This window comes from Pseudomonas sp. TH08, assembly GCF_016651275.1.
In the GTDB taxonomy this organism is placed as follows: domain Bacteria; phylum Pseudomonadota; class Gammaproteobacteria; order Pseudomonadales; family Pseudomonadaceae; genus Aquipseudomonas.
The window spans coordinates 122,844-238,186 of record NZ_JAEKEE010000003.1 but is presented as its reverse complement, the minus strand read 5'-3'; the positions used below and the strand labels follow the sequence as shown (position 1 = coordinate 238,186).

At 59.0% G+C, this 115,343-nt stretch carries 84 protein-coding genes and 5 pseudogenes (2 of these 89 cut by a window edge); 49 read left to right on the top strand and 40 right to left on the bottom strand.

Annotation, left to right across the window (positions count from 1 at the left end):
- From JFT91_RS14385 to JFT91_RS14335, 14 genes are all read left to right on the top strand, one after another.
- Nucleotides 1-141 carry the final stretch of a hypothetical protein gene (locus JFT91_RS14385; RefSeq protein ID WP_201232795.1) on the top strand. It extends 393 nt beyond the left edge of the window, so 141 of the gene's 534 nt are visible here — the last part of the coding sequence; the start codon falls outside the window, past its left edge; it ends in the stop codon at nt 139-141.
- A gap of 312 nt (nt 142-453) precedes the next feature.
- Nucleotides 454-1,149, top strand: coding sequence for a transposase (locus JFT91_RS14380; RefSeq protein ID WP_201232794.1), 696 nt, complete (start codon nt 454-456; stop codon nt 1,147-1,149).
- A 98-nt stretch (nt 1,150-1,247) separates the two neighbouring features.
- Nucleotides 1,248-1,595 carry an Imm8 family immunity protein gene (locus JFT91_RS14375; RefSeq protein WP_201232793.1) on the top strand — a complete coding sequence of 116 codons (348 nt, stop codon included), beginning with the start codon at nt 1,248-1,250 and terminating at the stop codon, nt 1,593-1,595.
- 119 nt (nt 1,596-1,714) lie between these two features.
- Nucleotides 1,715-1,822, top strand: a complete 108-nt coding sequence (locus tag JFT91_RS30245; protein ID WP_518524875.1) for a cytidine deaminase-like fold-containing protein — start codon at nt 1,715-1,717, stop codon at nt 1,820-1,822.
- Nucleotides 1,823-2,104: a DUF6911 family protein gene (locus JFT91_RS30240; RefSeq protein ID WP_518524870.1), complete on the top strand. Its 282-nt coding sequence runs from the start codon at nt 1,823-1,825 to the stop codon at nt 2,102-2,104.
- A complete protein-coding gene (locus tag JFT91_RS30235; protein WP_518524874.1) occupies nt 2,097-2,222 on the top strand; it encodes a DUF6911 family protein in 126 nt (41 codons plus the stop codon). The genes JFT91_RS30240 and JFT91_RS30235 overlap by 8 nt, the downstream gene beginning before the upstream one ends.
- A 200-nt stretch (nt 2,223-2,422) precedes the next feature.
- On the top strand, nt 2,423-2,773 hold the full coding sequence (locus JFT91_RS14370; protein WP_201232792.1) for a hypothetical protein: 351 nt from the start codon (nt 2,423-2,425) through the stop codon (nt 2,771-2,773).
- Nucleotides 2,774-3,135: 362 nt separating this feature from the next.
- Nucleotides 3,136-3,342 (top strand): hypothetical protein, encoded by a 207-nt coding sequence (locus tag JFT91_RS14365; RefSeq protein ID WP_201232791.1) that lies wholly within the window; start codon nt 3,136-3,138, stop codon nt 3,340-3,342.
- A 9-nt stretch (nt 3,343-3,351) separates the two neighbouring features.
- Nucleotides 3,352-3,588 (top strand): hypothetical protein, encoded by a 237-nt coding sequence (locus tag JFT91_RS14360; RefSeq protein ID WP_201232790.1) that lies wholly within the window; start codon nt 3,352-3,354, stop codon nt 3,586-3,588.
- Nucleotides 3,589-3,839: 251 nt separating this feature from the next.
- Nucleotides 3,840-4,307, top strand: coding sequence for a DUF6392 family protein (locus tag JFT91_RS14355; protein ID WP_201232789.1), 468 nt, complete (start codon nt 3,840-3,842; stop codon nt 4,305-4,307).
- Nucleotides 4,308-4,864: 557 nt separating this feature from the next.
- Nucleotides 4,865-5,398: a hypothetical protein gene (locus JFT91_RS14350; RefSeq protein WP_201232788.1), complete on the top strand. Its 534-nt coding sequence runs from the start codon at nt 4,865-4,867 to the stop codon at nt 5,396-5,398.
- Nucleotides 5,399-5,431: 33 nt separating this feature from the next.
- Nucleotides 5,432-6,028 carry a hypothetical protein gene (locus JFT91_RS14345; RefSeq protein WP_201232787.1) on the top strand — a complete coding sequence of 199 codons (597 nt, stop codon included), beginning with the start codon at nt 5,432-5,434 and terminating at the stop codon, nt 6,026-6,028.
- 116 nt (nt 6,029-6,144) lie between these two features.
- On the top strand, nt 6,145-6,678 hold the full coding sequence (locus JFT91_RS14340; RefSeq protein ID WP_201232786.1) for a hypothetical protein: 534 nt from the start codon (nt 6,145-6,147) through the stop codon (nt 6,676-6,678).
- Between the two features lie 281 nt (nt 6,679-6,959).
- Nucleotides 6,960-7,967, top strand: coding sequence for a glycosyltransferase (locus JFT91_RS14335; protein WP_201232785.1), 1,008 nt, complete (start codon nt 6,960-6,962; stop codon nt 7,965-7,967).
- Nucleotides 7,968-8,052: 85 nt separating this feature from the next.
- On the opposite strand, the gene JFT91_RS14330 is transcribed toward JFT91_RS14335, so the two are convergent.
- Together JFT91_RS14330 and JFT91_RS14325 are read right to left on the bottom strand one after the other, a co-directional pair.
- Nucleotides 8,053-9,096 (bottom strand): LLM class flavin-dependent oxidoreductase, encoded by a 1,044-nt coding sequence (locus tag JFT91_RS14330; protein WP_201232784.1) that lies wholly within the window; start codon nt 9,094-9,096, stop codon nt 8,053-8,055.
- A 152-nt stretch (nt 9,097-9,248) separates the two neighbouring features.
- Complete coding sequence (locus tag JFT91_RS14325) at nt 9,249-9,734, bottom strand: flavin reductase family protein (protein ID WP_201232783.1); 486 nt, start codon at nt 9,732-9,734, stop codon at nt 9,249-9,251.
- A gap of 325 nt (nt 9,735-10,059) precedes the next feature.
- Here JFT91_RS14325 and JFT91_RS14320 point away from each other — a divergent pair, with 325 nt between their 5' ends.
- Both JFT91_RS14320 and JFT91_RS14315 read left to right on the top strand, forming a co-directional pair.
- Nucleotides 10,060-11,466, top strand: a complete 1,407-nt coding sequence (locus tag JFT91_RS14320) for a purine-cytosine permease family protein (RefSeq protein ID WP_201232782.1) — start codon at nt 10,060-10,062, stop codon at nt 11,464-11,466.
- Nucleotides 11,467-11,786: 320 nt separating this feature from the next.
- Nucleotides 11,787-12,887 (top strand): polyamine ABC transporter substrate-binding protein, encoded by a 1,101-nt coding sequence (locus tag JFT91_RS14315; RefSeq protein ID WP_201232781.1) that lies wholly within the window; start codon nt 11,787-11,789, stop codon nt 12,885-12,887.
- Nucleotides 12,888-12,946: 59 nt separating this feature from the next.
- On the opposite strand, the gene JFT91_RS14310 is transcribed toward JFT91_RS14315, so the two are convergent.
- Nucleotides 12,947-13,666, bottom strand: coding sequence for a hypothetical protein (locus tag JFT91_RS14310; protein WP_201232780.1), 720 nt, complete (start codon nt 13,664-13,666; stop codon nt 12,947-12,949).
- Nucleotides 13,667-13,827: 161 nt separating this feature from the next.
- On the bottom strand, nt 13,828-14,820 hold the full coding sequence (locus tag JFT91_RS14305) for a TerC family protein (RefSeq protein WP_201232779.1): 993 nt from the start codon (nt 14,818-14,820) through the stop codon (nt 13,828-13,830).
- Nucleotides 14,821-15,015: 195 nt separating this feature from the next.
- Here JFT91_RS14305 and JFT91_RS14300 point away from each other — a divergent pair, with 195 nt between their 5' ends.
- Nucleotides 15,016-15,960 carry a Dyp-type peroxidase gene (locus JFT91_RS14300; RefSeq protein ID WP_201232778.1) on the top strand — a complete coding sequence of 315 codons (945 nt, stop codon included), beginning with the start codon at nt 15,016-15,018 and terminating at the stop codon, nt 15,958-15,960.
- On the opposite strand, the gene JFT91_RS14295 is transcribed toward JFT91_RS14300, so the two are convergent.
- The gene (locus JFT91_RS14295; protein ID WP_201226743.1) at nt 15,961-16,749 is read right to left on the bottom strand and encodes an AraC family transcriptional regulator; all 789 of its coding nucleotides are present in this window, start codon (nt 16,747-16,749) and stop codon (nt 15,961-15,963) included.
- 84 nt (nt 16,750-16,833) lie between these two features.
- Here JFT91_RS14295 and JFT91_RS14290 point away from each other — a divergent pair, with 84 nt between their 5' ends.
- Both JFT91_RS14290 and JFT91_RS14285 read left to right on the top strand, forming a co-directional pair.
- Complete coding sequence (locus JFT91_RS14290; RefSeq protein WP_201232777.1) at nt 16,834-17,832, top strand: bile acid:sodium symporter family protein; 999 nt, start codon at nt 16,834-16,836, stop codon at nt 17,830-17,832.
- A gap of 55 nt (nt 17,833-17,887) precedes the next feature.
- Nucleotides 17,888-18,301 (top strand): VOC family protein, encoded by a 414-nt coding sequence (locus tag JFT91_RS14285; RefSeq protein ID WP_201202614.1) that lies wholly within the window; start codon nt 17,888-17,890, stop codon nt 18,299-18,301.
- Here the strand turns inward: JFT91_RS14285 and JFT91_RS14280 are convergent.
- Nucleotides 18,298-18,435: pseudogene (locus tag JFT91_RS14280) on the bottom strand (LysE family translocator); the annotation flags it as partial. The gene JFT91_RS14285 and the pseudogene JFT91_RS14280 overlap by 4 nt on opposite strands.
- Here JFT91_RS14280 and JFT91_RS29645 point away from each other — a divergent pair.
- Nucleotides 18,430-19,157, top strand: a pseudogene (locus JFT91_RS29645) (DUF4113 domain-containing protein); the annotation flags it as partial. The pseudogenes JFT91_RS14280 and JFT91_RS29645 sit on opposite strands and share 6 nt — an antisense overlap.
- A gap of 61 nt (nt 19,158-19,218) precedes the next feature.
- Here the strand turns inward: JFT91_RS29645 and JFT91_RS14265 are convergent.
- The 4 genes and pseudogenes from JFT91_RS14265 to JFT91_RS14250 all read right to left on the bottom strand — a co-directional run.
- Nucleotides 19,219-19,758: a hypothetical protein gene (locus tag JFT91_RS14265; RefSeq protein WP_201232774.1), complete on the bottom strand. Its 540-nt coding sequence runs from the start codon at nt 19,756-19,758 to the stop codon at nt 19,219-19,221.
- A gap of 202 nt (nt 19,759-19,960) precedes the next feature.
- Nucleotides 19,961-20,368 carry a hypothetical protein gene (locus JFT91_RS14260; RefSeq protein ID WP_201232773.1) on the bottom strand — a complete coding sequence of 136 codons (408 nt, stop codon included), beginning with the start codon at nt 20,366-20,368 and terminating at the stop codon, nt 19,961-19,963.
- A 297-nt stretch (nt 20,369-20,665) separates the two neighbouring features.
- A complete protein-coding gene (locus tag JFT91_RS14255) occupies nt 20,666-20,860 on the bottom strand; it encodes a hypothetical protein (RefSeq protein ID WP_201232772.1) in 195 nt (64 codons plus the stop codon).
- Between the two features lie 122 nt (nt 20,861-20,982).
- Nucleotides 20,983-21,351: pseudogene (locus JFT91_RS14250) on the bottom strand (LysE family translocator); the annotation flags it as partial.
- Nucleotides 21,352-21,623: 272 nt separating this feature from the next.
- Here JFT91_RS14250 and JFT91_RS14245 point away from each other — a divergent pair.
- The 5 genes from JFT91_RS14245 to JFT91_RS14225 all read left to right on the top strand — a co-directional run bounded on the left by JFT91_RS14245 (nt 21,624) and on the right by JFT91_RS14225 (nt 27,671).
- A complete protein-coding gene (locus tag JFT91_RS14245) occupies nt 21,624-22,238 on the top strand; it encodes a biliverdin-producing heme oxygenase (RefSeq protein ID WP_201232771.1) in 615 nt (204 codons plus the stop codon).
- Nucleotides 22,235-24,472: an ATP-binding protein gene (locus tag JFT91_RS14240; RefSeq protein WP_201202624.1), complete on the top strand. Its 2,238-nt coding sequence runs from the start codon at nt 22,235-22,237 to the stop codon at nt 24,470-24,472. Before JFT91_RS14245 ends, JFT91_RS14240 begins: the two co-directional genes overlap by 4 nt.
- Before the next feature lie 273 nt (nt 24,473-24,745).
- Complete coding sequence (locus JFT91_RS14235) at nt 24,746-26,374, top strand: YncE family protein (RefSeq protein ID WP_201232770.1); 1,629 nt, start codon at nt 24,746-24,748, stop codon at nt 26,372-26,374.
- 4 nt (nt 26,375-26,378) lie between these two features.
- Nucleotides 26,379-26,765 carry a YncE family protein gene (locus JFT91_RS14230; protein ID WP_201232769.1) on the top strand — a complete coding sequence of 129 codons (387 nt, stop codon included), beginning with the start codon at nt 26,379-26,381 and terminating at the stop codon, nt 26,763-26,765.
- A 318-nt stretch (nt 26,766-27,083) separates the two neighbouring features.
- Nucleotides 27,084-27,671 (top strand): LysE family translocator, encoded by a 588-nt coding sequence (locus JFT91_RS14225; protein ID WP_201232768.1) that lies wholly within the window; start codon nt 27,084-27,086, stop codon nt 27,669-27,671.
- A gap of 154 nt (nt 27,672-27,825) precedes the next feature.
- Here JFT91_RS14225 and JFT91_RS14220 read toward each other — a convergent pair whose 3' ends face one another.
- The 8 genes and pseudogenes from JFT91_RS14220 to JFT91_RS14185 form a co-directional block, all read right to left on the bottom strand.
- Entirely contained in the window at nt 27,826-28,134 is a 309-nt protein-coding gene (locus JFT91_RS14220) for an antibiotic biosynthesis monooxygenase family protein (RefSeq protein WP_201232767.1), read from the bottom strand.
- 21 nt (nt 28,135-28,155) lie between these two features.
- Nucleotides 28,156-29,138 (bottom strand): annotated as a pseudogene (locus JFT91_RS14215) (zinc-dependent alcohol dehydrogenase family protein).
- A 61-nt stretch (nt 29,139-29,199) separates the two neighbouring features.
- Entirely contained in the window at nt 29,200-29,502 is a 303-nt protein-coding gene (locus JFT91_RS14210; protein ID WP_201232766.1) for an ArsR/SmtB family transcription factor, read from the bottom strand.
- A 100-nt stretch (nt 29,503-29,602) separates the two neighbouring features.
- Entirely contained in the window at nt 29,603-30,436 is an 834-nt protein-coding gene (locus tag JFT91_RS14205) for an AraC family transcriptional regulator (RefSeq protein WP_201232765.1), read from the bottom strand.
- Nucleotides 30,437-30,471: 35 nt separating this feature from the next.
- A complete protein-coding gene (locus tag JFT91_RS14200; protein WP_201232764.1) occupies nt 30,472-30,975 on the bottom strand; it encodes a VOC family protein in 504 nt (167 codons plus the stop codon).
- A 94-nt stretch (nt 30,976-31,069) separates the two neighbouring features.
- Nucleotides 31,070-33,496, bottom strand: coding sequence for a TonB-dependent siderophore receptor (locus JFT91_RS14195; RefSeq protein ID WP_201232763.1), 2,427 nt, complete (start codon nt 33,494-33,496; stop codon nt 31,070-31,072).
- 89 nt (nt 33,497-33,585) lie between these two features.
- The gene (locus tag JFT91_RS14190) at nt 33,586-34,548 is read right to left on the bottom strand and encodes a FecR domain-containing protein (protein WP_201202631.1); all 963 of its coding nucleotides are present in this window, start codon (nt 34,546-34,548) and stop codon (nt 33,586-33,588) included.
- Between the two features lie 4 nt (nt 34,549-34,552).
- A complete protein-coding gene (locus tag JFT91_RS14185; RefSeq protein ID WP_201202633.1) occupies nt 34,553-35,077 on the bottom strand; it encodes a sigma-70 family RNA polymerase sigma factor in 525 nt (174 codons plus the stop codon).
- Between the two features lie 281 nt (nt 35,078-35,358).
- Between JFT91_RS14185 and JFT91_RS14180 the strand changes: the two genes are divergently transcribed.
- The gene (locus JFT91_RS14180) at nt 35,359-35,610 is read left to right on the top strand and encodes a transmembrane sensor/regulator PpyR (protein WP_201202635.1); all 252 of its coding nucleotides are present in this window, start codon (nt 35,359-35,361) and stop codon (nt 35,608-35,610) included.
- 120 nt (nt 35,611-35,730) lie between these two features.
- Here JFT91_RS14180 and JFT91_RS14175 read toward each other — a convergent pair whose 3' ends face one another.
- A complete protein-coding gene (locus JFT91_RS14175) occupies nt 35,731-36,399 on the bottom strand; it encodes a class I SAM-dependent methyltransferase (protein ID WP_201205223.1) in 669 nt (222 codons plus the stop codon).
- A 188-nt stretch (nt 36,400-36,587) separates the two neighbouring features.
- On the opposite strand from JFT91_RS14175, the gene JFT91_RS14170 reads away from it, so the two are divergent.
- Nucleotides 36,588-36,980: a GFA family protein gene (locus JFT91_RS14170; RefSeq protein ID WP_201232762.1), complete on the top strand. Its 393-nt coding sequence runs from the start codon at nt 36,588-36,590 to the stop codon at nt 36,978-36,980.
- A 184-nt stretch (nt 36,981-37,164) separates the two neighbouring features.
- Here the strand turns inward: JFT91_RS14170 and JFT91_RS14165 are convergent, their stop codons facing one another.
- Complete coding sequence (locus tag JFT91_RS14165) at nt 37,165-37,995, bottom strand: alpha/beta fold hydrolase (protein WP_201202645.1); 831 nt, start codon at nt 37,993-37,995, stop codon at nt 37,165-37,167.
- Between the two features lie 264 nt (nt 37,996-38,259).
- Here JFT91_RS14165 and JFT91_RS14160 point away from each other — a divergent pair, with 264 nt between their 5' ends.
- From JFT91_RS14160 to JFT91_RS14145, 4 genes are all read left to right on the top strand, one after another.
- Complete coding sequence (locus tag JFT91_RS14160) at nt 38,260-38,715, top strand: (2Fe-2S)-binding protein (RefSeq protein ID WP_003224136.1); 456 nt, start codon at nt 38,260-38,262, stop codon at nt 38,713-38,715.
- A gap of 22 nt (nt 38,716-38,737) precedes the next feature.
- Complete coding sequence (locus JFT91_RS14155) at nt 38,738-40,900, top strand: xanthine dehydrogenase family protein molybdopterin-binding subunit (protein WP_201232761.1); 2,163 nt, start codon at nt 38,738-38,740, stop codon at nt 40,898-40,900.
- A 1-nt stretch (nt 40,901) separates the two neighbouring features.
- Nucleotides 40,902-41,480: a hypothetical protein gene (locus JFT91_RS14150; RefSeq protein ID WP_201232760.1), complete on the top strand. Its 579-nt coding sequence runs from the start codon at nt 40,902-40,904 to the stop codon at nt 41,478-41,480.
- A 62-nt stretch (nt 41,481-41,542) separates the two neighbouring features.
- Nucleotides 41,543-42,508: a GGDEF domain-containing protein gene (locus tag JFT91_RS14145; protein ID WP_201202656.1), complete on the top strand. Its 966-nt coding sequence runs from the start codon at nt 41,543-41,545 to the stop codon at nt 42,506-42,508.
- Between the two features lie 176 nt (nt 42,509-42,684).
- Here JFT91_RS14145 and fabI read toward each other — a convergent pair whose 3' ends face one another.
- From fabI to gloB, 8 genes are all read right to left on the bottom strand, one after another.
- Complete coding sequence (gene fabI, locus JFT91_RS14140; protein ID WP_007910591.1) at nt 42,685-43,479, bottom strand: enoyl-ACP reductase FabI; 795 nt, start codon at nt 43,477-43,479, stop codon at nt 42,685-42,687.
- A gap of 19 nt (nt 43,480-43,498) precedes the next feature.
- Nucleotides 43,499-45,109, bottom strand: a complete 1,611-nt coding sequence (locus tag JFT91_RS14135) for an ABC transporter ATP-binding protein (protein ID WP_201226940.1) — start codon at nt 45,107-45,109, stop codon at nt 43,499-43,501.
- 1 nt (nt 45,110) lies between these two features.
- Nucleotides 45,111-46,130 carry an ABC transporter permease gene (locus JFT91_RS14130; RefSeq protein WP_201232759.1) on the bottom strand — a complete coding sequence of 340 codons (1,020 nt, stop codon included), beginning with the start codon at nt 46,128-46,130 and terminating at the stop codon, nt 45,111-45,113.
- A gap of 1 nt (nt 46,131) precedes the next feature.
- Entirely contained in the window at nt 46,132-47,205 is a 1,074-nt protein-coding gene (locus JFT91_RS14125; protein ID WP_201226938.1) for a microcin C ABC transporter permease YejB, read from the bottom strand.
- Nucleotides 47,206-47,209: 4 nt separating this feature from the next.
- Complete coding sequence (locus JFT91_RS14120; protein WP_201232758.1) at nt 47,210-49,051, bottom strand: extracellular solute-binding protein; 1,842 nt, start codon at nt 49,049-49,051, stop codon at nt 47,210-47,212.
- Nucleotides 49,048-50,880: an extracellular solute-binding protein gene (locus JFT91_RS14115; RefSeq protein ID WP_201226936.1), complete on the bottom strand. Its 1,833-nt coding sequence runs from the start codon at nt 50,878-50,880 to the stop codon at nt 49,048-49,050. Before JFT91_RS14115 ends, JFT91_RS14120 begins: the two co-directional genes overlap by 4 nt.
- Nucleotides 50,881-51,147: 267 nt before the next feature.
- Nucleotides 51,148-52,611: a LysM peptidoglycan-binding domain-containing protein gene (locus tag JFT91_RS14110; RefSeq protein WP_201232757.1), complete on the bottom strand. Its 1,464-nt coding sequence runs from the start codon at nt 52,609-52,611 to the stop codon at nt 51,148-51,150.
- 99 nt (nt 52,612-52,710) lie between these two features.
- Entirely contained in the window at nt 52,711-53,478 is a 768-nt protein-coding gene (gene gloB / locus JFT91_RS14105) for a hydroxyacylglutathione hydrolase (protein WP_201232756.1), read from the bottom strand.
- A gap of 66 nt (nt 53,479-53,544) precedes the next feature.
- Here gloB and JFT91_RS14100 point away from each other — a divergent pair, with 66 nt between their 5' ends.
- A complete protein-coding gene (locus tag JFT91_RS14100; RefSeq protein WP_201226933.1) occupies nt 53,545-54,303 on the top strand; it encodes a methyltransferase domain-containing protein in 759 nt (252 codons plus the stop codon).
- 90 nt (nt 54,304-54,393) lie between these two features.
- Nucleotides 54,394-54,864: a ribonuclease HI gene (gene rnhA / locus JFT91_RS14095; protein ID WP_201232755.1), complete on the top strand. Its 471-nt coding sequence runs from the start codon at nt 54,394-54,396 to the stop codon at nt 54,862-54,864.
- 116 nt (nt 54,865-54,980) lie between these two features.
- Here the strand turns inward: rnhA and JFT91_RS14090 are convergent.
- Nucleotides 54,981-55,285, bottom strand: a pseudogene (locus JFT91_RS14090) (DUF2388 domain-containing protein).
- A gap of 188 nt (nt 55,286-55,473) precedes the next feature.
- Here JFT91_RS14090 and dnaQ point away from each other — a divergent pair.
- From dnaQ to JFT91_RS14075, 3 genes are all read left to right on the top strand, one after another.
- The gene (gene dnaQ / locus JFT91_RS14085; protein WP_201232754.1) at nt 55,474-56,232 is read left to right on the top strand and encodes a DNA polymerase III subunit epsilon; all 759 of its coding nucleotides are present in this window, start codon (nt 55,474-55,476) and stop codon (nt 56,230-56,232) included.
- Between the two features lie 245 nt (nt 56,233-56,477).
- Complete coding sequence (gene ldcA, locus JFT91_RS14080) at nt 56,478-58,733, top strand: lysine-specific pyridoxal 5'-phosphate-dependent carboxylase LdcA (protein ID WP_201232753.1); 2,256 nt, start codon at nt 56,478-56,480, stop codon at nt 58,731-58,733.
- Nucleotides 58,734-58,747: 14 nt separating this feature from the next.
- Nucleotides 58,748-59,362: a GNAT family N-acetyltransferase gene (locus tag JFT91_RS14075; RefSeq protein ID WP_201226886.1), complete on the top strand. Its 615-nt coding sequence runs from the start codon at nt 58,748-58,750 to the stop codon at nt 59,360-59,362.
- Here JFT91_RS14075 and JFT91_RS14070 read toward each other — a convergent pair.
- On the bottom strand, nt 59,328-60,221 hold the full coding sequence (locus JFT91_RS14070; protein ID WP_201232752.1) for a LysR family transcriptional regulator: 894 nt from the start codon (nt 60,219-60,221) through the stop codon (nt 59,328-59,330). The genes JFT91_RS14075 and JFT91_RS14070 overlap by 35 nt on opposite strands.
- An 85-nt stretch (nt 60,222-60,306) precedes the next feature.
- Nucleotides 60,307-60,543 (bottom strand): hypothetical protein, encoded by a 237-nt coding sequence (locus tag JFT91_RS14065; RefSeq protein WP_201232751.1) that lies wholly within the window; start codon nt 60,541-60,543, stop codon nt 60,307-60,309.
- Between the two features lie 183 nt (nt 60,544-60,726).
- Here JFT91_RS14065 and JFT91_RS14060 point away from each other — a divergent pair, with 183 nt between their 5' ends.
- Nucleotides 60,727-61,284 carry an NADPH-dependent FMN reductase gene (locus tag JFT91_RS14060; protein ID WP_201226883.1) on the top strand — a complete coding sequence of 186 codons (558 nt, stop codon included), beginning with the start codon at nt 60,727-60,729 and terminating at the stop codon, nt 61,282-61,284.
- A gap of 156 nt (nt 61,285-61,440) precedes the next feature.
- Complete coding sequence (locus tag JFT91_RS14055) at nt 61,441-62,724, top strand: arsenic transporter (RefSeq protein WP_201232750.1); 1,284 nt, start codon at nt 61,441-61,443, stop codon at nt 62,722-62,724.
- 106 nt (nt 62,725-62,830) lie between these two features.
- Here the strand turns inward: JFT91_RS14055 and JFT91_RS14050 are convergent, their stop codons facing one another.
- Complete coding sequence (locus JFT91_RS14050) at nt 62,831-63,781, bottom strand: DUF1853 family protein (RefSeq protein WP_201232749.1); 951 nt, start codon at nt 63,779-63,781, stop codon at nt 62,831-62,833.
- 115 nt (nt 63,782-63,896) lie between these two features.
- On the opposite strand from JFT91_RS14050, the gene JFT91_RS14045 reads away from it, so the two are divergent.
- From JFT91_RS14045 to pepN, 6 genes are read left to right on the top strand one after another with little or no spacing between them, the layout of a single operon-like run.
- Nucleotides 63,897-64,787, top strand: a complete 891-nt coding sequence (locus JFT91_RS14045; RefSeq protein WP_008079605.1) for an NAD(+) kinase — start codon at nt 63,897-63,899, stop codon at nt 64,785-64,787.
- A complete protein-coding gene (locus JFT91_RS14040) occupies nt 64,784-65,758 on the top strand; it encodes a metallophosphoesterase (RefSeq protein ID WP_518524873.1) in 975 nt (324 codons plus the stop codon). Before JFT91_RS14045 ends, JFT91_RS14040 begins: the two co-directional genes overlap by 4 nt.
- The gene (locus tag JFT91_RS14035) at nt 65,755-66,624 is read left to right on the top strand and encodes a rhomboid family intramembrane serine protease (protein WP_201232747.1); all 870 of its coding nucleotides are present in this window, start codon (nt 65,755-65,757) and stop codon (nt 66,622-66,624) included. The genes JFT91_RS14040 and JFT91_RS14035 overlap by 4 nt, the downstream gene beginning before the upstream one ends.
- A gap of 32 nt (nt 66,625-66,656) precedes the next feature.
- Nucleotides 66,657-66,917: a YeaC family protein gene (locus JFT91_RS14030; protein ID WP_008079610.1), complete on the top strand. Its 261-nt coding sequence runs from the start codon at nt 66,657-66,659 to the stop codon at nt 66,915-66,917.
- The gene (locus tag JFT91_RS14025; RefSeq protein WP_201232746.1) at nt 66,914-67,744 is read left to right on the top strand and encodes a DUF2797 domain-containing protein; all 831 of its coding nucleotides are present in this window, start codon (nt 66,914-66,916) and stop codon (nt 67,742-67,744) included. Before JFT91_RS14030 ends, JFT91_RS14025 begins: the two co-directional genes overlap by 4 nt.
- Nucleotides 67,745-67,754: 10 nt before the next feature.
- On the top strand, nt 67,755-70,412 hold the full coding sequence (pepN, locus tag JFT91_RS14020) for an aminopeptidase N (protein WP_201232745.1): 2,658 nt from the start codon (nt 67,755-67,757) through the stop codon (nt 70,410-70,412).
- Between the two features lie 121 nt (nt 70,413-70,533).
- Here the strand turns inward: pepN and katG are convergent, their stop codons facing one another.
- Complete coding sequence (gene katG / locus JFT91_RS14015; protein ID WP_201232744.1) at nt 70,534-72,804, bottom strand: catalase/peroxidase HPI; 2,271 nt, start codon at nt 72,802-72,804, stop codon at nt 70,534-70,536.
- 336 nt (nt 72,805-73,140) lie between these two features.
- Here katG and JFT91_RS14010 point away from each other — a divergent pair, with 336 nt between their 5' ends.
- Nucleotides 73,141-75,177 carry a TonB-dependent receptor gene (locus JFT91_RS14010; protein WP_201232743.1) on the top strand — a complete coding sequence of 679 codons (2,037 nt, stop codon included), beginning with the start codon at nt 73,141-73,143 and terminating at the stop codon, nt 75,175-75,177.
- A 102-nt stretch (nt 75,178-75,279) separates the two neighbouring features.
- Here the strand turns inward: JFT91_RS14010 and JFT91_RS14005 are convergent, their stop codons facing one another.
- Nucleotides 75,280-77,490 carry a sulfatase-like hydrolase/transferase gene (locus tag JFT91_RS14005; protein ID WP_201202730.1) on the bottom strand — a complete coding sequence of 737 codons (2,211 nt, stop codon included), beginning with the start codon at nt 77,488-77,490 and terminating at the stop codon, nt 75,280-75,282.
- A 310-nt stretch (nt 77,491-77,800) separates the two neighbouring features.
- On the opposite strand from JFT91_RS14005, the gene JFT91_RS14000 reads away from it, so the two are divergent.
- Nucleotides 77,801-78,817 carry a sterol desaturase family protein gene (locus JFT91_RS14000; RefSeq protein ID WP_201232742.1) on the top strand — a complete coding sequence of 339 codons (1,017 nt, stop codon included), beginning with the start codon at nt 77,801-77,803 and terminating at the stop codon, nt 78,815-78,817.
- Between the two features lie 23 nt (nt 78,818-78,840).
- On the opposite strand, the gene relB is transcribed toward JFT91_RS14000, so the two are convergent.
- From relB to JFT91_RS13970, 6 genes are all read right to left on the bottom strand, one after another.
- The gene (gene relB / locus JFT91_RS13995; protein WP_201232741.1) at nt 78,841-79,038 is read right to left on the bottom strand and encodes a type II toxin-antitoxin system RelB family anti-toxin; all 198 of its coding nucleotides are present in this window, start codon (nt 79,036-79,038) and stop codon (nt 78,841-78,843) included.
- A complete protein-coding gene (locus JFT91_RS13990) occupies nt 79,035-79,409 on the bottom strand; it encodes a hypothetical protein (protein ID WP_201202732.1) in 375 nt (124 codons plus the stop codon). The genes relB and JFT91_RS13990 overlap by 4 nt, the downstream gene beginning before the upstream one ends.
- 139 nt (nt 79,410-79,548) lie before the next feature.
- Nucleotides 79,549-80,034 (bottom strand): copper chaperone PCu(A)C, encoded by a 486-nt coding sequence (locus JFT91_RS13985; protein WP_201202733.1) that lies wholly within the window; start codon nt 80,032-80,034, stop codon nt 79,549-79,551.
- The gene (locus JFT91_RS13980) at nt 80,034-80,639 is read right to left on the bottom strand and encodes an SCO family protein (RefSeq protein ID WP_201202734.1); all 606 of its coding nucleotides are present in this window, start codon (nt 80,637-80,639) and stop codon (nt 80,034-80,036) included. Before JFT91_RS13980 ends, JFT91_RS13985 begins: the two co-directional genes overlap by 1 nt.
- Before the next feature lie 156 nt (nt 80,640-80,795).
- The gene (locus JFT91_RS13975) at nt 80,796-82,190 is read right to left on the bottom strand and encodes an efflux transporter outer membrane subunit (protein ID WP_274610084.1); all 1,395 of its coding nucleotides are present in this window, start codon (nt 82,188-82,190) and stop codon (nt 80,796-80,798) included.
- 504 nt (nt 82,191-82,694) lie between these two features.
- The gene (locus JFT91_RS13970; RefSeq protein WP_201202736.1) at nt 82,695-83,489 is read right to left on the bottom strand and encodes a helix-turn-helix transcriptional regulator; all 795 of its coding nucleotides are present in this window, start codon (nt 83,487-83,489) and stop codon (nt 82,695-82,697) included.
- A 485-nt stretch (nt 83,490-83,974) separates the two neighbouring features.
- Here JFT91_RS13970 and JFT91_RS13965 point away from each other — a divergent pair, with 485 nt between their 5' ends.
- The 3 genes from JFT91_RS13965 to JFT91_RS13955 form a co-directional block, all read left to right on the top strand.
- Nucleotides 83,975-90,385 (top strand): non-ribosomal peptide synthetase, encoded by a 6,411-nt coding sequence (locus tag JFT91_RS13965; protein ID WP_201232740.1) that lies wholly within the window; start codon nt 83,975-83,977, stop codon nt 90,383-90,385.
- Between the two features lie 255 nt (nt 90,386-90,640).
- Entirely contained in the window at nt 90,641-103,663 is a 13,023-nt protein-coding gene (locus tag JFT91_RS13960) for a non-ribosomal peptide synthetase (RefSeq protein ID WP_201232739.1), read from the top strand.
- A protein-coding gene (locus tag JFT91_RS13955) for a non-ribosomal peptide synthase/polyketide synthase (RefSeq protein WP_201232738.1) crosses the window boundary here: on the top strand, nt 103,660-115,343 show its 5' portion. Its footprint extends 6,160 nt past the window's final position; 11,684 of the gene's 17,844 nt are visible here — the first part of the coding sequence; it begins with the start codon at nt 103,660-103,662; its stop codon lies beyond the right edge, outside the window. The genes JFT91_RS13960 and JFT91_RS13955 overlap by 4 nt, the downstream gene beginning before the upstream one ends.

Here is a 115,343-nt window from a genome sequence, read left to right as displayed (position 1 = left end):
ATACATTCAGGTGCGATGCCTGAGCATCCAAATACGTTAGGTGTATTAATCGGTACGGTAGGACATGATCCAGAATGGCTTTATTTGGTTGATCCTGAAACGCCGAAATTGATTCCTACAGGGAAGTGGATTCGTTACTGAATGTCGAGTGAAGCATGAATTGACTTTGATATTCTTCTGGAAAAATAAAATTCTCCCTATTTTACTTTTTGTAAAAGCTTTGTGAGGGAGGCTAGACCGCAGTGAGTACGCTAAAGTGAAAGCCTTAATAGATAAGGTTGTAACGGTTGTAGAGCTGGACAATGGTGTCGTTTTTGAACGCTTTGATGCCTGGAACAAATGGGGGCAGACCACGTTTAATCTAATTGGCTGAAACAATACGTAAAATTTTGCCATCATTTTAGCCTTGCGGCCCGCTAAGCTTTCAGTTCGACCAATTGAAAGGATTCAACGATGCCGCGTAGATCCCGAGTTTTGATACCAGGCGTACCACTGCACTTGATTCAGCGAGGAAACAATAGAACTGCTTGTTTTTTTACCGAGGAAGACTACCTTTTTTATTTGGAGCTTTTGGCCGAACAGGCCTCTAAAAATGATTGCGATATACATGCGTGGTGCTTGATGACTAATCACGTTCATTTGTTAGTAAGTCCTCATAATGCCAACAGCGCAAGCCTGCTGATGAAAGGTGTAGGCCAGAGATACGTCCAATATGTAAATCGTACGTATCGCCGTAGCGGAAGTTTGTGGGAAGGCCGATATCGTTCATGTCTTGTTGAGAGTGAACGCTATTTGTTGTGCTGTTATCGGTACATCGAAATGAATCCAGTCAGAGCGAAAATGGTAGCTCATCCGGCACAATATCGCTGGTCAAGTTACCGTATTAACGCACAATCAGAACACTCACACGTTGTTACCCCTCATGCTCAGTATTTGGCGCTTGGAGGGCAGGGCGGGCAGCCGGCAGATGCTTACCGCGAACTGTTCAAAAATGACTTAGAGTCAGAGTTGGTTGAGCAGATTCGTGACGCGACCAATGGAAATAATATTTTTGGCGATTCAAAATTTGCTGTTGATGTCGAGACAATGATCGGTCGTCGCGTGCAGCGAGGTAGCCCGGGAAGGCCGAAAAAATCGACAATCTCATGAAATGTGGTCTGTCCCCGTTTTCTCCGTTTTCTCCTCGGTAACAGGTCAGCGCGTAAAGTAAGCAATGGCCATCTGAACGTGCCTCAATAGGAGGTATTATGCGTGCTGTTATAAAAGGTATTTCTAGTGATGTTTTTGATGTCGAGACCTACATTCCTGAGAGCGTAGAAAAATTTTTCTTAAGTCTTCGTATTCGGATTGGACTTGATTGTGCACATGGGGCAGATGATTTTGAGCTATTCATCTGCACTCCAAGGTGGCTAGAAGATACAATGTGGGAGCCTCGTTGGGGGAGAGGTTTATTAATTGTTCGAGAATATGATTTTTCGACTATTAAAGGGTTTATTCATGAATGTGTGAGTCGCTGCGAGGGGGACACCTGGGAAGCTATCGTGGTAGAACTAGGGAAGGTATTTTTCTGGGAGTTTGATAATTATAAATCCTAATCAGGATTAGTTGTCTAACACTAGCCATGGCGCGTGTGGTGTTCAGTATTCGTTGCAAGCGAATAATGAGAGAGTAAATGGGGGTGGATCACGTTTAGAAAGCACTCCGAAAACGTGGCCTGTCCCCTTTTTACTCTTTAACCGTAAGCGCTATAGATGATAAAACAGGACTGCCGAAAAACTACTACTGGGAGCCAGGTATGAAGTCCATTAAGGAGAAGAAATAGATGGTAATCGGAGGGTATACGCTTAGTCCTGAGCACGGTAGATTGCAAATCCCTCTTGTTCATCAGCCGACTATGGAGGATGTTAAATCTATTTTATTTGAGTATAGTAAATTCGATGGGGTCGCTTCGTTGTCAATTACCCCTGCACCTGAAGCTGGGCCTTACGAAATTAATCTTTATGCTGATTCTGGAAATTATCTTCTGATGTTAAATCAATACCTAAATGATGGGGGCACGTCGTGCGTACCTTTAATAATACGTCAGCTGGAAAAAACTGATTGACGTTTTGGGGGGTTACTATCAAGAACGTTTAATTACAAGAGATATAGGGGTTGCTGTTTCTTGTTTTCAAGAGTTTTTAAGTTCTGGTGATGTAAGCCCGTTAGTATTAAGTTTTTAGAGTGAAAAGATGCAAATTGAGTAGGGGGTTGTGTGCACAATGATTAGGTAGATCGAAAGTTTGCTCATGAAGGGAGATAAATGGGGACAGACCACGTTTAGAAAGCACTTTGAAACGTGGTCTGTCCCCGTATCCTCGTTCTGTCAATATTTTCGATAATGGTGGTGTAATTCGTCCAACCAAGAAAAAAGGAATCTGAGATGTTGCACGAAGAGCGCGTTACGTATGAAACCCTTAAATCATGGGCGCTGGAGTGCTATTACGAGGGATGCCGAGATCATGCGGTGACGAAGGGATGGCCTCATGAGCAGATCCTGGGTTATGTCGATTATCAATTTGAAAACGTATTTGAACGCCCGGTAGAGAACTTCATGTGGCGGGTAATTTTGGTGGTTCTATCTGGTGGATGGCATCACGATTGGTGTTCCCGCACGCGCCAATTGCTTGAAAAGCAAATAACCAAAAATGGAATTGATAATATTTTGGCCGGAGTGCCTGCCGGTGAATTAGAGTCGTTTCGACATGACCTGAAAATTCTGAAGTTCATCTGAAGGGGTAAAAGGGCTGGGCTGGTAATTTTTAACAGTGCGTTGCCCCCTCCACCCCGCGTGGCGTTAGAGATTAGGGTGGAACTACGAAAACGCTATAGTTGACACCTGTGCAAACTGCAGTGTTACTTGGCGGGAGAAAAAGTGATGTCGCTGGATAGATACTGGCAGGCTGGTTTCGGACGAATGAATAAATGGGGGCAGACCACGTTTAGAAAGCACTCCGAAACCGTGGCCTGTCCCCGTTTTACCTCGAAAGTATCCGGACTACCACTGATGATGTTTCTACTATTGCGAAAAATTTGGGGGTTTTGGAGTTTCGAGTTGAACGGGTTAAAGATCACCTTTTCTTCAAGGAGCATACTATGCGTGATGGAAGTGTAGGTCGTTTTGATCTTGATGCTGGTATCGCAGAAACCTGGTCGAGATTTCAAAGTGGTACTTTTAAGCAGGAAGATATCCAACTGTTCAAGCATGAGTATTTCGAGTCCAGATTCGAGGGTATATTTAGACAGGATTATGGTGTTTCTCATGATAAAACACAGATGCGTTATCCAAGCCCGTTAGAGTGAGAGGTGTACGTGGCTATTTATATAGAGATGGACAAGGTTGTGGAGACTGAAGAGTATGTTGAATACACGTTTGGTCGGGGCAGCTATATAGGTCTGATACGGCTAGATAAAATAAAGGAAACTATAATCGTCATAAAGGAGTGCCCGTTGGATGTAAGCGGAAAGTGGTCGGAGAGAGCGGGCATGAAGCTCGCTCGGCTCTTCGTAAAAGGCGAGTTTCCCGAGAAAACCCAGTGGGCTTCTTGAGAGGGGATAGAAGTGGGTAAATGGGGACAGACCACGTTTAGAAAGCACTCCGAAAGCGTGTTCTGTCCCCGTTTTTCTAAAAATACTCGGGAGCGGGTTCAACAAGATGCGACGGATCTGTGCGGAGCAGTGTGCCGCGACACAAATGCACTGCGAGAAAATCTCAATAACCAAGGATATGACTCAAAACTCGTAGATGAGACAATTCAGAAAACCGTGGATCGAAATCGTGCAGCGGGAGTTATTAAATAATGAAGTTATGGTCTGACTGTGTTCAATCTCTTGGGCAGGATGAGCATGGGCCGGTTGTTATAGATCTCTGGAGGAAAGTTCAAGAACCGCCAACTGTTTCCGAAACGCCGGACAGCTATAATGATCCGGATGGGAAAACAGTATTTTATAAGTTTATAAGATCCGGGTTGGAGTTTGGGTTTTGCTCAGGGAAATTAAATCATATCCATTTTTTTGTGCAGCCTCACGAGGGTTATTCGGCGTACAGTGCAGATGTGCTTGATCGCGTGGCTCAAGCTTGGGTAGGTCAAGATGTCGTGAGAGAATTAGGTCCTGCCGACAAGGGTGGGCCAGCCAAGGTCGATATGTTGATTGGCCTGATTCACCAGTGGAGTAAATATGAGCTACCTACGCATGACTTGCGGATGGAGTTTTCTGAAAATGGTCGATTGTGGAAAGTGACCTTGGTGGCGAAGTCTAAAAGTTGAATTTATGGAGCGAGGGCTGAAAAGGGGGCGGGTTTATTTTTTATGGGAGATAAAGGAGACTGACCACGTTTAAAAGCACCCCGATAACGTGGCGAGGTGTGCTGACGGCATACGATAAGGTTTGGCCTGATGCTGATCTGTACAGATACTATGACGCGAGTAGTGATGCTTGGGAGAATAAATGGGGACAGACCACGTTTAGAAAGTACTCCGAAAACGTGGTCTGTCCCCGTTTTCCCCTGAAGTTGCAGGCCGTAATTTATTGTCTTCCAGAACTACTCTCCAGCGAGAATTTGCTCTGGTGTTCGTCGGTCATGCAGAGAAGGTTTTGCAGGTTAGAAATACTCTTGTTTCTGCTGGTATGACTTGTGAGATTAACCCTGATTTTTGCTGGTTATGAAAGTCAGAGAATACTTGGTGTAGAATATTAGTTTGATGAGTATGCTGCTACATTTTGAGATGATGTTGAGAGGGTAAATAGATACTGACCACGTTAAGAAAATACTCCGAAAACGTGGTCTTTCCCCTTTTTCTCTGAAGTCGGTGAGCTCGCTAGAATGAACGATTTAATTTGTGAAGTTCTGTTAACGGACGAATATGAAGGTGGGCACACATTTCATGAGTTTATTCGTTGGGATGGCGTGTGTACGAGCTTTGAAGAACGAAAAAGAAATATGATTTACGCTCAAGAGCACAAAGTGATCAGTGTGCGACAGGCTTTGGTTTTAGATAGTGGTGTTGAAGTTGAAATGCCCATAAATGAGTCGATTATTATTCTGCCGGATAGAACCGGTGTTCTGGTGGTGTTTGGTCAGGAGCCTTACAAGCTTAGTAGTCGCGAAACCCCATGGTTTTTCGGGTATCCTAACAATGCAGCGATTTATAATGCGGATGGTACTTTACGTTTTCAGTTGCATAATCCTTATGGAGAGAACAGCTACATAGGTGACATACATTCCGGCGCAATGCCCGAACATCCAAATGCGCTAGGTGTTTTGATCGGTACGGTAGGGCATGAGCCAGAATGGCTTTATTTGGTTGATCCTGATGCTTCGGAACTAATTTCTACAGGGAAGTGGATTCGCTATTGAATATCGAGTGGAAGTGGGCTGGTTTTTTGATGAATGTGTCTGAAAATAAATCCGTCCCATTTTTTTCGCCGTTTTTTACAGTTTGAAGTCGATGAAATGATTGATCTTGTAGAATGTATAAGGACTGAGGTGGTGCATGCTGATGGAACAGTTTTTGAGCGCTATTGTGATTGGCAGGGCGGGAGAACCGCTTTTGAAGTCGAAATGGCGCAAGTTAAACATGTGGATGTGAGTGAGGTTGTAGAGAAAAAAACCTATATAGTTTTAGATAGTGGTTCAGAGGTTGTATTTTTCGCTGCTGGTATCCCATACATATTGCCTGATAGGACTGGGGTACTGGTGGTGTTTAAGGAAAAGCCGCACAGGTTTAGCTCTGCTGAAGCACCTTGGTTTTTTGTGTGCCCTCACAATGCTGCTATCTTCAACGGTGATGGAACATTGCGTTTTCAGTTGTACAACCCCGATGGAAAAGGCAGTTACATAGGCGCTATACACACAGGTGCGATGCCCGAGCATCCAGATACGTTAGGTGTATTAATCGGTACGGTAGGACATGATCCAGAATGGCTTTATTTGGTTGATCCTGAAACGCCGAAATTGATTCCTACAGGGAAGTGGATTCGTTACTGAATGTCGAGTGAAGCATGAATTGACTTTGATATTCTTCTGAAAAAATAAAACTCTCCCTATTTTACTTTTTTGTAAAAGCTTTGTGAGGGAGGCTAGACCGCAGTGAGTACGCTAAAGTGAAAGCCTTAATAGATAAGGTTGTAACGGTTGTAGAGCTGGACAATGGTGTCGTTTTTGAACGCTTTGATGCTTGGGATGGAGGAGGCACTAGTTTTGAAGATATAAAACAATATATTCACGATTCAAAAGGACGTTGTGTAGTAAGGCGTCGGCAGTATTTGGTGCTGGATAATGGTGTGGAGGTTGATGTTTCAATACAAGAGGTGCTAAATATATTGCCAGATAGAACCGGGGTTTTTGTGGTTTTTGAAAAAGAGCCTTACAACTTTAGTGGTTCAGAGAATTCTTGGTTTTTCGGATATCCGAGCAATGCAGCGATTTTTAATGCGGATGGTACTTTGCGATTTCAGATGCACAATCCTTATGGCGAAAACAGTTACATAGGCGCTATACATTCAGGCGCAATGCCCGATCATCCAGATACGCTAGGTGTTTTGATCGGTACGGTATGGCATGAGCCAGAATGGCTTTATTTGGTTGATCCGAATGCGCCGAAATTAATTCCTACAGGAAAGTGGATCCGTTATTAAAAGTTAGGTGCGATTCACACCAGTCGGTATTTTACAACATGACCGGCACGTCGTTTATCGCTCGTCATTTATACGTAAACAGTGACTTCGGCAACGAAATGTCGCAGTAACGCTACTCGCGCTCTTTGACGCCCCAACGGTGACCATTTATGATGCGCCATCATTTTGGCATCGCTTTGCCGTGGGTCGTTTAAACGTGCCTTCCTGCGTTCTCCGCACGTCAACCTTGCCTCAATAATTCCCGTTATCGGCCTACGCCGTCATTTCAGGTGCTCAACAACGTGTCTGTTCCGAAAATCTCCGTCGTCATTCCCACGTACAACGTTGAGTCCTACATCGCTGAAACGCTCGATTCGCTGATCAACCAGCCCGTGCCGTTGCATGAAATCATCCTGATCAACGACGGCTCGACCGACGGCACACTTGGCGTCATTGAGGAAGGCTTTGGTCATCGTGCGGAAGTCAAAGTGGTGACCCAGGATAATCAGGGTGTGGGTGCAGCACGGCGCAACGGCCTGGCGCTGGCGAGCGGGGAGTATGTGTTCTTCTGCGATCCGGACGATGTCGTCAGCCCTGAGCTGTTCAGTACGTTGGTGGAGCAGGTTCAGGCCAACGCGGCGCTGGAGTTGTTCTATTTTTCCAAGCGTTCGTACACTGAAGTGGACGGCCAGAAGCAATTCTTGCGACGTAACACCGCTGCCAGTCGCAATGGCTGGTTCGATGCCGGACGCGAGTTGCTGGAGGACCTGATTCTGTCCGGCAAGTATCACGCGGCGACGTGGCAATACATTTTCAAGCGTTCGGTGTGCGAGCGTTTCGCGGTGCGGCTGGAAGGGCGCGCTCACGAAGATCATGTGTTCAGCATGAACATTTATCTGCACAGCCAAGCCACGTTTGCCACCGCGGCGGACTATTACTTTCAACGGGTCAGGAGCGGCTCGCTGACGCAAAGCCATAAGGATGTCGAGTACGTGATGGGCAGTTATGCCGCGTATCGCGACACCTTGGCAGCGTTGAAGAAACATGTCGGCTCGTTCAATGCCGGACGTGAAGTGGCGTTGAATTTCATGGAGCGCAATGTCGATGCACTGATCACCAAGTGCATCAAGTACGGTGTGCCGTTGCCGCAGCAGATCACTTCGATGACTCGACAAGACAGCCGTGATTGCGGGGTGGTGGTGCATCCTCGCTGGACATTGCTGTTTCCGCGCATTGCTCATGGGGTGCGCAAATTGCGTTTCACGTTGAAGCAGCTGCGCAGGAGTCGAAAAGGCTCCGTTCAGGGTTAGTTTTTCACTCGCTGACAAGTGCAAAAAGGGGCGAATTCATATCGATGAATTCGCCCCTTTTTATTGCGCCTCAAGTACACGGTTTTCAGCGAAACGCCGGCACCACGTGCTTGATAAACAGCTCCAGCGATTTCTTCTTCTCTTCATGCGGCAAGCTGTTATCACACCAGAAACTGAACTCATCCACTCCGAGTTCCTGGTAGTACTTGATGCGCGGGATGATTTCTTCCGGCGTACCGATCATCGCCGTCTTGTGCAGGCTTTCCAGTTCAAACTCCGGACGCCCGGCAAACTTCTCTTCCGGGCTCGGCGCGAGGAAGCCGTTGACCGGCGTCTCCTTGTTACCAAACCACGCATCGAACGTGCGGTAGAAACGGGAGATGGCTTTCGCGCCGATTTTCCAGCCCTCCGGGTCATCTGCGGTGTGTACGTGAGTGTGGCGCAGCACCATCAACTGCGGGCGCGGCACGTCCGGGTTGTTGTCCAGCGCGGTCTGGAACTTGTTCTTCAGATCGAGAACTTCTTCGTCGCCCTTCATCAGCGGCGTAACCATCACGTTGCAGCCGTTGGCCACCGCGAAGTTGTGCGAATCCGGGTCGCGGGCGGCGATCCACATCGGCGGGTTGGGCTTCTGGATCGGTTTCGGCACGCTGGTGGAAGTGGGGAATTTCCAGATATCGCCGTCGTGGGCGTAGTCGCCTTGCCACAGGGCGCGGACCACCGGAACCATCTCGCGTAGCGCCTGGCCGCCGGATGAGGCAGGCATGCCGCCGGCCATGCGATCGAATTCAACCTGATAGGCGCCACGAGCCAGGCCGACTTCCATGCGGCCGTTGCTGATGACGTCGAGCAACGCGCATTCACCGGCGACCCGCAACGGGTGCCAGAACGGCGCAATGATGGTGCCGGCGCCGAGGTGGATGGTCGTGGTTTTCGCCGCGAGGTAGGCCAGCAGCGGCATCGGGCTCGGCGAGATGGTGTATTCCATGGCGTGGTGTTCGCCGATCCACACGGTGCTGAAACCGCCGGCCTCGGCCATCAGGGTCAGTTCGGTCAAGTCTTCGAACAGTTGGCGGTGGCTGACGCTTTCGTCCCAGCGTTCCATGTGTACGAACAGGGAAAATTTCATGACGCTACCTCGGATCTTTTGTTGTTGAGGCTACAAAACTTGTAGGAGCGAGCCTGCTCGCGATGGCGGTGTGTCAGAAAACACATCGACATCGGATAAATCGCTATCGCGAGCAGGCTCACTCCTACAGTTGATTTGTGCGGATCTGACGATCAGGCCACAACGGGCAGGGCGCCCATTTTGCCGTGGCAGTAAACCAGTGGCCCGGCGATCTGTTCGGGAACGATGAGGTTCTTCACGGCGCCGACCATGATCGCGTGGTCGCCCCCTTCATATTCGCGCCACAACTCGCACTCGATCACCGCCGTTGCATTGGCCAGGATCGGGTTGCCCAGCTCGCTCAATGTCCACTCGATGCCTTGCGCCTTGTCCTTGCCTTTACGGGCGAAAGCGTAGGCTTCGCTTTGCTGGCCGCCGGACAAAACATGAATGGCAAAACGTTTGTTCTTGATTAAAACCGGATAGGAATCGGAGCTGTAGTTGGGGCAGAACAACACCAACGCCGGCTCCATCGATAGCGAGCTGAAGGCGCTGGCGGTCAGGCCGACGATCTGACCGTCGTCGTCCAGCGTGGTGATAACAGTGACGCCAGACGGGAACGAGCCCATGACTTGTTTGTAGATGGCGGCATCGATCATTGGGTGGTCCTCGGGTGTTTTGACTCGGTTTTTTATTTGTTTGCAGGTCTGATGGTATACCGTAATACCTTCTTTGCAAGGCCTTTTTAGGTGAACCGATAAACGTGCCACTTTCGTGAGAAACGCAATGTTTACGGGGCTTTTGTCTAGTCAGAAGAGGGTAGGTTCAGCGAGGATAGCGGTTCAGATAGCGTGCAAATCAGCGGATCAGTCTTGTGCAAATTTTGGAATACCATAATATGGCTGGCATCTGAGGGGCGGCCAGAGAGTCCCCCCGGTTTGGCTTCATACAACGATAAGAACAGACAAACTCGAGTTCATGCATATGTCCCAGATGTCCCGGCAAGATCCGTTGATCGAGAATCACACGGTCGACTACGTCCCACTCGCGGAACGCCACGGGAAGGCCCGCGACCTTTTCACCCTATGGTTCAGCACCAACATTGCGCCACTGCCCATCGTCACCGGCGCCATGGTGGTTCAGGTGTTCCATCTCGATTTGTTCTGGGGGCTGCTGGCGATTGCGCTGGGGCACATGATCGGCGGCGTGGTGATTGCGCTGGCCTCGGCGCAAGGTCCGCGCATGGGCATTCCGCAAATGGTCCAGAGTCGCGGTCAGTTCGGCCGTTATGGTGCGCTGCTGATCGTGTTCTTCGCGGCGCTTATCTACATCGGTTTCTTCATTTCCAACATTGTGCTTGCCGGTAAGTCCATTGTCGGCATCGCGCCGTCAGTGCCGGCGCCGCTGAGCATTCTGGTCGGTGCGTTGGCAGCCACCGCGATTGGTGTGATCGGCTACAACTTCATTCACACGCTGAACCGCATCGGCACCTGGGTGATGGGCAGCGCGTTGCTGGCCGGGTTCATCTATATCTTCAGCCATGACTTGCCGGCGGACTTCCTCACGCGCGGCAGCTTCAATCTGTCGGGCTGGTTGGCGACGGTGTCGCTGGGGATCATCTGGCAGATCAGCTTCTCGCCGTACGTTTCTGACTATTCGCGCTACTTGCCGGCGGATATCGGCATCGCCAAGCCGTTCTGGGCCACGTATCTCGGGGCGACGCTGGGCACGATTCTGTCGTTCAGCTTCGGCGCCGTTGCGGTGCTGGCGACCCCGGAAGGCACCGAGGCGATGGTCGCGGTCAAGCAGTCGACCGGGTGGTTGGGGCCGATTCTGATGGTGCTGTTTCTGCTCAATATCATCAGCCACAACGCGCTCAATCTGTACGGCGCGGTGCTGTCGATCATCACCTCGATCCAGACTTTTGCCAGTCAATGGACGCCGAGCATCAAAGTGCGCGTGGTGTTGTCGAGCGTGGTGTTGGCGGGTTGCTGCTTGGTGGCGCTTGGAGCTTCGGCGGATTTCATTTCCCAATTCATCGGGCTGATTCTGGCGCTGTTGCTGGTGCTGGTGCCGTGGGCGTCGATCAACCTGATCGATTTCTACCTGATCAAGCGCGGTTGCTACGACATTGCCTCGATCTTCCAGGCTGACGGTGGCATTTATGGTCGTTTCAATCTGCACGCGATCGTTGCCTACTTCATCGGCATCATCGTGCAGTTGCCGTTCGCCAACACCTCGTTGTATGTCGGGCCTTACGCCAACCTGGTCGATGGTGCGGACTTGTCTTGGCTGGTTGGTCTGGTGGTTACTGTGCCGCTGTATTACTGCCTGGCGACACGTGGCCAGGCTCAACAGAGCAGGGTGGCAAAACTGGGCTACACAGACTAAGTCCCACCGCAGCCAAAACTGTGGCGAGGGGATTTATCCCCGATCGGCTGCGAAGCAGTCGTCAAATCAGCGAATGCGTTTCTCCCCAGGATTGAACGGGGGGGGCGCTTCGCAGCCCATCGGGGATAAATCCCCTCACTACTATTGGCCACATCGATCCCCTTTTGGCCCATCCCCCACTGTGATCCGTCTACGCTGTCGGCAAGAATCAAAGCCACAACTAGACGCTGGACCTTTTTTACCCCGGCTACCTTTACAGCCGCTGCCGTGTACAGAACATAAAAACCATCGAACTCACGCCGCATTCTGGGGATACAACCATGGTCACGATGAAACGCATTCTGGGTGCCACCGTGTGTGGGCTGACGCTGCTGGCCAGCGCCGTCCAGGCCGAGCAACGCGAACTGCGGGTTTATAACTGGGCCGACTACATTCTGCCGGCCGTACCCAAGGACTTCGCAGCAAAAAGCGGCATCAAAGTGACCTGGGACACCTTCGACACCAATGAATCCCTGGAAGCCAAACTGCTCACCGGTAACTCCGGCTACGACCTCGTTGTGCCGTCGAACCAGTTCCTCGACACGCAGATCAAGGCCGGCGTGTTCCAGAAACTCGACAAGTCGAAGCTGCCGAACTGGAGTCACCAGGACCCGGCGCTGTTGAAACTGCTGGACAAGAACGACCCCGGCAACCAGTACGGCGTGCCTTACATGGTCGGCACGGTGCTGATCGGCTTCAACCCGGCCAAGGTCAAGGCTGCCCTGGGCGACAACGCGCCGGTGGACAGTTGGGATCTGGTGTTCAAACCGGAGAACATGGAAAAGCTCAAATCCTGCGGCGTGGCGATGCTCGATTCGCCCTCGGAAATCCTGCCGCTGGCCTTGCATTATCTCGGCCTCGACCCGAACAGTCAGAACCCCACCGACTATGAAAAGGCCAAGGAGTTGATGCTCAAGGTTCGCCCCTACGTGACCTACTTCAACTCGGCCAAGTACATGACCGACATCGCCAACGGCGACATCTGCGTGGCCATCGGTTACTCCGGCAGTTTCTACCAGTTCGGCAATCGCGCCAAAGAGGCGGGCAATGGCGTGGTGGTCGACTGGCGCTTGCCGAAGGAAGGCGCGCCGATCTGGTTCGACACTTTTGCCATTCCGAAGAGCGCAAAAAACGTCGAAGAGGCCCACGAGTTCCTCAACACCTTGCTTGATCCGAAAGTCATCGCACCGATCAGTGATTTCCTCGGCTACCCGAACGCGAACAAGGATTCGATGGCGCTGATCAACAAAGAGATCACCGACAACCCGAACCTGACGCCAACGCCAGAAGCCCTGAAAACCCTCTACGTGGTCCAGCCGTTGCCGCAAAAACTCGAACGCGTACGCACCCGCGTCTGGACCAGCATCAAATCCGATAAATAGAGGCTCGGTCCTGCATGGGCAATCGCGGTTGCCCATGCGCAGGAGCATCTGGCGGTGATTCAGATTCTTTGCATCTGCCAGATGTGATTGACCGATTGGTAGTCCTGCAAAAGCGAGCGTTCAAGGAAACCGATCAGTTCGTCCCGACCATTCCAGATCACCATCAGATGTAAGTTGGGATCGTAGTAATAAAGTTGCCCGTTAGATCCGAACAACCATGAGCTTTTAGTGCTGACAATGGCGATGGCATGAGAGGCGGTGGTTTTGGCTTTCACACCGAGCAAGTAATAACGAGGTGTGTCCTCGAGTTTTCTAAGCTCTGTAGTCAGCGTGCCCAGGGTGGCGGGAGTTTTCTCATCGATAACCTTCAATCGACGTAGCTCCTGCAGTTTGACCTTGTCCGTGGTTTTGTTGGCGAGTGACTCAGTGATTGGCTTCTGCTGCCGAAGAAAATTCACCTCTTCGGCCGCATAGGTGGTGGCCATGATCTTGTAGGCTGAAAGGTCTCTTTTTATCGGTTCAATATCCTGCTCTTCCGGTGGTAACCGCTTAAGGGCGTCTGTACGCTCAGTGATACTTTGTCCGAATTGATCGATTTCCTGCTTTTTTCTCAAGCGTTGTGCTTGCTCATCCTTCAGTTGCTGCAGCAGCGCGCTACTGCTCAGAACCGCTTGCTCCTTGAGATGCCGGACATAAAACGCGCTTTTTCTTCGGCCAGTGAAGCTTGCTGGCACCACTGTATTGCCGTCTCGGGACTGTCCATCATTTGGGTGAGCCATTCCGAGGTCAACGATAAACAGATGTCAGGTTGGTAGGTATTGGCCGGATGCTTTTTCATGTTTTCAACTTCCCTGTGCTTGAGCACGATAAGCAAACATGTCGGGGGAACAGGAGCGTTTAACTGTAGCTCACTGCCAATACGCCGATGCTTCATGCCTGATCATTTCTGGTTTTGTCGGGCGTCGTTGGTGTTATCGCCGTCCTTGCTGATAAACAAACTCAGTAGCACCGACCCCAGAATCACCCCACCCACCACCGCCAATGACCATTCCACCGGCAGGTGAAACCACGGCATCGCCACCATTTTTCCGCCGATGAATACCAGCACAATCGCCAGGCCGTACTTGAGCAAGTGAAAGCGTTCAGCCATGTCCGCCAGCAGGAAGTACAGCGCCCGCAGGCCCATGATCGCGAAGATGTTCGAGGTGAAGATGATGAACGGGTCAGTGGTCACGGCGAAGATCGCCGGGATGCTGTCGACCGCAAACATCAAGTCACTGGCCTCGATCAACACCAACACCAGAAACATCGGCGTCGCCCAGCGTACGCCGTTTTGCAGGATGAAAAACCGCTCGCCATGGAAGCCGCTGGTAATGCGCAAGTGCCCGCGCACCCAGCGCAGCAACGGGTTGTTGGCGAGGTCCGGTTGTTGCTCGGCGAATACCAGCATCTTGATTCCGGTGATGACCAGGAACACGCCGAAGGCATACAGCAACCACTCGAACTGCGACACCAGCCACACGCCGGCGAAAATCATCGCCGCGCGCATCACGATCGCCCCGAGCACGCCGTACAGCAGCACCCGTCGCTGCAACTCCGGCGGTACGGCGAAGTAGCCAAAGATCATCACGAAGATGAACATGTTATCGATCGACAGTGATTGCTCGATCAGATAACCGGTGAGAAATTCCAGGGTTTTCTGCCGGGCGATGTCGGCGCCGAACGTGCCATTCAGGTACCACCAGAGCAGGGCGGCGAAACTCAACGCCAGCAAGCACCAGGCAATGACCCAGGACAAGGCTTCGCGCACTGACACCCGATGCGCCTTGCGCCCCCCGAACACAAACAGATCCAATGCCAGCATGGCCAGAACGAAGACGATGAAGGCGCCCCACATCCAGGGTTCGCCGATATTGATGACGTGGGCTGACATTGCACGCTCCTGATCTTTTATGGGCTCGGGGTCAGTCGAGCTCATGCTAGCGACGAGTTTGCGTGGAAGAAAAATCGTTTATTTCTGCGGCAGAGTTCGATAAAAACGAAGTGTCGGTCACAGCGGTATTCCGACCTATCCTCGATTAGCGGGTCGTGCCCCTGGCGCAACCCTTACGGAGCGGTACTTTCAGCGATGACCGATGACACTCTGGAACCTCAAGCGGTGTACAGTCCGATCACCAGCAGCGCGATTTTTATCGTCGCGACGCTCAATGCCGGCACCGAAGCGAGCGACACCGTAAAAGGCTGGTGCGCTGATCTCGCCGGGCTGGTGCGATCGGTGGGCAAACGCGTACCGGCAGGCAATCTGTCCTGCGTTTGTGGTTTTTCCTCGAATGCCTGGGATCGTCTGTTCGGCAGCCCGCGTCCGGCGGCACTCCACGGTTTTCGTGAGTTTGGCGGGCCAGGGCGCCACGCCCCCGCGACCCCCGGCGACTTGCTGCTGCACATCCGTGCCGATCAAATGGATCTGTGTTTCGAGTTGGCCACGCAGATCATGGCAACGCTGGGCGATGCCGTGACCGTGGTCGATGAGGTTCAGGGTTTCCGCTATTTCGACATGCGCAGCATCATCGGTTTTGTCGACGGCACGGAAAACCCGGTCGGGCGCAAAGCCGTGAATTTCACCATCGTCGGCGATGAGGATCCGGACTTCAGCGGCGGCAGTTACGTGCTGGTGCAGAAGTATCTGCATAACATGAACGCGTGGAACGCATTGAGCGTCGAAGCGCAGGAACGCGTGATCGGGCGCAAGAAATTGTCCGATATCGAACTGGATGATTCGGTCAAACCGAGCAACTCCCACAGTGCGCTGACGACAATCACCACAGCAGACGGCGAGGAAGTGAAAATCCTCCGTGACAACATGCCGTTCGGCCGACCCGGGGCCGGGGAGTTCGGTACGTTCTTTATCGGCTATGCGCGTTCGCCAGAGCCGATGGAACAGATGCTGGAAAACATGTTCGTCGGCAAACCGCCGGGCAACTACGACAAGCTGCTGGACTTCAGCATCGCGGTGACCGGTAGCCTGTACTTTGTGCCGTCCGCCGATTTGCTGGAAGCGCTGGCCGATCGCTGATCAGCGAAAAAACTCCCCCGGTGTTTCGCCAAATTGCTGGCGGAACGCGGCGATAAATGCCGACGTCGAGTCGTACCCGCAGGCCAGCGCCACGTCTGTCACGCGTTCGCCTTTCTCCAGCGGCGTCAGTGCGCCAAGCAGGCGCAAGCGCTGGCGCCAGGCGCGGAAGGTCAGGCCGGTGTCACGCAGGAACAGACGGGTCAGGGTTTTTTCAGTGACGCCGAATTTTTCGCTCCAATGGCTCAACGTGGTCTGTTGTTCCGGATGCTGCTCCAGGCTCTGGTAGATCTGCCGCAAACGCGCGTCCTGGGGCAGCGGCAGCATCAGGTCGATGGCTGGAGCGTCGGCCAGTTGGTCGAGGATCACTTGGGCGAGACGTCCATGTGGGCCACTCTGGTCATATTCCACCGGCACCTGACTGAATGCGCGAATAAGCTCCCTGAGCAAGTCATTCACGCCGAGCACATGACAGTGCCCAACCGCCCAGCCGGCAACGCTGCAATCGATGTACAGGCTGCGCATCTCGGTCTGCGGCGAACTGAACACCCGATGCGGCACACCCGCCGGAATCCACACCGCGCGCTCTGGCGGCGCGACGAAGCGGCCGGCGCTGGTCTGTACTTCCAGTACACCCTGAATCGCGTAGGACAATTGCACCCATGGGTGGCTGTGGCGGCGGGTCAGGGCGCGATTGGGCAGCGATTCGGTGCGTCCGTAGAGCGGGCGCGGCAGGCTGGGCAGCCCGGGAATGCTGCGTCGGATGCTTTTGTCATGTCCTTTAGGCGGCATCTTGTGGCCCTTCGGCGTTAGTCGGTAATTTACAGTCACGTTAGAGTCGTCAGCATGCACTGGCAACCCCCGGATAAAAACACCATGACTCGCCCAAGATTTTTGCCCGACAACTTCACCCTGACGCTGATTGGCGTCGTGCTGCTGGCCAGCTTCCTGCCGGCCAGCGGTCAGGTCGCGGTTGGCTTCGGCTGGCTGACCAACCTGGCGATTGCGCTGCTGTTTTTCCTGCACGGCGCCAAACTGTCCCGTGAATCGATCATTGCCGGCGCCGGCCACTGGCGCCTGCATCTGTTGGTGTTCGGCCTGACGTTTGTCCTTTTCCCGTTACTGGGCCTGGCACTGAAGCCGCTGCTGTCGCCGTTGATCGGCGACAAGTTGTACATGGGCATGCTGTATCTGTGCGCACTTCCAGCCACCGTGCAGTCGGCGATTGCCTTCACTTCTCTGGCTCGGGGCAACATTCCAGCGGCGATTTGCAGTGCGGCCGCATCGAGCCTGTTCGGGATTTTCCTGACGCCATTGCTGGTGACGCTGCTGCTCAACGTCCACGGCGACGGCGGTTCGACCCTTGATGCGATCTTGAAAATCAGCGTGCAGTTGCTACTGCCATTCATTGCCGGGCAAATCGCCCGTCGCTGGATCGGCGCGTGGGTCGGGCGCAATAAAAACTGGCTGAAATTTGTCGATCAGGGCTCGATTCTGCTGGTAGTCTACGGCGCGTTCAGCGAAGCGGTCAACGAAGGCATCTGGCACCAGATTCCGGTCATCGAGCTGTTGGGATTGGTGGTGGTCTGCTGCATCCTGCTGGCGCTGGTGTTGCTGGCGTCGACGCTGTTGGGCAAAGCGTTCGGCTTCAGTCAGGAAGACCGCATCACCATCCTGTTCTGCGGTTCGAAAAAGAGCCTGGCCACAGGCGTTCCCATGGCGCAGGTATTGTTCGCCGGCAGCACCATCGGCGTGCTGATTCTGCCGCTGATGCTGTTCCACCAGATCCAGTTGATGGTCTGTGCCGTGCTGGCCCAGCGCTATGCGAAACGTCCGGAGTCGGTGCCTGAGTTGATGGCACAAGTCGATCCGTAACGCTAACCTGTTGGAACTGCGGCAGGCTGCTCAAGGTTTGTGAGGTGTCGGGTTTATGCATCCGTTTTCGATTCGACATATTGATCACATCGTCCTGCGCGTGAAAGACCTGCAGCGCAGCATCGAATTCTACGGCCAGGTATTCGGCGCTGAAGTGGTCAAGCGCAACGAGCCGTTGGGGTTGATCCACCTGCGCGCGGGTACGTCGTTGATCGATCTTGTCGACCTGCAAGGTGAACTCGGCCGCAAGGGCGGCGGGGCGGCCGGGGCCGAGCGGCGTAATGTCGATCATTTCTGCCTGCGCATCGAGCCGTTCGATGAAGAAGCGCTGAGCGCACATTTGCACTCCTTCGGTCTGCACGTGGAAAAAGCCGCCACCCGCTTCGGCGCCGAGGGTAACGGCTTGTCGCTGTACTGCTTGGATCCGGACGGTAACCAGGTTGAACTCAAGGGGCCATCCGAGGCTTAAGCACGCTTGGCCATCAACAGCACCGAAGCTGCCGCCGACAACAGTCCCGCGCAGCAACGATTGAAAATCCGCTTGCCGCGCGGCTCGGCGAACCAGCGGCGCATGTGCAGGCCCATCCAGGCATAAGCGCTGAGGTATGGGTTGCGGGTCGCTGCATGAAAATGCACTTGAATGGCTTGGGTATCAAGACGGCCTTGGACCTAGCGAAAGCAGACGCCTGGTCACTGCGAAAAAACTTCTGTGTGGTAATCGAGAAAACTGCCCGTGAGCTTGCCGGTACGTCGTGCTTAGAGCTGGACGAACCGAACCCACCAAAGCAGGAGATCTGCTGCAGCCGGATGTTCGGCAAGCGGTTGAAGAAGCTGCCACCGATTAAGGAGGCCGTGGCAACCTACATGATGCGAGCCTCAGAAAAACTCCGAACGCAGAAGTCACTGTGCAAGAAAATCCGAGTCAGTATCCGCACCGGAATGTTCAACCCCGAAGAGGCGAAATACGCGAATTGTGTTGTAGTTGATCTGCCATACCCAACGGATGACGTTCGGCTACTGACGACGGCGGCTGTCGATGCGCTTGATCGCGTTTTCCGTTTTGGTTTTAGTTACAGCAAAGCAGAGTAATGCTGTTGGATCTGTGCCAGCAGGGGGAATGTACGGACGATCTGTCTGCCAGCGCTCACCCAACTCAGGCGACTAAGGTCATGTCAGTGCTAGACGAGATCAATAGCCGATGGGGTAGGGGGACATTGCGTGCGGCCATTGTACCTAGGGCGCCGGACTGGGGGATGTGCAGGGAAATGATGAGTCAGAGTGATACCACGCGGATCGACCATCTATGGCAGGTGAACTGTAAGTGACGTGCATTCATTTAAAGATCGTGATCGAAACGCCTAATGAATAAGCAAATCTGCGTAGATATCATGCAATTGATATCGTGTGAGCTAGTTGAGTGATTTTTGATTTGAAGGTCTCGCAAGATTTTTCAAATGACGATTGCAGATTTTCGAACTCTAAAGTTGATAGGCCGTTTTTTCTGGGGTCAGAAAAGAATGGGACTATTGATTTTCTTGCCGCTTCGACGATTGCGTACTCTTTTTCAAGGGAAGGGAAGTGGATCATCATTATTATTTTGTATTTCTGAGCCTCGCCTGGAGCCAGAAGGTCGAGCTCCTTTATCAGTTCGTGTATTTGGTCAAAGTGGAGTTGTTTTCTATAAGATTGCAAGTGAAATAGATATATGTTGGAGAAGGTTAGCTGCCACTTTTCAAATAAATAAACTAGCTCTTCTAGTTTGGCGATTTTTAATTCTTTGTTTTTTTGTTTGTTTTGATGGTCAATATTAAGTTTTGCAACTTTTAGATTGAAAATACTTGTTACTATGACTGCTGCGATGGCTGCTGTGGCAGTGATTAAGCCAGTAAGTAGAGGGGCTATTTCTTTTATATCTGTAATTTGCATTTTTTCACACGTTGATTTTCGTTTAAGGGAGCGTAAGGCTGGAATCAGGAAATGCGGGCTTTTCCTCAGGCACGTGGGCGTTCTCCATCGCTTGGGTTGGTTGGTTGTGGTTGTATTGATTTTTTGTTTGTGAGAAGGATGCTTGCAATGTACCAAATAAGTGAGGCTAAAAGAGAGGCTACCAAGCCAAGCCCAAACCCAATCAAGCGTTCACGCCAAATACCTGAAGTTGTTCGCTCTTCTTGAGCTCTAAAAAAGCTTCTACCACGGCTTTGTTTGAGTCGACAAGGGGTTGGAGCATCGCTTTTTCCGATTTTAATTTTGCGATTGTATCTTCGGTCTCGCGCAAAGCGGTTTGTTGGTTTTTTACGAATGAGAGAAGTTGTTTGAGGTTGGTTTCTGTGTTGCTTAATTGCTCGATCTGTAATTGGTAGTCGTTGTTCTGGAGTCTTTTAAGTTCTCTGTTTTCTCGGTCTAATTGATCGATGAAGGAAACTGCTATTGTTAAAATTGCTGAAATTATTGAAGTTACTACGGCTGTGATGTAAGGATTTGTATTAAAGGCTTTTACCCAGATTTTTGCTAATAGTTTAAGTGGTGAAGTCGGCATGTGTGTAGTCCATTTTCCACAGGTGAAGGCTTTCGCAAGTGTCTATGTCGCCTTAGTCTGGTGTGGACAGTAGCAAGTGGCCACGTTTATGGCAAATGCTAGCCGTGTTGCAATGTTGGGATGTGAGTGTAAAAATCCCGTTGCGGGGTTGAATATCTTTTATAGTTAGTGAGCTATGCTTTCGTCGCGAACGGAGTTTTGGTTGGGTATTCGGCTTTTGATAAGGCCTCGCACTCTACGCGGGGCCTTTTTACGTCATTGGCGTTCCTCGAAGACTGGCAGACTCCCAAACGTGCTTTAAAGTATTTCCAGTACGGACGGCCTTTGTACCGGCTCGCCTTCCATCCCGAGGATGTAGCAGGCTGCAGGCTGTGCTTGGATGTGGTCGTAGCCGGGGACCACGGCCAGCACCTTCCAGCCCTCCCTCAATAATTGGTTTACCTGCGCGACGTTTATTTCTTCGCGCACTATGATTGCATCCGATAGTTGCATGTTGACTCCTTGATGGCACCTGCTAAAAGAATGAGCGTAGCGCATCCATGGAGGTGGGTAGGGGATGTTGTCAGTGCATCATCGGTAGATAAGCAGATTTACAATATATATTTGCCATCGTTAGGATTACCGGCCGCGACCAGAAATTCCTGACGCGCCAAAGCGAAGAACCCCACTGCAGCCCCGGTCACCTGTTGCTCGGCCTCAGGATTGGCCCGCCACAGCTGCCATGCCAGATACAACAGATACGCTGCGCCGATGATCTTGATCGCGTGGAACAGCCATTCCGACGTCTGTAACACCACCGACAGACCCGCGCCGGCCAGCGCGATCATCCCGGCAAACGCCAGAATACGTCCGATGCCGGCCGTGCAGGCGCGGCGAAAACCGTACCGGGTCGCGTTGCTGACCGACAGCAGATTATTCGGGCCGGGGGCCATGTTCAGGGCGAAGCAGGCCGGGAGAAACAGGGTGAGAGTGGCGAGATCCATAACGGCGCTCCAGAAACGATGAAGACATTTTTATCACAGCCCACGCGTCCCCAGACCCATACAGTCAGGCCGAGCTGTCGCGGTACAGCAGCTGGCAGCGTTGGTCTTCGGGTAGAACTTTCCGCATGCAAGACGACTCTGTATGGGGCAGAGGGGTTGGTCTGGGCGAATAAAGCTATCTATCCGGTCAACAAGGGCGTATGCCCTATAAGATCCGCCCTTGTGTTGCGAACCCCGCATGGCCGCAGGCGGCCCCACCAAGAGCGACATACATGCAAGCAAAGGCCCGTGAAGTTTATGTGCCACCGGTGCTGCAAGATCTGCGAGCCGGCACTGCTGAGCTGCACATCGCACTGGAAAAACGCCTTCCGTTTTTCTCCGATACGCTCGATACACCCGCTTTCGTGCGTCTGATGCAAGCGTATTACGGCTTCTATCTACCGTTGGAAAACGCCTTGCAGCGCAGTGGTGCAGTCCCCGACGATTTCGACCTGACGCCACGCCTCAAGAGTCAAACCCTGCGCAGCGACCTGCAAGCGCTGGGCGTTACCCCGCCAATCCTGGAAAATCTGCCGATCTGCGCGCAACTGCCGTTGATTGATTCGAGCGCTGCCTGCCTGGGTGTCCTCTACGTACTTGAAGGGGCGACGCTCGGCGGGCAAATCCTGCGCCGGGAAATCGCCAGCCGGTTGGGCCTGGAAGCCGAAAACGGCGCTGCTTTTCTCGATATCTATGGCGCCGCCACGGGACGTCGTTGGCGCGATTTCATTGAATATCTGGGCACTCGCCCGATGGATGCGGGCGAGCGCGAGGCCGTGGTTGCGGCCGCACAAACCACATTCAGCTGTTTCGAGCGTTGGCTCGAAAGCCGGGAGGTACTGGCATGACTCCGCAAGACAAAGAAGCCTTTGAAGAACTGCTGGCCAACTGTGCCGACGAGCCGATTCGTTTCCCCGGCGCAATTCAGCCCCACGGTTTGCTGCTGACCCTGAGCGAGCCTGCGCTGACGATCATTCAGGTCAGCGCCAACGTTGAAACCCTGCTGGGCCGCGAGGCGCAGAGCCTGATCGGGCAGCCACTGGAGCAACTGATCGGTGCCGCCGAAGCCGCGCAAGTGCGCGAAGCCTTGCTGCAACCGGCATTGTCTGACACGCCGCCGCTGCTCTTCAGGCTCAATGGCTCGGCGTTCGAAGGCTTGCTGCACCGGCATCAGGGTGTGCTGATTCTGGAACTGGAAATCCACGTCGATAACTTTCAGCCGCGCAACGTGGCCGGCAATCAGACTCATTTGGGGCGGATGCTCCAGCGCCTGCAAGCGGCCACTACGTTACAGGCCTTGTACGACATCAGCGTCAAGGAAATCCAGGCGATGACCGGTTACGACCGGGTGCTGATCTACCGTTTCGAGGAGGAAGGGCACGGCCAGGTGATCGCCGAAGCGTCCGACCCGTCGATGGAGGTGTTCAACGGCCTGTTTTTCCCGGCGTCTGACATCCCCGAGCAGGCCCGCGAGTTGTACCGCACCAATTGGCTGCGGATCATCCCCAACGCCGACTATCAACCGGTGCCGCTGGTGCCGAAGCTGCGGCCCGATACGCAAACACCGCTGGACTTGAGTTTCGCCACTCTGCGCAGCGTGTCGCCGATCCATTGCCAGTACATGAAGAACATGGGTGTGCTGTCGTCGATGAGCATTTCCTTGCTCAAGGGCGACAAACTCTGGGGTCTGATCAGCTGCGGCAATCGTCAGCCGTTGCACGTTCCGCATGAATTGCGTGCGGCGTGCCAGACCATCGGCCAAGTGCTGTCGCTGCAGATCAGCGCGATGGAAGCGCTGGAAATCAGCCGCCAGCGTGAAGAAAAAGTCGAGGCGCTGGCCTTGCTCAATCAAGCGATGGTCGACTCGCCGCAGAATGTTTTCGATGGCCTGGCCAACCAGCCGCAAGTGCTCATGGCGCTGACCAATGCTGGCGGCATCGCGATCATCGAAGACAATCAGTTGCATCGTTACGGTAACTGCCCGGAGCCCGCGCAAATCCGCGCCCTGCACAAATGGCTGCAGGACAGCGGCGAGCCGGTTTTCGCCAGTCATCACCTGGCCAGCGTCTATCCGCCCGCCGAGCACTATCAGCAAGTGGCCAGTGGCGTGCTTGCCATGAGCCTGCCGAAACCGGTGGACAACGGCGTGCTGTGGTTCCGCCCCGAGGTCAAAGAAAACATCAATTGGAGCGGCGATCCACGCAAGCCACTGGACCTGGAAAACTCCGACGCCGGCCTGCGTCTGCGCCCGCGCACCTCGTTCGAAATCTGGAAGGTCGAGATGGCCGGGATTTCCACCAAGTGGAGCCACGGCGACCTGTTCGCCGCCAACGATCTGCGCCGCTCGGCACTGGAAAATGACCTGGCTCGGCAGGTGCGTCGCGAGCAGGAAGCGGTGCGCGCCCGTGATGAACTGGTGGCGGTGGTCTCGCATGACCTGCGCAACCCGATGACCGTCATCTCGATGCTCTGCGGCATGATGCAGAAGGCTTTCAGTTCTGATGGCCCGCACACCTCGCGGCGTATCTCCACGGCTATCGACACCATGCAACAAGCCGCCGGGCGCATGAACACGCTGCTGGAAGATCTGCTCGATACCTCGAAAATCGATGCCGGGCGCTACGTCATCACCCCGCAGAAACTCGATGTCGGGCAGATGTTCGAAGAGGCGCAGACATTGCTCACGCCGCTGGCGCTGGACAAGGACATCAGTATTTCCTTCGAGGCCGATCCTGACCTGCGTATTCACGCCGACCCGGAGCGGTTGTTTCAGGTGCTGTCGAATCTGGTCGGTAACGCGATCAAGTTCACCCCGCGCCTTGGCACGGTGGGCGTGCATGCCCATTCGGTTGGCGATGAAATCGTCTTCACCGTGCGAGACAGCGGCGAAGGCATTCCCAAGGAAAATCTGCCGCACGTATTCGACCGTTACTGGACAGTAAAAGAAGGCAACCCGAACGGCACTGGCCTCGGTTTGTACATCACCCAAGGCATCGTCGAAGCCCACGGCGGGCGGATCGTTGCCGAGAGCGAGCCGGGGCGGGGCAGCGAGTTCCGCTTCACCGTGCCACGCCTCGACTGATCCTCAGTCTGCGCACCCTCAAGGGCGGGAGTGGGTTTGCTGACGAAGAGGGGGCACCTCCCAAAGTGGATTATCTGTGAAGGGGGAATTGGGTTTGCCCCCCAAACAGGTGGGGTGGCTGCAAGGGGAAATGACAAGATCGCTGCCTTTTTTGCCTCTGACCTTCCGTCAGAAAACACCGCCCACCTGTAATTTCTGACAGTAGTCAGTTCTTTCTCACCCCTGTGTAATGACGCATCTACCAATCAGGTTTTGCGTGCACGGGAGAATGATATGGATATTCAGTCAAAAGATTTAGCCGGTGCTTTTCAGCTGTTTCCGATGATCATTCCCGGATGGCGAGACTCTGTACTGCCGGCGGGTCTCGCCCATGGTGGCATCCCCCAGGCGATTTATCAGGCGCCTGACGGCCTGTTGATGGTCATTGATCCATTCTCGACGCTATCGTCTCCGATGGCTGCGTACGATTCAGTTGAGTTGTGGATCAACGGCAAACCGACGTCCGTAGTCAAAATCATCCAACCGGGAGAGGAAAGCCTGCGCATTGCGCTGCACTTGCCGCCTGGGTGGCTGGAGGATGGCATCAATCAGGCGTTTTACCGGGTGACACGCCCTGGAAGCAATTTCGAAGACTCCAGACCGGTCCTGGATTTGCTCTACCACAACCCGGCACCTGGCTATCCTGCGCCGGGTGGCATCACTGTTAGCCATCCAGCCAGTGTGGAACCGGCAGAAGCGGCAGCAGGGGTAGTGATCACCGCAACAGTCAGCTTCACACGACCCTATGACGAAGTCACTTTGACTGTCGGGACATGGAGGGGCACGTTCACTGTCACGGATGTGACCCAGTCGATCGCGTGGACACTGACAGCCGCCGATTTCCAGCAGATTGGCGACAACCCACTGACGCCCGTCAGTATCAGGGTGGTTGACCAATTGAGTAACCGTAATGCGTCGGTGACGACGTACATGAGCATCAACGCCAGCGAGTCTCAGGATACAGTGGCGTTTCTCAATGGTCCCTTTACCGTTGCTGGAGGAGGACAAGTGAGGGACATCCATCTGAGTCTGGCGAGGGCAGGGCAGCCCGTCTCGGGCGTCATTGCTGTGACACTGCCCGTCGGCACGGTATATGCCGACGGTGCAGAGGGGGCACGCGATTTCCCGACACGAGCGGACGGTACGCTGACAATCGAGGGTGTAAAAGGGGCGACTGTTTCCGGGGCGTATACCTTGACCGCTTCCAGCGGGAGGAGCACGGCAACCGAGATGTTGACCGTTACAGGGTACGGTCAATCAGACTGGATTTCCGTCGGGACGCAAATAAGAGATATCAACTTTAGTAGTGATGGACGGCACGTCTATGTTGCCCCGGTGAACGGCGACTCGATCGCGGTCATAGACACTGAAAAAAACATTGTCGAGCGCTACATTCCTGTCCAGGCGGGCGGCTGGGTTCACCATGTATTGAGCAAGAATGGTGGGCGGGCCTACGGTGGAAATGTGCCAGGAGACAGGCTGGAAATACTCGATATCGAGCGGTCATCCATCATCGCAACTTTTCCAGTGGGGCGGGCGCCCTTCAATGTGGCCTTGAGCCGCGATGAAACGATGGCGTTCGTCAGCAACCTGCATGCTGCCTCAGTTGACGTCATTGATCTTCAAAGTTTGCGAATCATTAAAAGGATTTCGGGTGTTGCGTACCCTTATCAATGTGTGGCGCATCCCGACGGTAAGTTTATGTACCTTTGTGCTACGGGTTCCAACTCCATCGCGGTTATCGATGTGCAAACTCTGGCGGTGGTCAGATCAATTCAGTTGAAAGCCCCCACTCAATCTTGCTATAACCCCGGATGGAAACAATATTTTCGTCAATATCAATGTCACTGGAAGTACCGATGAAATTTTGAAGCTCAATGCTTATACCGGGGCGGTGATTGCGGTAATACCCTTCAACGATTTGGCTCGCGCGGTAAGAGTTAATCATGCCGGTACGCAAGCCTTCTGCTGCCACCCTCATACGGATACCGTTTCTGTAATCGATGTGGCATCGGGCACCCTGGATCGAAGAGTCAGAACAGGTCGATATCCGCTCAGCATTGCAGTGAGTCCAGACGATTCGCTTGGTTATGTCTCCTGTCATCTCGATGGCACGGTTCGCCTTATTCCTCTGCAATCAACAGGGTTGATAAGCCGCGCAGGTGAGCAGGAGCCAGAGAGTTTTGAGCCTAAACCCTGGACGCCGGCGGAGGGGGACGATCCGTTTTTGGGCGGTAATCCTTCCTGGCTTTAAATCGGCCAGTGGGGTACTTGATTCGGGCCGATAGCCACAAGGCCCCAATATGCTCGTGTGCCACCGATAGATCTTGTTTGAACGCTCGTTGAGCATTCGTCTGATCGGTAGAGGCGACGTCTAATGCCCTACTGGCTGAGTAGCCTGGAGTTGTGCTCGCTGATTTGGTCAGCGGCGCATACAAGCTTGAAACTCGCCTTACTCGCGGGTGCATGAGACGGGGTAAGGCGTAATTTTCGAGGGCGATTTTCTTCAATACTGTGGATGAGGTGCTGGTTAGGGTGAGCACCTTGTTCCTCGTTTTGAAGAAGGTGTGCAATGAGTGTGATTGTTTCGATGGCGGCGTTTGCGTTGGCGGCGTCGATCACGCCGGGGCCGGTGAATATCGTGGCGTTGAGTTCGGGGGCGCAGTTCGGTTTTCGGGCCAGCCAGCGGCATGTCGCCGGAGCGACATTGGGGTTTGTGCTGTTGTTGGTGATGATGGGCCTCGGCCTGCACGAGGTTCTGCAGCTCTGGCCGTTCATGACGCGGGTGGTGCAATTGGCTGGAGTGGCGTTTCTGCTGTTCATGGCCTGGAAACTGGCTATCGATAACGGCCAATTGAACACCAGGGATTGCGCACGGGCGCCGTCGATGCTTTATGGCGCGGTGATGCAGTGGCTCAACCCCAAAGCCTGGCTGGCCTGTGTGGCGGGAATGGGCGCGTTTGTGGCGGATGGCGAGGCGCGGCTGGTCTGGCAGTTTGCGGCGGTGTATCTGGTGATTTGCTATGTGTCGGTCGGCTGTTGGGTGTATGCCGGGACATTTTTGCGTGGGTATTTGAGCAACGCGGCGGGGATGCGTTTGTTCAATCGCAGCATGGCGTTTTTGCTGGCGTTGAGCGCAATCTACCTGTTGTTCAATTGACCTTGTGGGAGTGAGCCTGCTCGTGAAAGCGTTGATTCAGTCGGTACAGCCAATGACTGACATACAGCATTCGCGAGCAGGCTCGCTCCCACAGGGAATGTTTTTCTCAGCTCAGGATTCAGTCGCGATCGCTACCGGGCGTTGCCGCCGCAAGTTAGTTGAACGGCTGCTGAAAAGCGCCACCCTCAATGTGATAGACCTTCGGTTCGTCCGAAAAATAGTTCTCCAGGCCCAGCATGAAGACGCGATGATCTTCACTCGCTTCGAAGCCCGGCGTGTGATCCTCGAGCGATTGCCAGCGCACGATCAGATTGAACACCTCGGGCGACTCGATCCCCTGCGCGAGCAAGTGGCCGCCGTAACCCTTGGCGCGGCTGAGCAAGGGTTCTACCTTGGCAAATGCCTTCCGGAAAGCTTCAGTTTGCCCTTTGTGAACGGGTAGCAGTGCGATCTCGTAAATCATGGTGTTGTCCTCGAAGTGAGTTCAGCGATCGGCGAGCCGGGATGACGGCGCAACAGCAATCGCGATTTTCCCTTGAATCCCATTGTTGGGCGTTTCCAGCCGGGCATGGGCAAGCCCGATGTCGGCCAGCGAATACACTGCACCCACGTGGGGCCGTAATTGACCGCGGTCGATCAAAGCGCTGAGCTCATCGAGCTTGCCGCGGTTCTGCCGGGTGAATACGAAGTGATAGCTGGCATTTTTGCCCCAGGCTTGAATCAGATTCTGTGGCTGGGCAAGGTCCACGATGGAAACGACACGCCCCAGTTGGGCGAGCGCGTCGGGGCTGCGCGACAAGGTGTTGCCGCCGATGGTGTCGAACACCACGTCGACGCCGCGACCCTCGGTTTCCCGCAGAATCGCGTCAACGTAATCCTCCTTTTCGTAGTCGATCAGCACATCGGCGCCCATCTGCCGCGCGAACTCGGCATTGGCTTCACGCACGGTGGTGAAGACCTTCGCGCCGATGGCTTTTGCCAACTGGATCGCGACATGACCGACGCCGCCCGCACCGCCGTGCACCAGAATGCTTTCCCCGACCCTGAGTGCCGCCCGCACGACGAGCGCTTCCCACGCCGTTCCGCCAACCAGACTCAGGCTTGCCGCTTCAAGGTGGCTCAGCGTTGCAGGTTTTTCCCGACAATACTTTCGGCCGCAACGTGGTATTCGGCGTAGCTGCCAGCCCCATCAAATATTTGCGGGGTGTACCAGACTTCGTCGCCCGGCGCGAAAGCCTTCACCCCGGGTCCGACGGCTTCAACGACGCCGGAGACGTCGTGACCGGTGATGGCGGGGAGGGGCACCAGGTCGGCATAGTCGCCACGACGCACCTGATAATCCAGCGGATTGATGGAGGTGGCGTGAACCCGGACCAGCACTTCCCCCGCTTGGGGAACGGGCGTGGGTACGTCGCAAAGTTTGAACGATTCCGCGCCGCCAAATGATGTAAGGACCATCGCTTTCATTGCATTTCCTCGTTTCGGTAAAAAGGGATATCGGGAATTCTCGATATCATGGGGCAAAAAATTACAGCTCGCTGCCGATGATCTCGGCCAGCGCACTGATCGCTGCTTCGTTGCGTTTGTAGTAAGTCCACTGTCCGATGCGCTTGACCTCTACCAGACCGGCGCGTTGCAGCGTCGCCAGATAATCAGACACCGTCGACTGCGAGAGCCCGACGCCTTCCTGAATACTGCTGACGCAAACGCCCACCGTGTGCACGTCACCTTCATCCTGAGGAGGAAAGTGCTTCTCGGGATCCTTCAAGCCTTTGAGGATCTCAAGGCGTGTACGGTTCGAGAGGGCTTTGAAGATTTCGAGTAATTCCATGCCGCGAAGATATCGAAATTTACCGATATGTCAATATTTCAATTTTGGGGTCATCAACCCATGAGGCTGTCATCTGACGCTGTGGGTTTCAGATGAAGTGTCAGCCGCGATACTGGCCCGGCGTTGCCGCCAGATGCTGTTTGAACGCTCGCTGAAAATGCGCCTGATCGGCAAATCCCGCTTCCAGCGCGACATCGGCGATCAACTGACCACTGCGCAAACGCCCACGGGCGAACTGGATGCGCTGGTTCACCAGAAACGCGTGCGGGGTCATGCCGTAATGCTGTTTGAACGCACGAATCAGGTACGACGGTGACAGCTGCGCCGCCAGACAAATGTCGTCGAGGCTGAGCAGATCGGTGCAATGTTCACGAATGTAATCGGCGGCGCGTTCGAGCTTGAAGTTCGGCTCGCGCAACGGCTGATCGCTCGGGTTGAGGCGCAGTTGCAGATCGCTGAAAAACTCCACCGCCGTGCTCTGTTTACGCAGCACATCCTGTTGATCGTCAACCAGAACGTCATAAAGCGCGATCAGTTCGCGAAACAGCCCGACGTCCTGCAAATGCGTGGCTGAAAACCGCCGAAACTGCACATCCTCGGCAAACCCGGATTGATGCTGCAAATCCGTCAGCCAGGGCGTCTCGACGTACAACATCACGTATGACCACGGCTGGTCATCGATCGGATTACAGGCGTGCACATCACCGGGATTCATCAGCACCACCGTGCCCGCCGCGACCTCGAATTGCGCCTGCTCGTGGACGTAAGTACTGCGCCCGGAAGTGATCGCACCGATCGAGAAGTGCGCGTGTGAGTGCCGGGCATAACAGACTTCACGGCCATCGGCGATGGCTCGGGCTTCGATGAAGGGCAGGGCGTCGTCGCGCCAGAAACGCGGGGCTGTTTCAGGGTTTTTGGCGGTGGTGTGCTTCATTGTTGTTATTCCCGGCAGGCCAGGGCCCGAGTGTATTAGCTCTGGCCGGCAAAGGCCCGTTCCAGTTCGGCAATGTCGAGTTTTTTCATCTTGAACATGGCTTGCATCGCCCGCTGCGACTTGCTGGTGTCGGCATCCAGCATCATCTGCATGAAAGCAGTTGGCACGATCTGCCATGACACGCCGAATTTGTCCTTGAGCCAACCGCATTGCTGCGCCTCGACCGGGCCACCCGCAGAAAGATTGCCCCAGTAATGGTCGACTTCTTCCTGATTCTGGCAATTGACCTGAAACGAGATCGCCTCGTTGAACTTGAACATCGGCCCACCGTTGAGTCCGGTAAACGTCTGGCCGTCGAGTTCGAAACTGACGGTCATCACCGCACCTTCCGGCTTGCCGTGAAACTCCTGGCCGACCTTGCTGTAATGGGTCAGGCCGGTGATTTTCGCGTGATCGAAGATCGAGCAGTAGAACTTCGCCGCCGCTTCGGCCTGATCGTCGAACCACAGGCAGGGCGTGAGTTTTTGAAAGCGTTGCATGGCAGTCATCCTCGGCAGGTTAGACACGCTGGACTATCAGCGTAGACAGTCCTTGGTCGACTGGCAGCGCCGTAGATCGACAAAGTGGCGTGGGTCAGAAATCCCAACGCGTGGTCAATTGCAGGCTGCGCGGTTCGCCATAGAACCCGGTGCCGAAGTTGCCGAGGCCGGTGTAGTAGGTCTTGTCGAAGAGGTTTTTGACGTTGAGCGTGGTGCTCAGGTGGTCGTTGAAGCGGTAACGCGCCATTGCGTCGACCAGGTAATAACTGTCCTGAGTGATGCGCACGTTCTGGCCCGCGGCGGGCTGGAACACGTTGCCGAAAAATTCACTTTGCCAACTGACGCCGCCACCCAATGTCAGATTCTGCCAGGCGCCGGGCAGGCGATAGCTGCTGAACAGCCGCACCAACTGCTCAGGCGCAGTGGTCTGCAGGATTGAGGCGTACACCGGATCACCACGGGCATCGCGGGTGTGGTTGTAGGCGTAGCCGGCGGAGAGATTCCAGCCTTCAGCGACTTCACCGGCCAGTTCGAACTCAAAGCCTTTGGTCGTTGCCCCCTGAACGGCGCGGTACACCGCCGCGTTGTCAAAGCCGCTGACTTGTTCGGCGACGTTGTCCTGTTCGATGCGGAACACGGCAAAACTGGCGTTGAGCCGACCGTCGAAGTATTCGGCTTTTATCCCCGCTTCATAGCTGTCGCCTTGCACCGGGTCGAGCACTTGGTGCGAGGCGTCCTTGCTCAGTTGTGGCTGATAGATGCGTGTGTAACTAGTGTACAGCGAGTACGTGTCGTCGAGGTCGTAGACCGCGCCCGCGTATGGCGTGACTACACCGGTCTGGCGGTAGCCGTCTCGGACGTTGACGGTGTCTGGATCGCGATAGTCGAGGTGGTCGCTGGCGCTGAAATCGCTGACACGTACGCCGAGTATCAACGCCAGATCGTCGCTGGCCTTGAAGCGGGTCGAGAGGTACGCGCCGGTCTGGCGCTGACGGATGGTGTCGGTGCCGACCTGCGGGATGTCGGGTTTGGCGAACTCACCGTGCCAGTCAAAAATGCTGCCATCCAGCGCTGGATAAACCGAGCCGTACACCGGGTTGTCCTGGCGGGTGTTCATCGACATGAAACCGACGATCAACTGATGCTCGCGACCGAACAGGCTGAACGGCCCGCCGAGGTTGAGATCGACATTGTCCTGCACTTCGTCGCCCTTGAATTTGCCCATGTACAGGAACATGCCGTCGCCGGTCACAGGATCCGGGTTGCCGCCGCTGGCGGAGCCGAGCAGGGTGTCGTGCTCGCGGTGTTTGCGGTCGTAGCTGAGCTTCAGCGTCCAGTCGTTCTGCAGGTGCCGGGTGACGGCGGCGAACAGCGTCTGGTTGCTGAAATCCCTGCGGCTCCAATCAGTGGCCGGGTTGAACGAGCGGGAGAAGTTCGTCCGCGCGCCGTCGCTGTAGAACATCGGGAACCCGGTCCAGCTGGCGCCGCGCGAACGAGTATTCTGCTGATCAAAACCAAGGGTCAGCAGGGTCTCCGGGCTCAGGTCGGCTTCGACGATGGCGTAGGCGATGTCCTTGCTGTTCTGGTAATGATCGGCGTGGGCGCTGCGTTCCTGATGGACGCCAACGAAGCGCGCGCGCAGGTTGCCGCTCGCGGTTAACGGGCCGGAGACGTCGGCCTCGCTGCGGTAGTTGTCCCATGAACCGACGCTGCCGCTCAGCGAAGCTTTGAACGCAGGAGTAGGGCGTTTACGGATCAGGTTGACCGTGGCAGAAGGATCGCCTGAACCGGTCATCAGGCCTGTTGCACCTTTGATGATTTCGACCCGGTCGAACGTCGCCATGTCGGTGCTGGTGGTGCCGTAATCGTAGACGCCGTCGTAGTCGGTATTGACCCCGTCGTACTGGAAATTGGTGATCGGCGCGCCACGGCTGGAAAACTCCCAGCGCTCGCTGTCGTAGTTCTGCACGCTGATGCCCGGCGCGCGGCGCAGCACATCGGCGATGCCAGTCGCGCCTTGATCGTCGAGTTGCTGACGAGTGATCACGGTGACCGATTGCGGGGTTTCGCGCAGGGACAGCGGCAGGCCAGTGGCCGACGAAGATTGCCCGGTGGTGTAGGCATGGGTGTCTTCGGTGATAGCACCGAGGGTTTTGCTGTTGATGGTGGTGGCGTCCAGTTGCAGCGGTTCTTCAGAGGCCGTGGTCCGCAGGACATAGCCGCCACCGGTTTGCGGCTGAGCTTGCAAGCCACTGCCCTTGAGCAGAATTTGCAGGGCTTGTTGCGCGGTGTAATCGCCGTTCAGTCCGGGGCTGTGCTTGTCTGCGGCAAGATCGTTGTGACCGGCGATGAACACGCCGCTTTGTTCGGCGAAACGGTTGAGCGCTGAAACCAGTGAGCCCGCAGCGACCGAATAATGCTGCTTCTGCGCTTCTGCTTGCGCAATCGAGGCGCACAGCCCCGACACGGCAAATGCCAAGGCCAGAGCAAAACGGGGGGGAACTAGAGTGGAGCGCAACATGCAGTTTTCCGGTGGCGATCAACGAAGTGGGGGTTGCTCAGGGTTAACCGAATGAACGCGCCCAAAGGGAACCGCCAGGTAAAAAAACCTCAGGCTTTCGGCCCGACGCTGACCCACCAGTTGAAAGTCTTGTCGACGCGGATCGGCAATGCCGCCTCCAGCAGGCGCAAGGCTTGATCGGTGTCCTTGAGGGGGAACGAACCCATCACCGGCAAATTGGCCACGGCCGGATCGCAATGCAGATGCCCCGGGCGATAACGGCTGAGTTCTTCGATCAGTTCGCCCAGCGGCAGGTTATCCACCAGCAGCAGTCCCTGGCGCCAGGCCTCGCGTGACGGGCTGACCGCCGTGGCGGTGCCCAATCGAGCCATGCCGAACGCCAATTGCTGGCCAGCCTGAACCACTTGCGTCTGACCTTGCTGGTTGCGTACCTCGACCGCGCCTTCATACACATTGAGCAGGGTGTTGCGGTCGTTCTGGCGGACGCTGAAGCGCGTGCCCAATGCGCGCATCCGGCCCTGTTCAGTGTCCACCAGGAAAGTCCTGTGTGGATCCTTGGCGGTGTCGATCAGCACTTCGCCGGCACGGAGCAGCAACAAACGACGTGTAGTGTCGAAACGCACGTTCAGCGTGCTCAACGCGTTGAGCCAGATCCGGCTGCCGTCGCTGAGTGTCGTTTCGCGGGTTTCGCCAGTGCCGGTCGACAGGTCGGCACTGAGCCGCTCGATTAGCGGTGTGCTGCGCCATGCGGCCAGACCGGTGAGCCCGGTCGCCGCAAGAATCAGCAAGCCTTTGAGTGACTGTCGACGACTGATCGAAGAGCGGCTACTGGTACGCAAGGCGTGGCTGATGGCGTGAGTTTCGCCGTCGCCTTGCAGCGGCGCGAACCGCTGGCCGACGCGTTCGACGTAGCTCCAGGCCGCTTGATGCTCTGGGCTCTGTGAGAGCCATGCTTGCCAGCGCAGGTGTTCCTGAACGGCGACCGGCGCGTCGTGCAATTGCACGTACCAGTGCGCCGCCTGCTCAAGGCTGGCGTGGCTGAGTTTGTTCATGGCGTTACTCAATCAGCAGGCCGTCGAGTTCGGCCTCAAGAATCGCGCAATGCATCATCGCTTGGGCGAGGTATTTTTTGATCATCCGTTCGCTGACGCCGATCTGTTCCGCGATTAACCGGTAAGGCATGCCGTGCAACTGAGCGAGGATGAACGCTTCGCTGACCCGCTGTGGCAGACGCTGGAGCATGGCGTCCACTTCGTGCAGGGTTTCGATGATGATCGCTTGCTGTTCGGGCGAGGGCTGCAAGGCTGGTGGGCGGTTGGCGAGGGTGTCCAGCCAGGTCTGTTCCAGTTGCCGACGGCGCCAGTGATCGACACACAAACCCCGGGCGATGGTTGCCAGATACGAGCGTTCGTGGACTTCGCCATTGAACGATTGCGGGCGTTTGAGCACGCGGATGAAGGTGTCGTGGGCGAGGTCGGCGGCATCCATCGCGTTGCTCAGGCGCCGACGCAATAGCTCGTGCAGCCAGCGGTGGTGGCTGAGGTAGAGATTCTGCACAAGTGAGGTGTCGGCAACCGTCATCAGAGCAAACGTCCAGAGCGACCATTTACCGGTCTAAATAAGAATGGGTCGCGATTAAATCAAAAGGGCAGATAGTGTGCAAATGATATTGGTTTGCTTTTAGGCGGTTGGGATATCGGGTGTTGAGGTTTGTAGTCTTATTGACAATCATGCGAGTCAAAATGACTTTTGTTGATCTGGGTCAAATTGACTCTTTGATTCGCAAGTGTCTGATTTTACGGGGTTGGAAATCTGGCATGAGAATTGAAATGGCATATGTACCCGCTCAGGAGTACGCAACCATGTTCACTGTCTTCGAAAGCCCACTGAACGTTCTGCACCTGTCGAATAAAATCCTCGTCGCTGGCCTGGTCATGCTGCTGTCCGGCATCTACGGCGCCTACTTCTACAACGGCCACATGCCGATTGCCCTGTTGGTGGCGATGCATGCGCTGACCATCCTCGGCCCGACCCTGCTCAAAATCGGCTACGTCATGCGCCTGCTGGCGCAATACCGCCTGCGCGGCCCACGCCTGATCCCACAAACCGCCTGACCCTTGTAGGAGCCGAGCTTGCTCGCGATGGCGTCGGCACAGCTTGCAGGGTTGTTGCCTGACGCACCGCTTTCGCGAGCAAGCTCAGCTCCTACAACGTTTGGTGGTGATTCTGGGGATTCAGCGTCGTTCTGCCACCAGCAGCAATGACTGCGGCATCGGGCTTTGTGGGTGTTGGGGTTCCTGCATACTGACCAGGCGGAAGCCGGCCATGTCCAATGCATTGAACCAGCTCGACAACGTGCGGAAATACCATGGCATCGGTTGCCACTGGCCTTTGAATCCGGAGAAAGATTCTTCGCGCCAGCCGTCCTGATAATCGCCTGCCGCTGCTGCCCACGGATGCAATGTCTGAATCACCAGCGCACCACCGGGAACCAGCAGCAAATTCATCGCGGCCAGCAGAGGAATAACGTCCTGATGCAGCAGCGAGAAATTCGCGCAGATCAAATCGTAGTCACAGCCGATATCAACCTTCGCTTCGATCAGCGCGTCGTAGTCGGCGACATGGACTGTTGGAGAGCCGGCCAAACGCGCCGCTTCAACCAGCGTCGCATCACCATCCACGCCCACCGCCGCCATCCCCAGGTCCGCCAGTGCCCGCAACAACCAGCCTTCGCCGCACCCGAGATCAAGCACACGTTCCGGCTGACGCCCCATGATCGCCAGCAGAATCGCCTGATTGGTCACCTGTTGACGGCTTTCGATGCCGCCGCTGCGGATCACTTCGATCCAGGCATCGGCATTGTCGTGCCAACTTTGTAAAAGGCTCGATTCTGGGGAGGGCATGGCAGGGTCCGCTGCGCTGTGCAAAAAATCAGTATGGACGTCGAATTGAAGATCGCCATGCAGGGTGTACCGGCCCTGCTACAACGCAAGACGCCTCGGTCAGTTCCTTCTCCCTCTGGGAGAGGGTTAGGGTGAGGGTTCTTGATCTGAATGATCAGTGATCTGCAGTGCTATAGAGGAGTAGCGACATGGCTCAATTCACCTGCGGCTGCCTGTGCGGCAACGTCCGTTTCGAAGTCCTCGGCCAACCTTACCGCGTCGGCATCTGCCACTGCCTCGACTGCCGCAAACGCCACGGCGCGCTGTTCCATACCTCGGCCATATTCTCTGAGGGCGCACTAACGGTCAGCGGTGAAACCCGCGACTACAACGGCCGATTTTTCTGCCCACGCTGTGGTTCACCGGTGTTTACGCGCTCGGCAGACGAAGTTGAAGTCAACGTTGGATCGCTGGATGAGCCGGACCAGTTCAAGCCCACTTATGAACTCTGGACGATTCGCCGTGAGGCTTGGTTGCCGGCGCTTCCGCTGGCCCGCCACTACGAACTTGATCGCGAAAGCACAGGGCGTAGCGAGGGTTAGAGGGACTCAGGCCAGTTGCAGTCTGCCTTGGTGGGGGGTCACAATGGGTGGATTAACACAAAATCCCTTGTAGGAGCCGAGCTTGCTCGCGATGGCGTCGGCACAGCTTGCAGGGTTGTTGCCTGACACTCCGCCTTCGCGAGCAAGCTCAGCTCCTACAGGGGGATGCATGGCTACCGGGATGTCACCCGCGAATGAAGGCCAGCAGATCAGCGTTGATGGTGGGCGCCTCCGTTGTCGGCATCCCGTGCGGAAACCCTGGATACGATTTCAACGTGCCATTGGGCAGCAACTTCGCCGACAACGGCCCCGAGTTCGCGTACGGCACAATCTGGTCATCCTCACCGTGCATCACCAACACCGGCACGGTGACCTTCTTCAGATCCTCAGTAAAATCTGTCTGCGAAAACGCCACGATCCCGTCGTAATGCGCCTTCGCGCCGCCAATCATGCCCTGACGCCACCAGTTGGCAATGATCCCCTCCGAAGGCGTGGCCCCCGGCCGGTTGTAACCATAAAAAGGCCCCGTCGGAATATCCCGATAAAACTGTGCGCGATTCGCCGCCAAATTCGCCTGAAATTCGTCGAACACAGACTTTGGCAGCCCACCCGGATTGCTCTCGGTCTGCACCATCAGCGGCGGCACCGCGCTGATCAGCACGCCTCTGGCCACATTGTCCTGGCCATGCCGGGCAATGTAATGAATGACTTCACCGCCGCCGGTCGAGTGGCCGACGTGCACGACATTCTTCACACCGAGATGATTGACCACCGCTAGCGCATCATCGGCGTAGTGATCCATATCGTGGCCATCCCAGACCTGACTCGAACGCCCATGCCCACGTCGATCATGGGCAATCACCCGAAAGCCTTGCCCCAGAAAGAACAGCATCTGCGCATCCCAGTCGTCTGAACTCAGCGGCCAGCCGTGGTGGAAGTGGATCACCGGCGCGTCTTTCGGGCCCCAATCCTTGTAGAAGATTTCGACGCCATCTTTGGTGGTGACAAATCCCATGTTCGCTACTCCAGATCAGTAATGAATAACCCGCGCGGTGTTCGCGGACCGGTGTCGCTGTTGACGAGAGTTCTGCTGCGCTGGCTCGGTGAGAGCCGTTATCAACTGTAGGATTAAAGTCGACATCTGCATGACCGGTGGTCGCACCGTCTGGCTTCAGGCGCAAATTAGGCTTTGCTGAAAGGGATAAGCCGAGGCGCGCGTGGGCTTTTGCAGCCACAGCGACGCCCCTTCAGAACACCGTGAGTCTGAGGAAATCCCCCGATGCTGACCTTGAATATCAATGGCAAGGATCAGGAGCTCGATGTCCCCGCGGACATGCCGTTGCTCTGGGTTCTGCGCGATGTCGCGCACCTGACCGGTACCAAATTTGGTTGTGGCATGGCCCAGTGCGGCGCCTGCACCGTGCACGTTGACGGCGCGCCTTTACGTGCCTGCATCACGCCCGCGACCGCCGTAGCCCATGGCCAGAAAATCCTCACCATCGAAGGCCTGTCCACCGACGGTTCGCACCCGGTGCAGCAAGCCTGGGCCGAACTCGACGTGGTGCAGTGCGGTTACTGCCAGTCGGGACAGATCATGTCTGCCGCTGCATTGCTGGCGAAAATCCCCAAACCCACCGACAGCGATATCGATCAGGCGCTCTCCGGCAACATCTGCCGCTGCGGCACCTATCCGCGGATCCGCGCAGCGGTAAAGCGTGCATCCGAAATCGGCTGATTCAATCTGTGGGAGGTAGCTGATGAACAGTCCAGTATCGCGTCGGGGTTTTCTCAAGGGCAGTGCCGTGTTGGGCGGCGGGTTGGTGGTGGCGTTTGCCGTCCCTCGCGGACATAAATTTGCCTATGCCGCCGAAAACGAAGGCAAAGTCTTTGCGCCGAATGCTTTTTTGCGCATAGCGGCGGACAACAGCGTCACCGTGCTGCTCGGCCATTCCGAAATGGGGCAGGGCATATGGACCGGCCTGACCATGTTGATTGCCGAGGAGCTGGACGCTGACTGGTCGAAAATCCGTGTTGAACACTCACCCGCATCAGCGGCGGATTACGGCATGCCGGGGTTTGGCGGCATGCAGATTACCGGCGGCTCGACATCGACCTGGATGGAGTTTGATCGCTATCGCCTGGCGGGCGCGACGGCGCGGCAGATGTTGGTCGAGGCGGCAGCGAAGCGCTTCGAGGTGGCCCCCTCGGCCATCCGCACCGAATCGGGCGTGGTTATTGCCGGCGATCAACGCGCCACTTACGGTGAAATGGCGGATGCCGCTGGACAGCTGCCGGTGCCGGATCCGAAGTCGATCACGTTCAAAGAGGCCAAGGACTGGAAAGTCATCGGCAAACCGACCAAGCGCCTCGACACCCCGGAGAAAATCACCGGCCGCGCCAGGTTCGGCATGGACGTGCAATTCGACGGTTTGATGACGGCCATGGTCGCCCGCGCGCCCGTGTTCGGGGCGACGGTCAAATCATTCGAAGGCGCCGAAGCGTTGGCGGTGCCCGGCGTGCATAAAGTGCTGCAGGTGCCGACCGGCGTGGCGGTGATCGCCGAGCATTACTGGGCAGCGAAACTGGGCCGCGATGCGCTGAAAGTCGATTGGGACCTGGGCCCGCACGCCGACCTTAGCAGTGAAAAAATGCTTGAGAGTTTTCGCAAACTGGCCGCCACACCTGGCACGTCGGCCAGTCAGGCCGGCGATGCCAAAGGTAATTTTGGTAAAGCGGCGAAGAAGATCGACGTCGAGTACAGCGTGCCGTATCTGGCCCACGCGCCGATGGAGCCACTCAATTGCACGGTGAAAATCAGCGCCGAGAAATGCGAGATCTGGACCGGCACGCAATTTCAGACGCTCGATCAAATGGTCGCCGGCAAGATCACCGGGCTCAAGCCGGAACAGGTGGACATTCACACTGAATTCCTCGGTGGCGGATTTGGACGCCGCGCCAACCCGACTTCGGATTTTGTCGCCGAAGCGGTGCAAGTGGCGAAAGCTGCGGGCATGCCGGTGAAAACCGTGTGGTCGCGTGAGGACGATATCCGGGGCGGTTATTACCGTTCGATGTTCCTGCATCAGGCGCGTATCGGCCTGGATGCGCAGGGCATGCCGCTGAGTTGGCAGCATGTGCTCGTCGGGCAATCGATCATGACCGGCACGTTGATGGAAGCGACGATGGTCAAGAACGGCATCGACCCGACTTCGGTCGAGGGTGTGGCCGACAGTCCTTACGTCAAGGGGCTGGCCAATCATCAAGTCGAACTGCATTCGCCGCAGACCGGCGTCAATGTGTTGTGGCTGCGCTCTGTAGGGCACAGCCACACGGGTTTTGTCATGGAATCGCTGATCGATGAAATGGCCACTGCGGCGGGCAAGGATCCCGTCGAGTACCGACGAACCTTGCTCAAGGACCATCCTCGGCACTTGGGTGTGCTCAATCTGGCGGTAGAGAAGGCCAATTGGAAAGCACCGCTGCCGGACGGTCATGCCCTCGGTGTCGCGGTGCATGAATCGTTCGGCAGCTATGTGGCGCAGGTCGCGGAGGTCTCCCAGGACAATCTGGCCATTCGTGTGCATCGGGTGGTGTGTGCGGTGGACTGCGGGATCGCGGTCAATCCGCAGAGCATCGCCGCGCAGATGGAGTCGTGTATTACGTTCGGTCTGGGCATGGCGCTGCACAGCAAGCTCACACTCAAGGACGGCATGGTCACGCAGTCCAACTATCACGATTATCAAGTGCTGCGGCTCAACGAGATGCCGGTGGTCGAGGTGCACATTGTGCCGAGCAGCGACAAACCCGGCGGCATCGGCGAGGCCGGTGTGCCGCCGACCGCTCCGGCGGTGGCCAACGCCGTGTTCGCGCTGACCGGGCAGCGCCTGCGTGAGTTGCCGCTGCAACTGTCGGGGGTGTGAGATGAGACGACATCTGTTATTGGGCACCGTGGTTTTGCTGGGGTTGGGTGGTTATGCCTCGGATCTGTTTGCCGATGATCAGGAGGCGTTGAAAGCCTTCGGTACGGTGCAGAAAGTGTTCCAGAGCCCGCGCTGCCAAAACTGCCATATTCCCGGTGATTCGCCGTTGCAGTTCGACGCGGGCATTCCTCATGCAATGAAAGTGGTGCGCGGCATGGACGGCAAGGGGGCCGCCGGTTTGCCGTGCGCCACCTGTCACGCGCAAAACAATCCGCCGGCCAGTTACGGCCCGCACGCGCCGCCGGGTGCGCCGCACTGGAGCCTGCCACCGGCATCGCACAAAATGGCCTGGATCGGCCTGCCACCGGACAAACTCTGCGCGCTGATCAAGGATCGTTCGAGCAACGGCGATCGCGACTTTGCCGCGCTGATTAAACACGTCAGCGAGGACAAACTGGTGCTCTGGGGCTGGAACCCCGGAGCAGGGCGGGCGCCCGTGCCGGTACCACACGATATTTTTGTCGAGCAATTCAAGCTGTGGGCCGATGCGGGCGGGCCATGCCCGGTGGCAGGCATCTGAAGAGGTGAGCCTTCGGTGATTTGCGCTACGCTGAAAGGCATTGATGCCAATGGAGTGTGCTAATGCTGGTTCCAGGAAAACCCGCCAATGAAGCTGCGCGAATTCAAGTGCTGCAGGGCCTCGACCTTCTCGATTCGGCGCCGGAAGAGCGCTTCGACCGACTGACTCGGCTGGCCAGGCGCCTGTTCAATGTGCCAATTGCACTGGTCACGCTGGTCGACAGTAACCGGCAGTGGTTCAAGTCCTGCGTGGGGCTGGATGCCACTGAAACCCCGCGAGATGTTTCCTTCTGCGGTCACGCGATACTGCAGAACGACCTTCTGCTGGTGCCCGACGCCAGGGAGGATGTGCGCTTTCATGACAATCCGCTGGTGACGGGCGAACCGAATATTCGCTTCTACGCCGGTTATCCGCTGACGGTGCCCAACGGCAACAAAATGGGCACGTTGTGCCTGATCGACACCAAGCCCCGCGATCTCGATGAAGAAGAACGCGCGTTGTTGCGAGATCTGGCGGAAATGGCCGAGCAAGAGCTGACGGCGGTGCAGATGGCGAGCATGGACGAGCTGACGTTGCTGTCCAACCGTCGCGGCTTCAAACAGCTGGCTCAGCATGCACTCGACACTTGCTCGCGTCTGGACAAGGCGGCGACGCTGCTGTTTTTCGACCTCAATGACTTCAAGCAGATCAACGACCTCTATGGCCATGCCGAGGGCGACAGCGCGCTGAAGACCTTTGCCGATGTGCTGCGCATAGCTTTTCGCGAGAGCGATGTGGTCGGGCGCTTGGGCGGCGATGAGTTTGTCGCGTTGCTGACCGGATCGAGCCGTATCGAAACCAACACGATCATGGCGCGCCTCAAGGAAATTCTTGAAGAGCGCAACGCCACGCTGCACCGTGGTTATGCGATTCGCTTCAGCGTCGGCCAGATCGAATACGACGCCAAACGCCACGACACCGTCGATCGCTTGCTCGCCGACGCCGACGGCGCCATGTACGCCCATAAGCAGGCCCTGAAGCGTTGTTAGTGAATGCGCCGCAGATCCCCTGTAGGAGCGAGCCTGCTCGCGAAAGCGCTGTGTCAGGCGATAAACAGGTGACTGAATGGACGCTTTCGCGAGCAGGCTCGCTCCCACAGGGGAGAGTGTTGCGGGCATAAAAAAACCCGCCTGAAGCGGCGGGTTTTTTATGGGCCAGGCGAAGATTACTCTTCGATGTTGCCCATGGCGGTGGTGTTGAAGCCGCCGTCTACGTACATGATTTCGCCGCTGATGCCCGACGCCAGGTCGGAGCACAGGAAGGCGCCGGCATTGCCGACTTCGTCGATGGTGACGTTGCGACGCAGCGGGGTTTGCGCTTCGTTGGCGGCCAGCATTTTACGGAAGTTCTTGATGCCCGACGCTGCCAGGGTACGGATCGGGCCAGCCGATACGCAGTTGACGCGGGTGCCGTCCGGGCCCAGGGAGCCGGCCAGGTAACGTACGCCAGCTTCCAGCGAAGCCTTGGCCATGCCCATTACGTTGTAGTTAGGCATGGTGCGCTCGGCGCCCAGGTACGACAGGGTCAGCAGGCTGCCGTTGCGGCCTTTCATCATTTCGCGGCCGGCTTTGGCCAGGGCCACGAAGCTGTAGGCGCTGATGTCGTGAGCGATGCGGAAACCGTCACGGGTGGTGGCTTCGGTGAAGTCGCCGTCCAGTTGGTCGCCCGGTGCGAAGCCTACGGAGTGGACGATGCAGTCCAGGCCGTCCCACTTCTTGCTCAGTGCTTCGAAGACCTTGGCGATTTCTTCATCGCTGGCCACGTCGCACGGGAAGCACAGCTCAGGGCTCGAACCCCAGCCCTGGGCGAATTCTTCAACACGACCTTTCAGTTTGTCGTTCTGATAAGTGAAGGCAAGCTCAGCGCCCTCGCGATGCATGGCGGCAGCGATGCCGGATGCGATGGACAGCTTGCTGGCGACACCGACGATCAGTACGCGCTTACCGGCGAGAAAACCCATGTGTTGCTCCTCTTTCAGGTTATTGCGCAGTGGCTGGTGCCAAAAAAGCGGCTTCCAGCAACTGCTGTGTATACGGATGTTTAGGGGCGGCAAAGATTTCTTGCGCGTCTCCCTGTTCGACCACTTGGCCATGCTTGACCACCATCAACTGGTGGCTCAGCGCTTTGACGACAGCCAGGTCATGGCTGATGAACAAATACGTCAGGTTGTACTTGGCTTGCAGTGAACGCAACAGCTCCACCACTTGCCGCTGCACCGTCCGGTCGAGCGCCGAAGTTGGCTCGTCCAGCAGGATCAGCGCCGGTTTCAGCACCAGGGCCCGGGCAATGGCGATGCGTTGCCGTTGCCCACCGGAAAATTCGTGGGGGTAGCGGTGCCGGGTTTCCGGATCCAGACCTACCTCCTTCAATGCCGCAATAATCGCCGCCTGTTGTTCCTCGGCGGTGCCCATCTTGTGAATCCGCAGGCCTTCGCCAACGATGTCACTGACACACATGCGCGGGCTCAGGCTGCCAAACGGGTCCTGAAACACCACCTGCATCTCCCGACGCAACGGGCGAACCTCATTCTGAGTCAGGCAGTCTAGCTGCTTGCCTTCAAAACGGATCGCGCCTTTGCTGCCGATCAGCCGCAAAATCGCCAGGCCCAGGGTGGATTTACCGGAACCGCTTTCACCGACAATCCCCAAGGTCTGACCCTGAGGCAGGCTGAAATTGATGCCGTCCACTGCCTTGACGTAATCCACCGTGCGCTTGAGCAGGCCTTTCTTGATCGGGAACCAGACTTTCAGGTTCTCGACTTCGAGCAACGGCGCCCCGATTTTATTGGTCGCCGGGCCTCCACTGGGCTCCGCGCCGAGCAATTCCCGAGTGTACGGATGCTGCGGCGAACGGAACAGCTCTGCGCACGATGCCTGTTCGACGATGCAACCGCGCTGCATGACACATACGCGATGCGCAATTCTTCGTACCAGGTTCAAATCGTGACTGATCAGTAACAGCGACATGCCCAATCTGGCCTGCAATTCCTTGAGCAAATCGAGGATTTTCAGCTGAACGGTCACGTCCAGAGCAGTGGTCGGCTCATCGGCAATCAGCAGCTCCGGCTCGTTGGCCAGGGCCATGGCGATCATCACGCGCTGACGTTGGCCGCCAGACAATTCGTGGGGCAGGGCCTTGAGGCGCTTGTGCGGCTCGGGGATGCCGACCATCTCCAGCAGTTCCAGCGTGCGCTTGGTCGCGACTTTGCCGGTCAGGCCCTTGTGGATGCCGAGGACTTCGTTGATCTGCTTCTCGATCGAGTGCAGCGGGTTGAGCGAAGTCATCGGCTCCTGAAAGATCATCGCGATGCGGTTGCCGCGAATGTGGCGGAGGGTCTTTTCGCTGAGGCCCAGCAGGTTTTGCCCGGAGTAGTTGATGCTGCCGGCCGGGTGCCGGGCCATCGGGTAGGGCAGCAAGCGCAGGATCGAATGCGCCGTCACGGATTTGCCCGAGCCGGATTCGCCGACTAGCGCAAGGGTTTCGCCGCGTTTAATGTCGAAGCTCACGCCTTCGACGACGCGATGCACGCGCTCGCCGAAACCGAATTCAACGGCGAGGTCGCGCACTTCGATCAGATTGTCCTGATTCATTTCACTTCCTCGGGTCGAAGGCATCGCGAGCGGACTCGCCGATAAACACCAGCAAACTCAACATCAACGCCAGCACGGCAAAGGCACTCATGCCCAGCCACGGCGCTTGCAGGTTGGATTTGCCCTGCGCGACCAGTTCACCCAGCGACGGACTGCCGGCCGGCAAGCCGAAGCCAAGGAAGTCCAGCGCGGTGAGGGTGCCGATGGCGCCGGTGAGGATGAACGGCATGAACGTCATGGTCGAAACCATCGCATTGGGCAGGATGTGGCGGAACATGATCGCGCCGTTCTGCATGCCCAATGCCCGCGCGGCGCGCACGTATTCAAGGTTGCGGCCACGGAGGAACTCGGCGCGCACCACGTCAACCAGGCTCATCCACGAGAACAGCAACATGATCCCCAGCAGCCACCAGAAATTCGGCTGGACGAAACTGGCGAGAATGATCAGCAGATACAGCACCGGCAAGCCCGACCAGATCTCCAGGAAACGTTGCCCGGCCAAGTCGACCCAGCCGCCATAGAAACCCTGAAGGGCGCCGGCAATCACACCGATGATCGAACTCAACACGGTCAGTGTCAGCGCGAACAGCACCGAAATGCGGAAGCCGTAAATCACCCGCGCCAGCACGTCGCGGCCCTGATCGTCAGTACCCAGCAGGTTGTCCGCCGACGGTGGCGACGGGGCCGGGACTTTCAGGTCGTAGTTGATGCTTTGGTAGTTGTAGGGAATCGGCGCCCACAGCACCCACGCCTCCTTGGCCTTGAGCAGTTCGCGGATGTACGGGCTCTTGTAGTTGGCTTCCAGCGGGAATTCGCCGCCGAAGGTGGTTTCCGGGTAGCGCTTGATCGCCGGGAAGTACCAGTTGTTGTCGTAATGCACCACCAGCGGCTTGTCGTTGGCGATCAGTTCGGCGCCGAGGCTCAGGCCGAACAGGATCAGAAACAGCCACAGCGACCACCAGCCACGCTTGTTGGCTTTGAACAGTTCGAAGCGGCGGCGGTTGAGAGGGGACAGGTTCATCTCAATGCTCCCGGCTTTCGAAGTCGATGCGCGGATCGACCAGGGTGTAGGTGAGGTCGCCGATCAGTTTCACTACCAGCCCCAGCAGGGTGAAGATGAACAGGGTGCCGAACACGACCGGGTAATCGCGGTTGATCGCCGCTTCGAAACTCATCAGGCCGAGACCGTCGAGGGAGAAGATCACTTCCACCAGCAACGAGCCAGTGAAGAAGATGCCGATGAACGCCGAGGGAAATCCGGCGATCACCAGCAGCATGGCGTTGCGAAACACATGGCCGTACAGCACGCGATGGCGGGTCAGGCCCTTGGCCTTGGCGGTGACCACGTATTGCTTGTTGATCTCGTCGAGGAAGCTGTTTTTGGTCAGCAGGGTCATGGTCGCGAAGTTGCCGATCACCAGCGCCGTGACCGGCAATGCCAAGTGCCAGAAGTAATCGAGGATCTTGCCGCCGAAGCTCAGCTCATCGAAGTTGTTCGAGGTCAGCCCGCGCAACGGGAACCAGTCCAGATAACTGCCGCCGGCGAACACCACGATCAGCAGGATCGCAAACAGGAACGCCGGGATCGCATAGCCGACGATGATCGCCGAGCTGGTCCAGACGTCGAAGTGGCTGCCGTGTCGCGTGGCCTTGGCGATCCCCAGCGGGATCGACACCAGGTACATGATCAGCGTGCTCCACAGCCCCAGCGAGATCGACACCGGCATCTTTTCCTTGATCAGGTCGATGACCTTGGCGTCGCGGAAAAAGCTGTCGCCGAAGTCCAGCGAAGCGTAGTTCTTGACCATGATCCACAGACGTTCCGGGGCCGACTTGTCGAACCCGTACATGTGCTCGATTTCCTTGATCAGGGCCGGGTCCAGCCCTTGCGCGCCGCGATACGAGGAGCCCGCCACCGACACCTCGGCACCGCCGCCGGCAATGCGGCTGGTGGCGCCTTCGAAGCCTTCGAGCTTGGCGATCATCTGTTCCACCGGGCCGCCGGGCGCGGCCTGGATGATCACGAAGTTGATCAGCAGGATGCCGAACAGGGTCGGGATGATCAGCAGCAGTCGCCGAAAAATATACGCCAGCATCTGATTACTCCGTGCCCACAGGGTCGGCTTGCAGTTTGGTTTCGACTTCTATCGCCGGTTTTGCGTCAGGCTTGACCCACCAGGTGTTGATGCCGATGTCGTACTTGGGTGAGACCTTGGGGTGGCCAATGTGATTCCAATAAGCCACGCGCCAGGTTTTGATGTGCCAGTTGGGGATCACGTAGTAGCCCCACTGCAACACGCGATCCAGCGCACGGGCGTGCGCTACCAGGCTTTTGCGCGAGTCGGCGTTGATCAGGTTCTCGACCAGTTGATCGACGATCGGATCCTTCAAACCCATGGTGTTGCGGCTGCTGGCCTTGTCGGCGGCGGCGCTCATCCAGTATTCGCGCTGCTCGTTACCTGGCGAGTTGGATTGCGGGAAACTGCCGACCATCATGTCGAAATCCCGCGAGCGCACGCGGTTGATGTACTGCGAAACGTCGACACGACGGATCACCAGTTCGATGCCGAGATCGCTGAGGTTGCGCTTGAGCGGCAGCAATACACGTTCGAACTCGGTCTGCGCCAGCAGAAACTCGATGACCACCGGTTTGCCCGTGGCGTCGACCATTTTGTCGTCGACGATCTTCCAGCCGGCCTCTTGCAGCAGTTGATAGGCCTCGCGCTGTTGGGTGCGGATCATGCCGCTGGCGTCGGTCTTCGGATTTTCGAAAGCCTCGCTGAACACCTGCGCCGGCAGTTTGCTGCGGAACGGCTCGAGAATCGCCCGTTGATCGGCATCGGGCAGGCCGGTGGCGGCCATTTCCGAGTTCTCGAAATAGCTGCGGGTGCGGAAGTAGGCACCGTTGAACAGTTGTTTGTTGGTCCATTCGAAATCGAACAGCAGGCCGAGCGCCCGACGTACCCGCACATCCTGAAACACCGGGCGACGCAGGTTGAAGACGAAACCCTGCATGCCGGTCGGGTTGCTGTTGGGGATCAACTCCTTGATCAAACGCCCCTCGGTGACGGCCGGAATGTTGTAAGCGTTGGCCCAGTTTTTTGCGGTCATCTCCAGCCAGTAGTCGAACTGACCGGCCTTCAACGCTTCGACGGCAACGGTGTTGTCGCGGTAGTAATCGCTGGTCATCGTGTCGAAGTTGTAGAAGCCACGATTGACCGGCAGATCCTTGCCCCAGTAATCCTTGACCCGCTCGTACCGTATCGAACGGCCGGCCTTTACTTCGGCGACCTTGTACGGGCCGCTGCCCAGCGGGATCTCCAGATTACCCTTGGTGAAATCGCGGTCGGCCCACCAGTGTTTTGGCAACACCGGCAATTGGCCGAGAATCAGCGGCAGTTCGCGGTTATTGGTGTGCTTGAACTTGAACAGCACTTTTAGCGGGTCTTCGGCGATGACTTCGGCGACGTCGTTGTAGTAGCCGCGATACAGCGGCGAGCCTTCCTTGGTCAGCGTGTTGAAGCTGAATACCACATCGTCGGCGCGCACCGGATGACCGTCGTGGAAGCGCGCTTCGGGGCGCAGGTAGAAACGCACCCAGCTGTTGTCCGGGGCTTTTTCGATTTTGCTGGCGATCAGACCGTATTCGGTGAACGGCTCGTCGAGGCTGTGTTTGGTCAGGGTGTCGTAGATCTGCCCGATATCATCGGCGGGCACGCCTTTACTGATGAACGGGTTGAGGCTGTCGAAGCCGCCGAACCCGGCCTGACGGAAGACGCCGCCCTTTGGCGCGTCGGGGTTCACGTAATCGAAATGTTTGAAATCGGCCGGGTATTTCGGCGGCTCGTTGTACAGGGTCACGGCGTGTTGCGGGGCGGCAAAGGCCAGCCCGGCGAACAGCAAGCCGCTGGCCTGGACGAGCAGGGCGCGGATGGGCTTCATCGATCTTTCTCCGAAGACTTCAGCCACCATGCGCTCAGGCCCAGGGTGTAGGGCGGCGTGGTGACGAAGGCCAACCGGTTGCGGTAGGCCAGGCGGTGGTAATTGAGGTACCAGTTGGGAATGCTGTAGTGCTGCCAGAGCAGCACGCGGTCGAGCGCTTTGCCGGCGGCGACCTGTTCGTCGCGGTTGCGCGCGGCGAGTAATTGTTCGAGCAGGTGATCGACCACCGGGTTGGCGATGCCCGCGTAATTCTTGCTGCCCTTGACCCCGGCCTGACTGGAGTGGAAGTACTGCCACTGCTCAAGGCCTGGGCTGAGGGTCTGATTGAGCGTCATCAGGATCATGTCGAAATCGAACTGATCGAGGCGCTGTTTGTATTGCGCGCGATCGACCGTGCGCAGGCGCGCGTCAATGCCGATGCTGTTGAGGTTCTCGATGTACGGCTGGAGGATGCGTTCCAGATTCGGGTTGACCAGCAGCAGCTCAAAACTCAGCGGCTGACCGGCGGCGTTCTGCAGACGTTGGCCATTGAGCTTCCAGCCAGCTTCGGCCAGCAGCGCCAGGGCTTTGCGCAGGGTTTCACGGGGAATGCCACGGCCATCGGTTTGCGGCAATGTGAACGGCTCGGTGAACAGCTTGGCCGGCAATTGTTCCTTGTACGGCTTGAGCATTAGCCATTCATGGCCGACCGGCAGACCGCTGGCGCTGAATTCGCTGTTGGGGTAGTAACTGGTGGTGCGTTTGTAGGCGTCGCTGAACAGTGCGCGGTTGGTCCACTCGAAGTCGAACATCAGGCCCAGCGCTTCGCGGGTTTTGACGTCAGAGAAGGTTGCTCGTCGAGTGTTCATGAACAGACCCTGACTCTGCGTCGGGATCTGATGCGGGATTTGCGCCTTGATCACGTCGCCACGGCGCACGGCCGGGAAGTTGTAGCCGTTGGCCCAGTTCTTCGCCTGATGCTCGATGTAGATATCGAATTCGCCGGCCTTGAACGCTTCGAAGGCGACGTCGCTGTCGCGATAGAACTCGACTTCCATGCGATCGAAGTTGTACTTGCCGCGATTGACCGCGAGATCCTTTCCCCAGTAATCCTTGACTCGCTCGAAGATCAACTGCCGCCCCGGCGTCACCGAGGTAATGCGGTAAGGGCCGCTGCCCAGCGGCGGCTCGAAGGTGGTGGCCTTGAAGTCGCGGTCTTTCCAGTAATGCTGCGGCAGCACCGGCAGTTCACCAAGGCGCAGGATCAGCAACGGATTGCCGGAGCGTTTCATCACGAAGCGAATGCGCTGCGAGTTGAGGATGTCGACCCGCGACACTTCCTGCAACGCAGTGCGATACAGCGGATGACCTTCCTTGAGCAGCAGTCGATAGGAGAACGCGACGTCGTAGGCGGTGATCGGCGTACCGTCATGAAAACGGGCTTCCGGGCGCAGATTGAACACCACCCAGCTGCGATCTTCGCTGTATTCCACCGACTGCGCGATCAAGCCGTAACTGGACGCCGGCTCATCGCCGGACGGCGAGTACTGGCCGGTGCCGACCATCAACGGCTCGTTCAGCTCGTTGATGCCGTATTGAAGGAAATTGGCGGTAGTGACCGGGCTGGTGCCCTTGAAGGTGTAAGGGTTGACCGTATCGAAGGTGCCGAACGCCATCACCCGCAACGTACCGCCCTTGGGCGCTTGCGGGTTGACCCAGTCGAAGTGGGTAAATCTGGCCGGGTACTTGAGCGTGCCGAACTGCGCATAACCGTGGCTTTCGGTGATCGTCGCGCTTGCGGTTGAGCTCAAGGCCAGGCTGATGAGGAGCAGGAGGAGGGGACGCTTCAAGTCAGATCCGATCCAGGCGGCTTGGGCTTTGTGGGCCGTACAGTAACAGCTTGTCTGGACGCTGTTAATCGTTACTCGGTGCTCAGCTGATTTGCTTCTGTGGCGAGGGGATTTATCCCCGATGGGTCGCGCAGCGGCCCTGCTCATTGACAGGAAAGAAGGGACTGCTGCGCAGTCCGTCGGGGATAAATCCCCTCACCACAGGAAATCCACTGGTCACAATAATTTCGGCCAAAAAAAGCCCCTGAAATTTCAGGGGCCTTTCTATCAGCGTGACTGATAAACCGTGAGCATCTGCCCAGGCTTCAATGCCTTGCCCGCACCCGGATTCCAGCGCTTGAGATGCTGCATCTCAACGTTGAATCGCTTGGCTACGACGTACAGCGTGTCGCCGCGCTTGACCTTGTACTGGGTCTGCTGCGCGCTGTCGGCTTTGCCTTTGGTCTTGCTGTTGGCCGCTACCACGGTGTTGACCCGACCATTGCTGCGGGCCGGGCTGCGCTTGCTGGTGTCCTGCATGACCAGGGTCTGGCCGACCTTGAGGTTCTTGCCGCTGAGTTTGTTCCAGCGTTGCAGGTCTTTCACTTCGACCTTGTTGGCCTTGGCGATGGAGCCAAGGTTGTCGCCGCGCTTCACGCGATACGCGCGCTTGAGCTTGGCCACTTCGGATGGATCGGCACCCTCGAACACTGGTTTCAGCGAACGTGTGCTGATCAGCTCCTCAGGGCGCATGGTCTGCAAACTGGCAGTCAGCAACTGCGCCTTCGACGTGGGTACCAGCAAATGCTGCGGGCCGTCGATGGTGGTGCGCTGCTTGAACGCCGGGTTGAGCTGGAACAGTTCGTCTTCGTCGATATTGGCCACCGCAGCGACCTTGGACAGATCCATGCGTTGGTTGATTTCGACGACCTGGAAGTACGGCTCGTTGGCGATCGGGTTGAGGTTCACCCCGTATGCCTCCGGCGCCAGTACCACTTGCGACAGCGCCAGCAGTTTCGGCACGTACGCTTGAGTTTCCGCTGGCAGCGGCAGGTTCCAGTAGTCGGTAGGCAGACCAAGCTTCTCGTTGCGTTCGATCGCGCGGCTGACCGTGCCTTCGCCAGCGTTGTACGCCGCCAGGGCCAGCAGCCAGTCGCCGTTGAACATATCGTGCAGACGGGTCAGGTAATCCATGGCCGCTGTGGTCGACGCCGTGATATCGCGACGGCCATCGTAGAAGCGGGTCTGACGCAGGTTGAAGTAACGCCCGGTGGACGGAATGAACTGCCACAGCCCCGAGGCATCGGCCCGCGAATAGGCCATCGGGTTGTAGGCGCTTTCAATCACTGGCAGCAGGGCCAGTTCCAGCGGCATGTTGCGCTCTTCGAGGCGTTCGACGATGTAGTGGATATAGAGACTGCCGCGTTCGCCGGCATTCTCGAGGAAAGAGGGATTACTGGCGAACCACAGACGCTGTTGTTCGATGCGCGGGTTCACGCCAAGGCCTTCCTGCAACTGGAAACCCTGGCGCATGCGTTCCCAGATGTCCTGGGGAACCTGTGGGCTGGGCTTTTCGGACAGCCAGATCGGCTTCTGCTTGGCTCGCGCAGCGATGTTCGGCGTATGCGTCGCTTCAGTCTGCGGAGCATGGCTGGAGCAGCCCGCCAGCGTGGCGGACACAGCCACCGCGATGGCTTGCGCCAGGCGGGTCAATGCGTCTGAATTGACGGACTTACGTATGGATGACGACATTGGCTGGAAGTAAGTTCCGGGCAAAAATGTCGGGCGATTCTAGAAAGCGCACCCCCTGCGGTCAACCATTCAGAATTTTTGTACCAAGTTGTGAGGTACTTAGAACTTATCTTTCCATGCCCGCAGAGCCGCAAAAACCTCGCTCGGCGCCCGGTTTTGAGCGCCTTCCCGTTCGTCCACTTTTTGTGTAACTAATGTTTCAGAGGTGCGCAAAAACGGGTTGGTGAGCTTTTCCAAGGCCAGGGTCGAGGGCAGGGTCATGACGCCGTTTTGCCGTTGCTGGGTGACTTTTTCCAGACGGGCGGCAATGTCCGGGTTAGTCGGTTCGACCGCGGCGGCAAACTTCAGATTGCTCAGGGTGTATTCATGGGTGCAGTAGACCAGCGTATCTTCCGGTAGAGCGGCGAGGCGGCTGAGCGAGTGGTGCATTTGCTCCGGCGTGCCTTCAAACAGCCGACCGCAACCGGCGGCGAACAGGGTATCGCCGCAGAACAGCAGGCCGTGGTGATAATAGGCAATATGTCCCAAAGTGTGACCGGGCACCGCATAGACCGCGAAGTCCCAGCCGAGCACGCTGACGTTGTCGTTGTCTTTCAGCGCTACGTCGCGCGCCGGGATGCTTTCGCTGGCCGGCCCGTAGACTTTGGCGCCGCTCGCCGCTTTCAGGCGTTCGACGCCACCGACGTGATCATGGTGATGATGGGTGATCAGGATGTCGCTCAACACCCAGCCCGGATGGGCGTCCAGCCACGCCAGCACGGGCGTGGCATCGCCGGGATCGACCACCGCGCAGCGCTGGGTGCGGTGATCCTGTAACAACCAGATGTAGTTGTCGGTGAACGCGGGCAGGGCACTGATCTGTATCATCGTCGGAATTCGCCAAGCGGAAAACATTGGCGCATCTTAGTAGTTCCTGGCGCTTTGGAGAATGCGATGAGTGATAAAGCGTTCGCACAGGCTGATCCTGACTGGCTGGCCCTGATCGGTGCAGCCCGTGAATGGCTGTCCGGCCCGCTCGGGCAATTTCTGCTCGATGAAGAGCGGCGCATGCTCGAAGACGAACTCGGTCGGTTTTTCGGCGGTTATCTGGTGCATTACGGCCCGTCTGCGCAAACCCCGCCGTCGGCGCCGCAGGTGCAGCGCAATGTGCGCCTCGGTGCGCCGTTGCCCGGCGTCGAAATCGTCTGCGAAGAGCAGGCCTGGCCGCTGAGCGAGCATGCTGCCGACGTAGTGGTGTTACAGCACGGTCTGGACTTCTGTCTGTCGCCCCATGGTTTGCTGCGTGAAGCGGCGAGCAGTGTGCGGCCTGGCGGCCATCTGTTGATCGTCGGCATCAACCCTTGGAGCAGTTGGGGATTGCGCCATGTTTTCGCCCACGACGCCTTGCGTCAGGCCCGTTGCATCTCGCCATCGCGGGTCGCCGACTGGCTCAATCTGCTGGGCTTCGCGCTGGAGAAACGCCGCTTCGGGTGCTATCGTCCGCCGCTCGCGTCACCCAAGTGGCAGAACCGTCTGGCCGGCTGGGAACGCAAGGCCGGTGACTGGCAATTGTCGGGTGGCGGCTTCTATTTATTGGTGGCGCGCAAGATCGTGGTCGGACTCAGACCTTTGCGCCAGGAGCGCCGCGAGCCGATGGGCAAGCTGATTCCGCTGCCGATGGCGAAGGTCAATCGCCGCCGCATCGAACCGTAAACCTTCTTTTATTTGTGGCCGGGCTTGTTCCGGCCCGGGCCATTGTCGATCCGTGATCGGCAAGGCAGGCATTTTTCTGGATAGATTGGCATGAGCGAAAGCGTTGAAAGCGTCGACACCGTAGAACTGTTCACCGACGGCGCCTGCAAAGGCAATCCCGGCCCGGGCGGCTGGGGCGCTTTGCTGGTGTGCAAGGGCGTCGAAAAGGAACTGTGGGGCGGTGAGGCCAACACCACCAATAACCGCATGGAACTGCTCGGCGCGATTCGCGGCCTCGAAGCGTTGAAGCGCCCGTGTGAAGTGCTGCTGGTCACCGACTCACAGTACGTGATGAAGGGCATCAACGAATGGATGGCCAACTGGAAGAAGCGCGGCTGGAAGACCGCAGCGAAAGAGCCAGTGAAAAACGCTGATCTGTGGAAAGAACTGGATGAGCAGGTCAACCGCCACAAGGTCACCTGGAAGTGGGTGCGTGGGCACATCGGCCATCACGGCAACGAGCGGGCTGACCAATTGGCCAACCGTGGCGTCGACGACGTGCGCGGTTACAAACAAACCTGAGCCCTGTTTGAAATACATTCCCCTGTAGGAGCTGCCGAAGGCTGCGATCTTTTGATCTTGCTTTTAAAAGATCAAGATCAAAAGATCGCAGCCTTCGGCAGTTCCAGGGGAATTTGTTACAGGATCAGAATGGCCTCGGCCAGTTGCCGGTCGGTATACACAGAATCCTTCAGCACCTCCCGTATCCGCAAAAAGCCGCTTCCATCCGCACCCCGCGAATCTCCCCTCCACTCGCCACAAACGCCGCCGCATCATCCTTCGCCGCCAGCACAATCTTGTCGTCCTTGAACGATCCACTGGTGCCTTTGCTTGAGCTGAGCGTCAGGCTCATGGTGATGTCGGTGCTGATGACGAAGCTGGTGGCATGCGCTTCGGCAACCAGCAAGCAGCCACCGAGCAATAAAACCTGTGCAGTCTTCATGACGCGTTTTAACCCGTGGGAAACAAGCCGCGCACGCTAACAAGCCGATTGCCGATAGACTTTATGAACATTGCTAATGATTGTTAAAAACTGCATAAGCGCCGATCACCCGGCGGTGCGCGACTCACGCCGCGAGCGTGTTAACATCCGCGTTTTTGCACGATTGACCCGTTGAGAGCTGAGCACTGATGGCCACCAGATCCGTTGTACTCGATACCGAAACCACCGGCATGCCGGTGACCGATGGTCACCGGATTATCGAAATCGGCTGTGTCGAACTGATCGGTCGGCGCCTGACGGGCCGGCATTTTCACGTTTATCTGCAACCGGATCGCGAGAGTGATGAAGGCGCCATCGGCGTTCACGGCATCACCAACGAATTTCTGGTGGGCAAGCCGCGCTTCAACGAAGTTGCCGATGAGTTCTTCGAATTCATCAAAGGCGCACAGCTGATCATCCACAACGCGGCGTTCGACGTTGGCTTCATCAACAACGAATTCGCCTTGATGGGCCAGCACGATCGCGCCGATATCACCCAGCACTGCTCGATCCTCGACACCCTGATGATGGCCCGGGAACGTCACCCGGGGCAGCGCAACAGCCTCGATGCGTTGTGCAAGCGTTACGGCGTCGATAACTCCGGTCGTGAACTCCACGGCGCCTTGCTCGACTCGGAGATTCTCGCCGACGTTTACCTGACCATGACCGGTGGCCAGACCAGCCTGTCGCTGGCCGGCAACGCATCGGACGGTAATGGCTCGGGCGAGGGCGCGGATAACTCGGCGACCGAGATTCGCCGGTTACCGGCTGATCGGCAGCCGGCGCGGATCATTCGCGCGACTGAAGATGAATTGGCAGCGCATCTGGTGCGGTTGGAGATTATTGCCAAGTCTGCCGGTGGGCCGGCGATGTGGACGCAGATTGCCGAGGCTGACGCTCAAGCCTGAGAGATCCTCTGTGGCGAGGGAGCTTGCTCCCGCTCGGCTGCGAAGCAGTCGCAAAATATGTACACCCGTTTTGTCTGAAAGAGTGCAAAGGGACGCTTCGCGCCCCAGCGGGAGCAAGCTCCCTCGCCACAAAAGCCGAGTCAGGCTCAATGAAGCCAAGTGGCCACCCTCGCCACTTTCGCTACAACCCTCTACCCTGAGTGCATTGGCGGATTCAACCCCGCCGCCTCAGGACACTGAGCCCCATGTACAAAGATTTGAAGTTTCCGGTGTTGATCGTCCATCGTGACATCAAGGCCGACACGGTCGCCGGCGACCGTATCCGTGGCATCGCCCGGGAGTTGGAGCAGGAAGGTTTCAGTATCGTTTCGGCCACCGACTACACCGAAGGTCGGTTGGTGGCGTCGACCCATCATGGCCTCGCGTGCATGCTGATCGCCGCCGAGGACGCCAGCACCCACTCGCATCTGTTGCAGAACATGGCCGAACTGATCGGCTTGGCGCGTGTGCGTGCGCCGGATCTGCCGATCTTTGCCCTGGGCGAGCAAGTCACCCTGGAAAACGCTCCGGCCGATGCCATGGCCGAACTCAATCAGTTGCGCGGCATTCTCTATCTGTTCGAAGACACCGTGCCGTTTCTGGCTCGGCAAGTGGCGCGAGCGGCGCGCAAATATCTGGACGGTTTGCTGCCGCCGTTTTTCAAGGCGCTGGTGCAACACACTGCCGACTCCAATTATTCCTGGCACACCCCCGGTCACGGCGGCGGTGTGGCGTATCACAAAAGTCCGGTAGGGCAGGCGTTTCACCAGTTCTTCGGCGAAAACACGCTGCGCTCGGATTTGTCGGTCTCGGTGCCGGAGTTGGGTTCGCTGCTCGATCACACCGGGCCGCTTGCCGAAGCCGAAGCGCGTGCTGCGCGCAATTTCGGCGCCGATCACACCTTTTTCGTGATCAATGGCACCTCGACCGCCAACAAGATTGTCTGGCACTCGATGGTCGCCCGCGACGATCTGGTGCTGGTCGATCGCAACTGTCACAAGTCGGTGTTGCACGCGATCATCATGACCGGCGCGATCCCCTTGTACCTGTGTCCCGAACGTAATGAGCTGGGGATCATTGGCCCAATCCCGCTGAGCGAATTCAGCCGCGAATCGATCCAGGCGAAAATCGATGCCAGCCCGCTGACCAAGGGCCGCGCGCCGAAAGTCAAACTTGCCGTGGTCACCAACTCGACCTACGACGGCCTCTGCTATAACGCCGAACTGATCAAGCAAAGCCTCGGCAACAGTGTCGAAGTGCTGCATTTCGACGAGGCGTGGTATGCCTATGCGGCGTTCCATGAATTTTTCGCCGGACGCTACGGCATGGCCACCTCGCGCAGCGAAGACAGTCCGCTGGTGTTCACCACCCATTCCACGCACAAATTGCTCGCCGCGTTCAGTCAGGCGTCGATGATTCATGTGCAGGACGGCGGTGCACGGCAACTGGACCGTGATCGTTTCAATGAAGCGTTCATGATGCACATCTCCACGTCGCCGCAGTACAGCATCATCGCTTCACTGGATGTGGCGTCGGCGATGATGGAAGGCCCGGCCGGGCGTTCGCTGTTGCAGGAAACTTTCGACGAAGCGCTGAGCTTCCGTCGGGCACTGGCCAATCTGCGCCAGCACATTGCTGCCGATGATTGGTGGTTTTCGATCTGGCAGCCGCCCGGTGTCGAAGGCATCGACCGCGTGCAAACCAAAGACTGGCTGCTGCAACCCGATGCGGATTGGCACGGTTTCGGCGAGGTCAGTGACGACTACGTGCTGCTCGACCCCATCAAGGTCACGCTGGTGATGCCGGGGCTGAATGCCGGTGGGGCGTTGAGCGAGAAGGGCATTCCGGCGGCGGTGGTCAGCAAGTTCCTTTGGGAGCGCGGGCTGGTGGTGGAGAAAACCGGGCTGTATTCGTTTCTGGTGCTGTTCTCCATGGGCATCACCAAAGGCAAATGGAGCACGTTGCTCACCGAGTTGCTTGAGTTCAAGCGCAGCTATGATGCCAACGTGCGCCTTGAGACCTGCCTGCCCTGCGTGTCGCAACAAGACACTGCGCGTTATCGCGGCATGGGCCTGCGTGACCTGTGCGATCAGTTGCACGCCTGTTACCGCAGCAATGCCACCGCCAAGCACCTCAAACGCATGTACACCGTACTCCCGGAAATCGCCATGAAACCGGCTCATGCTTACGATCACTTGGTGCGCGGCGAAGTCGAGGCAGTGCCAATCGATGAACTGGAAGGCAGAATCGCCGCCGTGATGCTGGTGCCGTATCCGCCGGGGATCCCTTTGATCATGCCCGGTGAACGCTTCACCGAATCGACCCGCTCGATCATTGATTACCTGAAATTTGCTCGCACGTTCGATAGCAGCTTCCCCGGTTTTGTCGCGGATGTGCATGGATTGCAGCACGAAGATGAAGGCAATGGACGGCAGTACACCGTCGATTGCGTCAAGGAATGAGGACTTTTCCCAGTATGCAACCGGTCATGAATCCGAAATATCCAGGGCTGTCGGTGCGGGTCGCCGACGAAGGCTTTGCGCCTTATATCTGGGGCAGCGACTTCAGTTTCGAGGTCGCCGCTTACGGCAATGCGGTGATTGGCAAGCCTGTCGAGCAGTGGCCGGTAACGCCGATCGTGCCTTACCGCAAGTGCTACGGCATTGATCCCGAGGAGTTCAGCGCCTTTCACAAGGCGACGGACAGCGCGATTTTCATGGCCTACCTTGACGATGAGCCGGTCGGCCATCTGGTGATCAGCACCAACTGGAACGGCTTCGCCCATATCGATGAGCTGGCGGTACACGCGCCAGCGCGCCGTCATGGGGTGGCCAAGGCGTTGCTGGATGTCGCGCAGTTCTGGAGCCGCAAGAAAAAGCTGCCGGGGATCATGCTGGAAACCCAGAACAATAACCTCGGTGCCTGTCGGTTGTACGAGCGTTGCGGTTATGTGATTGGCGGCATCGATCAATTGCGCTATCGCGGCATCGACCCGAACACCGCTGAAGTGGCGCTGTTCTGGTATCGATTGTTCGATAATCCGCTGGAAAACCCGCTCAGTTCGACAGCATCGCCTCGGCTTGTTCCGTGATGATCGCCAATAACGTCTGAATCGCCGCTGAGGGCGCTGCGTGCTTGAAGGTCAGGGCATAGAGGCTGATCGGCACCGCTGGCGACAGCGGGCACACGTCCAGGCCGGCGGGGCGGGCGCCCAGCGCTGTGAACGGATCGACGATGGCCAGACCTTCGCCGGCCTCGACCATGCTGCGCATCATCTGATGGGTTTGCACGCGGGTCTGGATACTCGGTGCCGGGCGCAAGGCCTGGAGTTTGTTTTCCAGTGCCGGGCTCAGCGGGTCCTGACCTTCGAGACCGACCATCGCCTGGCCGGCGAGATCCTGCAGCGAAATGTATTTCTGCTTCGGTTGCAGCCAGCCGTGAGGCGCGAGCAATTGCAGTTTGCCTTGCGCCAGTGGCTGGCAATGAATGTCGGGATGTTCGGGGTCGTGCAGGCTCAAGCCGAGATCGCTCTCACGCAGCAATAGGCTGCGGACGATGTCGCGGGTGGCAGCGTTTAACAGGCTGCAGGGCGCATCGGGCAGTCGACGACGCAGAAGGGCCACGCTTTGCGGCAACAGTTGTTGAGTGAGCGGCGGGGTGCCGATGATGCGCAAGGGTGGGGCGAGGTATTGCTTGAGGCTGCTGGCCAGCCGTTGCACCGGCTCCAGCGCTGCGTAGACGTGGGCGATTTCAACCTGCAACGCCCGCGCTTCGGGCGTCGATTGCAGGCGCCCGCGAACACTGGCGAAGAGCATGAAACCCAACTGACTTTCGGCTTCACGCAAACGCTCTTCGACCTCGGCCACCGGCAACTGCAACCATTCGGCGGCGGTGCCCAGGTGACCGGTCTGCAAAAGCGCCTGAATCACTTCGATATGGCGTAAACGCATGCGTGAAGTCCATGTTCAGCAGGTGGGATCAGTGGCTGAATCCTACCCCAAGTCTGCGCATATGACTTCTGCTCATAACAGTGGGTTATGAAGCGGTGATTGTCTCAGGTTCGCGAGTCAGGGTGATGCCCGACTGAACCAGCAAAAACTCGTTGTCACTGACCTTGTTGACGCGATCGCCAATGGCCAGTTTGTAGGTGGTGACGGGCTCCGAGCCGGTAAAACCGTCTGCCGACGGAGTGGATTCCTGGAACTCATGCACGGAATAAACGCGGCCTTCCGCATCTCTTGCATGGAACTGACCGACGAGTACTGCTGCCATCTGCTTAGAACCTCTGGAGATAAAACACTTGATTTGCGGCTTGGTAGACCTTCATCAAGCGCCGTAAGTTTTCCTGTCGGAAAAAAATAATCAGGACGCGGGAATTTCCCTCGTCTGCTGGTGGAATCGTCACCGGATCATCTATAACTACAGGCTCCTTCCACGGACAGTCGAGAGTCTTCCATGAGCAATGTCTACAACGTCGCCGTAGTAGTCGGTAGCCTGCGCAAAGCATCGATCAATCGCAAAGTCGCGCTGGCACTGGCTGAGCTGGCGCCGGCGAACCTCAAACTCGAGATTGTCGAAATTGGCGATCTGCCGCTTTATAACGAAGACATCGACGGTGATTCACCGCCGGCAGCCTACAGTACTTTCCGGCAAAAAGTGGGTTCATCCGACGCGGTGCTGTTCGTTACGCCTGAGTACAACCGTTCGGTGCCTGCTCCGCTGAAGAATGCCATCGACGTTGGCTCGCGGCCTTATGGCAAGAGCGTCTGGGGTGGCAAGCCGGGTGCGGTGATCAGCGTGTCGCCGGGCGCCATCGGTGGTTTCGGCGCGAACCAGCATCTGCGGCAGTCCTTTGTGTTTCTCAATGTGCCGTGCATGCAGCAGCCAGAGGCTTATCTGGGTGGGGCGGGGACAGCATTTGATGAATCAGGCAAGTTGAGCGATACGGTGAAACCTTTCCTGCAAAGCTTTATCAATGCTTACGGACAGTTCGTCGAGCAACACAAAAAATAAGCCATACACGGGACACAATGTAGGAGTGAGCCTGCTCGCGATAGCGGACTGTCGGTTACCAATCAGTCGACTGACACACCGCTATCGCGAGGAGGCTCACTCCTACAGTTTTTTGTGTTGGCTTCACTATTTCATTTCAATTTAAGGCTGTTGCGGATGCTGGCTGCGACACTGATTTTCCTGCTGACCATTACCCTCGTGATCTGGCAACCCAAAGGCCTCGGCGTCGGCTGGAGTGCGACTCTCGGCGCCGTGCTGGCGCTGATCTTCGGCGTCGTGCACCTGAGCGACATCCCGCTGGTGTGGCAGATTATCTGGAACGCCACCGGCACCTTCGTCGCGCTGATCATCATCAGTTTGCTGCTCGATGAGGCCGGGTTCTTTAACTGGGCGGCGCTGCACGTGGCTCGGTGGGGGCGGGGCAGTGGGCGTAAGCTGTTTGCCTTTATGGTGCTGCTCGGGGCATTGGTTTCGGCGCTATTCGCCAATGACGGCGCGGCGCTGATCCTCACACCGATCGTGATTTCGATGCTGCTGGCCTTGCGCTTTTCGCCGGCGGCGACCCTGGCGTTCGTCATGGGCGCGGGGTTTATTGCCGACACCGCGAGCCTGCCGCTGGTGGTGTCGAATCTGGTCAATATCGTTTCGGCGGACTTCTTTCACATCGGCTTCAACCGCTATGCGGCGGTGATGGTGCCGGTCAACTTCGTCAGCGTGGCGGCGACGCTGGGGATGTTGTTGTGGTTTTTTCGTCGCGATATTCCGCAATCCTACGATCCTGAACAGCTCGAACACCCCGAGACCGCGATCCACGACAAAGCCACGTTCTATGCCGGTTGGGCGGTGTTGGCGATTTTGTTGATCGGCTGCTTTGCGCTGGAGCCGCTGGGCATTCCGATCAGCGCGATTTCCGCGGTGTGCGCCGCGTTGCTATTGGGTATCGCCGCCCGTGGCCACAAGATTTCCACGCGCAAAGTGATGAAAGAGGCGCCGTGGCAGATCGTGGTGTTTTCGCTGGGCATGTATCTGGTGGTCTACGGTCTGCGCAATGCCGGGTTGACCGGGTATCTGGCCGGTTGGCTGGATGTCTTCGCGGGTCATGGTGTGTGGGGCGCGGCAATGGGCACCGGCGTGCTGACCGCGTTGCTGTCGTCGATCATGAACAACTTGCCGACCGTGCTGATCGGTTTGCTGTCGATTGATGCCAGTCAGGCGAGCGGGGTGATCAAGGAGGCGATGATTTACGCCAACGTGATCGGCAGCGACCTGGGGCCGAAGATTACCCCGATTGGCAGCCTGGCGACGCTGCTCTGGCTGCATGTGCTGGAGCGCAAGGGCATCCACATTGGTTGGGGATATTATTTCAGGGTCGGGATTGTGCTGACGGTGCCGGTGTTGTTGGTGACGTTGGCGGCTTTGGCTGTGCGGTTATCCATTTAGACCGAGGTGAAGTCTTCGCGGGCAAGCCTTGCTCCTACAGGGCCTGCGGTGATCCCGTAGGAGCAAGGCTTGCCCGCGAAGGGGCCGGCACAAGCACTATAAAGTCTCAGCCTTGACCGGGAACGTTCGGCCACAGGTCGGACACCAGAAACAAGCGCTCCGCCTCTTCCCATTCCCCCTGCGCATTCTCGGTCAGACGCACCAGCAGTTGCGCTGGCGCCAGCGGCTCAAGATCTTCCAGCCACATGCGCAAATGCTCCGAAGTCCAGGTCTGATCCGCCGGATAGTGCGCCGGCGCCAGCCAGGCATGGCGGGGCAGGGGTTGCCAGCGGCCGGCCGGGCGCTGTGTGACGAACGCCGGCCAATCCTTCTGATGCAACCAACTGCCGCGCAAATGCTGTGGATGCGCACCGAGCGGTGATTCGGCCTGACCGGGCCACGGATACAGCAGATAACCGCCCAGCCACAACTGCGCGCTGAACACCTCGATGTCCAGCGCTGCCAGCACTTCACGGCTTTCCGGGCGCGCGGAGATCGGCAGTTGATGCTCGGCCAGGTGCGCCAGTTTGCGATCCAGTCGATCATGGCAGCCCGGCCCCAACCACTGCGCCGGATCCTGTCCATCGCCATTCTGTGGGCCGAGATAGAGTTTGATCGCCAGTTCCAGGTGATGCACGCCATCGCGGTCACGCAGCAGCATGTCCAGTTCACCGAGGGTATGGCCTTCGCGGCGGATCGGCAGGTTCGCCGCAATCAGTTCGATCCCCGGCGCGTGCTCCACGGCAAATTGCCAAAGCCGCTCGTAATACAGACCCAAGCGTCGGGTGCGTGCCTGCGATAACCAGTGCAGCAAACCGTAGCTGTCGCGATCGAGTTGGCGTAGCCAGTGCTCCAGTCGCTCGGGATCATTCACCCAGTCGCTGCCCGCCAGCGGATGGCGTTGCGGCCACGGTGTGGTGGCGAGCATCGGCGGGGCAAGGATCACCCACGCCAGATCACGCACTTCGGGATGGCGTAATTGATGGGGCAACTGCAGCAAGTCGGGAAATAGGATCATCTTGCGAGCATAGCCTTAAACACGAGCCCACCCTTGAGGCTGAAAGGATTTTGTCTATCGCAGGCTTTCGCCCATAATCGTGCTTTTCGCGTTTTCGATTGTCCGCAGAGGTCCCATGGAGCAATTTCGTAATATCGGCATCATCGGTCGCCTGGGCAGTTCCCAGGTGCTGGATACCGTCCGCCGACTGAAACGGTTTCTGCTCGACCGTCACCTGCATGTGATTCTCGAAGACACCATCGCTGAAGTCCTGCCCGGCCATGGCCTGCAAACCTCGTCGCGCAAGATGCTCGGCGAAGTCTGCGACATGGTCATCGTCGTCGGCGGTGACGGCAGCCTGCTCGGCGCTGCCCGGGCGCTGGCGCGGCACAACATTCCGGTGCTTGGCATCAACCGTGGCAGCCTCGGTTTTCTCACCGACATTCGCCCCGATGAGCTGGAAGTCAAAGTCGCCGAAGTGCTCGACGGCCACTATCTGGTCGAAAACCGCTTCCTGCTGCAAGCCGAAGTCCGCCGTCACGGCGAGGCCATTGGTCAGGGCGATGCGCTGAATGACGTGGTGCTGCACCCCGGCAAATCGACGCGGATGATCGAGTTCGAGCTGTACATCGATGGCCAGTTCGTCTGCAGCCAGAAGGCCGACGGCCTGATCGTCGCGACGCCGACCGGGTCGACCGCTTATGCGCTGTCTGCCGGCGGGCCGATCATGCATCCCAAGCTCGACGCTATTGTGATTGTGCCGATGTACCCCCATACCTTGTCGGGACGGCCAATTGTGGTCGATGGCAACAGTGAGCTGAAAATCGTCGTGTCCAAAGATATGCAGATCTACCCGCAGGTCTCCTGCGACGGGCAGAACCACTTCACCTGCGCGCCGGGCGACACCATCACTGTCAGCAAAAAAGCGCAGAAGCTGCGGCTGATTCATCCGCTCGACCACAACTACTACGAAGTCTGCCGCACCAAGCTCGGCTGGGGCAGCAAGTTGGGTGGTGGAGGCGACTGATGCTCGATCCCGCGCGCAGTTATGACCTGATTGGTGACGTGCACGGATGCGCCCTGACCCTCGAACACCTGCTTGACCGACTCGGTTATCACAAGCAGGGCGGGGTCTGGCGGCATCCATCGCGCATGGCCGTGTTCGTCGGCGACATCATCGACCGTGGCCCGCGGATTCGCGAGGCGCTGCATATCGTCCACGACATGGTCGAGGCCGGTCAGGCCTTGTGCATCATGGGCAACCACGAATTCAACGCCCTCGGCTGGAGCACCCCGGCGCTTCCGGGCAGCGGCAAGCAGTTCGTCCGAGAACACACGCCGCGTCACGCGCGCCTGCTCCACGAAACCCTGACCCAGTTCGAAGGCCACCCCGGCGACTGGCATGATTTCCAGCGCTGGTTCTACCAACTGCCGCTGTTTGTCGACGCCGGTCGCTTTCGCGTCGTCCACGCCTGTTGGGATGCCGGCCTGATCGAGCCGTTGCGCGCACTGTTCCCCAATGGCTGCATCGACGAACACTTTCTGCAGGCCTCGGCGGTGCCGGACAGCTTCGCCTGCACGGTGTTCGACCGCCTGCTGCGCGGCACCGACATGCGCCTGCCTCATGGCCTGACCATGACCAGCGGCGACGGTCTGGTGCGTTCGTTCTTCCGCACCAAGTTCTGGGAAGACGATCCGAAAACCTATGGCGACATTGTCTTCCAGCCCGATGCCTTGCCGGAGCCAGTGGCGCAGACGCCGCTGACGTCCTCGGAAAAGAATTCGCTGCTGCGCTACGGCGTCGACGAGCCGTTGTTGTTCGTCGGCCATTACTGGCGCAACGGCAAACCGGCGCCGATCCGCCCCAACCTTGCGTGTCTGGATTACAGCGCGGTGCTCTACGGCAAACTGGTCGCTTATCGTCTGGATCAGGAAACGCGCCTGGATCCGCATAAATTTGTCTGGGTCGATGTCGAGCGGCCGGAGGTGCTGCAATGAGTTCGGTCGCGGTTTTGCGTCTGCCGCTGGCGGCGGATCTGAGCGGTTTCGTTAAACTGCTGCAACGCATGCAGGTGCCACATCGAGTCAGCGAGGAGGCCGGTGAACAGGTGTTGTGGGTGCCGTCGGAGATCAGCGACGACGTGCGTTCGCTGTACGAGCGTTTTCCCGCCGGCGATCCTGATCAGCAACTGGACATCCCGGTCGCCCGGACAATCAAACGCCCGAGCTTCGTCGAACAGCTGAAATACGCCAAAGCCACCGGTTTCATCCTGTTGCTGTGCCTGATTGTCGGCGGCCTGACCTTTCTCGGTGAAAACCTTGAAACCCTGCGCTGGCTGACCTTTCTCGACTTCCGGGTGATCGGCGACTACATCCATTTCACGCCGCTTGAAGACAGCCTTGCGGCAGGGCAATGGTGGCGGTTGGTGACGCCGATGCTGATCCACTTCGGCATCCTGCATCTGGCCATGAACGGCATGTGGTACTGGGAACTGGGGCGGCGCATCGAGTCGCGTCAGGGCAGTATCAACCTTATCGGATTGACCTTGCTGTTCAGCCTGGTCTCCAACTACGCACAGTTCGCCTGGAGCGGCCCGACCTTGTTTGGCGGCTTGTCCGGCGTGCTCTACGGCCTGCTTGGGCACTGCTGGATTTTCCAGTTGCTGGCGCCTAACCCGGCTTATCGCCTGCCGCGTGGTGTTTTGGTGATGATGCTGGTGTGGCTGCTGGTGTGCATGTCCGGACTGATCTCGATGATCGGTTTCGGCGAAATCGCCAACGCCGCCCACGTCGGCGGGTTACTCATCGGATGCTTCACCGGTTTGTTGGGCGGTTTGTATAACCGCCGTAAACTGGCCGCCTAAAATTTCAGTAGATAAAGAACACGGAGACCCTGATGTCGTCTTTTGCCGAAATGATCAAAAACATCACCCCGGACATCTACGAGAGCCTGAAACTGGCCGTGGAGATCGGTAAGTGGTCCGACGGTGGCAAGCTCACCGCCGAGCAGCGCGAGCTGTCGTTGCAGGCGATGATCGCCTGGGAAATCCAGAACCTGCCTGAAGATCAGCGCACCGGTTACATGGGCCCGCAAGAGTGTGCGTCGAAGTCGATCGAAGTGCCGAACATCCTGTTCAAGTCGGACGCTATCCATTGATCGAGATTGGCCGCGGTGCAATCAGCAAAATGTCGGCGCGCCTGGACGGGCCGAACGTGCAATACGCGTTTCGTCTGGATGACGTCGAGGTGCCGGTTAATCCATTGATCGGCACCACGGTGCGTCTGGAATACCTGGGGGCGATCCACTGCACCCATTGCGGGCGCAAGACCAAAACCAGTTTCAGTCAGGGCTATTGCTACCCGTGCATGACCAAACTGGCACAGTGCGACCTCTGCATCATGAGCCCGGAGCGCTGCCACTATGACGCTGGCACCTGCCGCGATCCGGTGTGGGGCGAGCAGTTCTGCATGACCGACCATGTGGTTTACCTGGCCAATTCGTCGGGGATCAAGGTTGGCATCACGCGTGCTACACAATTGCCGACCCGCTGGCTCGATCAGGGCGCGAGTCAGGCCTTGCCGATCATGCGCGTATCGACGCGTCAGCAATCGGGCTTCGTCGAAGACCTGTTTCGCAGTCAGGTCGCCGACAAGACCAACTGGCGTGCACTGCTCAAGGGCGATGCCGTGGCGGTCGATCTGGCGCAGGTGCGCGATCAGTTGTTCGAGAGTTGCGCCGAAGGCCTGCAAGGCTTGCAAGAGCGATTCGGCCTACAAGCGATTCAGACGATTGCCGATGTAGAACCTCTCGAAATCCGCTATCCGGTCGAGCAATACCCGGCCAAAATCGTCAGCTTCAACCTGGACAAGAACCCGATTGCCGAAGGCACGTTGATGGGGATCAAAGGCCAGTACCTGATCTTCGACACCGGCGTGATCAACATTCGTAAGTACACGGCTTATCAGCTCGCCGTGCATCAATAAGGACTCCAGCATGCGCACCGAACAACCGAAGATGATTTACCTGAAGGACTATCAGGCGCCCGAGTACCTGATCGACGAAACACACCTGACCTTCGAGTTGTTCGAGGATCACAGCCTGGTGCACGCGCAACTGGTCATGCGCCGCAACCCGGCGCGTGGCCCGGGCCTGCCGCCGCTGGTACTCGATGGTCAGCAGCTGGAACTGCTCTCGGTGACCCTCGCCGACAAAGAGTTGGCCGAGGGCGATTATCAGTTGTCCGAAAACCACCTGACCCTGCAACCGGTCAGCGAAACCTTCACGATCGACACCAGCGTCAAGATCCACCCGGAAACCAACACCGCTCTGGAAGGCCTGTACAAATCCGGCACGATGTTCTGCACCCAGTGCGAGGCCGAAGGTTTCCGCAAGATCACCTATTACCTCGACCGCCCGGACGTGATGAGCAAGTTCACCACTACCGTGGTCGCTGAGCAGCACAGCTATCCGGTGCTGCTCTCCAACGGCAACCCGATCGCCTCGGGCCCGGGCGAAGACGGCCGCCACTGGGCAACCTGGGAAGACCCGTTCATGAAACCGGCGTACCTGTTCGCGCTGGTGGCCGGTGACTTGTGGTGTGTAGAAGACACCTTCACCACCATGACCCATCGCAACGTCGCGCTGCGCATCTACGTCGAGCCGGAAAACATCGACAAGTGCCAGCACGCGATGAACAGCCTGAAGAAGTCGATGCGCTGGGACGAAGAAGTCTACGGTCGCGAGTACGATCTGGACATCTTCATGATCGTCGCCGTGAATGACTTCAACATGGGCGCGATGGAGAACAAGGGTCTCAATATCTTCAACTCCAGCGCCGTGCTGGCCCGCGCCGAAACCGCCACCGACGCTGCGCATCAGCGCGTCGAAGCGATCGTCGCCCACGAATACTTCCACAACTGGTCGGGCAACCGCGTGACCTGCCGCGACTGGTTCCAGCTGTCGCTGAAGGAAGGCTTCACGGTGTTCCGTGACTCCGGCTTCTCTGCCGACATGAACTCGGCCACGGTCAAGCGCATTCAGGACGTGGCTTATCTGCGAACCCACCAGTTCGCCGAAGATGCCGGCCCGATGGCCCACGCCGTGCGCCCGGACAGCTTCATCGAGATTTCCAACTTCTACACCCTGACCGTGTACGAAAAGGGCTCGGAAGTGGTCGGCATGATCCACACCTTGCTTGGCGCTGAAGGCTTCCGTAAGGGCAGCGACCTGTATTTCGAACGCCATGACGGTCAAGCCGTGACATGCGACGATTTCATCAAGGCCATGGAAGATGCCAACGGCGTCGACCTCACCCAGTTCAAGCGCTGGTACAGCCAGGCCGGCACGCCACGTCTGGCGGTGAGCGAGTCTTACGACGCTGCGGCGAAAACCTACAGCCTGACCTTCCGCCAGAGCTGCCCGGAAACCCCGGACAAGGTCGAAAAACTGCCGTTCGTGATTCCGGTCGAACTCGGCCTGCTCGACAGTCAGGGCAACGAAATTGCCCTGCGCCTGGCTGGCGAAGCCGCTGCCCAAGGCACCACCCGCGTGATCTCCGTGACGGAAGCCGAGCAGACCTTCACCTTCGTCGACATCGCCGAACAACCGCTGCCATCGTTGCTGCGCGGCTTCTCGGCGCCGGTAAAACTGAGCTTCCCGTACAACCGCGATCAACTGATGTTCCTGATGCAGCATGACAGCGACGGCTTCAACCGCTGGGATGCCGGTCAGCAATTGTCGGTGCAGGTGCTGCAAGAGCTGATCGCACAGCAGCAGAAGGGCGAGAGCCTGGTGCTTGATCCACGTCTGATTTCGGCGCTGAAAACGGTGCTGTCCGACGAGTCGCTCGACCAGGCGATGGTTGCCGAAATGCTCTCGCTGCCGGGTGAGGCGTACCTCACTGAAATCAGCGAAGTGGCGGATGTCGACGCCATTCATATCGCGCGGGAGTTCGCGCGCAAGCAACTGGCAGAAGGGTTGTTCGAGGCACTGTGGCTGCGTTATCAGGCTAACCGTGACCTGTCGAAGCAAACCCCGTACGTCGCCGAGGCTGAGCATTTTGCCCGTCGTGCGTTGCAGAACATCGCGCTGTCGTACCTGATGCTCAGTGGCAAACCGGAAGTGCTGGCAGCGGCACTGGAACAATTCGAAACGGCCGACAACATGACCGAGCGCCTGACGGCGTTGGCGGTGTTGGTCAACTCGCCGTTCGAAGAGCAGAAAGCGTTGGCGCTGGCGAGTTTCGCCGAGCACTTCAAGGACAACCCGTTGGTCATGGATCAGTGGTTCAGCGTACAGGCCGGCAGCACTTTGCCGGGCGGGCTGGAGCGCGTGAAAGCGTTGATGCAGCACCCGGCGTTCAACATCAAGAACCCGAACAAGGTGCGTGCGCTGGTCGGTGCGTTTGCCGGGCAGAACCTGATCAACTTCCACGCGGCGGATGGCTCCGGTTATCGCTTCCTCGCGGATCTGGTGATCGAACTGAACGGCTTCAACCCGCAGATCGCTTCGCGCCAACTGGCGCCGCTGACACGCTGGCGCAAATATGACGGTGCGCGACAGGCGTTGATGAAAGGCGAGCTGGAGCGGATTCGGGCTTCGGGGCAGTTGTCGAGTGATGTGTATGAGGTGGTGAGCAAGAGCCTGGCGTAAGGTGTTTTAACACCAAGCCCTGTGGGAGCTGGCTTGCCAGCGATAGCGGAGTATCAGGCGACATTGATTTTGGATGTGCCGGCCCCTTCGCGAGCAGGCTCGCTCCCACAGTTGTTTTGCGTTACTTCAAGTCGAAACGATCGAGGTTGGTGACCTTCGTCCACGCCGCCACAAAGTCCTTAACGAACTGCTCCTTCGCATCCGAACTGGCATACACCTCAGCCAGTGCCCTTAATTGCGCGTTGGAACCGAACACCAGATCAACCCGCGTCGCCGTCCATTTCACGCTGCCGGTTTTACGGTCGCGTCCTTCGAACTCGTCAGCATCCCGCGAAGTCGGCTTCCACTCCACGCCCATGTCCAGCAGGTTAGTGAAGAAGTCATTGGTCAGCGCTTCTGTCTGCGACGTGAATACGCCATGACGGCTTTGCCCGACGTTGGTGTTCAACACCCGCAAGCCACCCAACAGCACCGTCATTTCCGGCGCGGTCAGGGTGAGCAGTTGCGCCTTGTCGATCAACAGTGCCTCCGCCGAAACGGTGTATTTGCCTTTGCTGTAGTTGCGGAAACCATCGGCAATCGGTTCAAGGAAACCAAACGAGTCGACGTCGGTTTGTTCCTGAGTGGCATCCGTGCGTCCAGGATTGAATGCCACGCTAATCGAATGCCCGGCGTTTTTCGCTGCTTGCTCGATCCCGGCATTACCCGCCAGAACGATCAGATCCGCCAGCGAGACTTTCTTGCCGGCGGCACCGCCGTTGAACTCGTTCTGAATGCCTTCAAGGGTTTGCAGCACTTTGGCCAGTTGCTCAGGCTGGTTGGCTTGCCAGAATTTCTGCGGTGCCAGACGCAGACGCCCACCATTGGCGCCGCCGCGTTTGTCCGAGCCACGGAACGTCGAAAGCGCCGCCCAGGCAGTGGAAACCAGATGCGAAACAGAAAGACCCGACGCGAGAATTTTGCTTTTCAGCGCGGCGGCGTCGCTGTCGTCGATCAGCGGATGAGTGACTTCCGGAATCGGGTCCTGCCAGAGCAGTTCTTCGGCGGGCAGTTCCGGGCCGAGATAGCGTGACAGCGGGCCCATGTCGCGGTGGATCAGTTTGTACCAGGCGCGGGCAAAGGCATCGGCCAACTGCTCGGGATTGGCCAGGAAACGCCGCGAGATCTGCTCATACGCCGGGTCGAAACGCAGCGCCAGGTCAGAGGTCAGCATGGTCGGCGAGAGTTTTTTGCTCGGATCGTGAGCATGCGGAACGGTGCCAGCGCCGGCGCCGTTTTTTGGAATCCACTGGTGGGCACCGGCCGGGCTCTTGCTCAATTCCCATTCGAAGCCAAACAGGTTTTCCAGATAGTTGTTGCTCCACTTGGTGGGTGTGGTGGTCCAGGTCACTTCCAGGCCGCTGGTAATGGTGTCGGCGCCTTTGCCGGTACCGAACGCGTTTCTCCAGCCGAGGCCTTGTTCTTCTAAACCCGCTGCCTCAGGTTCAGGCCCGACATTGTCGGCAGGCCCGGCGCCGTGGGTTTTACCGAAGGCGTGACCGCCGGCGATCAATGCCACGGTTTCTTCGTCGTTCATCGCCATGCGGCCGAAGGTTTCGCGAATATCGTGGGCGGAAGCGACGGGATCGGGATTGCCCTCAGGGCCTTCCGGGTTCACGTAAATCAGCCCCATCTGCACGGCGGCGAGCGGGTTTTCCAGAGTGCGTTCGCCCTGATCGGTGCGGCTTTCCTCTTTACCGTGCAAGTCTGGCTCTGCTACCAACGTGCCGTCGCCGGGTTCCTGCATGGCGGACTTGTCTTTGCCGTAACGACTGTCGCCGCCCAGCCATTCATGTTCCGAACCCCAGTACACATCTTCGTCCGGTTCCCACACATCGGGACGTCCGCCTGAATAGCCGAAAGTCTTGAAGCCCATCGACTCCAGCGCGACGTTACCAGTGAGGACGATCAGGTCGGCCCAGGAAATGTTGCGACCATATTTCTGTTTGATTGGCCACAGCAGACGGCGGGCCTTGTCGAGGCTGACGTTGTCGGGCCAGCTGTTGAGCGGGGCAAAACGCTGTTGACCGGAGCCGGCACCTCCGCGGCCATCGGCGGTGCGATAGGTGCCGGCGCTGTGCCAGGCCATGCGAATGAAGAGCGGGCCATAGTGGCCGAAGTCTGCTGGCCACCAGTCCTGGGAATCGGTCATCAGCGCAGTGAGATCTTGTTTCAGCGCTTGAAAGTCGAGGCTTTTGAAGGCTTTGGCGTAGTCGAAGTCCTTGCCCAACGGATCGGACTTGGGCGAGTGCTGACTCAGGATTTTCAGATTGAGTTGATTCGGCCACCAGTCACGGTTCGTCGTACCACCACCGGCGGCGTGGTTGAACGGGCATTTCGATTCGTTTGCCATGTTCGGATCCTTATCAGGTCTGCTATGGCCGGCTCATGCCGACTTCGGACTAGTAAGGCTAGACCCGAGTTGGGCAGTCAGCTAATAGGCCGACTGTTGGGCGCCGATAGGTAAAGTCTTTCAGGGTTTTAATCACGAAAACCTGGCACCTTCAAACGTCTGCTAAGCGTCCGAAATCCTTGTCCTTGAGCACTTGCTGGCAAATTAAAAGCAAGAATCGTAATGACAGAATGAAACGTTATTGTATAACATTAATTTTGTTTCACTCTGTTTCCTTCAGCGCAATGTGCAAGCGCTGACTGCGATTCTCATTGTTCAGCTCACGGAAATTCTGAAATGCCTGCCCGTTCCCACCTCCTGCAACGACGCCTCAATCCTCTGGCCGTCGCGTTGCTGTTCACCTCGCCGGTATTTGCCGGCGAGCCCCTTGAACTGCAACCCCAAGTCATCACCGGCAATCCACTTGGCAGCCAGGCACTGGCTTCGCCGTCGACGGTGCTCAGCGGCGACGACCTCACGCTGCAAACGAAGGGCAGCCTTGGCGAAACCCTGAACAAGCAACCCGGTGTTTCTTCGTCGTACTTCGGCCCGGGCGCGAGCCGGCCGATCATTCGCGGTCAGGACGGCGACCGCATCCGCATTCTGCGTAATGGTGTCGGCGCGCTGGATGCTTCGTCGCTGTCTTACGATCACGCAGTACCACTGGACCCGGTCAACGTCGAGCGCATTGAAATCGTTCGTGGCCCTGCCGCCTTGCTCTATGGCGGCAGCGCCATCGGCGGGGTGGTCAACACCTTCGACAATCGCATCCCGACCGAGGCCATCGACGGCATCCACGGTGCCGGTGAGTTGCGTTACGGCGGCGCCGACACCACGCGCAGCAGCGCCGGCAAACTCGAGGCTGGCAACGGTGAGTTCGCTTTGCACCTGGACGCCAGCGCTCGTGAGTTCAATGACCTGAAAATCCCCGGTTACGCGAAAACCAGTCGCGAACGTGCCAGCGACGATGGCGATTCTAAAAAACATCGCCTGGCCAACAGCGACGGGCGTCAGGACGGCGGGGCAGTGGGGGGCTCTTACACCTGGGATGACGGATACGCCGGCCTGTCCTACAGCAACTACAATTCGAACTACGGTTCGCCCGCCGAAGACGATGTGCGCATCCGCATGCAACAGGAGCACTACGCCTTCGCCTCCGAGATGCGCAATCTCGACGGGCCGTTCAGCTCAATCAAACTCGATGCCGGTTACACCGATTACCAGCATCGTGAAATCGAAGGTGGCGAAGTCGGCACGACGTTCAAGAACAAAGGTTATGAAGCGCGAGTCGAGGCGCGGCACCAGCCTTTGGGGCCGTTCAACGGAGTGATCGGTGCGCAAGTCAGCCGCAACCAGTTCTCGGCACTGGGCGAAGAAGCCTTCGTGCCGCAGACCGATACCGATGCCGGTGCGTTGTTTATTCTCGAAGAGCTGCAAGCCACCGATCGACTGCTGTTTACCCTCGGCGGGCGCCTTGAGCACACCACGGTCGATCCGGACGCCAAAAGTAACGAGCGTTTTGCCAACGCTGACCGCTCCAGCAGTTTCACCGCTGGCAGTCTGTCGTCCGGCGCGGTGTACACGCTGACGCCGATCTGGTCGGTGGCCGCGACGCTGGGATATACCGAGCGCGCGCCGACGTTCTACGAGCTATACGCCAACGGTGCCCACGTCGCGACCGGCACTTATGAAGTCGGGGATGCCGGGCTGTCGAAAGAGAAAGCCGTGTCCAGCGATCTGGCGTTACGTTTCGACAACGGCACGCACAAGGGCAGTGTCGGCGTGTTCTACAGTCACTTTTCCAATTACATCGGCTTGCTCGGCACTGGCCGCTCACTGAATGACGACGGCGAGGAAGATGCCGACGGCATTCCTGAATACACCTACTCCGGCGTCCGTGCACGCTTCAGCGGTATTGAAGCGCAAGACCGCTGGGCGCTCGGTGAAAACGCCTATGGCAAGTTCGCCCTGGAAGTGTCCGGCGACTACACCCGTGCGAAGAACCTCGACAGCGGCGAGAACCTGCCGCGCATTGCCCCGTTGCGGTTGAACAGCGGCCTGCTGTGGGAACTGGATCGTTGGCAGGCGCGGATCGATGTCGAGCACGCCAGTTCACAGCATCGCGTGCCGGCCAATGAAAGCAGCACCGATGGCTACACCACTCTGGGCGCCAACGTGGGATATCACTTCGACGTCGGCCAGAGCAAATGGCTGGCCTTCGTCAACGCCGAGAACCTGACCAATCAAACCGTTCGCTATGCCAGTTCGATCCTGCGCGACATTGCGCCGGCAGAAGGGCGCAGCATCCAGGTCGGGTTACGCACGACGTTCTGATAATCCCACGTAGGAGCTGCCGCAGGCTGCGATCTGTTGATCTTGTTTTTTACAATCAACATCAAAAGATCGCAGCCTGCGGCAGCTCCTACACGGGCGTGCTCAGGTGGATTGGGCGGTGTCGTCTTCGGGCACGTCGTCGAGCATGTCCTCTTGGCCCGGCAATTCAGTGATCACGCTGAAGTCCGTCACTTCGACGGCGCCCAGGCCGTAACCCAACAAGTGGAAGGAAAACGCCTTGCGCTCTTGCGGGTTGTCGAAGCTGAAGTTCATTTCCAGTGGCTGGTCGGCGGTCGCCACCATTTCCTGCGGCAGACCGATCTGCACGTCCTGTTCAAACTCCTTGGCCTTGAGCTGAATGTACGCTGCTTGCTGCGGATCGACCGAACGCACTGTCAGGCGCACGCGGGTGTGCGAACCCTTGGGCATTTCCAGATACTGCGCGCCGATCAGATTATCGGCCCAGTCATCCTTGATCTGCGCCTGCAGCGGGATGACGTTGGTGCTGCCGAACTGATAGCGGTGATTGAGCGGCGTGCGCAGCAACGACAGGTCCAGCGCGTTGGCGCGGGCGGCGATCTGCCTGGCGGGATGACCGCTGTAAGTGCCCTTGAACGTAGCGCTTTCAGCGATGAAACCGGCACTCTCGTAATAGCGGCAACGGCGCGGCATGTCGCACTCGGCGAAGATCCCCTGACCGTTGTGATAGCGCAGTTTGCCGTTGGTGAACGACATGATTTCGCGCCCGCTGTCGTAGTCGCGAAACAGCGAGCGGCCGCTCAGGGCGGAGGGCACCGGCAGGTCGAAATAGTCGAGGATCGAAGTGCTCAGGTCGACGTGGCCATACACGCCTTTGTTCAGCCGTGGCAGTTGTTCGTGCTCCGGCGCCAGTGTCAGGTTGAAACCCCAGGAGGAGGCCAGGCGCACACCATCGATGCCATGGGATTCATCCGAAGTGATCACCACCAGCGTGTCTTTCAACACGCCTTGGCGTTCGAGACCGCTGAGGAACTGCTCCAGCGCATCGTCGAGGTAGCCGACGGCGGCTTGCTTGGGCGTTTCGTAGCGCTCCAGATAATCTTCCGGTGCGGAGTAGGGCTGGTGGGTGCCCACAGTCAGCAGCGTCAGCATCCACGGTTTTTTCTGCTTTTTCAGTTGGCCGACATAGTCCAGCGCACCCTCGAAGAACGCTTTGTCGTCCTTGCCCCACGGGAATTCCAGATGGTTGGCGTTGGTGAACCATTCCAGACCATGGGTCGCATCGAAACCGATGTGCGGCATGATTTTGTCTTTGGCCATGAAGCGCAGCCCGGCACCTTGCAGGTAGTGGGTGCTGAAGCCGTGTTCGCGCAATTGTGCCGGCAGGCACGCCTGATTGCGTTCGTTGAGGGTGAGCATTTCCACGCCTTTTGGCGTGCCGTTATTGAGCTTGTCATAATCGCCGCAGAGCATCGCGTACAGACCGCGAATGGTCTGGTGCGTGTGCAGCACGTAATCCGGGGTGTTCATGCCGCGCTCGGCCCAGCGGCTGAGGTTGGGCATCAGGTCTTCCTGATAGTGGCTGCCGATGGCTTCACGGTTGGCGCGGATATAGGCGCCGGGAATGCCCTCCAGGGCGATGATCAACACGTTGCGCGCCTGACCCGGTGCCGCCAGCAATTTTTGCCCATTGAGATCGACATCGGTCAGTCCGGCCATGACCGGCGCGGGTTCTTCGACATCGCCGTCCAGCCATTCTTCGGCGCGGATCTGCAGATCAGCGACCTCGCTGGCCATCAGTTGATGCGGCAGGTTATAGGCGCGCCATGGGTCAGTCTCGCTCGGCCACAGGTTCTGCACGCCCCAATGAGCGGCGAACAACACCAACGGCGCGCTCCATACCGCGCGGGGCAGCGCTGGGCGCGCCGTTCCGCGCGCGGTGAATTGCGTCAGCACCCAGAACAGCAGGGCCAGCAACAGCGTGATGCCCAATCCCGGATGGGCCAACCCGCCGCCCGTAGAGTTTTCCACGAACTGCGGATCGATCAGGTAATGAATGTCGGAAGGCGTCGGCAGGCGCCCGACCGCGCTGACCAGTTCGGCGGTCGCCACCGCCAGCAGGCCCCAGAACAGCAGCACTGGCAACGCCAGCCACCACGCCCGGCGATGCAGCAAAACCACCAGCAAACTGCCAATGGCCAGATCTGACAAATAGCCCAGTGGTGTCGACCAACCCACCGCCGCGCGCAGGCACACCGGCACGATCAGCACCAAAACAATCAACGAAAAGAGGCGGGCAGTTGGCTGCCGCAACCGGTTAAAAAGAGCGCTCACAAAAAAAGACCTTCCAGTCATTAAAACGTCAAAAAAGTGTGCGCGATGATACCAAGGGTCAGCTGTCTGATCGCCTTTTAAAACGCACAGGTGATGCGTTCGGCGGATTTATTGTTTCAGGCTGTTTACGCCTGTAGGCGCTACGGCACGCGGCGATCTTTTAAAGACCAGGATCAAAAGATCGCCGCCTCGTTGCACTCGTCAGCTCCTACAAGGTTTTTTGTTTGGCGACGATCCTTTGATCCATTAACGCTGCATTTGCGAACCCTTCGGATTTACAATGCCCGACCTCTGATGGAGATCAACCTCGGTGGATGTTCTCGCGCAAATTCATGCTCATCTTGAACGGTGGGTCATCACCCCGGTTACCGGGCAATTTGTCGGCCTGTTCGACTTCAACGGTCGCGTCGGTGTGGTGTTCATCCTTGCGTCCTACAGCGTCGCCTACCTGCTGTTTCGCTACAGGTCATCTCGCGGACTGACGCCAGCACGTTCTTTTTGGCAATTCATCGGTGGCGGTGGTGTATTCGGCCATCGCTCGGCGTGGCTGGATTATCGCTACTACTTCATCAAAGCCATTCTCAAAGTCGTATGGGTGCTGCCGATCGTGGCGCTGGTCGATCCCTACCTTCTGCATTCCGGCGACTATCAGCGATTTTTCAGCCACCTCTGGGGTGCCCGTGAGCAGTTGCCCGATTACCCGTTAATTGCGCTGTTTTACGGATTGGGCGTGTTTCTGCTCAAGGACTTCCTGCATTACTGGGTTCATCGGGCGTTTCATTCGCGGTATCTGTGGGCATTCCATAAGGTTCATCATTCGGCACCGGTTTTGGTGCCGGCCACCGCTAGCCGGATCCACATTGTCGAAACGCTGGTCGAAAGGCTGGTCATGACGGCGGGGATCGCGGCATTTTCCGGAGGGGTCTGGTATGCCTGCGGAGGAGAGGTCAGTCGCTATACCTTGTTCGGTGTGACGTGGCTGGTGCTGATCCTCAACAGTCTGGCGGCGAGTCTGCGGCACAGTCATGTGTGGTTTTCGTTTGGCCCCAGGATCGAACATGTGCTGAACAGTCCTGCTCAACATCAAATCCACCACAGCGATGCGCCGCACCATTTCAACAAAAACTTCGCCACCAACCTGTCTGTGTGGGACTGGATGTTCGGTACGTTGTACGTCACCACGGCGACGCCGGAGAAGTTGCATTTCGGCACGGGGCAGGCCGACCACGAGCGCTATCTCACGCTCTACAGCCTGATCGTCACGCCCTTCGTGGAGGCGGCGCGACACTTGTCGGCGAAGCGAGCACGGGCAATCGATATGCGATAGCCGGTATTGATAGCGAGTGCGGTTCAGCCCAACCCATCATCAAAGATGTTTTCAATCGGCATTTCGAATGCCCGGGCAATCTGGAAGGCCAAGGGCAAACTCGGGTCGTAGCGTTCGTTTTCGATCGCATTGATGGTCTGGCGCGACACGTTCAGGCGTTCCGCCAGATCGACCTGCGACCACTTGCGCTCGGCGCGCAGTTCCTTCAGGCGATTTTTCATTGGTAGCGGCGTCGGGCGATTTGCAGGCCGAGGATCCACATCAGCCCCATCACCGGCCACACACACGTCCACGGAATGTGCGGCGCACCGACGTTTTCCAGAAAACCGTAGCTGAACGTCAGCAGGGCCGAGGCGGCGAAGGCAAAACCCAGTGCTTCAAACTGAATGCGCAGATGCATTTCGTCCATGCGTCGCATGTTGCGCACGATGGCCCAGCACATCAGGCCTGCCGGGAGGATCGGGGTCAGCGCCACCACGGATCGCAGAATAATGTTGGCATCCAGCAGGTACTGGCTGGCGATCAGGGAAAGGCTCAACACCAGCACGTAGAGCACCAATGCGGCGCCCAGTTCGAGGTAGTAGCGGTTCATTCTTCAATTCCTATGTAAAAGACCCTTTACATAGTCGCCGAAGCGTTTTCTGATGTAAAGCACGCTTTCCATTGGCGAAAAAAAACGGGGCGGCATGATCATCAATCATGCCGCCCCGCAGGTCTTTCAGTCAGTCGGATCAGTGCATTTTGCTGTGATCGTGACCTTCCATGTTGGTCAGCGCGCGGACCGGCGCTTTGACCTCGAGGGTTTCTTTCTCGCCCTTGGCGTTCTCGACGGTCAGGGTCAGCGGCACGCTCTCGCCTTCTTTCAACTGAGCGGTCAGGCCCATCAGCATCACGTGGTAGCCGTTCGGATCAAGCTTGACGGCTTTGCCAGCGGGCAGCTCGACGAACTTCACCGGGCCCATGCTCATGACGTCGTTTTTCATGGTCATTTCGTGAATCTGCACGTCTTTCGCCACCGGCGTCGCAACGCTGAGCAGCTTGCTGTCGCTGTCGCTGTCGGCGGTGACGGTCATGAACGCGCCGCTCGCGGTCTGGGTCGGCACGGTGGCACGTACCCAGGCATCGTCGACTTTGGTCTGCGCCGACGCCTGGAAAGCCAGGCCCATCAGCGACAGGGCCAGCGCGGCGCGTTTTATGTTGTTCAAAACAGGGTGCATCAGCAAACCTCCATAACAGTAAGCAAATCTTCGGTGCATTCTTCTGCCGAAAGCGAGGTGGACAGGCCCATGCGCAAGCCGCCACGAGAGTCGTAGACGTAACTGGTGGACGTGTGCGAGATGGTGTAGGTATCGCCCGCCGGGACCTTCTCGTAGAACACGTCGAATTCCTTGGCGGTGGCCTTGGTTTCCTCAAGCGTGCCGTACAGCGCCACAAAGCTCGGGTCGAAGGCTTTCATGTAGGCGTCGAGGATTTCTGGCGTGTCGCGTTCGGGATCAAGGGTGATGAAGATCACCTGCAAGCGATCGCCGTCCTTGCCCATCAGTTTCTTGATTTTCGCCGCGCGGGCGAGGGTGGTCGGGCAGACTGCCGGGCACTGGGTGAAGCCGAAGAAGATCATCGGCATCATGCCGCGAAAGCTCGACAGCGACATGGTTTCGCCGTCGGTGTTCTTCAGCTTGAAGGTGCGTCCGAGGATCTTGTCACTCAGATCCTTGCCGTACTTGTACGACAGTTCGCCGCGGGTGTCGCAGCCGGCGAGCAGGCCGAGCCCGAGTACGCCCATTCCCGCAAGCACCTTGCGGCGAGTCAACAAAGCCGTCATCTAATACCGCCTTTTGCAGCCCGTCAGTCGACAGGACTGGCGGGGGGTTAACCGTAAAAGCGGCGCATGATACCAAACTGAGACCAGACGACGGCTGCGGATCGCCGTGCGGCGTGGGATAGGGCGACAAAAGGTGTAAGAAAAAGTGACGAGTGCTCACTGTGCGCGCGGTTCATCGCCCCGCCAGCCGCCGCCCAGCGCGGTGTACAGGTTGACCTCGGCGACCAGTTGCGCGAGGCGATCAGTGATCAGACCTTGCTGTGAACTGAACAACGAACGCTGCGCATCGAGAAACGTCAGGCTGCTGTCGACGCCGTTCTTGTAACGATTCTGCGCCAGGTTGTAATAGGTTTGCGTGGCTTGCACCAGGTCGCTTTGGGCCTGCAGTTGTTGCTGATAAGTGGCGCGCGCTGCCAGTCCATCGGCCACTTCCTGAAACGCCGTTTGAATCGATTTTTCGTATTCGGCGACCGCCACGTCTTTCTGCAACTTTGAGTAATCCAGGCTCGCACGCAGGCTGCCGGCATTGAAAATCGGCAGGCTGATTTGCGGTTGAAACGTCCACGCGCCGGAGCCGCTGCCGAACAGTCCGGAGAGATCGCGGCTGGAGGTACCGGCGTTGGCGGTCAGGCTGACACTGGGGAAAAACGCCGCCCGCGCGGCGCCGATATTGGCGTTGGCGGCTTTGAGTTTGTACTCGGCCTGAAGAATGTCCGGGCGCCGTTGCAGCAGGTCCGAGGGCAACCCGGCAGGCAGTTGTTCCACCAGATCGCTGGCGAGTGGACGCACGGGCAACGACTCCGGTACCGGTGCACCGACCAACAGCGTCAGGCTGTTCAAGTCCTGCGCGACCTGGCGTTGATAGCGCGCCAGATTGGCCCGTGAACTGTCGACACTGGTTTTCGCCTGAGCCTGTTCCAGCGCGGAAGACTTGCCGGCGTCGCGGTTGCGCGTGGTCAGGTGCAGGCTTTGTTCATCGGCAGCGAGGGTGTCGCGGGTCAGTTCAAGCAGTTCCTGATCGGCGCGCCAGGTCAGGTAAGCGTTGGCGACGTTGGCCACCAGACTCAACTGCGCGCTGCGCCGCGCCTCTTCGGTGGACAGCCAGGTTTGCAAGGCCTGCTCGCTGAGGCTGCGCACCCGGCCGAAAAAATCCAGTTCATAGGCACTGATGCCGAGATTGACCGCGTAGGTCGAATTAATCAGCGCTTTGCTTTTGGTCACACTGGGTGGCATGCGCTGGCGCGATTCGCTGGCATTGGCCGACACCGCTGGATACAGGTCGGCACGCTGAATGCGGTATTGCGCCTGGAAGGCTTCGACATTGAGCGCTGCGACGCGCAAGTCGCGGTTGTTGATCAAGGCGCTTTCGATGAGTTGTTGCAGGGCTGGATCATTGAACAGCGTGCGCCAGTCTTCAGTGCTGGCCGAGGCCAGCGTCGGCGTCGGGTATTGCGCGGCAACAGGGGCTGCGGGCCGCTGGTAGTCAGGAATCAGCGAGCAGCCGGCCATCAGCATAGCTAAGGACAGCAGAGAGAATCGCAACGTCGACATCGAACAGCCTCATGCGCGGAAGATGAAAGATTGAAAGCAGACGAGCATTTTGTGGTGAGGGGATTTATCTGTGGTGAGGGGATTTATCCCCGATGGGCTGCGAAGCGGCCCCTCTTTTGACTTACAAGGGGACTGCTGCGCAGTCCAACGGGGATAAATCCCCTCGCCACAGATAAATCCCCTCATCCCAAAGAAATCCTCTCATCCAGATAAATCCCCTCATCCCAGAGAAATCCTCTCATCCCAGAGAAATCCTCTCATCCAGATAAATCCCCTCATCCCAGAGAAATCCCCAGATCACAGGTAAATCCCCAGATCACAGATAAATCCCCAGATCACAGATAAATCCCCAGATCACAGGTAAATCCCCAGATCACAGGTAAATCCCCAGATCACAGATAAACCCCCAGATCACAGATAAATCCTCAGATCACAGGTAATTCCCAGGCCACAGAAAGATCTCTCTCCACAGTGTTAACAGGTCAGGAAATTCAGCGGTTCAGCTCAGGCCCCGGCCATCCATTTCGCCAGGCCATGCCGGCCACGGACACCCAATTTGGCCGTGGCACGTTTGAGATAGGTCTCGATCGAGCTGTTCTTGACCCGCAGTTTTTCCGCCATTTGCGGCACGGTGGCGCCAGTCAACAAACCCAGGCAAACCTCTTTTTCACGCGCCGACAGCACAATCGCGCTGAACCCCAACCGTTCATCAAACACCTGCGCCAGCGGCGCCTGATCCAGTTCGGCCATGGGCTGGCGCGGTTGCCTGGCGAGGGTTTGCCGGCTGATCTGCGCATGTCGCTCGATCAGCGGCAACAGGGTGTCGGAGAGACTCTTGAGAAACGACAGTTCCGGCAGAGAAAACACCCGCTGGGTGTGCGGCCGGTAAAACGAGATGACGCAGCGCCGGTTGGAAGTGCGCGACACCAGATTGCACTGATGAACGCTGTACGCAGGGTGGCGAGATTGCAGCGAAGCTCTCAACTGGATCAGCAACGAGTCGTTCATTTCGATCATCTTCTCCAGCAGCGGATGATCGTCCGGACGCTCCAGCGGAACGGACGGCGCACAATGCTGTGCCAGTCCGGCACTGCCCAGCGCCTTGATCTCGACCACGCTGGCCTGGCGCTCATCCAGCGTCCACTCACTGAGATCGACCCGGTTGACCGGTACCAGCGTGTCGACCAACTGGAACATGTTCGTGGCGAAGTGATCATCGCCGGTGCTCGCAATCAGTTCCCCAAGTTGCCAGTAGAAGTGCGGATTTTCCATGTCGCGAATGCTGCCGGTCAGATTCATATCCTTCATCCTTGGTTCAGAGCCATCACTGAATCGTCTGCCGTCTCTGTAAAAGCCGCCCACCCAGTCATTTCTCCTTGAACACGAACTGGAGCGGGATTTAAGCCTATGGATTTGTCCTACGTCTGTAGGGGGAAACAGGGACACAAAGTGCCACTATTTCTGAAATTTGGCGCCGGGGTTCTGACGGGGTAGTCGGCTAGAAAATCGGTCAGCGTGACTATTCAGTCACTGTAAGGGCCCGCAAACTCGGGAGATCGAGTTCCACGATCGTCGATCCTCGGGCAAATGGCGGCATTCGCATGTGGTTCTTTTCCTACAAGCTTTTCAGTATTTCCTCTCCGAAAACTTCGACAAGACCTATGCGAATCAGGCCGATATGTACTGTCGGGCGCGGCTGGGGAGGTAGTTGTCCGGGTTTCAGGTGTCATGTCGGCGGCGGGGCCGATGCTTGAATACCGGCAAAATCACATGAGAAGGATCTTATGCCGCCTATTTCTGCCCACGTGGCGGACGATCAGTCCGCTTCGCCCGTGACGTTCGCCCTGACTGCCGCCCAACGGGATATCTGGCTGGATCAACTGAGCCGCGGAGATTCGCCGCTGTACAACATCGGCGGATACATGGAGTTGACTGGCCCTCTGGACCCGGCGCGGATGCAAGCGGCGCTCGAGTGTCTGGTGGCGCGTCATGACGCGATGCGCACGGTCCTGTTGCCGGGTGCCGGGGCCGACGGATTGCCCTTGCAGCGGTTTGCCCCTTCGTTGCCTGCGCCGATGGCGACGCATGATGTGTCCACAGATCCCGATCCTGAAGCGGCGGCGCGGTCGTTGATTCAGGAGCGCATCGATGAGGTCTTTGTACTGGATGGCGGACCACTGTTCCGCTTTCTGCTGATCCGCTTCGACGATAACCGGCATTGGCTTTCCATACTCGCGCATCACCTGATCGTTGATGGCTGGAGCTTCGGCGCAATGCTCGATTCCCTGGACGAAATCTATAATGCATTGGCAGTCGGGAACCCCGCGCCCGATTCGGCGCCTTCCTATATCGACTTCATTGAGGATGATGCGCGCTATCGTCACTCGCCACGTTATGCACTCGACCGCGCCTATTGGCTTGATAAATATCAGTCGATGCCCGAGCCGTTGCTGGTGCCGCGTTATCAGCAGGACTTTGCCGGCAAGGACGTACAAACGCGGGTGTTCGCTCGGGAGTTGGCGCCCCGGTTGCATGAGCGTATGAAACAGGTGGGCCGTGATCTTGGCGCTTCCGCGTTTCATGTGTTGCTGGCCGCCTTGCATGTGTATTTCAGCCGGACTGCACAGCGCGACGAATGGGTTGTGGGGCTGCCGATACTCAATCGCTCCGGCGCCCGCTACAAATCCACGATCGGGCTGTTTGCCCAGGTCAGTGCGGTACGGATGGGTTTTGGTCGCGAATTGTCGTTCGGTGAGTTGATCATGGCCATCCGTGATGAGCTGAAGAGGGATTTTCGTCATCAGCGCTTTCCCCTGAGTGAGATGAACCGTGCCCTTGGCCTGCTGCGCGAAGACCGCGGGCAATTGTTCGAACTGACCGTGTCCTATGAGCAGGATGCCCATGAACATCGTTACGGCGAAGCGTTGGCGCGAGTGATCAAGGTCTCGAGTCTGGAGGAGGCCACTCCGCTGGCTGTCCATTTGCTGAGCAACGACGGTAACGACAGCGCCAGCCTCTACCTGATTTACAGCGAAGCCTATTTCACTGCCGACGAGATTCAGGCAATCGCTGAGCGCTGGTTACTGATACTCGAACAAGGTCTCGAAGAACTGAGTCTGTCGGTGCTCGATTTCAGTTTGAGCACAGCGGCAGAGTCAGTCCTGTTGCAGCAGTGGAATGCGACGAACGTCGTGTACCCACCTGCGCAGAGCATTCACCAGCGAATCGAAAACCAGGCTGCTGAGCGCCCGGAGACACCGGCAGTGATTTATCAGGGGCAGGCGCTGAGCTATGCCGAGCTTAACCGGCAAGCCAACTCGCTTGCGCATCAGTTACTCGAACTCGGCGTGCAACCGGATGACCGGGTGGCAATTGTCGGCCGCCGCGGGCTCGACACGCTGGTTGGCTTGCTGGCGGTTCTGAAAGCCGGAGCCGGTTATGTGCCGATCGATCCTGCGCATCCCTCCGAGCGTTTGAACTATCTGCTCAATGACAGCGCGCCGGTTGTCGTCCTGACGCTCAGCGACCTGCGTGCACGTCTGCCGAAACTGGATGTGCCAGTGATCGAGCTGGATCAGCGCGAAGGGCCGGCGGACAACTTTGCCAACCCGAGCGTGCCCGGCCTGACCACGGCGAACCTCGCTTATGTGATTTACACCTCGGGCTCGACCGGGTTGCCCAAGGGCGTGATGGTCGAACACCGCACCTTGTGCAATCTGGTCGACTGGCACTGCGAGGCTTTCGGTCTCGGCCCGGGGCAGCACACGTCGAGCCTGGCCGGCTTCGGTTTCGACGCGATGGCGTGGGAGCTTTGGCCGGCGTTGTGTGCCGGGGCGACGGTGCATTTTTCACCCGCAACCGACGGCAACGAAGACATCGACGCGCTGCTGGCGTGGTGGCGAGCGCAGCCGCTGGACGTCAGCTTTTTACCCACGCCGATCGCCGAATACGCCTTCAGTAAACAACTCGATCACCCGACCTTGCGCACTTTGTTGATCGGCGGCGATCGCCTGCGCCAGTTCAATCGCGCGCAGGGTTTTGCGGTGGTCAACAACTATGGCCCGACCGAAGCCACGGTGGTCGCCACTTCAGGCCTGATCACGCCGGGGCAAGCGTTGCACATCGGCAAACCGGTGAGTAATGCCACGGCTTATTTGCTCGATGATCAACAGCGCCCGGTGCCGATTGGCATCATCGGCGAGCTGTATGTCGGCGGCGCCGGGGTTGCACGGGGCTATCTGAATCGCCCGGAATTGACGGCCGAACGCTTCCTCGACGACCCGTTCAGTGCGCAGCCGGATGCGCGCCTGTATCGTACGGGCGACCTCGCACGTTGGCGCGCCGACGGCAACCTTGAGTACATCGGCCGTAACGATGACCAGGTAAAGGTGCGCGGTGTGCGTGTCGAACTGGGCGAAATCGAAGCCGCTCTTGCCAGCCATGATGCGGTGCAAGAAGCGGTGGTGCTGGTGCGCGATGGCCAATTGTTGGCGTGGTTCACCGAACGTGAGGCGCTGGATATCCTGCGACTGCACGCGCATCTGACGTCGCGATTGCCGGCCGCGATGCTACCGGCCGCTTACGTGCGCCTGGCGAGTTTGCCCCTGACGGCCAACGGCAAGCTCGATCGCCAGGCCCTGCCGGTACCGGGGCCGGAAGCGTTGATTCGTCGCGGATACGAGGCGCCACAGGGTGATGTCGAAATTGCCCTGGCGCAGATCTGGGCCGAGGTTTTGCAGGTCGAGCGGGTAGGACGGCACGACCATTTCTTTGAGCTGGGCGGCCACTCGTTGTTGGCGGTGGGCCTGATCGAACGCATGCGCCAGATCGGCATGAGCAGCGATGTGCGGGTGTTGTTCAATCAACCGACGCTGGCAGCGCTGGCAGCAGCGGAGGGCAGCGGCCGCGAAGTCGAGGTGCCGGCCAACCGTATTGCCGCCGATTGCACGCACATCACGCCGGACCTGCTGCCCTTGGTGCAACTGGATCAGGGGATGATCGAGCGTATCGTCGCCACCGTGCCGGGCGGTGCCGCCAATGTGCAGGACATCTACCCGTTGGCGCCGTTGCAGGAAGGCATTCTCTATCACCACATCACCGCCGCACAGGGCGATCCGTACCTGCTGCAATCACTGCTGGCGTTCGACAGTCTCGAGCGGGTCGAGGCTTTCGCTGCTGCGTTGCGTCAGGTCATGGCGCGCCACGACATCCTGCGCACGGCAGTGGTCTGGGAAGGGCTGACGTCACCGGTGCAGGTGGTGTGGCGCGAGGCCATTTTGCCGGTGCAAGAGCTTGAGCTGGATCCTGCCCACGGCGCGATCATCGATCAATTACACCAGCGCTTCGACGCGCGGCGTTATCGCCTCGACATAAGCCAGGCGCCGCTGCTGCGCCTGATGGTTGCCCGTGACCCGGAGCAAAACCGGGTGGTGGGCATCTTGCTGTTCCACCATCTGGCGATGGATCACATCGCATTGGAGGCGATGCGCGAAGAAATTCACGCCAGCCTGTCCGGGCACGGCGAACCGCTGGCAGCACCGGTGCCGTACCGCAACTATGTGGCGCAAACGAGATTCGGCGTCAGCGAGCAGGAGCATGAAGCGTTCTTTCGCCAGATGCTCGGCGACATCGACGAGCCGACCTTGCCGTTCGCTTTGCAGAACGTCCAGGGCGACGGCAGCAACATCGAAGAAGCCGAGCAAACCGTGGCGCCCGATCTCTATCAGCGCATGCAACAGCAGGTGCGTCTGGCTGGCGTGAGTGTCGCCAGTTTGATCCATCTCGCCTGGGCGCAAGTGTTGGCGGCGACCTCTGGCCAGCAAAGTGTGGTGTTCGGCACGGTGCTGATGGGCCGAATGCAGGGCGGCGCGGGCGCAGACCGAGCGTTGGGGGTGTTCATCAACACCTTGCCGCTGCGGGTCGATGTCGGCGAGGGCGCGCGCACGGCGGTGCAATCCACCCATGCGCGCCTGAGCGCTTTACTCGGTCATGAACACGCCTCATTGGCGCTGGCCCAACGTTGCAGTGGCGTTGCCGCACCTGCGCCGCTGTTCAGTGCCTTGCTCAACTACCGGCACAGCGATGATGTCGAGCAAAAAACCTCTCGGCAAACCTGGCAGGGCATCGAGACGCTGGCCAACGAGGAGCGCACCAATTACCCGTTTACCCTGAGTGTCGATGACCTCGGCACGGGCTTGCGCCTGACCACCAGAACCTTGTCGGACATTGGCGCACAACGGATTTGCGCATACGTGCAGGCGGCGTTGAGCGGCTTGGTCGAGGCGCTGGAAACTGCACCGCAACGGCCGTTGAACAGTCTGCCGTTGCTGTCGCGAGCAGAGCTGCAACAGCTGCTGATTGAGTTCAACGATACGGCAGTCGATTGCCCGATGGACCAGCCGCTGCAAGCGCTGTTCGAACAACAGGTGCAGCGCAAGCCGGATGCCATTGCGGTGCAATTCGCCGGGCAGCGCCTGACCTATCGCCAGTTGAACGAGCAAGCCAACCGCTTGGCCCATTATCTGCGCGGGCTGGGCGTACAGCCGGATTCGCGGGTAGCCATCTGCGTCGAGCGCGGGCCTGAGCTGGTGATCGGCCTGTTGGGCATTCTCAAGGCCGGAGGTGCTTATGTGCCGCTCGATCCGGATTATCCGCTGCAACGGCTGAACTACATGTTGCAGGACAGCGCGCCGGTCGCGCTGCTGGTGCATGCCGCGACGCGCGATCTGCTGAGCGAACCCGGCGTGCCGGTGATCGATCTCGACCGTGGCAGTTGGCAGTACAACCCCGAGAGTAATCCGCAGGTCCCCGGGCTGAATGCCTCCAGTCTGGCCTACATGATCTACACCTCCGGCTCCACCGGTACGCCGAAGGGGGTGATGATCGAGCACCGCAGCGCCTGCAACATGGTGCACTGGGGCTCGCAACTTGCGCCGCCCACTGACCACGGCGCGTTGCTGCAAAAGGCCCCGTACAGTTTCGACAGTTCGGTGTGGGAGATTTTCTGGCCGCTGTGTTCGGGCATGCGCCTGGTGCTTGCGCGCGCCGATGGCAATCGCGATTCGGCCTATGTGACGCAAGTGATCCGCGAGCAGAACATTACCGTGGTCAAGTTCGTCCCGGCGCTGTTGCAGCAGTTCATCGAACAGGACGATGTCAGTCAGTGCACCAGCCTCACCGATGTGCTCAACGGTGGCGGCGAGTTAACCGTCGCCCTGGCACGGCAAGTGCGTGAACGCCTGCCGTGGGTGCGCCTGCACAACGTCTATGGGCCGACCGAAACCACGGTCGACAGCAGCGGCTGGACGCTGGAGCCCGGCGAGCCGGTGCCGCCGACACTGGTGCCGATCGGCAAGGCGCTGAGCAACACGCGGCTGTATGTCCTCGATGGCTGCGATCAACCGGTGCCGGTTGGCGTCAGCGGGCATTTGCACATTGGCGGGGTGGGCGTGGCGCGCGGCTATCTGGGGCTGCCGCAACTGCAGGCCGAACGCTTTATCGACAGCCCGTTCGTGGCCGGTGATCGCTTGTATCGCACCGGCGATCTGGTGCGTTACGGCGCTGACGGCAATCTCGAGTTCCTCGGTCGCAATGACTTTCAGGTCAAGCTGCGCGGGGTGCGCCTTGAGCTGGGCGAGATTGAAGCGCGCCTGCTCGAGCACCCGGCGATCCGCGAGGCGGTGGTGCTGGTACGCGATGAGCGACTGGTGGCGTATTACTCAGTGCGTACCGGCGTCGCTGCGCCCACGCTTGAAGCGTTGCGCGCGCATGTGTTGGCGCGATTGCCGGAGTTCATGGTGCCTGGCGCTTACGTGATGCTGGCGGCGTTGCCCTTGACGCCCAACGACAAAATCGACCGCAAGACGTTGCCGGAGCCGGGGGCGGAGGCGCTGCTCAGTCGTCCTTATGCGGCACCCGAAGGGGACGTGGAAATGGCCCTGGCGCAGATCTGGGCGCAAGTGCTCAAGGTCGAGCAGGTTGGGCGCCACGACAACTTCTTTGAACTGGGCGGGCATTCGTTGCTGGCGGTGAGTCTGGTGGCGCGCATGCGTCTGGCCGGGCTGCATGTCGACGCGCGGACGCTGTTCAGTCAGCCGACGCTGGCCGCGCTGGCGGCACAGACCTCGCGGCAGGCCAGGCAGGTTGAAATCGCCCAGACCACCATCCCAAGTCTCAACCGCAAGCGCCGCCTCTGAGAGTTCAAGCGGTAGGCGCTGCCACGGGCTGCGATCTTTTGACTTTGATGTTTTAAAAACAAGATCAAAAGATCGCAGCCTGCGGCAGCTCCTACGGTGGGATTCAAAGGGTTACGGCCTATGGGGAGACGGATTGTCCCCGCTTCCCATGTCAGACACCCACGCCCCGATGTTTTAGTTTTTCCAGGCTGCGCGCCGTGTGCACGGACTCGCTGCTGCGCGCTCCTTTTTTCCGTATTTACAGCAGGTTACCTCATGCATTTCAGCGAACTGATGGCTGTTATTTCCACCCATGCGATCCGCCTTCAACAGGAAGATGAAGACCTGGTCATTCTGGGCAGCGACGACGCGCTGGATGATGCGTTGTGGGATAGCCTTTCGGCGCACAAGGCGCAACTGCTGGAGCTGGTCGCCGAACACGGCGGTGACTGGTTGAGCCCGGCCTTTCGCATCACCCCGGACATGCTGCCGCTGGTGAATCTGCAGCAGGAAGCGCTTGACCGCATCGTTGCCACGGTGCCGGGTGGTGCCGGCAATGTGCAGGATATTTATCCGCTGTCCGCGTTGCAGGAGGGCATGCTTTATCACCATCTCTCGGCGGTTGCCGGCGACCCCTACAGCTCTCAGGCGCTCTTCGTGTTCGACAGCCAGGAACGGCTGGAGGCGTTCGCGCAGGCGTTGCGTTGGGTGGTCAAACGGCACGACATCCTGCGCACTTCGTTTGTCTGGGAATACCTCGACGAGGCCGTGCAAGTGGTACAACGCCATGCGCCGCTGTTCTGCGAGGAAGTCGAACTCGACGCCGACGGTGACGTACTGACGCAGTTGCTGGAACGTCATGACCCACGGTTTTTCCGTCTCGATGTGCAGCAGGCGCCGTTGCTGCGTCTGGTGTACGCCGCCGATCCGGACAATGATCGTGTGGTTGCGTTGTTGTTGTTTCACCACTTGATCATGGACCACGTCGCCCTCGACGTGGTGCGCCGCGAAACCCGCGCATACCTTCTTGGACACGCGGAGCAGGTCGGCCCGGCGGTGCCGTATCGCGATCATTTGGCCAGGGCACGCAATGCTGGCAATGAGCAGGCTCAGGAAGCGTTTTTCCGCGAGATGCTTGCCGACATCGACGAGCCAACGCTGCCGTGCGGTGTGCAGGATGTACAGGGCGACGGCCACGCCATCGAGCAAGCCTCGTTGATGCTCGACGGTCGCTTGATCCGGCAGTTGCGCGAACAGGCTCGGCAGTTGGGCGTGAGTGTTGCAAGCCTGACGCACTTGGCACTGGCGCGGGTGCTGGGGCAATTGTCCGGGCGCACGGCGGTGGTGTTTGGCACTGTGCTGCTGGGGCGGATGGACGCGGGCGAGGGCGGTGAGCAGGCGTTGGGGATGTTCATCAACACGCTGCCGCTGCGGGTTGATGTCGGCGAGCAAAGCGTGCGTGCTGGCGTGCTGGCGGGACATCGGCGCCTGACCGCGTTGCTGGCCCATGAGCAAGCCTCGCTGGCCCTGGCCCAACGCTGCAGCGCAGTGGCTGTGCCAACGCCACTGTTCAGCGCGATCCTCAATTATCGGCACAACAGCGCCGAAGCAATCGCTGACGTGATCGACATTGCCTCCGGTGTACAAATGGTGGGCGTCCGAGGGCGCACCAACTATCCGCTGACGATCAACATCGATGACCTCGGCGAAGACTTGCGTATCACCGCGCTGGCGGATGCCGTGCTCGGCGCCGAGCGCATGACGGCTTATCTGAATGCCGCACTGGAAAGCCTGGCCACGGCCCTGCAACACACGCCTGATGCGCCGCTGCACACTCTGCAAATCCTCCCGGCCAGCGAACGCCAACAGCTGCTGCACGGCGGCAATGCTCCGCTGGCGCAGTTCGCCGAAACGCCGCTGATTCACCAGCAATTCGAAGCCCGTGCGCACGCCCGCCCGGACGCCACGGCGTTGATTTTCGAAGGGCAGACGCTCAGCTACGGCGAACTCAACCGCCGCTCTAATCAGGTCGCCCATCACCTTCTGGCGCTGAACATTCGTCCTGACGATCGCGTGGCTATCTGCGTCGAACGTGGCCCGCAAATGATCATCGGCCTGCTCGGCGTACTCAAGGCCGGCGCCGGTTACGTGCCGATCGACCCGGCCTATCCACTGGAGCGTATTCATTTCACCTTGCAGGACAGCGCCCCGGCAGCCGTGCTCCTGCAAGCCGCGACGCGCGAGTGCGTCGCCGATCTCGACGTGCCGCAGATCGACCTCGACAGCGGCCACCTGAAGGCCGAACTCGACAGCAATCCGCAGATCCCCGAACTGACACCAGCCCATTTGGCCTACGTGATCTACACCTCCGGCTCCACCGGTTTGCCCAAAGGCGTGATGGTCGAGCACCGCAACGTGGCGCGCCTGTTCTCTGCCACCCAGGACTGGTTCGAGTTCAATCAGCAGGACATTGGGGCGCTGTTCCATTCCTTCGCGTTCGACTTCTCGGTGTGGGAAATCTGGGGCGCGCTGGCGTTTGGCGGGCAATTGCTGCTGGTCCCGCAAGCCGTCAGCCGCTCGCCAGACGACTGCTATGCACTGCTGTGTAAAACCGGCGTAACCGTGCTCAACCAGACGCCGAGCGCGTTCCGCCAATTGATCGCCGCACAGGGTCGCAGCCCGTTGCAGCACTCGCTGCGTGAAGTGATCTTCGGTGGCGAAGCGTTGGAGCCGGGCCTGCTCAAGCCGTGGTATGCGCGGGTCGGCAATGCCGGAACGCGGTTGGTGAATATGTACGGCATCACCGAAACCACCGTGCACGTGACCTATCGGCCGTTGCAGGCTGCCGACGCGCAGTTGGTCGGCGTCAGCCCGATTGGTGTGCGCATTCCCGACCTGCAACTGTATGTTCTCGATGCTCAGCGTGAACCGGTTCCGGCCGGCGTGATTGGCGAGTTGTACGTTGGCGGCGCAGGTGTCGCGCGCGGTTATCTGAACCGTGAAGCGCTGACGGCCGAGCGTTTTATCAATGATCCGTTCGGTGAAAACGCCGATGCGCGGTTGTACAAAACCGGCGACCTCGCACGCTGGGCCGCCGACGGTAGCCTCGAATACCTGGGCCGCAATGACGATCAGGTGAAGATTCGCGGTTTCCGCATCGAACTGGGCGAAATCGAAGCTCGCCTGGCGGCCTGCGCAGGCGTGCGTGAAGCCGTGGTGATCGCTCGTGAGGACAGCCCCGGCGATCAACGTCTGGTCGCTTACTGGCTGGCCGACGCAGGCGCCGCGCCGGACGTGGCGCAATTGCGCGATCAACTGCTGGCGTCGCTGGCTGAGTACATGGTGCCGAGCGCGTTCGTGCGTCTGGACGCTTTGCCGCTGACCACCAACGGCAAGCTCGACCGCAAAGCCTTGCCGGCGCCGGACAGCGAGGCCTTTGCCCGGCGTGGTTTCGAAGCACCGGTCGGTGCCGTGGAAACGCTGATTGCCGGGCTCTGGCAAACACTACTGGGCGTCGAGCAGGTCGGTCGCCATGACAACTTCTTCGAACTCGGCGGTCATTCGTTGCTGGCGGTGAAGCTGATCGAGCGCATGCGTCAGCAGGATTTGCATTGCGACGTGCGCGTGCTGTTCGGCCAGCCAAGCGTGGCGGCGCTGGCGGCGACCTTGAGCAAGGAGCGCGTCATCGTCGTGCCGGACAACCTGATCGAGCCGGGATGCTCGCGCATTACCCCGGCCATGTTGCCGCTGACCCATCTCGATCAAGCCGCTGTTGACCGTGTCGTCGCCAGCGTGCCGGGCGGTATTGCCAATGTGCAGGATATTTATGCTCTGGCGCCGTTGCAGGCGGGGATTCTCTATCACCATCTGGCAACCCGTACCGGTGATCCGTATGTGTTGCAGACGCAATTCGCCTTCGACGGTCTGGCGCAGATCAAAGACTTCGTCCGTGCCTTGAACAGCGTGATCAAGCGCCATGACATTCTGCGCACCGGCATTGTCTGGGAAGGGCTGGAAGAGGCGGTGCAAGTGGTCTGGCGCGAGGCGCCGCTGGCGCTGGAACGCGTCGATGCCGATGAGCTCGACGGCGATGTACTGGCGCAGATGCAGGCGCGTTTCGATCCGCGGCACTATCGCCTGGACCTCAATCGCGCGCCGCTGATGCGCTTTGTCTACACCGAAGATCGGTCGCACAACCGCTGGATCGGCATTCTCCTGATGCACCATATCGTCCTCGATCACACCGCTCTGGAAGTGCTGGTTGCGGAAATGAGCGACGTCATGCTCGGCCATAGCGTCGATCTGCCGCCGCCGGTGCAGTATCGTAACTTTGTCGCACAGGCGCGGCTCGGGGCCGATGATCAGGCCCACGAAGCATTTTTCCGCGAGATGCTCGCCGACATTGACGAGCCGTCTGTGGCCTTCGGTTTGCAGAACGTGCACGGCGACGGCAGCGATATTCTCGACAGTTACTTGATGCTGGATGCCGGCCTCGGCCAACGTCTGCGCGAGCAGGCGCGGCGTCTCGGTATCAGTGTCGCGAGCCTGGTGCATCAGGCCTGGGCTCAGGTCCTGGCACAGGTTTCCGGCCAGCAGGACGTGGTGTTCGGCACCGTGCTGCTCGGGCGCATGCAGGGCGGAGACGGCGCTGATCGGGCGCTGGGCATGTTCATCAACACCTTGCCGCTGCGCGTCAGCGTCGGTGTTGAATCGGTAGAAAACGGCGTGCGTGCCACCCATGCGCGCCTGGCGCGGTTGCTTGGTCACGAGCAAGCCTCGCTGGCGCTGGCCCAGCGTTGCAGCGGTGTCGCCGGTTCGCAGGCGCTGTTCAGCACCTTGCTCAACTACCGCCACAGTGCGCCCGAGTCGGCCGCTGTAGCGTGGGATGGCGTGCAGATTCTCAGCTCGCGCGAGCGCAGCAATTATCCGCTGGTGGTCAGTGTCGACGACCTCGGCGAAGGTTTCCGTTTGAGCGTGCAAGCCGTGCCACAGGTGGATGGCGCGCGGGTCTGCGATTACTTGCAAACAGCGTTGCACAGTTTGGTCACGGCACTTGAGTACACGCCGACGGCGCCGTTGCAGCAACTGTCGATTGTGTCGCCGAGCGAGCGCCAACGGGTGCTGGTCGGCTTCAATATCAGCGGTCGTGAATACCCGCCCGCGCAGACCGTGCCGCGCCTGTTCGAAGCGCAAGTGGCGGCGCATCCCGAGGCCCTGGCGGTGGTGCAAGGCGAGCAACGGCTCAGCTACCGCGAACTGAATCAGCGCGCCAATCGCCTCGCCCATCACTTGATCGGCCTCGGCGTGCAAGTCGATGACCGTGTCGCGTTGTGCCTGCGGCGTGGCCCGGACATGCTCGTTGCGCTGCTGGCGATTCTCAAGGCTGGCGCGGGTTATGTGCCGATTGATCCGGATTACCCGGCTGAACGCATCGCCTACCTGTTGCAGGACAGCGACCCGATCGCGGTGCTGGCGCAGGCGTCGACACGTGAACTGCTCGGCAGGGTGCCGGTGATCGATCTGGACGCCAGCGACTGGCAGCACTTGCCGGACAACAATCCGCAACGGCCGGGGCTGACGCCGGCGAATCTGGCCTACGTGATCTACACCTCGGGTTCTACCGGTCAGCCGAAAGGCGTGATGGTCGAGCACCGGACGTTGGAAAACCTCGTGCACTGGCACGCCGAAACCTTCGATCTGCACGCTGGCAGCCACACCGCCAGCGTCGCCGGTTGCGGTTTCGATGCGATGGCGTGGGAAGTCTGGCCGGCACTGTGTGTCGGCGCGACCTTGCACCTGCCGCCGTCTTCGATCGGCAATGAACACCTCGATGAATTGCTCGAGTGGTGGCGCACGCAACCGCTGCAGGTGAGCTTTCTGCCGACCCCGGTGGCCGAATACGCATTCAGTCGTGAACTGGGCCATCCAACCCTGCGCACGCTGCTGATCGGTGGCGACAAGTTGCGGCAATTTCCGCGTGATCAGAGCTTCGCTGTGATCAATAACTACGGTCCGACCGAAGCCACGGTGGTAGCGACTTCCGGGCTGATCGAGCCCGGCCGGGTTTTGCACATCGGCCGGCCGATCGCCAATGCGCGGGTTTATCTGCTGGATCGTCAGCAACAACCTGTACCGAGCGGTGTGCAGGGCGAGTTGTATGTCGGTGGCGCCGGGGTTGCACGTGGCTACCTGAATCGACCGGAACTGACCGCCGCACACTTTCTCGACGACCCGTTCAGCGATGAACCGCAGGCGCGCATGTACCGCACCGGTGACCTCGCGCGCTGGCTGGCTGACGGCAACATCGAATACCTGGGGCGCAACGATGATCAGGTGAAGCTGCGCGGCGTGCGCATCGAGCTTGGCGAAATCGAAGCGGCGTTGAGCGCCCACGACAAGGTCCGCGAATGCGTTGTGCTGGTGCGTGATGGGCGTCTGGTTGCATGGTTCACCGAAATCGATCCTGTCGAAACCGGCGACCTGCATCGCCACCTGCAAACCCGACTGCCGGACACGTTGGTGCCGGCGGCTTACGTGCGCCTGCACAGCCTGCCGCTGACCGCTCACGGCAAACTCGACCGCAAGGCCTTGCCCGAGCCGGATCAGCACGCCTGGCTCAGCCGCGAATATGAAGCGCCACAAGGTTCGGTGGAGATTGCGCTGGCGAAAATCTGGGCCGACGTACTGAACATCGAACAGATTGGCCGTCACGATAATTTCTTCGAACTCGGTGGCCATTCGCTGCTGGCGGTGAGCCTGATCGAACGCATGCGTCAGGCCGGTTTGAGCGCCGACGTGCGGGTGCTGTTCAACCAACCGAGCCTTGCTGCTTTGGCGCGTGCCTTGGGCAGTGGACGGGAAATCGAAGTGCCGGCCAATCTGATTCCGGCCGATTGCACCCGCATCACGCCCGACATGCTGACCCTGACCACATTGGATCAGGCCAGCATCGAGCGCATCGTCGCCACGGTGCCGGGCGGCGCCGCCAATGTGCAGGATATCTATCCGCTGGCACCGCTGCAGGAAGGCATTCTTTATCACCACTTGAGCGCTGAACAGGGCGATCCGTACCTGCTGCAATCGCGTCTGGCTTTCGACAGTCTCGAACGTTTGCAGACCTTCGCCGCACACTTGCAGCAGGTCATCGCCCGTCACGACATTCTGCGCACCAGCGTGGTCTGGGAGGGTTTGCCCAGCCCACAGCAGGTGGTCTGGCGCGAAGCGCAAATGGTCGTGCAGCAAGTGCCGCTGGAGGCGCAGAACGGCGACATTCTCGAACAATTGCACGCACGTTTCGATGCCCGGCATTACCGCCTCGACCTGAATCAGGCGCCGCTGATTCGCATGGTCTATGCCGAGGATCCGTTGCAACAGCAAGTGGTCGCCATCGTGCTGTTCCATCACTCGATTCTCGACCACACCGCCATGGACGTTATCGGTCGGGAAATGCACGCGTTGATGTTCGATCAGTTCGACACCCTGACGCCGCCGATGCCGTACCGTAACTACGTGGCGCAGGCCCGTCTCGGCGCCGATGAGCAGGAACACGAAGCGTTCTTCCGCGAGATGCTCGGTGATATCGACGAGCCGACCTTGCCCTTCGGTTTGCAGGATGTGCAGGGTGATGGGCGCGGCATTGAAGAAGCGCTGCAACCGGTCGATGCCGCACTCAATCTGCGCCTGCGTGAACAGGCGCGGCAGTTGGGTGTCAGCCCGGCGAGCCTGATGCACATGGCCTGGGCGCAGGTGTTGGGCGTGGTGTCCGGGCGCCGCGACGTGGTGTTCGGCACTGTGTTGATGGGGCGCATGCAGGGCGGCGAGGGTGCCGACCGCACGTTGGGGGTGTTCATCAACACTTTGCCGCTACGGGTCGATCTCACGGAAGGCGTGCGCGCCGGGGTGAAAACCACCCACGCACGGCTGACGGCGCTGCTCGGTCATGAACACGCCTCACTGGCGCTGGCCCAACGTTGCAGTGCCATGACCGGTTCCGCACCGCTGTTCAGCGCCTTGCTCAACTACCGGCACAGCGCCGCCGAACAACAGCCGCACGACGGTCAGGGCATCTGGCAAGGCGTGCGCATGCTTGGCGGCGAGGAGCGCAGCAATTATCCGCTGACCCTGTCGGTGGATGATCTGGGCGAAGGTTTTGCCTTGGACGTGCTGGCGCTCGCCGACATCGGTGCGCAACGAATCTGCAGTTACATGCACACCGCACTCGAACATCTGGTGACGGCACTGGAGCAGACGCCGCAACGTCCGCTCAACCGTTTGCCAGTGCTTTCGGTGGCCGAGTACGAGCACGTGCTGGTCGGCTTCAACCAGCACTCAGCGGCCTATCCGCGTGGCGCGACGATCCACCGCTTGGTCGAAGCTCAGGCCGAGCAGCAACCGGATGCTTTGGCAGTGGTTCAAGGCACGCGGCAACTGACCTACGCGCAGCTCAATCAGCGCGCCAATCGCCTGGCCCATCACTTGCTCGGGCTCGGCTTGCAGCCCGACGACCGCATCGCCGTGTGCCTGCGCCGCAGCCCGGACATGCTTGTCGCGTTGCTGGCGATCCTCAAGGCGGGCGCCGGTTATGTGCCGGTCGACCCGGCGTACCCGGCGGAACGCATCGCCTATCTGTTGCAGGACAGCGCGCCGATGGCGGTGCTGGGGCAGGCTGCGACGGCTGATTTGCTTGGAAGCGTGCCGCTGATTGATCTGGACAACCCCACCTGGCAACAGCTCTGCGACAGTAACCCGCAATTGCCGACGCTGACCCCGGCGCATCTGGCCTATGTGATCTACACCTCCGGCTCCACCGGCCAGCCGAAAGGCGTGATGGTCGAACACGCAACACTGGAAAACCTTGTGCACTGGCACTGCGAGGCCTTTGATCTGCGCGCCGGCAGCCACACGTCGAGTGTCGCCGGCTTTGGTTTCGATGCCATGGCGTGGGAGGTCTGGCCGGCGCTGTGCGTCGGCGCGACCCTGCACCTGCCACCGCAGTCGGTGCGCAACGAGCACTTGGATGAATTGCTGGAATGGTGGCGCGCGCAGCCGTTGCAGGTGAGTTTCCTGCCGACGCCGGTGGCCGAATATGCGTTCAGTCGCGACCTCGGTCATCCGACCTTGCGCACGCTGTTGATCGGTGGCGACAAATTGCGCCAGTTCCCGCGTGAACAGACCTTCGCGGTGATCAACAACTATGGCCCGACCGAAGCCACGGTGGTTGCCACCTCCGGCGCCGTCGCGGCCGGGCAGGTGCTGCACATCGGTCGGCCAATGGCCAACGCCAGGGTTTACCTGCTCGACGACCAGCAGCGCCCTGTACCGGTCGGCGTCGCCGGCGAGTTGTATGTCGGGGGTGCCGGTGTGGCGCGCGGTTATCTGAACCGGCCAGAGCTGAGCGCCGAGCGCTTCCTCGACGACCCGTTCAGCGATGAGCCACAGGCGCGCATGTACCGCACTGGCGATCTTGCTCGCTGGCTCGCCGACGGTAGCGTCGAATACCAAGGACGTAACGATGATCAGGTCAAACTGCGCGGCGTGCGCGTCGAGCTGGGCGAAATCGAAGCGGCGCTGAGCGGTCACGAAGCCGTGCAGGATTGCGTGGTGCTGGTGCGCGACGGCCAGTTGCTGGCGTGGTTTACCGAACGCCTGAACGTCGAGATCGAGGATTTGCGCAATCATCTGCAAGCGCAGTTGCCGCAAGCTTTGGTGCCTGCCGCCTACGTGCGCCTGCAAGCACTGCCGCTGACGGCCAACGGCAAACTCGACCGCAAGGCATTGCCGGAACCGGATCAAACGGCGTGGTTGAGCCGCGAATATGTTGCACCGCAAGGTTCGGTGGAAATCGCGCTGGCGCAGATCTGGTCGGACGTACTCAACGTCGAGCAGGTCGGTCGTCACGATAATTTCTTCGAGTTGGGCGGGCATTCATTGTTGGCGGTGACGCTGATCGAACGCATGCGCCAGGTCGATCTGAGCACCGACGTGCGCGTGCTGTTCAGCCAACCAACGTTGGCCGCACTCGCTGCGGCGGTGGGTAGCGGTCGCGAGGTCGCAGTGCCGGACAATCTGATTGCCGCCGATTGCACGCACATCACCCCGGACATGCTGCCACTGGTGCAACTGGATCAGGCCAGCATCGAGCGCATCGTCGCTACGGTGCCGGGCGGCGCGGCCAACGTGCAGGATATTTATCCGCTGGCGCCGTTGCAGGAAGGGATTCTGTTTCACCACCTCAGCGCCGCGCAGGGCGATCCGTACCTGCTGCAATCGTGTCTGGCGTTCGACAGCATCGAGCGGGTTCAAGCGTTCGCTGCGGCGTTGCGCCAGGTCATGACGCGCCACGACATCCTGCGCACGTCCATTGCCTGGCAAGGGCTCACGGCGCCAGTGCAAGTGGTCTGGCGGTGTGCCGAGCTGCCGGTACACGCGGTGGCGCTGGAGCCGGCGCCGGCGCAGGGTGATGCCATCGATCAGTTGCGTGCGCGCTTCGATGCGCGGCACTGGCGTCTGGACCTGGAACAGGCGCCGCTCATGCGTCTGGTGTATGCCCTCGATCCTCACAATCAGCGCGTTGTGGCCATGCTGCTGTTCCACCACATCGCCATGGACCACACTGCGCTGGCGGTGGTCAGCGCAGAAATGCAGGCGATTTTACAGGGTGATGAGTGGCTGCCGGAGGCCGCTGTGCCGTACCGCAATTATGTTGCGCAGACCCGACTTGGCGTCAGCGAGCAAGAGCACGAAGCGTTCTTCCGCGAGATGCTCGGGGACATCGATGAACCGACGCTGCCATTCGGTTTGCAAGATGTGCACGGCGACGGCAATGACATCGAGGAAGTCCGCCAAAGCGTGCCCGAGGCGTTGGCCACGCGCCTGCGCAGTCAGGCGCGGCAGTCAGGCGTGAGCGTTGCCAGCCTGTTCCATCTGGCGTGGGCACAAGTGCTGGCGGCGACCTCGGGTCAGGACCGCGTGGTGTTTGGCACCGTGCTGCTGGGGCGGATGCAGGGTGGCTCCGGCGCTGATCGCGGCTTGGGGATGTTCATCAATACCTTGCCGATACGCGTGGATGTGGGTGACACGCCAGTGCGCGCGGGTGTCAGGGCGACGCATGCGCAACTGACTGCATTGCTCGGCCACGAACATGCATCACTGGCGCTGGCCCAGCGTTGCAGTGGTGTGACCGCGTCATCGCCATTGTTCAGCGCCATGCTCAACTACCGCCACAGCGTCAGCGAACAACAGCAGCAAGCGACTCGCCTGACCTGGCAAGGCATCGACAGCCTCTCCAGCGAAGAGCGCACCAACTATCCATTGAGTCTCAACGTCGATGACCTCGGTCAGGGCTTTTACCTGACCGTCATGACCCCTTCGAACATCGGCGCAGCGCGGATTTGCGGCTACATGCTGCGGGCCTTGTCGAGCCTCGCCGAGGCGTTGGAGCAAACACCGCAGGAGCGGTTGAACCGCCTGCCGGTGTTGCCGGAGACAGAGCGGCAGAAATTGCTCGGCGAATTCAACGACACCCACGTCAATTACGATTTGCAGCAGACGCTGCACGGTTTGTTCGAGGCGCAGGTGCGGCGTACGCCACAGGCTGTGGCGCTCGTCATCGGCGATCAGACATTGAGCTACACCCAGTTGAACGAGCGCGCCAATCGCTTGGCCAGGCACTTGATCAGCCTTGGCGTGCAAGTGGATTCGCGGGTGGCGATCTGCGTCGAGCGCAGCCTGGAAATGGTCATCGGCCTGCTGGCGATCAACAAGGCTGGCGCTGGTTATGTACCGCTGGACCCGACCTATCCGCCGGAGCGTCTGGCCTACATGCTCGAGGACAGCGCGCCAAGCGTGGTGCTGGTGCACACGGCGACCCGCGCGTTGCTGGGCGAGGTTGATGTGCCGCTGATCGATCTCGATCAAGCGCACTGGCAATCGCAGCCGACGGACAATCTGTCCGACGCTGGGTCGACGCCACAGCACACTGCGTACGTGATCTACACCTCCGGCTCGACCGGCCAGCCCAAAGGCGTGGTCAACGAGCATGCCGGTGTGGTCAACCGCTTGCTGTGGATGCAGGACGCCTATCGCCTGACGGCGGCCGACTCGGTGTTGCAGAAAACCCCGTTCAGTTTCGACGTGTCGGTGTGGGAGTTCTTCTGGCCGTTGATGACCGGCGCACGACTGGTCATGGCGCAGCCCGGCGGGCACAAGGATCCGCAGTACCTGAGCGAAGTGATCGAGCGCGAAAACATCACCACGCTGCACTTTGTGCCGTCGATGCTCGACGTGTTCCTCGCCAACAGCGACACCCAGCGCTGCGACGGCCTGCGTCAGGTGATGTGCAGCGGTGAAGCGTTGCCGGGCAGTCTGGTGCGGCGTTTCAAACTGCAATTGCCGGGCAGCGAGTTGCATAACCTCTACGGCCCGACCGAAGCCGCCGTCGACGTCACCGCGTGGAATTGCTCCGGGCCACTGGAGCAAACCCCGGACAACACACCGATCGGCAAACCGATCGCCAACACCCGGATGTACATCCTCGACGGTCAACAACAACCTGTGCCGCAAGGCGTGGTCGGTGAGTTGTACATCGGCGGTGTGCAGGTGGCACGGGGTTATCTGAACCGACCGCAGCTGAGCGCCGAACGCTTCCTCGACGATCCGTTCCAGGCCAGCGGGCGCATGTACCGCACCGGTGACGTCGCTCGCTATCTGGCCGACGGCAACATCGAATACCTGGGCCGTAACGACGATCAGGTGAAAATCCGCGGTCTGCGCATCGAGCTGGGTGAAATCCAGGCGCGTCTGACCCAGATCACTGGTGTGCAGGAAGCCGCGGTGCTGGCCCGTGAAGACGTGCCGGGCGACAAGCGTCTGGTCGCGTACTACACCGGCGAACGGCTGGAAATCGACGTGCTGCGCAGTCATCTGCTGGAGCACTTGCCGGACTACATGGTGCCCGTCGTGTTCGTGCATCTCGATGCGTTGCCGCTGAGCCCCAACGGCAAGCTCGACCGCAAGGCGCTGCCGGCGCCGGATCAGCAATCGCTGAAAACACGCGAATACGAAGCGCCGGTCGGCGACGTCGAAATCACCCTCGCACGGCTCTGGGCCGAGTTGCTCAACGTCGAACGGGTAGGGCGCCACGACCATTTCTTTGAATTGGGTGGTCACTCATTACTGGCGGTCAGTCTGATCGGCCGGTTGCGTCAGGAAGGCATGGAAGCCGATGTCAGGGCGTTGTTCGAACAACCGACCCTGGCCGGCTACGCCGCAATTACGGAAAGAATGGAGATCGTCCTGTGAATGTGCTCGAACTGTTGGCAACCCTGAAAGCAAAAGACATTCAGTTGGCGGTGACCGATGAGCAATTGCGCGCAAACGGTAACAAGCAGGCGTTGAGCGATCCGGCGCTGCTGGCGGCGCTGCGCGAGCATAAACCGGCACTGATCGAACTGATCAAGGCGGGGCAATACTCGGCCGCCCGGGCCGATCAGATCGACGTGCCGGCCAACGACATTCTTCCCGGCAGCACGCACATCACGCCGGCGATGGTGACCCTGGCTGAAGTCGATCAGCCAACCCTCGACCGCTTGATCGCCGCCGTCCCGGGTGGCGCTGCCAATGTGCAGGACATCTATCCCCTGGCGCCGTTGCAGGAAGGCATTCTCTATCACCACGCCAGCAACGAGCAGGGCGATCCGTACGTCATGCAATCGTACTTTGCGTTCAGCAGCCGCGAGCGTCTGCAGGACTTCGCTCAAGCCTTGCAAAAGGTCATCGATCGCCACGACATCTTGCGCACGGCGGTGCATTGGGAAGGGCTGGACGTACCGCTGCAAGTGGTCTGGCGCCAGGCGCAGTTGCCGATGGAAGAGGTCGTGTTGCAAGACGGCGATACCGATGCGCTGCAGCAATTGCACGAGCGCTTCGATGCGCGGCATTTCCGCCTCGACGTCAAGCACGCCCCGATGATGCGTCTGGCCTACGCGTGGGATGAGGACGGTCAGCGCGTGGTCGCGACGTTGCTGTTCCATCACATGGCGCTGGACCACTCGGCGCTCGACGTGGTGCGTCACGAACTGCTCGCCTGCCTTACCGGTCAGGGTGAATCGCTCGGGCGCCCGGTGCCGTTTCGCAATTACGTGGCGCAAGCGCGACTGGGCATCAGCGAAGCCGAACACGAGGCGTTTTTTCGCGAGATGCTCGGGGACATTGCCGAGCCGACGCTGCCGTACGGTTTGCAGGACGTGCAGGGCGACGGCCTCGGTATCGCCGAACTGAGCCAGCCGATCAACCCGCTGCTTGGCCAGCGTCTGCGCGTGCAGGCGCGGCAGCTCGGCGTGAGTGCCGCGAGCCTGTTTCATCTGGGCTGGGCGCAGGTATTGGCCACGCTTACCGGCAAACACAGCGTGGTCTTCGGTACGGTGCTGATGGGGCGCATGCAGGGCGCCGAAGCCACCGAGCGAGCACTGGGAATCTTCATCAACACCTTGCCGCTGCGGGTCGATGTCGATGCGCAAGGCGTGCGCGCGGCGGTGGAGGCGACCCACAAACGCCTGACCACGCTGATGCGCCACGAACACGCGCCACTGGCATTGGCCCAGCGTTGCAGCGGCGTGGTTGCGCCGACGCCGCTGTTCAGCGCCTTGCTCAATTACCGTCACAGCCACACGGCGGCGACGGCCGGTGCCGAAACCCTGGCCGCGTGGGAAGGCATCAGCACGATCAGCTCCGAAGAACGCACCAACTACCCGCTGACCCTCAGCGTCGATGATTTCGGCGATGCCTTCAGCCTGACGTTGCTGGCGACCACCGAGGTCGATCCACAGCGCCTCTGCGATTACCTGCACTGCGCACTGGAAAGTCTGGTGCTGGCGCTGGAGCAATCGCCCGACACCGCGATCAACCAATTGCCGATTCTGCCGGCGGCAGAGCGCGAGCAGGTGCTGCTGGCATTCAATGCCACCCATGCCGACTTCCCGGCAACAATGACCATTGCCCAACGGTTCGAGGCGCAAGCGGCGCAGCGGCCAGAAGCGTTGGCCGCACAGTTTTTGGCTGAGCAATTGAGCTATGCCGAGCTCAACCGGCATGCAAACGCCTTGGCCCATCATCTGATCGCGCTCGGTGTAAAACCCGATGATCGCGTCGCCATCGTCGCCCGCCGTGGCCTCGATACCTTGGTCGGGTTGGTCGCTATTCTCAAGGCGGGCGCCGGTTATGTGCCGGTCGACCCGGCGCACCCGGCCGAGCGTCTGCATTATTTGCTCAGCGACAGCGCCCCCGTTGCCGTACTGACCCAGAACACTCTGCGTGAGCGCTTGCCGGCGCTGCAGGTGCCGGTGATCGATCTCGACCCGCTGACCTGGCCCCTGAGCGAAACCTGTGATCCGCACGTGCCGGGCCTGACCCCGGCGCACCTGGCCTACGTGATCTACACCTCCGGTTCCACCGGCCTGCCCAAAGGCGTGATGGTCGAGCACCGCACCCTGTCGAATCTGGTCGACTGGCATTGCAGCGCGTTTGATCTGTGCGCCGGTCGCCATACCTCAAGCCTTGCCGGGTTCGGTTTCGACGCGATGGCGTGGGAAGTCTGGCCGGCGTTGTGCGCCGGCGCGACCTTGCACCTGGCACCGACTCACGAAGGCACCGAGGACATCGATGCGCTGCTCGACTGGTGGCGCGCGCAGCCACTGGACGTGAGTTTCCTGCCGACGCCCGTGGCTGAATACGCCTTCAGCCAGAACCTCGAACACCCGACGCTGCGCACACTGCTGATCGGTGGCGATCGCCTGCGCCAGTTCAGCCGCAATCAGCAATTCGATGTAATCAACAACTACGGTCCGACCGAGGCCACTGTGGTCGCGACCTCTGGACGCATCGAGGCGGGCGATGCCTTGCACATCGGCAAACCGGTGGCCAACGCCACGGTGTACCTGCTGGATGAACAGCAGCGGCCTGTGCCGATTGGCGTCATGGGCGAGTTGTATGTTGGCGGCGCGGGGGTTGCGCGTGGCTATCTGAACCGCGCCGATCTGACCGCCGAGCGCTTCCTCCACGACCCGTTCAGCCCCTTGCCGAATGCGCGCATGTATCGCACCGGCGACCTCGCGCGCTGGCGCGCCGACGGCACGATTGACTACCTGGGTCGCAACGACGATCAGGTGAAAATCCGTGGTGTGCGCATCGAACTCGGCGAAATCGAAACCCGCCTCAATCAATTGCCCGGCATTCAGGAAGCCGTGTTGCTGGCCCGTGAAGACGAGCCCGGTCAACCGCGGCTGGTGGCCTATTTCACCGAGCAGAGTCAGGTCGAACCGCTGGCCGTGGCCGAGTTGCGTGCGCACCTGCTGACCCAGTTGCCGGAGTACATGGTGCCGGTGGCGTTCGTCAAACTCGACGCGCTGCCGTTGACCGCCAACGGCAAGGTCGATCGCAAGGCCCTACCGAAACCCGAGCGTGCGGCGCTGTTCACCCGTGAATATGCAGCGCCCGAAGGCGAGGTGGAAACCGCGCTGGCGCAGATCTGGGCCGATGTGCTGCAAGTCGAGCGGGTCGGGCGTCAGGATCACTTTTTCGAACTCGGTGGCCATTCGCTGCTGGCGATGCGCATGGTCTCGCAAGTCCGGCAACGGCTGGGTGTGGAGTTGGCTCTGGGGGATTTGTTCGCCAACGCCGAACTGGCGGCGGTCGCTGCGGTTCTCAGCGCCGCCGGGCGCTGTGCGCAACCGCAAATCCTGCCGGTACCGCGCGAGGGCGCCTTGCCGCTGTCGTTCGCCCAGCAACGCCTGTGGTTTCTGGCACAGATGGAAGGTGCCAACACCGCTTACAACATTCCCGTGGCCCTGCGCCTGCGCGGCCGACTCGACGACGATGCGTTGCAACGTGCACTGGCACGCATCGTCGCCCGTCATGAAACCCTGCGCAGCCGATTCGCCCAGTACAACGACGAAGCGCAAGTGCTGATCGCCCCGGTCGACAGCGGTCTGCTGCTGCGCATCGAAGACCTGCGCCAGCACCCGCAACCCGACGAAACCTTGCAGGCGCTGATTCAGGGCGAAGCGTCGGGGCCGTTCGATTTGCAGGACGATGCGCTGATCCGCGGACGCTTGGTGCGTCTGGCCGACGATCACCATGTGCTGTTGCTGACCCTGCACCACATCATCTCTGATGGCTGGTCGATGGGGGTTTTGACCCGCGAACTGATGGCGTTGTATCAGGCGTTCAGCCATGGCCGGCCGGATCCACTGCCGCCGCTGGCGCTGCAATACACCGATTACGCGGTGTGGCAGCGACGCTGGCTCAGCGGCGAGGTGTTGCAGCGCCAAAGCGAATACTGGCAGCAGCATCTCGTGGGCGCGCCAGCGTTGCTGATGTTGCCGACCGATCGTGCGCGCCCGGCACAGCAAGACTATGCCGGCAGCAGTGTCGACGTTGTGCTCGACGAACGCTTGAGCGCCGGCCTGAAGGCGCTGGGCCAACGGCACGGCGTGACGTTGTACATGACGCTGATGAGCGCCTGGGCAATGCTGCTCAGTCGTTTGTCCGGTCAGGCGGAAGTCGTGATCGGCTCGCCCGTGGCCAACCGCAACCGAGCCGAGATCGAAGGCTTGATCGGCATGTTCGTCAACACCCTGGCCATGCGCATCGATACCTCGGGCGAGCTCAGCGTTGAAGCGCTGTTGGCGCGGGTCAAGGCGCTGACGCTGGCCGCGCAGACGCATCAGGATCTGCCGTTCGAACAAGTGGTGGAGATTATTCGTCCGCTGCGCAGCCTGGCGCACAGTCCGGTGTTCCAGACGTTGTTGAGTTGGGACGCTCTCGAAGGTCCGGCGCTGGCCCTCGGTGATTTGACGCTGGAAGGCGTGGCCGAGCCGAGCCACTTTGCCAAGTTTGATTTGTCGCTGAGCCTGGGCGAGGCCAACGGGGTGATTCGGGGTTCGCTGGAGTACGCCACCGCGTTGTTCGACGAGGCGACGGTGCTGCGTTTTGTCGGGTATTTCCAGCGTCTGTTGCAGGCGATGGTCGCCAACGATCAAACGGTGCTGGAGCACGCACCGCTATTGGCGCAGGACGAACAGCAACGTTTGTTGGGCGACTTCAATGCGACGACAGCGGATTACAACCTTGAGCAGACGATTCATGGTCTGTTCGAGGCGCAAGTAGCGCGCACGCCGTTGGCGATTGCGTTGCAGAGTGACGCGCAGCGCCTGAGCTTCGCCGAACTCAACGCCAGGGCCAACCAACTGGCACGGCACCTGCGCGGCTTGGGAGTGCAGCCTGATTCGCGGGTGGCGATTTGCGTCGAGCGTGGTCTGGACATGGTCATCGGACTGCTGGCGATCCTCAAGGCCGGTGGCGGTTACGTGCCGCTGGATCCGGCGTATCCGCTGGAACGTCTGGCCTACATGCTGGAGGACAGTGCGCCCTTGGCGGTTTTGGTACAGGGTTCCACGCGCGAGCTACTCGGTGAGATGGCCGCAGCGGTGATCGATCTCGATCAAGCGCATTGGCAATCGCAGCCGACGGGCAATCTGTGCGTCGCTGAGTTGACCCCGCAACACACTGCCTACGTGATTTACACCTCTGGCTCGACCGGTCAGCCGAAGGGCGTGATCAACGAACACCGCGGGGTGGTCAACCGCCTGCTGTGGATGCAGGACGCTTATCAACTGACGGCGGCTGACACGGTTTTACAGAAAACCCCGTTCAGTTTCGACGTGTCGGTTTGGGAGTTTTTCTGGCCGTTGATGACGGGCGCACGACTGGTCATGGCGCAGCCCGGCGGGCACAAGGATCCGCAGTACCTGAGCGAAGTGATCGAACGCGAACACATCACCACGCTGCACTTTGTGCCGTCGATGCTCGATGTGTTCCTCGCCAACAGCGACACGCGCCGCTGCAAGCCATTGCGTCAGGTGATGTGCAGTGGTGAAGCGTTGCCGGGCAGTCTGGTGCGGCGCTTCAAACTGCAATTGCCGGGCAGCGGATTGCATAACCTGTACGGCCCGACCGAAGCGGCTGTCGACGTCACCGCGTGGGATTGCGCCGGGCCTATCGAGCAGGTTGCGGACAACACCCCGATCGGCAAACCGATCGCCAACACCCGCCTGTACATCCTCGATGCGCACCAGCAGCCGGTGCCGCAAGGCGTGGTCGGCGAGTTGTACATCGGCGGCGTACAGGTTGCGCGGGGGTATCTGAACCGGCCTGAGCTAAGTGCCGAGCGCTTCCTCGACGACCCGTTCCAGGCCAACGGTCGGATGTACCGCACCGGCGACGTCGCGCGGTATCGGCCTGACGGCAACATCGAATACCTGGGCCGTAACGACGATCAGGTGAAGATCCGTGGTTTGCGCATCGAACTGGGAGAAATTCAGGCGCGGCTTGCCCAGATCGACGGTGTGCAGGAAGCCGTGGTGCTGGCCCGCGAAGACGTGCCGGGCGACAAGCGTCTGGTTGCGTACTACACCGGCGAGAGGCTCGAAATCGACGTGCTGCGCGATCACCTGCTGGAGCACTTGCCGGACTACATGGTGCCCGTGGTGTTTGTGCATCTCGATGCACTGCCGCTGAGTCCCAACGGAAAACTTGACCGTAAGGCGCTGCCGGCCCCGGATCTGACAGCACTGATCTCACGCGAATACGAAGCGCCGGTCGGCGAGGTGGAAATCGCCCTCGCGCGACTGTGGGCTGAATTGCTCAATGTCGAGCGGGTAGGGCGCCACGATCACTTCTTTGAACTGGGTGGTCACTCGCTGCTGGCGGTCAACCTCGTGGCGAAAATGCGTCGCGCCGGCCTGAGCGCTGACATTCGCGTGCTGTTCAACCAGCCGACACTGGCGGCATTGGCGGCTGCCGTGGGTGGCGAGCCGGAGGCCGAAGTACCGGCCAATCGCATCACTGCCGATTGCACGCGCATCACCCCCGAGATGCTCTCGCTGGTCACACTCGATCAAGAGGCTGTTGACCGTATCGTCGCCAGCATTCCGGGCGGCGCGGCCAATGTGCAGGATATCTACCCTTTGGCGCCATTGCAGACGGGCATTCTGTTCCATCATCTGTCTGCCGCGCAGGGCGATCCGTACGTCCTGCAGGCGCAGTTTGCATTTGCCGATGAACAGCGTCTGCACACCTTCACCGAAGCCTTGCAGAAGGTGATCCAGCGCCATGACATTCTGCGCACCTCGTTGTTCTGGGAGGGTCTGGAAAACCCGGTGCAAGTAGTCTGGCGCCGGGCGTCGCTGGTCTGCGAAGGCGTTGCGCTGGATAGCGCCAGCGGTGATGTGCTGGCGCAATTGCGCCGTTGCTTCGATGTCGGTCAGTACCGCATGGCCGTCAATCAGGCGCCGCTGATACGTGTGGTCCACGCGTGGGATGCGGTCAATCAGCGTGTCGTGGCATTGCTGCTGTTCCATCATCTGGTGATGGACCACGTCGCGCTGGAGGTGCTGCAACACGAAATGCAGGCCTTCCTGCTCGACCAGCCACAGCGTCTCGCCGCGTCGGTGCCGTATCGCAACTACGTGGCGCAGACGTTGTCGGGGTTGAGCGATCAGCAGCACGAAAGCTTCTTCCGCGAGATGCTTGGCAATGTCGACGAACCGACCTTGCCCTACGGTCAGAATCTGGCCCACGACGGCCCTGCGCAACAGGCGCAGCTGACGCTGGAACGTCCACTGAGCCATGGCGTACGTCAACAGGCACGACGCCTGGGCGTCAGCGCCGCCAGCCTGATGCATCTCGCCTGGGCGCAGGTGCTGGGGCAATTGTCCGGGCGCGACGCCGTGGTATTCGGCACGGTGTTGCTGGGCCGATTGCAGGGTGGTGAAGGCTCGGAACGGGCGCTCGGCGTGTTCATCAACACCTTGCCGCTGTGCATCGATCTGGGCCAGCACTCGGTGAAGGATGCCGCGCTGAACACTCACCAACAGCTGAACCGCTTGTTGCAGCACGAGCATGCGCAACTGGCGCTGGCCCAACATTGCAGCGCAATGGCGGCGGGCACGCCGTTGTTCAGCTCTTTATTCAATTATCGCCACAGTGGCGGTACCGGCTCGGCATCCCGGGAGGCCGCAGCTGCGTGGCAAGGCATGCAGTTGCTGAAAGCCGAAGAGCGCACTAACTATCGGTTGAGCCTCAGTGTCGATGATCTGGGCGAGGGCTTCAGCCTTACCGCTCTGGCAGGTGACGGCATTGATGCCGAACGCATCTGCGAGTACATGCAACTGGCGGTGGCTAATCTGTTGCAGGCACTGGCACAAAAACCGCAATTGGCGGTTGAGCATTTGTCGGTTCTGCCGGAGGACGAGCGCCAACAATTGCTGGTCGAATTCAATGCCACCGAGCGCGAATACCCCAAGACACATACCGTTCATGCATTGTTTGAGCTGCAAGCGACGGTGCATACGCAGGCTGTGGCAGCGGTGCATGGCACGCATACCCTGAGCTATGGCGAGTTGAATACCCGGGCCAACCAGCTAGCCCATCACCTGATTGCCCAAGGTGTGCAACCGGGCAGCCATGTGGCAATCCTGTTGCCGCGCTCGCTGGACCTGCTGATTGCGCAATTGGCGATTGCCAAGTGCGCGGCAGCCTACGTGCCGCTGGACATCAACGCGCCGAGCGAGCGTCAGGCGTTCATGGTTGAAGATTGCCAGGCCGTGGCGCTGTTGACCTTGAGTCGCGAAGTGATCGACTACGCCGCGCCGCGCATTGATCTCGACAGGTTGACGCTCAGCGGACAGCCGACACATAACCCGAATCTGCTGCAATCCTCGGAATCGCTGGCGTATATCATGTACACCTCCGGCTCCACCGGCACGCCGAAAGGGGTGATGGTGCCGCACCGTGGCATCGGCCGGTTGGTGCTCAACAACGGTTACGCCGATTTCAATCCGCAGGATCGTGTGGTCTTCGCCTCGAACCCGGCGTTCGACGCCAGCACCATGGACATCTGGGGGCCGCTGCTCAATGGCGGTCGCGTGGTGATCATCGATCATCAGACCGTGCTTGATCCGACCGCTTTCGGTCGTGAGTTGAGCACCCGTGGCGCGACGATCCTGTTCGTCACCACCGCGCTGTTCAACCAATACGTGCAACTGATCCCGCAGGCGCTCAAAGGCCTGCGGATTCTGCTGTGCGGCGGTGAGCGTGGCGATCCGGCGGCGTTCCGCACGCTGCTGGCCGAGGCGCCGGATCTGCGCATCGTGCATTGCTACGGCCCGACGGAAACCACCACCTACGCAACGACGTTCGAAGTGAAGGAGGTGGCTGAAAATGCCGAGAGCGTGCCGATTGGCGGGCCCATCGGCAACACGCAGGTGTACGTGCTCGATGCCCATCAGCAACCGGTGCCAATGGGCGTGACCGGAGAGTTGTACATCGGCGGTCAGGGTGTAGCGCTGGGCTATTTGAATCGGCCGGACCTGACTGCAGAGAAATTTCTTCGCGACCCGTTCAGCGACAAACCTGGCGCGCTGCTCTATCGAACCGGCGACCTCGCGCGCTGGCTGGCGCCGGGACAACTCGATTGCATCGGGCGCAATGACGACCAGGTGAAAATCCGTGGTTTCCGCATCGAGCTGGGCGAAATCGAAAACCGTCTGTTGAATTGCCCGGGCATCAAGGAAGCGGTGGTGCTGGCGCGCCGCGATGGCCAGGAAAACGCACGTCTGGTGGCGTATTACACGGTGACTGGCGCCAGTCTCGACAGCGCTGATCTGCACGCTCAGTTGCAAGCACGACTGCCGGAATACATGGTGCCGACGGCATGGGTGCAACTCGATGTGCTCCCGTTGAACAACAATGGCAAGGTTGATCGTAAAGCCTTACCCAAACCTGATGATGCTGCGTTGCTTAACCGAGAGTACATAGCGCCGCAAGGCGAGTTGGAAAGTGTCCTGGCGCAAATCTGGATCGACGTGCTGCAGGTCGAGCAGGTTGGTCGACACGATCATTTCTTCGAGTTGGGCGGCCATTCGCTGTTGGCGATGCGCATGGTCTCGCTGATCCGTCAGCGCCTCGGCGTCGAACTGGCGCTGAGTGATCTGTTTGCCGACGCCCAATTGAGTGCAGTGGCCGAAGTATTGAAGCGCGCCGGGCGCAGCGCGCTACCGGACATTGTGCCGGCACCGCGTGATCAACCGCTGCCGATGTCCTTCGCCCAGCAACGTCTGTGGTTCCTGGCGCAGATGGCCGGCGGCAACTTGGCGTACAACATTCCTCTCGGTTTGCGCCTGCGCGGTCACCTGGATGTCGATGCATTGCAAGCGGCGCTGGCGCGAATCGTTGCGCGCCACGAAACCCTGCGCAGCCGTTTCGTCAGCCTCGACGACACCGCACAGGTGGCAATTGCCCCGGTTGACAGCAGTGTGCTCTTGCGCGTGGAAGACCTGCGTCAACAGCTGCACGCCGAGCAGACTTTGCAGGCATTGATGGCACAGGAAGCTTCGAGCGCATTCGATCTGCAGAACGATTCGTTGATTCGCGGACGGCTGGTGCGTCTGGCCGACGAGCATCACGTGCTGCTGTTGACCGTGCATCACATCGTCGCCGATGGCTGGTCGATGGGCGTGCTGACCGCTGAGTTGATGGCCTTGTACCAAGCGTTCAGCCAGGGGCAGCCTGATCCGCTGCCGCCACTGGCGCTGCAATACGGCGACTACGCCGTGTGGCAGCGGCGCTGGCTCAGCGGCGAAGTGCTACAGCGGCAAAGCGACTACTGGCAGCAGATCCTCGACGGCGCGCCGGCCTTGTTGACGCTGCCTACCGATCGACCGCGCCCGGCACAACAGGATTACACCGGCGGCAACGTCGACGTGCTGCTGGACGAGCGCTTGAGCATGGCGCTCAAGGCTTTGAGCCAACGTCATGGCGTGACATTGTTCATGACCGTCATGAGCGCCTGGGCATTGCTGATGAGTCGTCTGTCCGGGCAGTCCGATGTGGTCATCGGTTCGCCAGTGGCCAACCGCAGCCGTGCTGAGATCGAAGGTTTGATCGGCATGTTCGTCAACACGCTTGCCCTGCGTATCGACACCTCGGGCGCGCCGAGCGTCGAAGCGCTGCTGGCGCGGGTCAAGGCGCGGACACTGGAGGCGCAGGCGCATCAGGATCTGCCGTTCGAGCAAGTGGTGGAAATTACCCGGCCGGTTCGCTGCCTGGCGCACAGTCCGCTGTTCCAGACCACACTGAGCTGGGAGGGCAACGTCGGCCCGCAACTGGCATTGGGCGAGCTGACGCTGGAGGGCGTTGCCGGGTCGGGCGATGTCGCCAAATTTGACCTGACGCTGACACTGGGCGAGGTCAACGGCGTGATTCGCGGCGCGCTCAACTACGCCACGGCGCTGTTCGATGCGTCGACGATTGCACGTTACATCGGTTACTTCGAACGTCTGCTCGAAGCGATGATTGCGGGGGATCAAACGGTACTGGAACAGGTGCCGTTGCTGGCGGCGGATGAGCGCCAGCACGTGCTGTACGACTTCAACGCCACGGCGCGCGATTACCCGCAGACCCTGACCGTGCACGGGATTTTCCAGCAACAAGCGGCAGCGCATCCGAAGGCTGTGGCGGCGGAGCATGGCGCGCAATCGCTGAGCTATTTCGAACTGAACGCGCAGGCCAACCGCCTGGCCCATCACCTGATCGGCCAGGGCGTGCAACCGGGTGATCACGTGGCGATCCTGCTGCCACGTTCGCTGGAGTTGCTGGTGGCGCAACTGGCAATCGCCAAATGTGCGGCAGCCTACGTACCGCTGGATATCAATGCGCCGAGCGAGCGTCAGGCGTTCATGGTCGAGGATTGCCGAGCGGTGGCATTGTTGACTTTGAGGAGTGAAGTGATCGACTACACCGCGCCGCGCATCGATCTGGACACGCTGACCCTCAACGGCCAGCCGACGCATAACCCGAACCGTGTGCAGTCTTCCGAGGCGCTGGCGTACATCATGTACACCTCCGGTTCCACCGGCACGCCGAA

Bases quoted from the DNA above. Each gene is read 5' to 3' on its own strand.
- JFT91_RS14060 (WP_201226883.1), top strand. From the start codon at position 60,727: ATGAGCAATGTCTACAACGTCGCCGTAGTAGTCGGTAGCCTGCGCAAA.
- JFT91_RS14205 (WP_201232765.1), bottom strand. From the start codon at position 30,436: ATGAAGCACACCACCGCCAAAAACCCTGAAACAGCCCCGCGTTTCTGG.
- JFT91_RS14210 (WP_201232766.1), bottom strand. From the start codon at position 29,502: ATGGAATTACTCGAAATCTTCAAAGCCCTCTCGAACCGTACACGCCTT.
- JFT91_RS14175 (WP_201205223.1), bottom strand. From the start codon at position 36,399: ATGCCCTCCCCAGAATCGAGCCTTTTACAAAGTTGGCACGACAATGCC.
- JFT91_RS14120 (WP_201232758.1), bottom strand. From the start codon at position 49,051: ATGAAGCCCATCCGCGCCCTGCTCGTCCAGGCCAGCGGCTTGCTGTTC.
- JFT91_RS14170 (WP_201232762.1), top strand. From the start codon at position 36,588: ATGGCTCAATTCACCTGCGGCTGCCTGTGCGGCAACGTCCGTTTCGAA.
- JFT91_RS14200 (WP_201232764.1), bottom strand. From the start codon at position 30,975: ATGCAACGCTTTCAAAAACTCACGCCCTGCCTGTGGTTCGACGATCAG.
- JFT91_RS14235 (WP_201232770.1), top strand. From the start codon at position 24,746: ATGGATATTCAGTCAAAAGATTTAGCCGGTGCTTTTCAGCTGTTTCCG.
- JFT91_RS14260 (WP_201232773.1), bottom strand. From the start codon at position 20,368: ATGCCGACTTCACCACTTAAACTATTAGCAAAAATCTGGGTAAAAGCC.
- JFT91_RS14075 (WP_201226886.1), top strand. From the start codon at position 58,748: ATGCAACCGGTCATGAATCCGAAATATCCAGGGCTGTCGGTGCGGGTC.
- JFT91_RS14255 (WP_201232772.1), bottom strand. From the start codon at position 20,860: ATGCAACTATCGGATGCAATCATAGTGCGCGAAGAAATAAACGTCGCG.
- JFT91_RS30240 (WP_518524870.1), top strand. From the start codon at position 1,823: ATGGTAATCGGAGGGTATACGCTTAGTCCTGAGCACGGTAGATTGCAA.
- JFT91_RS14265 (WP_201232774.1), bottom strand. From the start codon at position 19,758: ATGCAAATTACAGATATAAAAGAAATAGCCCCTCTACTTACTGGCTTA.
- JFT91_RS14320 (WP_201232782.1), top strand. From the start codon at position 10,060: ATGTCCCAGATGTCCCGGCAAGATCCGTTGATCGAGAATCACACGGTC.
- JFT91_RS14350 (WP_201232788.1), top strand. From the start codon at position 4,865: ATGAACGATTTAATTTGTGAAGTTCTGTTAACGGACGAATATGAAGGT.
- JFT91_RS14285 (WP_201202614.1), top strand. From the start codon at position 17,888: ATGCATCCGTTTTCGATTCGACATATTGATCACATCGTCCTGCGCGTG.
- JFT91_RS14225 (WP_201232768.1), top strand. From the start codon at position 27,084: ATGAGTGTGATTGTTTCGATGGCGGCGTTTGCGTTGGCGGCGTCGATC.
- JFT91_RS13970 (WP_201202736.1), bottom strand. From the start codon at position 83,489: ATGAATCTGACCGGCAGCATTCGCGACATGGAAAATCCGCACTTCTAC.
- JFT91_RS14045 (WP_008079605.1), top strand. From the start codon at position 63,897: ATGGAGCAATTTCGTAATATCGGCATCATCGGTCGCCTGGGCAGTTCC.
- JFT91_RS14110 (WP_201232757.1), bottom strand. From the start codon at position 52,611: ATGTCGTCATCCATACGTAAGTCCGTCAATTCAGACGCATTGACCCGC.
- JFT91_RS14330 (WP_201232784.1), bottom strand. From the start codon at position 9,096: ATGAAATTTTCCCTGTTCGTACACATGGAACGCTGGGACGAAAGCGTC.
- JFT91_RS14160 (WP_003224136.1), top strand. From the start codon at position 38,260: ATGCTGACCTTGAATATCAATGGCAAGGATCAGGAGCTCGATGTCCCC.
- JFT91_RS14325 (WP_201232783.1), bottom strand. From the start codon at position 9,734: ATGATCGATGCCGCCATCTACAAACAAGTCATGGGCTCGTTCCCGTCT.
- JFT91_RS13975 (WP_274610084.1), bottom strand. From the start codon at position 82,190: ATGTCGACGTTGCGATTCTCTCTGCTGTCCTTAGCTATGCTGATGGCC.
- JFT91_RS14240 (WP_201202624.1), top strand. From the start codon at position 22,235: ATGACTCCGCAAGACAAAGAAGCCTTTGAAGAACTGCTGGCCAACTGT.
- dnaQ (WP_201232754.1), top strand. From the start codon at position 55,474: ATGGCCACCAGATCCGTTGTACTCGATACCGAAACCACCGGCATGCCG.
- JFT91_RS14365 (WP_201232791.1), top strand. From the start codon at position 3,136: ATGCGTGATGGAAGTGTAGGTCGTTTTGATCTTGATGCTGGTATCGCA.
- JFT91_RS14370 (WP_201232792.1), top strand. From the start codon at position 2,423: ATGTTGCACGAAGAGCGCGTTACGTATGAAACCCTTAAATCATGGGCG.
- JFT91_RS14190 (WP_201202631.1), bottom strand. From the start codon at position 34,548: ATGAACAAACTCAGCCACGCCAGCCTTGAGCAGGCGGCGCACTGGTAC.
- JFT91_RS14245 (WP_201232771.1), top strand. From the start codon at position 21,624: ATGCAAGCAAAGGCCCGTGAAGTTTATGTGCCACCGGTGCTGCAAGAT.
- JFT91_RS14125 (WP_201226938.1), bottom strand. From the start codon at position 47,205: ATGCTGGCGTATATTTTTCGGCGACTGCTGCTGATCATCCCGACCCTG.
- pepN (WP_201232745.1), top strand. From the start codon at position 67,755: ATGCGCACCGAACAACCGAAGATGATTTACCTGAAGGACTATCAGGCG.
- JFT91_RS14300 (WP_201232778.1), top strand. From the start codon at position 15,016: ATGACCGATGACACTCTGGAACCTCAAGCGGTGTACAGTCCGATCACC.
- JFT91_RS14380 (WP_201232794.1), top strand. From the start codon at position 454: ATGCCGCGTAGATCCCGAGTTTTGATACCAGGCGTACCACTGCACTTG.
- JFT91_RS14070 (WP_201232752.1), bottom strand. From the start codon at position 60,221: ATGCGTTTACGCCATATCGAAGTGATTCAGGCGCTTTTGCAGACCGGT.
- JFT91_RS13980 (WP_201202734.1), bottom strand. From the start codon at position 80,639: ATGACGGCTTTGTTGACTCGCCGCAAGGTGCTTGCGGGAATGGGCGTA.
- JFT91_RS14295 (WP_201226743.1), bottom strand. From the start codon at position 16,749: ATGCCGCCTAAAGGACATGACAAAAGCATCCGACGCAGCATTCCCGGG.
- JFT91_RS14315 (WP_201232781.1), top strand. From the start codon at position 11,787: ATGGTCACGATGAAACGCATTCTGGGTGCCACCGTGTGTGGGCTGACG.
- JFT91_RS14150 (WP_201232760.1), top strand. From the start codon at position 40,902: ATGAGACGACATCTGTTATTGGGCACCGTGGTTTTGCTGGGGTTGGGT.
- fabI (WP_007910591.1), bottom strand. From the start codon at position 43,479: ATGGGTTTTCTCGCCGGTAAGCGCGTACTGATCGTCGGTGTCGCCAGC.
- JFT91_RS14065 (WP_201232751.1), bottom strand. From the start codon at position 60,543: ATGGCAGCAGTACTCGTCGGTCAGTTCCATGCAAGAGATGCGGAAGGC.
- JFT91_RS13985 (WP_201202733.1), bottom strand. From the start codon at position 80,034: ATGCACCCTGTTTTGAACAACATAAAACGCGCCGCGCTGGCCCTGTCG.
- gloB (WP_201232756.1), bottom strand. From the start codon at position 53,478: ATGATACAGATCAGTGCCCTGCCCGCGTTCACCGACAACTACATCTGG.
- JFT91_RS14130 (WP_201232759.1), bottom strand. From the start codon at position 46,130: ATGAACCTGTCCCCTCTCAACCGCCGCCGCTTCGAACTGTTCAAAGCC.
- JFT91_RS14185 (WP_201202633.1), bottom strand. From the start codon at position 35,077: ATGACGGTTGCCGACACCTCACTTGTGCAGAATCTCTACCTCAGCCAC.
- JFT91_RS13960 (WP_201232739.1), top strand. From the start codon at position 90,641: ATGCATTTCAGCGAACTGATGGCTGTTATTTCCACCCATGCGATCCGC.
- JFT91_RS14195 (WP_201232763.1), bottom strand. From the start codon at position 33,496: ATGTTGCGCTCCACTCTAGTTCCCCCCCGTTTTGCTCTGGCCTTGGCA.
- JFT91_RS14290 (WP_201232777.1), top strand. From the start codon at position 16,834: ATGACTCGCCCAAGATTTTTGCCCGACAACTTCACCCTGACGCTGATT.
- JFT91_RS14310 (WP_201232780.1), bottom strand. From the start codon at position 13,666: ATGGCTCACCCAAATGATGGACAGTCCCGAGACGGCAATACAGTGGTG.
- JFT91_RS14165 (WP_201202645.1), bottom strand. From the start codon at position 37,995: ATGGGATTTGTCACCACCAAAGATGGCGTCGAAATCTTCTACAAGGAT.
- JFT91_RS14050 (WP_201232749.1), bottom strand. From the start codon at position 63,781: ATGATCCTATTTCCCGACTTGCTGCAGTTGCCCCATCAATTACGCCAT.
- JFT91_RS13965 (WP_201232740.1), top strand. From the start codon at position 83,975: ATGCCGCCTATTTCTGCCCACGTGGCGGACGATCAGTCCGCTTCGCCC.
- ldcA (WP_201232753.1), top strand. From the start codon at position 56,478: ATGTACAAAGATTTGAAGTTTCCGGTGTTGATCGTCCATCGTGACATC.
- rnhA (WP_201232755.1), top strand. From the start codon at position 54,394: ATGAGCGAAAGCGTTGAAAGCGTCGACACCGTAGAACTGTTCACCGAC.
- relB (WP_201232741.1), bottom strand. From the start codon at position 79,038: ATGAAAAATCGCCTGAAGGAACTGCGCGCCGAGCGCAAGTGGTCGCAG.
- JFT91_RS14055 (WP_201232750.1), top strand. From the start codon at position 61,441: ATGCTGGCTGCGACACTGATTTTCCTGCTGACCATTACCCTCGTGATC.
- JFT91_RS14145 (WP_201202656.1), top strand. From the start codon at position 41,543: ATGCTGGTTCCAGGAAAACCCGCCAATGAAGCTGCGCGAATTCAAGTG.
- JFT91_RS14100 (WP_201226933.1), top strand. From the start codon at position 53,545: ATGAGTGATAAAGCGTTCGCACAGGCTGATCCTGACTGGCTGGCCCTG.
- JFT91_RS13990 (WP_201202732.1), bottom strand. From the start codon at position 79,409: ATGAACCGCTACTACCTCGAACTGGGCGCCGCATTGGTGCTCTACGTG.
- JFT91_RS14155 (WP_201232761.1), top strand. From the start codon at position 38,738: ATGAACAGTCCAGTATCGCGTCGGGGTTTTCTCAAGGGCAGTGCCGTG.
- JFT91_RS14355 (WP_201232789.1), top strand. From the start codon at position 3,840: ATGAAGTTATGGTCTGACTGTGTTCAATCTCTTGGGCAGGATGAGCAT.
- JFT91_RS14220 (WP_201232767.1), bottom strand. From the start codon at position 28,134: ATGATTTACGAGATCGCACTGCTACCCGTTCACAAAGGGCAAACTGAA.
- JFT91_RS14375 (WP_201232793.1), top strand. From the start codon at position 1,248: ATGCGTGCTGTTATAAAAGGTATTTCTAGTGATGTTTTTGATGTCGAG.
- JFT91_RS14345 (WP_201232787.1), top strand. From the start codon at position 5,432: ATGTGTCTGAAAATAAATCCGTCCCATTTTTTTCGCCGTTTTTTACAG.
- JFT91_RS14010 (WP_201232743.1), top strand. From the start codon at position 73,141: ATGCCTGCCCGTTCCCACCTCCTGCAACGACGCCTCAATCCTCTGGCC.
- JFT91_RS14180 (WP_201202635.1), top strand. From the start codon at position 35,359: ATGTTCACTGTCTTCGAAAGCCCACTGAACGTTCTGCACCTGTCGAAT.
- katG (WP_201232744.1), bottom strand. From the start codon at position 72,804: ATGGCAAACGAATCGAAATGCCCGTTCAACCACGCCGCCGGTGGTGGT.
- JFT91_RS14030 (WP_008079610.1), top strand. From the start codon at position 66,657: ATGTCGTCTTTTGCCGAAATGATCAAAAACATCACCCCGGACATCTAC.
- JFT91_RS14135 (WP_201226940.1), bottom strand. From the start codon at position 45,109: ATGAATCAGGACAATCTGATCGAAGTGCGCGACCTCGCCGTTGAATTC.
- JFT91_RS14035 (WP_201232747.1), top strand. From the start codon at position 65,755: ATGAGTTCGGTCGCGGTTTTGCGTCTGCCGCTGGCGGCGGATCTGAGC.
- JFT91_RS14305 (WP_201232779.1), bottom strand. From the start codon at position 14,820: ATGTCAGCCCACGTCATCAATATCGGCGAACCCTGGATGTGGGGCGCC.